The following is a 111382-nucleotide window of genomic DNA, read 5'->3' on the forward strand; positions in this document are numbered from 1 at the left end:
TCAGCCTGGGATGGGGAGCGCTGGTGGGGACCGGGGGGTGGGCCGCGCGGAGCCCAGTCGGGGGGGGCCGGGCCGGCGAACGGGGTGGGCTAGAAGGGCGGGTCGGACGGGTCACGGCCGAGGGCGATGTCGCTGATCTGCTTCTCGATGTCGCCGGTGAGGTCGGCGCCCGCGTGCTTCAGGGCGAAGGTGATGGTCTGGCCCACGCCTTGGGCGTCTCCCTTGCTGAGGAGCGCGGCGGCCAGGTACTCGACGAGAACTCGGCGAACTCGCTCGGGAACGTCGGCAGTGATGTCGGGCGTGGCCGACCACGGGTCGTCACTCGGCACGAGGGATGCCGGGGTCTTGTACGCGGAGCGCGGGTCCCAGCCGTCGTCGGAGAGGCGGGCGTAGACGAGGTTGTCCACGTTGCAGTGGGCCTCGTCGAGCGACTTGGACAGCTCGATGGCGGCCTTCCAGCGATCCTTGTCGCGGCTGGCGAGCGCCTTGGCGATGTGCGTGGAGACGAGGTTGCGGGTGTCGTACTCCTTGCGGCGCAGCAGCCGGAGCGCGTCACGCATGTCTGCGGTCCTGGTCGCCTGCTCCTCGTCGCGGGCGAGGGTGGCGTGGACCTGTGCTTCGGCGAGCGTGCGGTCGGCTTCGGGGTTGTGGCCTTCGAAGGTGGTGTTCTTGTCCCCGTGGGCCACGGCCAGCAGACGGAGTGCTTCGGCGCGGTGGTCGACGTTCACGCGGCACCCGCCTTCTCGGCCGCGGCGGTGCGCAGCTTGGTGGTGAGGTCGCGGATGGCCTGCGCGCCGACGTGCTCCAGCGGGGCACCGAGCGCCTCGTAGGCGAGCTGGTCGACGTCCGCGGCAATGCCCTGCTCGGCGGCGAAGTCACGGAGCTCCTGGACGGCTGCGGCGTGCTCGTCGTCCGTGTCGACGTCGACGACGTCCGACGGCGCGGTCTGCGCTTCGGCCGGCTGCTGCGTGGGTGCGGTGAGTGCGGCGACGGACAGTGGCGCCTGCTTCGGTTGGACGATCTCGCCGTGCACGTAGCCGTCGAGTTCCTCGGCGACGTAGGGCATGCCGTGCAGGGCGTCGGCGGCGATCAGCCGGCAGATCTCGCCCGTCGCCCTCGCGATGAGCATGGTCTTCGGCTGCTTCTTCCACTGGTCCTTGTTGAGCAGCCCCATCTGTCCGGCCCGCCTCGTGTCCCAGACGACGGTCTGCCAGCTCTCGGCACCCTTGCGTCGGCCGCGCATGACGCAGTGCTGGTCGTCGGACTCGACGAGCTCGACCTCGTGGCCCTGCTTGAGGACGATGCCGCGCATGGCGTGGGCGCGGAGGGCGGGCTGCCCCTGGATGACGTCGATCGACTTCAGGGACGTCATCGGCTGGATGCCGAGCTCGTGTCCGGCCAGGACGACGGCGACGATCTCGTCGCGCTTGCCGCGGTAGGCGCCGGCGAGGGAGGTTCCGGCGATGGCGTTGGCGATGCCGGAGATGGCGGACGCTTCTCGCGCCCACTTCTCCAGGGAGGATTCGAGGGGCTGGTTGGCGGCCTGGGGTACGGCGACGGCGTGCTGCTCGTCGCGGGTGGCGATCTCGTTCGAGGTCACTTCAGGTATTCCTCTGCCTGTCGGAGGGTGTCCCAGCTCGGCATTCCGATCTGGGGGATTTCGGTGACGTCGCCGGTCCAGTCGGGCCAGTGGTCGTTGGCGACGCAGTCGGCGTAGAGCCGGAGGGCGCGTTCGTTGCGGGCGCGGCCGATGTCGCGGTCCTGGTCGGTGAGTTCGCGGACCGTGATCAGGTAGGGGGCGATCTTCGACTGGAAGACGAAGACGAACCGGGCGCCGTCGGGGGCGAGTCCGGCCGCCTCGACTCCGTCGATGTAGAAGGCGTCCTGTTGGTGGTAGGAGCGGTCCTTGATGGCGCGGCTGATGGTGTCTGGCGCCGCATCCTTGATCGTCTTGTAGTCGACGACGATCGAGCCCCGCAGCCAGTCCGGGCGCACCCGGCACCGGACCCCGGTCGCTGGATCGGTCCAGTAGATCGACTGCTCGGCAATGCCCGTGCCCGGCGTGAACAACGGGCCGGCGATCGGGTGCCGACGGATCGCCTCCGCCATCTCCAGGACCATCTCGTGGTCCTTCGTGAGCAGCGGCACCTTGCCCGCCAAGTAGGCCTCGTCGCGCTGGACCTGTGCGTCCTTCTTCCGCCAGTCCGGGAAGTCGACGACCTCCAGCTCCGGGCCCTCCCCCAGCACGTACAAGTGCGCGGCGTGCCCGAGGTCGAACTCCTTCTTCGACGCCTGCGGGTGATCGCGGTCGTACTTGAACTGGGCCGGACAGCCGGGGTTGAGCAGGGCCCGCAGCCCGGACGAGGAGATCGACGTCTTGTCTGCGTGGTAGGACTCGGCGGACAGGCCGTCCACGACCTTCGGGGCGTCGGCGACGGTGGTCATCGGCGCATCCCCTTCGCGGCGCGGGCGACGATGCGGGCGGCGCCCTCGTTGCCGGGGATGGCGTGGAGCCTGTTGGCGGTCCGGCCGAGGACGGCCGCGGCGTAGGCGCCCATCAGCTGGCTGGCCTTCTCGTCGAGCCAGCCGCCGTCTTCCAGAGCACTGCGCAGGACCCGCTCGGCGTCGGTGCAGTCCTCGCACAGCCCGTCCTTGGCGAACGGGCCGCCGTCGTCTCCGCAGGCACTGCACGCCAGAGGCGCAACCTGCTTTGTGGTGCTTTCGGTGCTCATGTGACCTTCCAGAAGGTGTGTCTGTGGGCGGGCCTCGATCCCCGCCGGGGGGGTGGTCAGGGATCGAGGCCCTGGGATGGCCGCGGCGCGCAACGGGGGGAAGCGCCTTGGCCGGTATGGGAGGTGGTGGTCAGCTGATGCCGGCAGCGCGGACGATCCGGTCGTGGGCGTCGTTGAACGCCTCCTGGCTGAGCCCCATCCACGGCACGGTGTGCGACATGGCGATCAGGACTTCGAAGGCGTTCAGTCCGTCTGCCTTCGCCTCGCGGGCGGCTTCCTCAATGTCGGCGTCGGTGTAGATGCCGTTCCGAGACGCGTCGCCTCCGATCTTGTACGCGGGGCTGGCGGGCAGGATCGGGTAGTAGCCGGCCGCCTTCGCGAACAGGTCGTCCACCTTGACGGTGGCGCGCAGAGTGTCGGGGTCCTGAGTCCAGTCGGCGAGCGTCCCGAACACCTCGGCGGTACCGACGGCGTCCTCGCGGGTCATGGCATCGGCGACGGCGAGGCCGGTCGCTTCGTGGCCGATGCGCCAGCGGTGCGGGCTGGACGGGTGCATGCCGTCGGGGATGCGGTAGACGAGCAGGCCGGGCACGATCTCCTTCGCGAGCGGCACCGTGTACACCTGGCCGTCGGCGCAGGTGAGGGTGTACTCGCGGACTTCACCGATCATCGGGGTGTCCCTTCCATGGGATGCTGGCGTTGATCCCCGGGCGTCTGCCGCGCTCGGGGGTTTCTTCTTGGCTGCCGACCGGCCGGGATAGGTCCACCGGCCAGCCGGCCGTCAGTGGGTGGTGGCGTAGCCCGGGTCGAGGACGGGCCCGAGGAGTCCGGCGTCGCGGGCCGCCCACAGGGGCCTCACGTCGATGGGTGCGGTCGCCTGGTCCTCGGGGCTGTCGACGGGTCGGCTCCAGGGCGGCACGGTGACCCGGTTGGCGTTCGCCTTGGCGGCCCGGTGTGGGGCGAGTTCGCGGGTGAGCTGCTCGATCTCGTCGTCCCGTGCGGCGAGTTCCTGCTGAAGCCGGTCGACTTCCGCCTCGGCCGCGGCCCGCCGCTGCTTCTCCTGCCCCCAGGCGGCGTTGGTGGTGGTGACGTCGTCGAGGAGGATCGCGAAGAAGTCGTCGGCCGCAGCCTGCCGGGTGAGGAGCTGGATGTTCTCGGCGCGCAGCTCGGCGACCTTGTCGACCGCACGGTGCTTGCGCCGGTCGCGGCGGCCGGTGAACGGGATGGTGAGGCTCACGTCTGCTCCTTGCTGGTGTAGCCGATGGCGTCGAGGAGTTCGTGCATGGCGGCGCGGACGGTGGGGTCTTGGGCGACGAGCCAGCCCGCGTAGTCGGGGAGTTCGTCGTCCCACTGGGTGGGGTGCTGTGCGGCGATCCGGTCGGCCAGGTGCAGGGCTGCCGCCTGGTGCGTCTTCGGGTCGATCCGGACGTCACCGAAGGAGTGCTGGTCGACGTCCCGGCGGCCCATCAGTCGTCCTCGGCTGCGGAGATCCGCTGTTCGAGTTCGGCGATGCGGGCCTGGTAGACGAGGACGTAGAAGCAGAGACGGCCGGTGATCTTCTTCTTGATCTGCGCGAGGGTGGGGGTGTCGCGGACAGCGAGGTCGTCGTCGATCTCGTACTCGCCGATCGCGATCGACTCGCGGGTGTCCGGGTCCGTGATCCACGAGGGAACCTGCCGGCGGGTGATACCGAGGCCGGACAGCAGGCCCGGCAGGATCACCGGGGTGGCGTTGTCGGCCATGGGCGGCAGGTCGAGGATGCTCATCAGGCCACCGCCGCTTCGGGGTCCATGCGGGCGGCGTCGAGGCGCAGTTCGTACTCGCGGACCTGACCCGGCAGCCATGCGCGCTCGTCCGGGCCGAACTCGCGGTGAGCCTCCACGTAGACGCGGATCAGCGCGTCTTCGACGATGTCGGCGAGACGGATCGGCGAGGCCATCACGCCACCGCCGCGAGCGGCCGGGCCGGCGGCGGGGTACGCCGGGCGTCGATCGCATCGAGGAGTACGCCGACCGCGCCGGCGAGGGCGCCGAGGTCGCGGATGCTCACGTCGCGGCCTTCGGCCATGGCGTGGCCGACCGGCGCGTGCACCCTGCGGACGTGCTCGATGACTGCGGCGAGGGCGGGGTCGGCATCGAAGTGCATCACTTCGCCTCCTGGTGCGTGGTGTTCGGGGTGGTGGGGGCGAGGAATGCCCGGAGTCGTGTGGCGGAGGCGTCGGCGCGCTGCCGGGCGATGAGGGCGCGGATCTGCTGCCGCAGCACCGTCAGCGGCACGTCCAGGTCGGAGATCGGGCGCGTCACCGGGACTCACCGCCCAGCCGTCGTAGCAACTCCTCGGTCTCCGCGTGGATCTTCAGGAACCGGGCCCGGACGCCCTGCCAGGTGTCGACCGCCTGCGCGGCACCCCGAAGCGTGAGACCGCCGCCGCTGGCCTCGGCGAGGAGCCGGACCGCTTCCTCGCGGTCGATATCGCCAGCGTCCACGCGGGAGCCGAAGAACTCGATGTCGTCGACGAGAGCCATTACGCGGCCACCTCCTCGGTGACGTCGGCCCAGTCGCGGGCCTCGAACTGGCTGCGGCCGAAGGACGTGTGCCGCCATGCGCCGTTCCTGCCGAACCAGCCCCAGGCGTCGGTGTGGCCGTACACGGGGTGCTTGGCGAGGTACTCGCACTGGAAGCGGTAGACGTCGTGCGCGTAGGTGCGGCCGGGCTGGAAGAAGTCGCCCTTGACCGCCTTCACGGTCTCCTCGGCCGCTTTCGCCGCCTGCCACTCATCCTCCGTCACCACGTCGATGTGGGTGAGGGCGATGCAACCGCTGTGCCCGTCGACCCAGACGACGTCGGTGTGGCCGCCCAATCGGGTCGCCTCCGAACGGGTGCGGGTCACGAGACGGCGGGCGGACGGGATGTCCTCCCGGCGGGCTCCGGGGTAGGCGAACACCGGGATGCCGATGTCGAACCGGGCGTTGAACTCAGCGGCGTTCATGCGGCCACCTCCGCCGTCTTCCGGGCGGCGTCCCACAGGTCGATGCCGCGGCGGATCGCGAAGCAGCAGTGCAGGAACCCCGGCGTGTACTCCGAGAAGTCCCACTCGCTCGTGTCGCCGAAGGTCCAGCCCTCGTAGCGGAACGACGCCAACTCATCTCGGGCACCCGCCTCGTGGCTGATGTCGCCCCAGTCGAAGATGTCCCGCGTGACCTCGCGTCCGATGCCGCGCGGGGCATCGCCCTCACGGATCGCTTCGACGACGTACTGCTTCACCTGCCGCTCGAACGAGTCCTCGCTGAACCCCTCGACCTCGTCACGCCCGGCGCGGACCTTCTCCGACCAGTAGCCGGGGTTGATCCGTCCCGTGAGCGCGGTCCGCCGGAACAGGACGAACATGTCCTCGGTCGCGTCGATGTCGAAGTGGAACGTCCACCCGGCCTTGACGACCAGGTTGAACGGCCAAGTGATCAGCTCGAACGGGGTGTGCCCGTTGGGCTCCGTGCTGGAGAAGCGGAGGTGCCTGTACAGGCCGTCCTCGTGCTTGACGGTCAGCTGGTGCTGTCCGGTGTCCCGGGCGAACCGGGCCGCGGTCTCGGGGTAGGCGCTCATGCGGCATCACCCTCGGACCGCTGGCCGGGCAGCGGGTTGGCCTTGAAGTGGCGGCTGGTCGCGGCATGCGACGGGTGCTTGATGGCCCGCGCGGCCCACGAGCGGCCCGTGTCCTGCAGCGACACCTCGTTCAGCTCGCACGCGGGGCATCCCGCCTCGAACCCGTCCTCGCAGTGGTCGTGGTTCATCACAGATCCCCGTCCAAGTCGTCGTGGGAGTCGGCCGCGTTACGGCAGCGCGCCGAGCAGTAGGTAGTCCCAGCCGGAACCGGCGTCGGGCACTCGGCGCACGGCGCCGTCAGCGCCTCCCACAGGGGGCGCACATCGATCGGCGCAGTCGCCTCGTCCTCCGGGCCATCAACCGGGCGCACCATCGGCGGCACATCAACCCGGTTCGCGTTCGCCTCGGCCGCCTTGTACGGGGCCAGCTCGGCGCGCAGGGCGAGCGCCTCGTCCCGCCACTCATCGCGCTCCGAACGCATCTGGGAAGCAGCAGACTCGGCGACCAGCCGGCCGTCCCGCTCGTCCTGCCAGCAGGCGTACACGTCGTCCCGGTCAGCGACGAGCCGGGCGAAGTAGTCGTTGGCCTGCTCCTGCCAGCGGGTCAGCTTTCGGACCGCGGCCTTGAGACGGCCGTTCTCGTCGTGGATGCGATGGGCGCCGTTTCCGCTGAGGCGGGGAAGGATGCTGGTGATGCTCACGACGCCACCCCCTGCGGGTGGGTCCGCAGCCATTCCCGGCGCAGCGCGTAGCGGGCATGCACAGCGTCGACGGCATCCAGGTACTCGGGGATCGTCTGTGGTTTCCGCCCGTGAGAACGACGCTCCCAAGCCGCCTCGACGGCAAGGACGGAGTCGATTTCCAGGTCGGCCAGCGGACGAGGTCCCGCTGCGGTGATCTCAACAACGGTCGCCATCACCGACCACCCGCCTCAGGCAGGTCCCGGCCCATGCCCGGCCGGTAGTCGTGATGCGTCCACTTGCGGTGCTCACCGTCAGGGACCTCACGCAAGACGGACAGCGGCGCAACCACTGCAGTGATCTCGTCCGCCGGAACCCCCGGCATCACCCGACGGGCCTCCGCCACCGCGGACTCGGCATCCGGCCAGCAGAACAACTCCTCGCCCGCCAGCAGGCCGACGTACCGCCAACCCGACACCGTCCACGCCCGACGGCCACGCGACGTCCGGTTCGCCTCCAGGATCGCGAACCCCTTACCGCCCGGCCGCTGGCGCACGTACAAGCCGTAACCCGGCTCCCACAGACGGAACTCCGACGCCGTGGCGACAAGCGCCTCCAGCGCGGCCATCCGGTCCTGCTCAGCCCGCAGGCGCAGCAACTCCTCAGCGGAGTGCGCCCCGACCAGACGGCCCTCGCGGTCCACGGCCTCCAGACCACGAGCCAGCGCGTCCTCGAAGACGTCCGCCTCGGCCGTGGAGAACGCCTGCTGCGCGGCCCGCAACGCCTCCAGCGCGGTCGGTGAGAGGTTCATGCCGCCACCTCCGACCCGTCCACAGCCGGCCGCAGCTCCAGACCCTGCGAAGCCACCCACTCCCGCGCCTGACGCTCCCGGCCCCGCGCCATGTGCTCGTCGAAGTCGACGTAGCCGTACACGTGGTAGGCCAGCGGCCCGAACGGCAGATCCGTGGACGCGTTGCCCTCGTCGTCGTACTCAACGGCCAGCCCGTGCCCAGCCGCGAACTCCTCGACCGCCGCATTCGTCATCAGCGGAATCAGCAACTGCTGAGAAGACGGCGTCCGCAACGACGGGTCCGACTCCAAGAAGTCCGCCAGCGCACGCAGACCGTCGATGTACCCGCGCGCCTGCTGCGACAGCGCAGGAACCTTCACCGCATCCGGCAACGGGGCCACGGACAGGGGCACCGGGATCGTGCGACCCGGCATCTCGACCGGAGAAGCACTCATCGGACACCGCCGATCCGACGCTGCTGCGGCATCCGCACCACCGACCCCGGCAGAGCCGGCCGGTTCTTCGACGGCAGCCCGTCCCGCTCCAGGGCGGCCACGAGGTCGTGCTCCGCGTCCCCCGGGATCACGAGGGTCTGCTGACGGCGCACCTTGTTCTTGTCCAGGCGCGACTGGAGGTAGAAGTAGCGCTTGCCCTTGGCCGTCGGGTGCGAGTGCTCCGGGCCGTCCTTCCACTCCTGCTTCCGCTCGTCCCAGCGAGTGTTCCGCTGGTCGATCAGGTAGTCCTTGCGGTACAGGTGCTCGAAGAAGTCCCGCTCCCCAACCTGCGGGAAGTGCATCTTGTGGAACACCGTCGGCGTGATCCCCGGGTTCGCCTCGTACTGATCAGCGACACGAGCCTTCGGAGACAGCTTCGCGTTCGTCGCCACCAACTCGGCATTCTCGCTACGGACCGTCTCCAGCTCACGGGCCTGACGGGCGGCGAGCTCCAGAGCGTCCGCGAACGACGTCGGGACCAGGTGACCAGCCTGCTGGGCGAGTTCTGCCTCACGGGTCTTGCGAGCGAAGTACACCTGTGCGGCAGCGACCTCGGGCTTGTTCGGGTCGCCGTTCATCGCCACGAGGTAGGCGGCGTCACGGGAGAACTCGAAGTCCTTGCGCGGCCTGCCGCTGCGGCCAGAGGGGTTTTCAGGGGATCCCCTGAAGTGGTCCTCGATGGCCATGCCGGTGTTCCGGGCTGTGGCCATCGCCCGCTCCATCGGCCTTTGGAAGTCCTGCCACCGCGGGTAACCCATGAGAGGCTGCACATCGCGAGCGGTCCAGTACTCGGAACCGTCTGGTCGGATGCGGCGGATGGCGTCGAACGGGGACTGCCCGCTCGATGGGATGATGTCGTTCAAGGCTTGCCACTCGCTTTCTTGTGATGCAGTGGTGAGTCGAGGGGCTGTTCCGGATGCGCGTCCGGGGCGGCCCCGCTTTCGTTCAGGGGCGGCTGCTGGCTCAGGCGACGGACTGGAGGTCGCTGCCGGTCTGCTCGTCCGGGGCGATGACCGTGCGGCCGATGACCCGGCTGCCGCGCTGGCGCCCGCGCCGGCTCGGCGCGTTGCGGTGCATGTTGTAGATCTCCGCCAGGTCGGCGTCGCTGAAGACGAGGAGTCCGTTGAGGCGGCTGTGGGGGAACGGCTTGCCGCGGGGGTCGTCCTTTTCGCGGTTGGCGCCGTCACGGAGCCAGCGGCGGCCAGTGGTGTCCTTCTCGTCCTTGGCGAGGCCGAGTTGCACGACGGCCGTTTCGACCCGGTAGTAGCCCTGGGGGGTGGGGGTGGGCCTGCGGGGGGACATGTCACCTCTTCTCTAGGGGGTCTTGCGGGGGTGTCTGGAGGATCTGTTCGGAGCCGGCCGGCAGGCCGAGTGCTGTGCGGAGCCGCTGGTAGGGACCTGGTCTCATGCGGGTGCGGTATCCGGTTTCGAGGTGGCCGAGGTAGCGCCTGCTGATCTGCGCTTTCTGGGCCAGCTCGACGGTGCTCAGCCCTGCCTGCATGCGGAGCTTGCGGATTTCCGCCCCTTTCACCTGGAAGGTGGTCGGGGGTTGTTCCATGCCTAGAACCTAGCGGCAGTTAGCGGTGCTGTCTAGCGCTTCCTAGCGGGTTTTAGCCGCTAACTGCACGTGATGCTGTGGCCTGAGGCTTACGGGTGCGACTGCGACCGCTCACTTTGAGCTATCAACCCGGCACGTTCCGGCCTGTTGCGCCCCACTCCTGGCTGGTCCTAGCGGGTCCTGGCAGGATGTGCCTCATGGGTACGAACCTGGAACGCCTCGCGAAGCTCGTCGCCGAGCGACGCCTCGAACTCGGGTTGGGCGTCGAGCCGGCCGCCAAGCGCGCCAGCATGAGCAAGGACACCTGGAAGCGGGTCGAAGCGGCCAAGAACGTCCAAGACACCACGTACACCAGGATCGAGCGCGCCCTTCAGTGGGCCCTCGGAAGCTGCGGGCGCGTCCTCGACGGCAAGGACCCCATCACTCTCGACTCCACACCGGCGGCCGAAGACAGCGCCGTCGCGATCATCCCCAAGGAAGAGCTCCGGCGACATGTCGGCGACTCCGTCAACAGCGCCGCCCTCGGCATCAAGGGCGATCTGACGGCCGACCAGATCCTCGACCTCAACGAGCGCGTACTCAAAGAGCTCCACGAGCGCGGCGTGATCTAGGGAAGTTCACTCAATCGGCGTACAACCTTTTGCTTTCATGGTCGTGTAACCGATTTCGCCCCCGTTACTTTGGCCCCATCCGGTCCCAACCGGCCGCAGGCATGGCAGAGTCATGACTACGCCTTGGGGGTTCCCCGTAAGACCCGATAAGGGGGACCAGGTATGCGGAGCACTCTGTCCATAGTCGATGTCAGTCCCGAGTTCGCCGGATGGGCCGCCATCGTCAGTGGGAAGATGATCTGTGTGGCGCCTCCCGAGATCGAAACAAGCGAGCAAGCACGTAGCTCGATGCGAGAGATCGTGAGACGCGCAGGAGGAGACTGCGAAGGATGCCGATCCTGCCCGCTCGGCACCTGAGCAACGGCGCGGAGACCCGGCGGTAGGGGTACCTGCCGGGCGCCGCGGCCTCGAACAACCCAGGGGGCTCCATGCCGTATGTAGAGGTCCGCGGCGGCAACATCCGCGTCAAATGGTGGGGCGGCGCCTACTGTGTCGGCTCCGACGGCAAAGCGACCCGGCGCAAGAAGTACGAGTCTGCCAGCGGTCCCGAGCCGGGCGTCCCCTTCGAGGACGAGGAAGAGGCCTACAACTACGGGCTCGACCGCGAGCACGAAGTCCGTCACGGCACCCACATCCCGCGAGCCAGCGCCAAGACACTGATGCAGGACTACTGCTGGATGTGGCTCGACGCACAGGACCTCCGGGACACATCCGTCGGCCGCTACCGCTCCAGGCTCCGCGCCCGGATCGTGCCCTACTGGGGCGAGCGGCCCGTCGGCGACATCACGACGTGGGAGTACGAAGCCTGGAAGAAAGATCTTCAGGCCGCTTCCCTCAAGGGTGAGATCTCCCACCACTACGTGGACCAGCTGACCAGTCTCTTCGGGCTGCTGATGACGGACGCGGTCGTCAAGTACAAGCTCCGCAACGAGTCCCCAGTCATCGTGCAGCGCAGACGCGGTCGCTACCGGAAGAAGAAGAGAGAGGTGAAGCGCCCCCTGCGCATGGAGGTGCTGCACCAGCTGGCCACGAACGCCTACCACGTGTGGGGCTTCACCGGATGGGCCTACATGTGGACCCTGGGCTTCACGGGGATGAGACCCCCCGGCGAGATGTGGGGGCTGCGCCGCGAGTTCGCGTCTCCCACGTGGCCGGCCAGCGACCCTGACCGCGAACAGCGAGAAGCCATGCATGGGCGTTACGGGCCGGATGCGATGCCGGCGCTGCGCGTGCAGTTCCAGTCTCAGTACGAGGGCGGCGTCCGCAGTCAGGTGTCGCCGAAGTACGACTCGCATCGGACGCTGGTCGTACCGCCCTTCCTTCATGACATGCATGCGGCCCTTCTGGCTTCTCACGACTCCCCCTGGATGTTCCCTGCGCTTGACGGCGCCCAGATGAGTACGCAGTGGCATGAGGCCTACTGGGCGCCCATCCGGGACGGTGCGCCCGAACGGACAGCCCGCCGTGACTACAGGCGGCGCCAGATCCATGGCGTGGAAGAGATGCAGGGCAAGCGGATCTACCTGTTGCGGCACGGGCATCGCGAGTGGCTGGAGGAGGACGGGCACTCGCGCGTGGCCATGGAGACCCGCATGGGCCACGAGGTCGCCGGCGTGGAGGGCCTCTACAGCAACCTCACTCCGTCCATGGAGCTGCGCATCACGGAAGCGCTCCAGGAGCGCTGGGAAGCGTTCTGGGCGATGGGGATCTGGTGGGCTCCGCCGTTTCCCATTACTCTCCCAGATGGGGCATCAGTGGGTCGGTAGGTGCTGGTCAGGCCAAGGAAGAGGGCCCGGGGATCGGCATGGTGGCGATGCTGCTGGCGTTGTGAGGCGGTGACGGCACGTGTGGCGCAAACGTTGCCTGCGTCACTTTGGCGTAATGGCCTGTACCCGTGAACGGTCCACCGCTCATAGGGTGCTGGCCATGATGGTCCCCGTGGCACTGTTGCTGCTAGGCGCCCTGACCGCCGTGGTCGGCCCCCGGCGGCTCGCCCGGGCCGACTGGACGGACCGGGAGCCGGTGGTCGCCCTGTGGGTGTGGCAGTGCGTGGTGGCGGCCGTCCTGCTGTGCTGCGCGCTGTCGATGACGCTGAGCGCCGCGGCGGCCTGGCAGGCGGTGCGCGGGCAGGTGTTCGCGACCGCCCCGAGCGGGGTGGTGGACGCCTACGCCCTCGGTACGACCGGCCCGTGGGCGGCCGCGACCGCGGTGGCCCTCGCCTGCGCCGGGCTGTGGAGCGGGGCGATGCTGGTGCGGGAGATCCTGCGGGCCAGGGCCGGACGCAGCCGGCGCCGGGCCGAACTCCTGGACCGCGCGCCCCTGTTGCCCGGCGAGGAACCGGCCGACGGCCGGCTCGTCGTGCTTGAGGGCGACCGTCCGGAGGCCTGGTGGCTGCCGGGTGCGGCGCCCCGACTCGTCGTCACCACGGCCGCGTTGCGCCGCCTGAAGGGGCGCCGGCTGGACGCGGTCCTCGCCCACGAGCAGGGCCACGCACAGGCCCGGCACGACTGGCTGCTGCACTGCTCGGCCGCGCTCGCGGGCGGGTTCCCGCAGATCCCGGTGTTCGCCGCGTTCCGCGACGAGATGCACCGGCTGGTCGAACTGGCCGCCGACGACATGGCCTCCCGGCGCCACGGCCGCCTCACCACCGCACTCGCCCTGGTCGAACTCAACGAGGACCGGGGCGTGTTCGGCCCGGGAGCGACCCCGCACGCCCATGTCCCGCAGCGGGTGGACCGGTTGCTCACGGCCCCGGACCGCCTCCCCGCCCGGCACCGGCTGCGGCTGACCGCGACGGCCGCCCTGGTCCCGGTGATCCCGGTGCTGGTGGCGCTCGTACCGAGCCTGCGCGCCCTCGGGTAAAGCCGTACTCGTCACGGGAATTGCCCTGCGGGCAATGATTCGGCAAAGATCACGTCATGCGCCCCCCACCCAGCGACCGTCCTGCCCCCCTTCTGGCGACCGCCGTTCTCGCGCTCTCCTCGGCGCTGCTGCTCGCCCTCGTCGCAGGCGAGTGGCCCCCTCTGGTCGCGGTGGACGAGGACATCGCCGGCGCCACCCACCGCTGGGCCGTGGCGGACCACGACACCACGCGGGTGCTGCGCATTCTGACGGACTGGGTATGGGACCCGCTGACCATGCGCCTGCTGTGCGCGGCGGTCGCGGTGTGGCTGGTGTGGCGGCACTCGGCGTGGCGGACCGCCCTGTGGCTGACCCTGACCTGCGCGCTCGGGACGCTTGCCCAGCAGTCCCTCAAGGCCGCCGTCGGCCGACCGCGCCCGGTGTGGCCCGACCCGGTCGACTCCGCCCACTACGCCGCGTTCCCCTCCGGGCACACCATGACGGCCACGGTGGTCTGCGGCCTGCTGCTGTGGCTCCTGCACCGCTGCGGCACCGGTCGCGCGATATGGCGTACCGCCCTGGTCGCGGCCGTACTCTCGGTCGTGGGCGTGGGCCTGACCCGGGTGTGGCTCGGCGTCCACTGGCCTTCGGACGTACTCGGCGGCTGGCTGCTCGGGGCCCTGGTGGTGGCGCTGGCGGTGCTGGTGTACGAGGGGGAGCGCGGCGCCCGCAGGCACCCTCGCCCCTGATCCGCGCCGTACCCGGCCGTCGGTAGAGTCCGGCACATGACTGCCGTGCTCTTCGACTTCTCCGGGACCCTCTTCCGTATCGAGTCCACCGAATCCTGGCTGCGGGCGGTGCTCGCCGAGGCCGGAGTACCGCTCGGCGAGGCCGAGTTGGCGGAGGCCGCGCGAGCGCTGGAGGTGGCCGGGGCGCAGCCCGGCGGGGCCTTCCCGGTCGCACTTCCCGAGGAGCTGTCGGAGGTGTGGGCGGTGCGGGACGAGAGCGCGGAGCTGCACCGGGCCGCGTACACGGGCCTGTCCCGGCGGGTGGCGCTGCCGGACCCGGCCCTGCACGACGCGCTGTACGAGCGGCACATGGCCCCGCATGCCTGGACACCGTACCCGGACGCCGCCCCGGTGCTGCGCACGCTGCGCGAGCACGGGGTCGGGGTCGGCGTGGTCAGCAACATCGGCTGGGACCTGCGCCCGGTCTTCCGCGAGCACGGGCTGGACGCCTACGTGGACGCCTACGTCCTGTCGTACGAACACGGTGTCCAGAAGCCGGATCCGCGGCTGTTCACGGTGGCGCTGGAGGCGCTCGGGGCCGAGCCGGGCGAGACGGTGATGGTCGGGGACAGCAGGCCCGCCGACGGCGGGGCGGCGGCGCTCGGCTGCCGGGTGCACTTCGTGGACCATCTGCCGGTGGCCGAACGGCCGGACGCACTGCTGCCGGTCCTGGACCTGGTGGGCGCGGCCCGCCGACCGGCCACGCCCACCCAGGCCTGACCTGTCGCGCCGTCCGCCCGAGACGCTCCCCCGTGTCGCCCCGGACGGACGGCAGCACAGAACAGGCCCCGCGCAGGGCGGTGCCCACTGCGTCGATTATAGTTGGCTGGCAGCCAGTCAACGCAGGAGTTCCAGCATGTCCCCGCGCAGCGCCTCGGTCAATGAAGAATTGCGCAGACGTTCCCGTGAGCGGCTGCTGCAGGCCGCGGTGGAGCTGGTCGACGAGCACGGCTTCGAAGCGACCACGCTGGGCGCCATCGCGGACCGGGCGGGATCGGCGCGCGGGCTGGTGTCGTACTACTTCCCCGGCAAGCGCCAGCTGGTGCAGTCCGCCGTGCACCGGCTGATGCACCGCACGCTGGAGGAGGCGCTGGAGCACGAGCCGCACACCGAGGACGGACGGGAGCGCCTCGCCCGGGCCATAGACGCGATCCTGGGGCTCGCGCACGACCGGCCGGTGCTGATGCGCCAGCACATGGCGGGCCTGCTCCAGGGCGAGGGCTTCGTGCAGTGCCCCGAGCAGCGCCGGCTGTCGGAGCTGCTCGGCGACACCGTCGCCCGGTACGGCTCGACCCATGTCGAGGCCGACTACCCGATGCTGCGGGCGGTGCTGATGGGGGCGGTGTACGCGGCGCTGGTGCCCGGCGTGCCGATGCCGATCCCGGAGCTGCGGGCTGAGCTGTTCGAGCGGTACGGGCTCGACTCGGAACTGGGCCTGCCTCCGGAGTCCGCGCCGACGGCCGAACGGCGGGACCTGTCCCGGTTCTTCGCGACCGAGGACCGGACCGGACCCGAGCCGGGGCCCGGTTCCCGAGCCGACTAGCCGGCCGTTCAGCGACGGACATGACGCGGCGTCAGGAAGCCCGCGTCACGCGCCTGGGCGATGAGCCGGAGCGACCGCCGGCGGCTGTGCCCGGTCGCGCACATCACCGCGAGGACCGGGTCGAGGCCCTCCTCCTGCGCGGCCCGGTACTCCTGGGCGACCAGCCACCTCCCCTCGATCCCCCGCGGCCAGGCGGGCCGGGCGCGCCGCGAACCGCCAAGGTCATCGCCCTCGTCCGCCGCCTCGGGCTCCTCGTCGGCGTACGACTCCATCCCGCACGCCCGGCACAGCGGTTCCTCGATCCAGTCGGCGAGCACCGTCAGATCGGCCAGGGAGAGCGCGGGCCACGCCTTGACGTCCTCGATGGAGACCCGCCCCTCGGCCACCACGGCGAGCGCGTCGACCCGCGCGCCGTCCTCGAAGGCCAGCCGGACCTGGAACCACGAGGTGGCTCCCGCGTGCTCCTGCACCTCCCAGGCAGGCGACACGGACACCGTGCCGTCCTCCGCACGCCGATCGGAAAGATTAAGAAACGATGCTTCTAGCACATACGCAACGTAACCTCATGATCACACTCCGGGCTCCGGGACACGCGTCCGCGTCACCCCAGCGGCCCCTGTCGAGTCGGCCGGGCCGGTGGGATGCTGAAGGCACCAGCCCCTCGGGCAAGGAGTCCCCCCGTGTTGCGTGTCGCCGTCGTCGGCTCCGGGCCGAGCGGGTGCTACACCGCCCAGAACCTCGTCCAGCTCGATCCCACCGTGCTCGTGGACGTACTGGACCGGTTGCCGTGCCCGTACGGACTGGTGCGGTACGGCGTCGCCCCCGACCACGAGAAGATCAAGTCGCTGCAGGGGAACCTGCGGACCGTCCTGGAGCACGAGCGGGTGCGGTTCCTCGGCGGGGTCCGGGTCGGCGGCCCGGGCGGGCTGCCGGTGGAGCGGCTGCGGGAGCTGTACCACGCGGTGGTGTACTGCGTGGGCGCCGCCACCGACCGGCGGCTCGGGATTCCCGGCGAGGAGCTGCCGGGCAGCTGGTCGGCGACCGAGTTCGTGTCCTGGTACAGCGCGCATCCGGACGCGATCGACGCCGGGTTCGTGCGGGACGCCCGGTCGGCGGTGGTCATCGGGGTCGGCAACGTCGCGGTGGACGTGGCGCGGATGCTGGCCCGGGGGGTGGCGGAGCTGAGCCCCACCGACATGCCGCAGGCCGCCCTGACCGAGCTCGCGGCGAGCCGGATAAGAGACGTCCACGTGGTGGGCCGGCGCGGCCCGTCCCAGGCCCGCTTCACCACCAAGGAACTGCGCGAGCTGGGCGCTCTGCCGGGCACCGAAGTCCTGTTGGACCCTGATGAGTTGGCGCTCGACCCCGCCTATGCCGACCCCTCCGCGCTGCCTGCCGCCCAGCGCCGCAACGTGGAGGTGCTGCGCGGCTGGGGCGGCGCCGGCGGCCGGGGTGCGGAGCGCAGCATCTGGCTGCGTTTCTTCCTGCGCCCGGTCGAACTCCTCGCCGACGGCGGGCGGGTGGGCGCGGTGCTCTTCGAGCGCACGGAGATCGACGCGCGCGGCAGGGTGCGGGGCACCGGGCAGTACGAGACCGTCGAGGCGCAGTTGGTGCTGCGGTCGGTCGGTTATCGCGGAGTGCCGCTGGACGGGCTCCCGTTCGACGAGGAGAGCGGCACCGTGCCGCACGAGGCGGGCCGGGTCCTGCAGGGCTGCTTCGGCCCGCCCGGCGACTACGTGGCCGGCTGGATCAAGCGCGGCCCGACCGGTGTCATCGGCACCAACCGGCCGGACGCCAAGGAGACGGTGACCTCCCTCCTGGCGGACGCGCCCGTGCTGCTGCGCAGGGAGGTGCCGGAGGACCCGGTCGCCGCGCTGCGCTCGGCGGGCATCGAGCCGGTCCCGTGGACGGGGTGGCAGGCGATCGAGCAGGCCGAGGCGGCGCTCGGCGCGCGGCTCGGCCGGAGCGTGGTCAAGCTGGCCGACTGGAACTCCCTGCTCACGGCGGCGCGATCGGGGGCGTAGCGGAATCACCCGCGATCGGGTGGGCATGACACGTATCGGCAACGAGTCGGAAATCAACAAACTGTTCAAGCCGCTTACCGTCTCGTGCTGTCCGGATGTCGTCCCCGCTCTGGAGTCCTCATGGCCACCACCAGCGCCTCCGTCCATCCCGTCGACGAGGTCCCACCCGTACGGCAGTTGGCCGCGTTCGGCCTCCAGCACGTGCTCGCGATGTACGCGGGCGCGGTCGCCGTTCCGCTGATCGTGGGCGGCGCGATGAAGCTGTCGCCCGCCGACCTGGCGTATCTGATCACCGCCGACCTGCTGGTGTGCGGCATCGCGACGCTCATCCAGTGTGTCGGCTTCTGGCGCTTCGGCGTGCGGCTGCCGATCATGCAGGGCTGCACGTTCGCGGCGGTCTCGCCGATGGTCCTCATCGGTACGACGGGCGGCGGACTCCCCGCCATTTACGGCTCGGTGATCGTGGCGGGTCTGGCGATCATGCTGCTCGCGCCCGTCTTCGGGAGACTGCTGCGCTTCTTCCCGCCGCTGGTCACCGGCACGGTGATCCTGATCATCGGGGTCTCGCTGCTGCCGGTGGCGGGCAACTGGGCGGCGGGCGGCGTCGGTGCGAAGGACTTCGGGGAGCCGAAGAACCTGGCGCTGGCGGCCTTCGTGCTCGCGGTGGTGCTCGGCGTGCAGCGGTTCGCGCCCGCCTACCTCGCCCGCATCGCGGTCCTGGTCGGCATCGCGGTGGGCCTGGCGGTGGCGGTGCCCTTCGGGTTCACGGACTTCAGTGGGGTCGGGGACGCGGACTGGCTGGGCATCAGCACGCCGTTCCACTTCGGGGCGCCGACGTTCAAGGCCTCGGCGATCGTCTCCATGCTGGTGGTGGCCCTGGTCACGATGACCGAGACGACAGGTGACCTGATCGCGGTCGGCGAGCTGACCGGCCGGAAGGTCGAGCCGGGCTCCCTCGCCGACGGCCTGCGCGCCGACGGCCTCTCGACCGTCCTCGGCGGTGTCTTCAACACCTTCCCCTACACGGCGTTCGCGCAGAACGTGGGTCTGGTAGGCATGACCCGGGTGCGCAGCCGCTGGGTGGTCGCGGCGGCCGGCGGCATCCTGGTGCTGCTCGGTCTGCTGCCGAAGCTCGGCGCGGTGGTCGCGGCGATTCCGGCCCCGGTACTGGGCGGCGCGGGACTGGTGATGTTCGGCACGGTCGCGGCGAGCGGCCTGCGGACCCTCGCGTCCGTCGACTTCCACGGCAACAACAACCTGACGGTGGTGGCCGTCTCGGTGGCGGTCGGCATGCTGCCGGTGGGTGTGCCGACGGTCTACGAGAAGTTCCCCGACTGGTTCCAGACGGTGATGAACAGCGGCATCAGCGCGGGGTGCCTGACGGCGATCGTGCTGAACCTGCTCTTCAACCACCTGCCGGCGCGGGCGGATTCGGCGCCGGGGGCCGTGCCCAGCGGGGCGGAGTCCGCCTAGGCGCTCCGCTGGGAGTGCCGCGATGGGCTGTCATTCGGCTGCGGCGCCTTGTGGCTGGTCGCGCAGTTCCCCGCGCCCCTACGGGGCGCTGACGGACCGCGGCCGACCCGCCCGGCCGGAGTCTGCGGCTAGGCGGACGGGTCGGTGGACAGGTGCTCGTGGACCGCCAGCCAGGCCCCGTCGCCGCCGGCGCGGTGGAGGACGATGGTCTCGCGTTCGCGGAGCACCTCCTCGCCCGCCGTGGTGGAGACACAGGTGGTCACCGAGTGGGTGAACACGGCCGTGTCGCCGAGGAGTTGGAGGCGGCGGTCGGTCGAGGCGCAGGACAGGACGCGGAAGGCGTCCTCCTCGCTCCACTTCTGCCACAGGGTGCGGTACTCCTGGGTGGAGTCCAGGCGCCGGTCGGTGGTGTGGAAGACGAAGGTGGCGTCGGGCGCGAAGGCGTCGAAGTAGTCGTCGGTGCGGCCCTCGGCGAAGGCGGCGATCAGGGCGTCCGCCGCCGCGAGGGCGGTGTCGTGGTCGTTGCTCAAGGCTTCGGCTCCGAGATCCGGGCCACGGCGCGGACGGGTGCGCCGTCCGCGCCGGGCAGGTGCAGGGGGAAGAGGCTGACGTGGACGTCGTGGCCGGAGTGCTGGGCGTCCAGGACCTCGGCGAGGTTGGTGAGGTTCTCGGCGATGACGGCGTCGGCGCCGCACAGGATGCGGTGGGCGGGCAGGGTCTCGCCGGGGGTGGGGTCGACGCTCAGCGCGTCGATGCCGACGGTGTACACGCCGCGGGCGACCAGGAGGGCGGCCGCCGCCTCCGTCAGGTAGGGGTGGGCGTGGTAGGCGTCGGTGCCCCAGTGCGCGGACCAGCCGGTGGCGATCAGCACGATCCGGCCGGCCGGGACGCGGGCGAGCAGGTCCGTCCCGATGGCCGCCCGGGGCGCGAGGCCCCGGGCGTCGACGACGTGGGCGGGGCCGTCGAAACGGTCCAGCGGCAGCTGGTCCAGCGCGGGCAGGCCGTCCTCGATGTGGGACGGCGCGTCCACGTGGGTGCCGGACTGCGAACCCATGTGCACCTGAAGGACGTTGACCCCGTCGCGCGCCACGGTCAGCGCGGGGCGGATGTCCACCTCCGGGTCGCCGGGGTAGACCGGCATGCCGGTGCGCAGCGGCACGGACAGGTCGATCAGGCGCATCTCGCTCACACCTCCGCGGGCTCGGGGGCGGCGACGGGGGCGCCGTCGGCGGCGGTGATCGGCGGCACCGGGGTGTCGACGGAGCGCACCAGCCGCGGGCCCTCGGGGCCGAAGACGGCGCGGGGCTCGGGGAAGAGCCACAGCAGGGCCAGGTAGAGGATCGCGGCGAGTCCCAGGCCGACGGGCAGGGAGATGTCCACGCCGCCCGCGAGGTCGCCCAGGGCGCCGACGAACTGGCCGGGGAGGTTGACGAACTGGACCGCGAGCAGGGCGGAGGCCAGCCAGGCGCTCATGCCGCGCCAGTTCCAGCCGTGCGTGAACCAGTAACGCCCGCCCCGCTGGCGGCGGTTGAAGACCTGGAGCGAGTCGGGGTCGTACCAGCCGCGGCGGGTGAGGAAGCCCAGGGTCATGATGATCATCCAGGGCGCGGTGCAGACGATGATCAGCGTCGCGAAGGTGGAGATCGACTGGGTGAGGTTGGCGGCGAACCGGCCGACGAAGATGAAGCCGATCGACAGGACGCCGATGAACACGGTGGCCTGCACCCGGCTGAACCGGGGGAAGACGCTGGCGAAGTCGAGGCCGGTGCCGTAGAGCGAGGTGGTGCCGGTGGACATGCCACCGATCAGTGCGAGCAGGCAGACCGGCAGGAAGAACCAGGCGGGCGAGATCGCCAGCAGGCCGCCGACGTAGTCCGGGGCGCTCGGGTCGAGGAAGTTCCCCGCCTTCGCGGCGATGATCGAGGCGGTTGCCAGGCCGAAGAAGAACGGCAGGATCGTCGCGATCTGGGAGAGGAAGGCCGCGCCCATGACCCGGCGACGCGGGGTGTCGGCGGGGATGTAGCGGGCCCAGTCGCCGAGGAAGGCGCCGAACGAGACGGGGTTGGAGAGCACGATCAGCGCGGAGCCGATGAACGCCGGCCAGAAGCCGGGGGCGCTCAGCGAGTGGAAGCTGCCCTGGTAGCCGGCGTCGAAGTCGCCGCCGAAGGCGAACAGGCCGAGGACGAAGAGCAGCGAGGCGGCGGCCACCGCGATCTTGTTCACGAAGAGCATGAAGCGGAAGCCGTAGATGCACACCGTCAGCACCAGCGCGGCGAACAGCCCGTACGCGAGCGCGTAGACGCCGTCGTTGGTCGGCAGGTGGAACATCCGGTGCGCGCCGCCGACCAGGGCGTCGCCCGAGGACCACACGGAGATCGAGAAGAAGGCGACCGCGGTCAGCAGGGAGAGGAAGGAGCCGACGACCCGGCCGTGCACGCCCAGGTGGGCGGAGGAGGACACCGAGTTGTTGGTGCCGTTCAGCGGCCCGAACACGGCCAGCGGCGCGAGGATCAGCGCGCCGACGGCGAGCCCGAGGCCGGTGGCCGCCAGGCCCTGCCAGAAGGAGAGCCCGAACAGGATCGGGAAGGCGCCGAGGACACAGGTGGCGAAGGTGTTCGCGCCGCCGAAGGCGACCCGGAACAGGTCGAGCGGCCGGGCGGTGCGGTCGGCGTCCGGGATGCGCTCGACGCCGTAGATCTCGATCTCGGTCAGCGACGGGGCGTCGTGCTGCTCCGTCTGGGGGCTGGTGGTCATGTCTGCTCCTCGCGAGGGCCGGCGGAGTCCAGGGTGAACAGGCTGATCAGGTCGTAGGCGACGTGCGACGCGGCGACGGAGGTGATGTCGGCGTGGTCGTAGGCGGGGGCGACCTCGACGACGTCGCCGCCGACGAGGTTGAGCCCGGCGAGGCCGCGCAGGATCTCCAGCAGCTCACGCGAGGTCATGCCGCCGGCCTCCGGGGTACCGGTGCCGGGGGCGTGGGCGGGGTCGAGGACGTCGATGTCGACGGACACGTACAGCGGCCGGTCGCCGATGCGCTGCCGCAGCGCGTCCACGGTCTCGTCGACGCCGCGGCGCAGCACGTCGGAGGAGGTGACGATGCCGAAGCCGAGCCGGCGGTCCTCCTCCAGGTCCCGCTTGCCGTACAGGGGGCCGCGGGTGCCGACGTGGCTGAGTGCCTCGGTGTCGACGATGCCCTCCTCGACGGCGCGGCGGAACGGGGTGCCGTGGGTGTACTCGGCGCCGAAGTAGGTGTCCCAGGTGTCGAGGTGGGCGTCGAAGTGGAGGACGGCGACCGGTCCGTGCCGCTTGGCGACCGCGCGCAGCAGGGGCAGCGCGATGGTGTGGTCGCCGCCGATGGTGACGAGCTTCGTGCCGTCGGCCTGGAGGCGGGAGGCCTCGTGCTCGACGGTCTCGATCGCCTCGTTGATGTCGAAGGGGTTCACCGGGATGTCCCCGGCGTCGGCGACCTGGGCCGCCGCGAACGGCGACACGTCGAGCGCCGGGTGGTACGGGCGCAGCAGCCGGGACGCCTCGCGCACCGCGGCCGGGGCGAACCGGGCGCCGGGGCGGTAGGAGACGCCGGTGTCGAAGGGCACGCCGACGACGGCGATGTCCGCGCGGGGCACCTCGTCCAGCCTCGGCAGCCGGGCGAAGGTCGCGGGTCCCGCGTAGCGGGGGATCCGGGAGGAGTCCACGGGTCCACGGGGCTCGGTCGTCATGGGGCACCTTTCCTGTCGAGCCTGGGAGTGCACCGCCGGGTGGGCGGACCCTGGACCGGAGCTGGTGGTTCCGGTAGCGGGGGGATGCCTCAGTGTGCGGACGGCCGGCCGACAGGGTCAATTGTTGACGGCACGAAGAACTACAGTGGTCTTGTGTCCGACCACAAAGTGACTCCACGTTCCGTCCTCACCGTCGGTGACCTGCTGTCCTTCCCGGCGTTGCAGATGCGACTGCTCGCGGGCGGCGGCGGCCTGGGCCGTACGGTCTCCTGGGCGCACGTCAGCGAGCTGGAGGACCCCACCCCCTGGCTCCAGGGCTCGGAGGTGATCATGACCGTGGGCCTGGCCGTGCCCCGCGGCGGCGAGGCGCAGCGGCGCTATCTGGAGCGGCTCGACGACGCGGGCGTCGCGGCGCTGGTGCTCAGCACCCAGCTGCGGACCCCGGCGCTGCGGCAGGCGTTCCTCGCCGCGGCCGAGGAGCGCGGTTTCCCGGTCCTCGAAGTGCCGCTCACGGTTCCCTTCGTCACCATCGCCCAGGAGGTCGCGGCCGCGGTCAGCGAGAAGTCCGCCGAACGGCTCGGCGCCCAGCTCCAGGTCTTCGGCGCGCTGCGGTGGATGGCCGAGGAGAACCTGGACATCCCCGCGCTCTTCGACCGTCTGGAGCAGCTCAGCGGGTACCGCATCTTCCTGTGCACCCCCCAGGGACGCCCGCTGCTGCCCGGCGTCGCGGCGCCCGAGGACCTCTCGGTGCTGCCGGCGGACCCGGACGCCCCGCCGACCGTGCCCGGCGGCTTCGTGCTGCCCGTCCTCGGCCCGGGCGGCGCGGCCGGTTACCTGGTCGCGCTGGAACAGGCCGGCGCCCGGCCGGCCGGGCTGGCCGTCGTCCAGCACCTGGCCACCGTCGCCGCCCTGCGGCTCGCGATGGTGCGCCAGGAACGCGAGGTCCTGCGGCGCGAGGGCGCGGAGACCCTCGCGGAGATGCTCCAGGACACCCTGGACCCGGCCGGCGCCCAGCGCCGGCTGGCCCACCACGGCCTCGACACCCAGCGGCCGGTCGTCCTCGCGGTGCTCCGGCGCGCCCAGGACGAGCAGCTGGACGGTGCGCTCTCGGACCACCCGCACCTGACCCTGCGCCATGGCGAGGACCGGCTGGTGCTGGCCGAACCCGGGTTCACCGAGGCGCTGGCCGACCTGCCGGGCGCGGTGTGCGGGGTGAGCCGTCCCTTCGCCGTCGGCGAGCCCCTGCGGGTCGCCCGGCAGGAGGCGGAGTGGGCGGCCGGACGCGCCGAGGAGGCGGGCAAGCCGCTCCTCCACTACGGCGAGGACGCCACCGGGCGCTGGCTGCCCGAGGACCGGCGGCTGCTGTCGGCGCTGGTCGAGCAGGTGCTCGGCGAGGCCCTGCGCTACGACGCGGCGCACGGGTCGCAGCTGCTGGTCTCCGTCCGCACCTGGATGGAACGCGACCGTCGCACCGAGGACGCCGCCGCGGCCCTCCACATCCACCCCAACACCCTCGCCTACCGGCTGCGCCGCTTCGGCGAGGTGACCGGCCGGGACCTGTCGACGACCGCCGCCTTCACCGAGGTCTGGTTCGCCGTGCGCGCGGCCACCGAGCTCGGCGTGGCGGTCGCGGGGCCGTAGCGGGCGCCCGCGTCACGGGGGTCCGCCGCGACACGTCGCCGCCCGCCGGTTGCGAAGGCAACGGTCGCGAGCCCGTCCGACGTAGAGTCGATCACGCTCGGCACCGGACGAGGAAGGGACGGCTCAGTGTCGGAGAACCCACAGCACACGCACCCCGGCGACGACCCGGACGCCCCGAGCTGGACCCGGGCGGTGAAGATGCTCCAGGAAGCCGCTCCGATCACCGTCCCCGAGGGCGCCTCGGCGATGACCATCCATGTCGGGTGGGAGCCCGGCGATCCCGGAACCCCGCCGCACCGTCACTCCGGCCCGGCCTTCGGCTACGTCCTCAAGGGCGCGGTCCGCTTCGAGCTGGAAGGCGAGCCCGAGCGGATCGTCGAGGCGGGCGGCACGTTCTGGGAGCCGGGCGGGGACGTCATCCACTACCAGGACGGCAATGCCCTCCCCGACGCGAGGACCGAGTTCGTGGTCACCATGATGTGCGCGCCGGGCAGGCCCATGCTCGAACTGGTCGAGGAGGACGAGCTCAGGTCCCGCGCCCACCTGCGCGCCCCGCGGCTTGTCGGCTGACCCCTCTCGGACGCCCGTACCGTCCCGCGGTTCTCCACCCGGACCGGGCCCGCTACGAGGTGCGGAACAGCCGCGTGGGCACCGCCGCCGCCAGCGCCCCGTACCCGGTCGGGTTGAGGTGCAGCCAGTCCCCCACCTGGAGGTCCGCACGCAGTCGGCCCGGATCGGCCGGGTCCCGTACCACCCGGTCGAAGTCGATCACCGCGTCGAAGTGCCCCGGCCCCCGGATCCAGGCGTTGACGCGCTGCCGGGCCGCCTCCCGCACCCCGGCGCCGTCGTCGTAGGCGTTGCCGCCGAAGGGCAGCAGGGTGGCGCCGTAGACGCGGATGCCCTGGGCGTGGGCGCGGACGACGATCTGCCGGTAGGCGGCGATCAGGTCGTCGGCGACGGCCTGCTGGGCCTGCGGGGTGGCGGCGGCGGTGCCGATGTCGTTGACACCCTCGAAGACGATCAGCCAGGACACCCCGCTGCGGGCGAGGACGTCGCGGTCGAGCCGGGCCAGGACGTTGGGGCCGAGGCCGTCGTCGAGGACCCGGTTGCCGCCGGCCGCCTGGTTGAGGACGGCGATGTCCGAGGTGGCGGCCCGGGACTGCAGGCCGTCGAAGAACTGGTCGGGCCAGCGGTCGTTGCCGTTGGTCGTGGACCCCCGGCCGTCGGTGAGGGAGTCACCGAGGACGGCCACGGCCCGGGTCGCGGCGGGTGCGAGGACCTCGACGTCGCTGAGGAGGTACCAGTGGTCGACCGCGGTCGCACCGGTCAGATCCGGGTCCTGCGTGTGGTCGCCACCGACGAGGTACGACGTGGTGCGCGATCCCGGGTGCGAGGTGAGCGCCAGATCGGGCTGGCCCTGCGCGGTGTACGCCGTGACCGTGAGATCGGACCCCGCGACCAGGTCGAAGTCCACGGGATCGGAGACGACCTGGGCCCCGACGGGTACGACGGTCGCGGCCCGCCCGGAGAACGTCACCCGGTGCAGGCTGCCGGGAACGATCGCGGCGACCCCCGCCTTTCCGCCCGCCGGCAGCGCCACGGTCACCGAGGTGAGCGGGAGCGCGGTGTCGCCGTAGGCGTTGGAGAAGCGCAACCGCAGCCGGTGGGCGCCGACGGTCACCCGCACGGTCTGGCGCAGGGTGGTGTCGGCCAGGACCGACCTCTCCCCCGTGTAGGGCGCGGGCGGCAGATTGCCGGGCTCGGTGAGCTGGGGCATCCCGGTCCAGGTGTTCACCCAGTGGCTGCCCTGGCGGGCGACCGAGGCGACCCGGCCGGGACCACGGACCAGTGCGGTGACGGCCGTGACGGTCACCACCAGGGCCAGGGCGAGGACACAGACGCTGAGGACCGTGGCGAGCGGCGCTCCGCCGGACTGCGGGACGGGCCCAGAGGCGGAGCCGGGTGCGGGTACGGACCTGGAGCCGGGCGTGGGAGGCACGTCGTTGTCCCTTTCTGATCACGGCTCGGTGCGGCGTCGTGCGGGGAACTCCCGGCATGGTGGCATGCACACAACCATCCATGGAAGCGCTCCCACGCCACTTCGCGGAAACGCCGGGGCAACCGGAACGAATACTGCGCGAACCGTTGACCAGAAAGCGCTTTCCCCCTACGTTCCGTTCAGCACCCTGACCGGCGCCTGCCAATGGCCTCTCATTCGTCCAGGTGCCACCACATGGCGTTCCACACCATGAACACAAGTCATCCACCTGCACATCCGGCGGAACGCCGCCACAGGACCCCCCACTCGAGAGAAGGCATACGGGACATGACTTCACGAGCACGGAGCAGTGTGCGCGCACTGCTGGGCGGGACGGCCGCCCTGGGACTCTCGCTTGGCATGCTCATGCTCACCGGAACCTCGGCGGAGGCCGCCACCTGGCCGACCGCCAGCGGCAGCCAGGCCGTCACCGCGACGATCAAGCTGTCGGGTACGAAGGACTACGGGATGCTGCGCCTGTACGGCAGCGGTGACCTGGGCAGCGGCGGACAGAGCGAGGACCAGGATCCGATCCTCGATCTGGCGGCCGGCACCGTCCTGAAGAACGTCATCATCGGCGCGCCCGCCGCGGACGGCATCCACTGCGAGGGCAGTTGCACCCTGCAGAACGTGTGGTGGGAGGATGTCGGCGAGGACGCGGCGACCTTCCGCGGCTCCTCGTCGTCCAACGTGTACACCGTCTCCGGCGGCGGCGCGAAGGAGGCCAGCGACAAGGTGTTCCAGTTCAACGGCGCCGGGACACTGAACGTGTCCAACTTCGCGGTACAGAACTTCGGCAAGCTGGTCCGCTCGTGCGGCAACTGCTCGACGCAGTACAAGCGCACCATCAACCTCAACACCATCGAGGCGACGTACAAGGGCAGCGCGCTGGTCGGAATCAACACCAACTACGGCGACAGCGCGACGCTGAAGAACATCACGATCGTCGGGGACAGCAGCAAGAAGATCGTGCCCTGCCAGAAGTACATCGGCAACAACACCGGCGCGGAACCACCGACCAACGGGAGCGGGCCGGACGGCACGTACTGCAAGTACGCGAGCTCGGACATCACTTACAAGTGAGCCGGGGCGGTGGGGCCGCCGCATCCCACCGGGCGACGGCGGCCCCACCGGCACCCTCGGGGACGGCTGCGGTCACTCGATCCCGAGGGGCCCGATGCCCAGATCCTCGCGCATGAGGCGGCGCATCCGCGCCATGGCCGCACGCCGCACCCCTACGAGGCGCGCCTCCTCAGCCGAGCCCACCGCCACGCCCCGGGCGTAGGCGTCGCGTATCGCGCGCACGCCGTGGAACGCCTCGTTCCCCGCCGCTACGACCTGCGGCATGCCCACGAGCCAGAGGCGTTCGCTCGCCGTGTAGAGGCCGGACCCACGGACCGCCTCCCGCACGGCCGCGTCACGCACCGAATCCGACATGTGATCCCCCAGGGCGACGGCCCGCATCTCTTCGCCTGCCGCTTTGAGGGCGGACGCGAACTCCGTGTACACCTCGCGCCGTACTTCCAACGCATGCCTGAGCTCCTCGCGCCGCCACCGGTTGCGGTCGGCGATCAGAGTGGCCGCGATGCCGATCACGGCACCGGTCAGCGTGGAGAGAAGCGACATCCAGTCCATGTGCGGCAGCTTGTCCCAACCGGCGCACCGGCACCAGTAGCTCTCGCGGCGGAGGCGGTTGGCGCCTGATGCGCGGCAACGAGTTGGTCGGCACCCTCGCGGTCTACGAGGTGGACATGCCCGCCTTTCTCTCTCCGGCTCGTTCTCCTGCCGGTCGCCGGAGGCGATCCCGTCGACCGCTTCCTCCTGCGGATCTCCGGCGACCGGGCCAGGCAGAGACACTGAGCGGGCGGCTCGGGCGCGCCCGATCAGGCCCGGGTCACCGGTGCCTGCAGCTCCGTCACCCACTCGTCACGGTTCTCGGGGCACTCCAGATTGACCTCGCGGGGGTATCCGTTCGACCGGTAGCCGTTGGCATCGGTCCAGCGGGCCAGGGTCTGGGCGGTGGGCAGCACGGTGTCCATCGAACCGCGGTGCACGATGGTCGCCGCCTGCTCCAGGGACGGCAGGTCCAGGACGCGGAAGGCGCCGTCCTGAAGAGGCGCGGAGACCTGCACGGCGGCGTGGACACTGATCCTGCCGCCGCCCTCCGGAGCGTCCTCGTAGTACGCGACACCGGGACCCGTGGCGGCGATACCCGCCGTTTCCAGGTGCCGGAACAGTTCGTCGTAGAGCGGCCCGATGACCGGGCCGATGTCCTCGGGCCCGAAGCTCGCGGCGGTCGCGGTCAGTTCCGCCACCCGGACCGTGGGGACGCTCTTGATGACAACGTCGTTCGTGGGCATGTGGCCCTCGCTCTCGATCGCTCGGAGCCTCGCCTCGACCTGGACCAGCCGCGCTCCCGCGGCGGCCACGGCGGTCTCCAGTTCTGCCCGCCGCAACCGCAGCATGCCGCGCAGTTCCTCGGCGCCGACCTTCTCGTCCACGATGTCCAGGACCTGCTGAAGAGTGAATCCGAGGTCCTTGAGCGCGATGATCCGGTTGAGGCGGGCGAGTTGGGCAGCGGTGTAGTAGCGGTAGCCGCTGGCAGGGTCGACGTGGGCCGGGCGCAGCAGGCCGGTCGCGTCGTAGTGACGCAGCATCCGGACCGAGACGCGGCCGTGCCGGGCGAAGTCTCCGATGGTGAACATGATGTCTCCGAGCTGACCGCCTGACACGGTGTGAGGGTCAAGAAGCTACTCGGCGGCGGAGGAACACCGAGAACGTGGGCCTTCGCCGGCACAGCTACCGGCCGTCCCCGTCGGGCGAATCCCCAAGTGAGTGATCAGGTCCCGTGAGTGAGCGATCAGGTCCCGTCGCTGTACGCCCCTCGGCGCAGAAGCCGTCGCGCCACCGTGTGCGTTCCGGCCGTGGCCGCCGCCGCCAGCGCGAGCCCCTGCAGCAGTTCACGTGGACGTGCGGGTCGTAGGACACCTGCTCGCCGCAGTCGGCCGCGAGCCCACAGGGCGAAGGGGATGACCACCAACGGTGAAGTGACCGCACCGGGCGTGTATCCACGGACGGTGGCGGCCTGGGCCAGATGCACCAGGGCGTGCAGCCCGAACCCGTTGAGAGCCCCTTGATAGAAGCCTGAGCGTCCACCCGTGCGGTGCCCGGAGGCCGCAGCGGTGGCCATCACCACGGCCATCCCGGCGACGGCGGTGGCGAACTCCCGCCCGTCCACGGACTCCAGCCTCAGCCACACTCGTTCCGGCACCCGCGGAAAACGCTGCCGCAGCCCGGGCACTCGCCCGCGTGCCCAGCCGGGCACCGTGGCCACTTCCTCCAGGTCGTGCACCGCCCACGCGGCCAGCAACCCGAAGGTCACGCCGACCCCGACCCCTGCACCGTCATCGCCCACCCCGTGTCCACTCATGAACAAGAAGTCTGGCAGCACGCAAAAGGATTTGAGCGAGGCCGCGACCCGCTGTTAGCTTCGTGGCGGACCGTGAAGTCGTCGTGTGGAGGTGAGCCCCGTGAACGCAGTTACCCGTGGGTGCTCCCTCAACCCGTCACGGTCCGGCGGCTGACGTCCGGTGTCGCCAGGAGCGCCTGAGATCGAGGCACTCCTGGAGGGAGACTCCGATGGACACGAAGCCTTTCACATCCGGCCTGAGCGAGAACGCGGTACTGGTCACGCGCGTCGCGGACAGGCAATGGCATGCGCTGGACGACGACCTGGTGGTCGGCCGCGGGCATGCGCAACACCGGCCAGACGGACGCCTGTTCGTCAGCATCGACGCCTGGCACGACGCCGCCTTCGACCGGCTCGCCGAGGCGATGCTGGCGGAGCTGCCGGCGCCGCTGTACACGGTGGTCGACGAGGCCGACGCCGAGCTGACGGCCGGCTGGCGGCGGGCCGGTTTCACGATCCGGCGCCGCGAGTGGGAGTACGTCGTGCCGACCGACCCGCGGGTCACCGGGCTCGAAGAAGTCCTACCGCCCGCGGGCGTGACGATCGTGCCCGCCGGCCAGGCGGACGAGAGTCTGCTGCGGGCGGTGGACCGCGCGATCCGTGACGAGGTCGAGGCCACCGTCGGGTGGCATTCGATGCCCGCGGAGGTGATTCCCTGCCGCGAGGGCGACACCGTCGTCGACCCGTCGAAGTACGCGGTGGCGGCGGCACCCGACCGCTACCTTGGGCTGATCCGGGTGGTGACGGTGAAGCGGCCGCGCATCGGGCTGCTCGCGGTCCGGGCCGGCGAACAGCGCCGCGGTATCGCACGGGCGCTGCTGGCCCACGCGCTGGGGACGCTGCACCGCTCCGGGTGCACCACGGCCTGGACCGAGGTCCAGGAGTCCAACCAGGCGGCCTCGGCGCTGTTCGAGGGCATCGGCGCCCGGCCGACGAGCAGCAACCTGGAGCTGGTTCGATGACGAGGAACAAGAACGTCATCGAAGTCGAGGGCAAGGTCGTCGAGTGCCTGCGCAGCGCCATGTTCACCGTGGAGCTCGAGAACGGCCACCAGGTGCTCGCGCACATCAGCGGGAAGATCCGCAAGAACTACATCAGGATCATGCTGGAGGACCGGGTGCTGGTGGAGCTCCCGCCGTACGACCTGACACGCGGCAGGATCGTGTTCCGGTACCGGAACTAGCGGCGGCCGGCACCTCGCGCGGTAGCTGAACCCGGGGCTGGACAGGGCCGGGTGGTCGGGTTTCCGGCCATCCGGCTCAGGTCAGCAGTCCGGCACCAGTAGCCGGTAGCCGACGTCGACGGTGTCGAGTGCCATCGGGTCGGCGTGCCTGTGGTGCCGACGGCCGGTCGCGAGGTCGTCGGCGAGCGCTGCCAGGCCGGGAGCGAGGACGTCTTCCCCGGTCTCGGCGAGCATGGAGATTCCGGCACGCAACGCGCAAGGCCTCGCCGGGTCACACCTCGACGAGGCCGAGCTGGCGCAGCATGCCGAGTTCGTCGCTGCTCCCCCAGCGTTCGACGAGTTTGCCGTCGCTGTCGAAGCGGCTGATCTGCATGCCTCGGTAGCTCACCTTCCTGCCGGTCGCCGGTCGCCCCCTCAGCGGTCCCAGGTGCGTCCCGGAGATGACATAGGCGAACGCCAACTCGTCGTCGGTGGCGACCAGGTGCTCCACCTGGAGGTCCAGGTCGGGAAAGGCTGTCCGCAACTCGCCGAACATGGTCTTGTACCCGCCGGGCCCGGGCGTCTGCCCCGGCGCGGGATCATGGTCCGTCGAGTTGGTCGCGACGATCTCGTCGAGGGCATCGAGGTCGCCGGCGACGACGGCCTCTCCGAAAGCGGTCTGTGCGGCGATGTTCGTCTGCTGAGCCATGCGCAACTCCCGGAGCTTCCGGGCCCCTGGCCTGTCCGTAGGCCACGAAGCCCACTCACACGGTGTTTCGACCGTACACCGGTCACACATCCCCAGCATGTCTGCGCGGCGGCCCTTCGCCGCAGGACGTCGGCGCAAGTCTTATGCGCAAGTCTTATGCGCAGGTCTTCGGCGCAGGTCTTCGGCGCAGGTCTTCGTGGCGCGGCGCCGGACGTCGTCGGCCGGCTGCGCAGGCGCCGTAGGGAGTGTCCCGTGTCCCGGCCGGGTCAGTCGGGATACGGGATACCCGCGGGGCCGCCCATCTCCGCCCGGTAGCCGGCGTACGCGGCGCGCAGTTCGTCGCCCGGCCAGTCGGTGGGCAGGAGTTCCGGGGGCAGGACCGGGTCGGTCAGCAGGTGGCGAACCGCTGCCGCGTAGACCGTGAAGAGGTCGGCGGGGAGGCGGGATGCGGCCGCCCGGGTCAGGAGGGCACGGGAGGTGGCGGACCAGGTGGCCAACGGCCAGAGGGCGGCGGCCAGTTCGGGCGCGGGACGGTCGGGGCGGGCCGTGTAGGACTGGGCGATGTCCGCCAGGTCCGCGGGGAGCGGCCGCGCGAGGTTCGCCGGGCGGAGCCAGACGCCCTCGCGGAGTTCGGCCAGGCGGAGGGAGGTCAGGCGGGTGCGCAGGTCGGCTCGTGCGGCGGGGCCGCGGCCCGTGGCCGTGACGACCACCATCTCCCAGTCGCCCCGCCAGGCGCGCGTGCGGGGCCGTACCGCCTCGTCCTGGCGGTGCTGGCGGGCCAGCAGCCGGTCGCTGAGGCCGTAGACGGCGTCGTCGGTGCGGCGCAGGTCACCGGCCGCCGTCATACGGCTGAGCGCGGCACGGAGCGTGGAGCCGCCGACGCCGAAGGGCTCGACGAACCGGATCAGGTCCTTCACCGGCAGCTCCGGCGGATGCGTGCCCAGCAGCAGGCTCAGCACGACCGACCGGGCGGACAGGGGTCGCAGGTCGACGTCGGCGGGCTCGGCGGACACGTCGTTCATGCGCATGGTCACGTACTGTACGTGCGGCGCGATATTGCAGTATTGCTGCGGTCGCGGAAATACTGCAACACTGGAGTCATGGACTCGACCGTCGCGCCTCCGCAGCCGCAGTACGCCACTCACGACGTCACCAACCAGCCGCCGCCGCTAGCCCCGTACGACGCCTCCGACGACCCGGCCCTGATCGAGGGGCTGCGCCGGGAGGGGGCGGAGTGGGCCGAGGAGGGGATCCGGCGGCTCGGCGTGCGGGCCGGGAGCGCGGAGGCGCAGGAGTGGGGCGAACTGGCCAACCGGCACGAGCCGGAGCTGCGCACCCACGACCGGTACGGCAACCGGGTCGACGAGGTCGACTTCCACCCCAGCTGGCACCACCTGATGCGGGCGGCGGTGGAGGAGGGGCTGGCCGGGACCGCCTGGGCGGACGACCGGGCGGGGGCACACGTCGCGCGGACGGCGGGCGGGCTGGTGTGGGGGCACACCGAGTCCGGACACGGCTGTCCCACGTCGATGACGTACGCGGCCGTCCCGGCGCTGCGCGCCCAGCCCGAGCTGGCCAAGGTGTACGAACCGCTGCTGACCAGCCGCGCGTACGAGCCGGGGCTGCGCGTGCCGACCGAGAAGCCGGGGCTGCTCGCGGGGATGGGCATGACCGAGAAGCAGGGCGGTTCGGACGTACGGACGAACACGACGGCGGCCACGCCCACCGCCGAGCCGGGCGTCTACACCCTGCGCGGGCACAAGTGGTTCACCTCGGCTCCGATGTGCGATGTCTTCCTTGTGCTGGCCCAGGCGCCGGGCGGCCTGTCCTGCTTCCTGGTGCCGCGCGTGCTGCCCGACGGCAGCCGCAACGCGTTCCGCATCCAGCGTCTGAAGGACAAGCTCGGCAACCGCTCCAACGCGTCCTCCGAGCCGGAGTTCGACGGAACGGTGGCCTGGCTGGTCGGGCCCGAGGGGCGCGGGGTGAAGACCATCATCGAGATGGTCAACTGCACCCGGCTGGACTGCGTGATGAACTCGGCGACCCTGATGCGCAAGACACTCGTCGAGGCGGGCCACCATGTGCGGCATCGCAGCGCGTTCGGTGCCCGGCTCGTCGACCAGCCGCTGATGCGCAACGTGCTGGCCGACCTGGCCCTGGAGTCGGAGGCCGCGACCACGCTCACCCTGCGGCTTGCGGGGGCGGCGGACCGCGCGGTGCGCGGGGACGAGCAGGAGCGGGCCTTCCGGCGGATCGCCACCGCCGTCGGCAAGTACTGGGTCACCAAGCGTGGTCCGGCCTTCACCGCGGAGGCCCTGGAGTGCCTGGGCGGCAACGGCTACGTCGAGGACTCGGGCATGCCCCGGCACTACCGCGAGGCCCCGCTGCTGTCGATCTGGGAGGGCTCGGGGAACGTCAACGCGCTCGACGTGCTGCGGGCGCTGTCCCGCGAACCCGGCGCCGCCGACGCCCTGTTCGGCGAACTCGCGCACGCGCGCGGGGCGGACACCCGGCTGGACGCCGCCGTGACCCGGCTGAAGAACGAATTGGCCGAGACCGACCAGGTGGGGGCGCGCCGGCTGGTCGAGCGGATGGCGCTGGCGCTGCAGGCCTCACTGCTGGTGCGGTACGCCCCGGCCGCCGTGGCGGACGCCTTCTGCGCGACCCGGCTCGGCGGCGACTGGGGGCACGCGTTCGGCACCCTGCCCGCCGGCGCCGGGTTCGACGCGATCCTGGAGCGGGCCCTGCCTGACCGGAACTGACCCCCTCACAGCGGGTCTTCGGCCGGTGACCGCCGACGGATCGCACACAGTCGTCGTCCGATTCCGCATCGTTGTCAGTGCTGTGGTGCAGACTCCGGATCAGGTGGTACTCGCCTGGGGAGGACAACGTGTTCACGGGGATCGACGAGGTCGACTGGGCGTCGCTACGGCACGCGTACGGCAGCGCTGCGGACGTGCCCGGTCTGCTGCGCGGGCTGGCCTCGGCGGACGCGGCCGAACGGGAGGCCGCGCTCGAGGGGATGTACGGCTCGGTGCACCACCAGGGGAACGTGTACGACTCGACGCTCGCCTGCGTCCCGTTCCTCTTCGCGCTCGCCTCCCGTACGGAGGTGCAGGACCGGGGCGCCATAGTGGAGCTGCTGGTCAGCATCGGCGCGGAGAGCGCCGGTCCACGGGCCCGGGCCGCCGTCCGCGCCGGCGCCGGGGCGTTCGTGCCACTGGCCGACGACCCGTGCCCCGCGGTACGCCGGGCGGCGGCCGGGGCGCTGGTCCGGTTCCTCGACGAACCGGACCTGGTGCTGCCGCTGTTACGGCGCCGGATGGCGGTCGAGCGTGACGAGCAGGTGCTGCTCGCCCTCACCGAGGCCCTCGGGCTGTTCGTACGGCGCTGTCCTGCCCACGCGACCGCGGCGGTGGACCTGCTGGCCGCGCAGAGCGGGCCGCCGTACGCCCCGGGGACGCGGCTGGCCGCCCTCGGGCAGCTGGGCCTCGGCGCACCGGAGCGGCTGCCCGCCGACCTGGTGCCGACCGCGGTCCGGCTGCTCAGGGAGCGGTCCGAGCGAGGGACGGCCGGACCGGACCGGGTGGACGCGGACTCCCTGGTCGGCCGGATACGGCGGCTGCGGCCGTCCGACGAGGAGGGTTCCTACCTGCTGCGCACCCTGCACCGGGCGCTGGACGACCGGGTGACGGACCGGATCGCCCTGCTCGTCGGCCAGTTGAGCAGCCCGGACCCGATGGACCGGTGCAACGCGGTGTGGATGTCGGCCGGACTGTTCCGGGAGTGGCGGGCGGACTTCTCGTCGCCCGTCGCGCTGATCGGCAGGCAACTGGGCCGCGAGCAGGACCAGTTGCGGGACGCGGCCGTCTCGGTGCTCACGGACTTGTTCGGGCTGGCCGCGCCCGCCGCGGACGAGCTGCACGCGCTGGTGACCGTGCGGCCCGACCTGTGGGTGCACACCTGGGAGCGCGGCAGACCTTCGTTGGGCGGTCCGCTGAAGGCGCTGGCCAGAAGCGGCGATCCGCGTGCGGTGCCGGCCCTGGCCCAGTTGCTGGCGAGACCGGTGGTGCCCGGTGGGCTGGGCTTCGAGATCGTGCATCTGGGCCCGGCGGCCGCCCCGCTCGGGCCCGCGCTGCGGCACCGGCTCGGCCAGGTCGACCTGGGCTCGCCCGAGGCCGCCGAGTCGGCCGCTCCGCTGCTGGCGGCCGTCACCGCCCTCAGGGACCCGGCGGCGGTGCCGGAGGTGCTGCGGCTGCTGCGCGGGGCACCGGACGGGCTGGGGGCCCGGGAGGCCCTCGTGGGGCAGGCGGTACGGGCGCTCGACGCCCTGGGCGCGGCGGCCCGGGCGGCGGCGCCGGTCCTGCGGGGGCTCCTGGACACCCGGCACGCGGCCGTGGCGGCGGGGGCCCTGTGGTCGGCGGAGGGGGACGTGGACGCCGTACTGCCCGTGCTGCTGCGGGAGCTGACGCACGGCCGTGGCCGCAGCGCGCGGACGGCGGCCGGGCAGCTGGGGCGGCTGGGGGCGGGCGCCCGCGACGCACTGCCCGCGTTGCGCCGGCTGGCCGGGTCCGACCGGGTGTGGGAACGCACGGCGGCCGCCGAGGCGTTGTGGCGGATCGACGGGGATCCGGAACCCGTGCTGCCGGTGTTCCGGACCGCCTGGTCGGAGAATCCGTACACGCGGGACGCGATCGCCGAGTGCCTGGCCGGGATGGGCCCGGCGAGCGCCCCGCTGCATGACCTGGTGACGGCCGAACTCACCGGCGCCCGGCGGCACATGGCACGGCCGGGTGGGTACGGCAGCCACGACATCGCCCAGGACGAGCGGCTGCTCGCCAACTGCCGCAGGACGCTGGCGGGTCGGTGACCGGTGACCGGGCCACAGGGTGCCGGCGAGCCGGTGACCGGTGGCCGGGCCGCAAGGCACTGGCGAGTCAGTGACCAGTGGCCGGGCCGCGGGCGCCGCCGGGTCGGCGACCGGATGCCGGCCGCCGGGCGCGGCCGGGTCAGGGGCCGTCCGCCGGGCCGCCGGGTGCGGGTGTCAGCCGGTCATCCGGCCCCACTGCGGTCCGAGCCGTGCCCATTCCGCGTCCCAGCGGTCCATCCGCCGCCGCTCCAGCCGGCCGCGCACGGCGAGGCCGACGACGAACGGGACGGCGGCCGCGCTCAGCCCGACCAGGCCGCCGATCAGCGCGGAGCGGAAGTGGGCCTCCGCGGCGCCGGCCGGCCGGGTGACGAGGTTCCCCCGGAGGTCCGTCCACACGGTGACCGGGGTACCGGCCTTGCTGCCGGCCGGGACCCGCGCCTGGCCGGTGTGCGCGGAGCCGTCGGCGACGGTCCACCCCACTCTCGCCCAGACCCGTTCCCCGGCGGAGGTGTCGGACTCCGGTCCCGCCGTTCCGGGGGCCCTCTCCACGACATGGGCGACGACCGGGTGCCATTCGACGCGTTCGCGGGCCAGGCCGTCCTCGAGCGACCGGGCCGACGCGAGCCCGGCGAGCACCCCGGCCAGCAGGGTGAGCAGCCAGGCGCCGAGCAGCACCCAGGCCTCCATCGTGTCGGCGCGGCGCTTCAGCGGGTTGCGCCGCCAGCGCCACAGCCAGACCTTCGGACCACGGAACGCCTTCAAAGGCATCCTCCTCACGCGCGCACGGACAGCCCGGACCGCCCTCCCATACGGGAGCGGCCGCCCCGTTGCTCACGGCGAACTCCGAGTCGACGGTCGCACGACCGGCCCCGCTCGCGCAGGCGTCTTCCGGAACGCGTTCCGCCGTCTCGTTCGACCGGCCGACACGACGTCTCCGACCTGCGGCGCCGTGATCCCGAGGGTGACTGTCAGTGGCAGGGTGCAGACTGGCCGGTGTCTGAAAACAGGCGGTGACAAAGGCGTCATGGAGGTGGTCGGCATGACCGAGGTACTGCTCGCCGTGGGGACCCGCAAGGGTCTGTTCCTCGGGAGGCGGCGAGGCACCGGCTGGGAGTTCGACGAGAGTCCCTACTTCAACGCGCAGGCGATCTACTCGGTGGCCATCGACACCCGGGGCGAGCGGCCGCGGCTCCTGGCGGGCGGCGACAGCGCGCACTGGGGTCCTTCGGTGTTCCACTCCGACGACCTGGGCCGCACCTGGACCGAGCCGGCCCGGCCCGCCGTGAGGTTCCCCAAGGACACCGGCGCCTCGCTGGAGCGGGTGTGGCAGCTGCACCCGGCCGCCGCCGAGCCGGACGTCGTCTACGCGGGCACCGAACCGGCCGCGCTGTACCGGTCGGAGGACCGCGGGGAGAGCTTCGATCTGGTCCGGCCGCTGTGGGAGCACCCGACGCGCGACAGGTGGGTGCCGGGCGGCGGCGGTGAGGGCCTGCACACCGTCGTCACCGACCGGCGCGACCCGAAGGCAGTGACGGTCGCCGTCTCGACCGCCGGTGTCTTCCGCACCGGCGACGGCGGCGCCAGCTGGACACCGTCCAACTCAGGTGTCTCCGCGGTGTTCCTGCCGGACCCCGACCCGGAGTTCGGCCAGTGCGTGCACAAGATCGCCCAGGACGCGGTCAATCCGGACCGGCTGTATCTGCAGAACCACTGGGGGGTGTACCGGAGCGACGACGCCGGGGCGCACTGGACCGACATCGGCGAGGGGCTGCCGTCCACGTTCGGTTTCGCGGCGGCCGCCCATCCGCACCGCGCGGAGACGGCCTACGTCTTCCCGATCAACGCGGACGCGGACCGGGTGCCCGCCCAGCACCGCTGCCGGGTCTTCCGCACGGCCGACGGGGGCCGGACCTGGGATCCGCTGTCGGCGGGGCTGCCGCCGGAGGACCACTACGGCACGGTGCTGCGCGACGCGCTCTGCACGGACGACGGGGATCCGGCCGGGGTGTACTTCGGCAACCGCAACGGCGAGGTGTTCGCCTCGGCCGACGACGGCGACAGCTGGCGCCAGTTGGCCGCCCATCTGCCGGACGTGCTGTGCGTGCGGGCGGCGGTCGTCGCCTGAGCCCGGGGCACTGGAAGGAGGGGGGTTTCTGTCATCCGTGTCGACGGTCCGGTCATCCCCGGTCGTCCCGAGACCTCGGCTTGATCACCGACCCGTGTACGGCAGTAGGGTGACGCCGTGGCACCACGACCCTTGCATGAAATCGTCGAACCGGGCTGGGCCGAGGCCCTGGAACCAGTCGCCGGGAGGATCGCCGCGATGGGCGACTTCCTGCGCGCGGAGATCGCCGCGGGGCGCACCTACCTGCCGGCGGGCCCGAACGTCCTGCGGGCCTTCCAGCAGCCCTTCGACGACGTCCGCGTCCTGATCGTCGGCCAGGACCCGTACCCCACCCCGGGGCACGCGGTGGGGCTGTCGTTCTCGGTCGCGCCCGAGGTACGCCCGCTGCCGGGGAGCCTGATCAACATCTACCGGGAGCTCAACACCGACCTGGGCCTGCCCCAGCCGTCCAACGGCGACCTCACCCCCTGGACCCAGCAGGGCGTCCTGCTGCTCAACAGGGCGCTCACCACGGCCCCGCGCAGCCCGGCCGCACACCGGGGCAAGGGCTGGGAGGAGGTCACCGAGCAGGCGATACGGGCGCTGGCCGGCCGCGGCAAGCCGCTGGTGTCCATCCTGTGGGGCCGCGACGCCCGCAATCTGCGCCCCCTGCTCGGCCAGTTGCCGGCGGTGGAGTCCGCGCATCCCTCGCCCATGTCGGCGGACCGCGGCTTCTTCGGCTCCCGCCCGTTCAGCCGCGCCAACGACCTGCTGGTCCAGCAGGGGGGACAGCCGGTGGACTGGCGCCTGCCGTGACCGACGGGGGCGGCGAATCCCGGGACACGGAATTCGCCGCCGGGTGCGGCGCGGGGCCCGGCGCGGGATACCTCGCCGTCGATTCCGGGGGCTCCGGGTTACGGGCGGTCGTCGGCGTGCCAGGACGTGAGCCGTCGGCGCCCCTCGTCTCCCGGGAACCGGTGCGGACGGGGGCCCGGGGCATCGACCCCGGGCATCTGCTGGAGCAACTCCTGCCCATGGCACGAGCGTTGGCCGACTCCTACGGGCTGGAGCGGGTGACGACGGCCGTCGTCGGCGCCGCCGGGCTGGCCAGTCTCGGCGACGCGCTGCGGGCCGAGCTGCCGGGTGCGCTGACCCGCGAGCTCGGTGTGCGCACGGTCGTACTGGCCGCCGACGCCGTGACCGCGTACGTCGGCGCCCTGGGGCCGCGCCCGGGCGCGGTGGTCGCCGCCGGGACCGGGCTGATCGCGATCGGCACCGATCTCACCGGATGGCGGCGCGCGGACGGCTGGGGGCACCTGCTGGGCGACTGCGGCAGTGGCGCCTGGATCGGCCGGGCCGGCCTGGAGGCGGCGCTGCGCGCCTTCGACGGGCGGGACGGCGGCTCGGCGGCGCTGCGGGCCCGCGCCGAGGAGCGGTTCGGGGCGCTGCCCGGGCTGCCCGGGCAGCTCTATCCGCGCGCCGACCGGCCCGCCGTACTGGCCTCCTTCGCCCCGCACGTCGCGGAGTGCGCCGGTGCGGGCGACCCGGTCGCGGCGGCGATCCTGCGTGCCGCCGCCCAACACATGGCCGAGTCGGCCGCCGCCGTCTGCGCCACGGCCGGTGAGCCCCGGGTCGCCCTCACCGGCGGCCTGGTCGAGCTGGGGGACCCGCTTCTCGTACCGCTGGCCGAGGAGTTGGCGCGGTCGCTGCCGCGGGCGCGGCAGGTGCCGGCGGCGGGCGGTCCGCTGCACGGAGCGGTACGCGTGGCGAGTGACCTGGTCAGCCAGCGGCTCACTCTGCCGGGTGATGAAATGTTGTTCTCCGTGGTGCGCACAAAAAGGGATTGATCCCACCGGGACACGAAGTGTCCGACAGGTGAAGGGATCACCTCCGAATCATGCGTAACTCATCAGACAAAACCGGACGGATACCGCTCACCTGCACCCTCCCCGAACAAGGGAGCCCAGATAGCCAGTAACATGCGGCGCCATGAGCTCCCCCACTGGGCCCGCCGGCCTGCCAGTACGAATGCCGCGCCCCCGCCAGCCCGGACGGCACCGCCGCCCCGAGCCGCTGGTGGCTCCCGAGGACGCGCCCGCGCTCGTCCTCGCGGTGCCGGGTGCGCCCAGCGCGGCCACACGCAGCCTCGCCGAAGAGGTCGTGAGCATCGCCCGTTCCGAGCTGCCCGGCCTGGACGCCCGCATCGGGTACCTTGACGGGGACGACGCGGAGTTCCCCACCCTCCAGTCCGTGCTCGCCCGTGCCGCCGAGGAGCGCACCGCCCGCTACGAGCAGGCCGTCGCCACCGGTGTCGAGGGCGTCAAGGCCCCCGACGGCCCGGTCGCGGTCGTCGTACCGCTGCTGGCGGGTCCGGACAGCGCGCTGCTGCGCCAGGTCCGCCAGGCGGTCATGGAGAGCCGGGTCGCCGCCGACCTGACCGACGTCCTCGGCCCGCACCCGCTGCTCGCCGAGGCGCTGCACGTGCGGCTCTCCGAGGCGGGTCTGGCCCGGGCCGACCGGGCCAGGCTGTTCACCGTGGCGACGGCCGCGGACGGCATCATCCTCGCGTCCGTGGGCGGCGACGAGGCCGTGCAGGCCGCCGGGATCACCGGCATGCTGCTCGCCGCGCGCCTGGCCGTGCCGGTGATGGCCGCCGCGCTGGACGAGGAGGGTTCGATCGCCTCCGTCGCGGAGCAACTGCGGGGTTCGGGCTCGCAGCAGCTGGCGCTGGCGCCGTACCTGATAGGGCCGGAGATCGACGCGGGGCTGGTGGCCGCGGCGGCGGCGGAGGCCGGTTGCGCCACCGCCGACCCGCTGGGGCCGTACCCGGCGATCGGGAAGCTGGCGCTGGCCAAGTACACGACGGCGCTCGGGATCGCTCCGCAGCAGCCGCAGGGTGCGCCCGTGCGGTGACGCGCTTCGCGCGTCGGCCGACATGAGTCAAGGGCCCGTTTCCTCGAGGGGAGCGGGTCCCTTTGTGTCGGGGAGACTGTGGTCCGTGTCCGGCTGCCGGCCGGTGGGGGCTGATCGCGCCCACGCGGCGGAGCCGCACATGAATACAGCCCCGCGCCCCTGACGGGGCGCTTCAGCCGAAGACGATGCAGGACGGGGCCGGGATCTCCACCGTGCCGTCGTAGCGGGGCAGGCCCGTCCGCGGGTCGATCGTGAACCAGGTGATGTTGCCCGAGCGTTCGTTGGCGGCGTAGAGGAAGCCTTCCGACTCGGTGATCGCCCGGGGCCAGTGGCCGCCGCACGGGACCGTCGCCGTCAGGTGCAGTTGGTCCCCGTCGACCGTGAACGTGGTCAGGACGTCCTCGCCCCGGGTCGCCGTCCAGACGAAGCGGCCGTCGGGTGAGACGGCGATGCCGGACGGGTAGGCGTCGCCGGCCGGGGCGTCGGGCAGGACCGGGGTCTCGGTCAGCGGCTTGAGGGTGCCGGTGCCGGCGTCCCAGCGGCAGACGGTCACGGTCGGGGTGAGTTCGTTGACGACGTAGGCGTACCGGCCACCGGGGTGGAAGGCCAGGTGCCGGGGGCCGGAGCCGGGGCGCAGGGCGAACTCCCGATGGAGGGCGGGGACGCCGTCGTCCAGGGTGCAGACGCGGACCGAGTCGGTGCCCAGGTCGACGCTGACCGCCCAGCGGCCGCTGGGGTCGGCTTGCACCTGGTGGGCGTGCGGGCCGCGCTGGCGCCGCTCGTGCGGGCCCGAGCCGGTGTGCCGGAGCTGCCCGGAGGGGGCGGGGGCGAGGGTGCCGTCGGGGCGGACGGGCACGGCGGTGACGCTGCCGGAGCCGTAGTTGGCGGTCAGGACATGACCGTCGAAGACGCTCAGGTGGGTGGGGCCGCTGGCGTCGACCGGGACCGGGGGTCCGGCGAGCCGCGGCTTGTCGTCGTGGACGTGGTACGCGGCCACCGCGCCGTCGGCGGTCTCGCTGACCGCGTACAGGGTGCGCCCGCCGGGTGCGAGGGCGAGGTACGAGGGGTCGGGAACGCCGTCGACGCCCTCCAGGAGGGCCAGGGCTCCGCTGTCCGGACGGACCGCCGCCGTGACGACCCCGGGGCCGCCCGCGGCCGTGAACGACCCGATGAACGCCCTCCGCCGCCTGCCGCCGTCTGCCACCGCTGTCCCCTCTCGCCACGAACCCTACGAGCCGCCACGACCCGGTACGGATCCGTACGAGGGAGTACGAGCCGTTCGAGCCGGTCCGGGGCCGACGGTAGCAGCTTGCGGTCTAGACCAAGACGTGCGGGGCGGCGCGTCTCAGGCGCCGACCAGGCGCGAGCCCGAGGGGGTGTGCAGCGGCTCGGCGAGTTCGGAGAGGGCGCGCTCCAGGCCGTGCAGGTGGGCGAGGGCGGGTTCGGCGGGCGGCTCGGCGGGGGCGGTGATGTGCTCCGAGCCCCTGGTGAGCGCCTCGACGGCCGCCTCGACACGCCAGCAGGCGGCGGCCAGCCGGGCGTCGTGCGAGGCCTCCGGGTCGGCGGCGACCGCGACCAGGCCGCGGATCTCCCGGGCGCAGTCGTCCAGCAGGACGAGGACGCGGCGGGCGCGGCGCTTGCGGCCGTGCATCGGGGTGAGCGGGTGCACGAGCGGGGCGACCGAGAGCCGTACCCGGCCGAGAAGCTGTTCCAGTTCGGCCACCCGGGGTGCCGGGTCGGCGGTGGCGGAGCCGGCGAGCCGGGCGGCGGCCTCGGCCGTGCAGGCGTGCACGCAGCCCAGGGCGCGCCGGATCCAGGCGTCGGTGGTGAGGTGGGTGGTGACCGGCAGCACGAACAGCACGGCGAGCACGGCACCGAGGGCGCCCACCGCGGTCTCGGCCAGCCGCAGCGCCAGCAGGCCGGGGGTGAGGACGCCGAGGAGGCCGTAGAGCAGCTCGGCCAGGAAGGTCACCCAGAGCATCATCCAGGTGTAGGAGACGGCGGCCGTGTAGAAGATGCCGAAGACGGCGACCGCGACCAGGGCGGCGGTGGGCACGGGGGCGCCGTGCACGGGGGCGGCGACCAGCAGGCCCAGCGCGATGCCGATGAGGGTGCCGAGGACCCGGCGGAAGCCCCGTACCAGGGTCTCGCCGCGCGAGGCGGTGTTGACGAAGATCCACCAGGTGGCGCCGACCGCCCAGTACCAGCGCTGGCCGGACACCAGCTGGCCGACGACGAGCGCGAAGCCCGCGCCCGCGGTCGCCTGGACGGCCTGCCGGGTGGTCACCCGGGCCAGGCCGGTGCCGGCCGGCGGGGCGGGAACCGGTGGCGGGGGCAGGCGGCGCTCGTAGCACCAGAGGCCGAAGCGGACGGCCGCGGCGCTGAGTACGGAGAGCAGGACGGCGGCGTACAGCTCGGGCAGCTGACCGGGGGCGGCGTGCAGGAACTGGGCGACGAAGAAGGTCATGAAGGCGAAGACGCCCAGGCTGTGGCCGCGCGGACCCCAGCGGCGCGCGTAGACGCCCGCGCCGACCACGGCGAGGAAGACCAGGTCGCGGGCGACCGGGACGTCGTGGAGTTCGGCGGCGGCCGCAAGCACCGGCAGGCCCACGGCGGGCAGCAGTGCGGTGGTGACGGCCTGTCCGCGCACCGTGGCGTCCGCGACGGTGAACAGCGCGAGCAGCGCGGCGAGGCCGCCGGTGACGGCGCCGGTGAGGGAGTGCCCGGCCAGTCCGCAGACCACCACGGCGAGACCGATGCCCAGCACGGCCCGGGCGGCGAAGCGCAGCCGCACCCGCCCCGGGTCCGGCGCCACGAACACCCTCTTCAGCACTGCTTCCCCTCCCGCGGACGGCACAGAAATGGCGCCGCGGGGTTCCGCAGCGCCATCGACACACCCATGAGAGCACTGACGGGGCGACTGGCTCAAGTGACGCCGAAATCGCTGGACCATTGGCCCGGTTACCGCGGGAGTCGTCCGGCGGCGTGCATGCCAATGGCGCAGGTCGACGCGGACCGCCGGTGAGCCATTGGTACAGTCGTAGGTGATGACCGTGGACGAGTTGGACACCCGCATCCTGCGGCTGCTGCTGGAGCAGCCGCGCACCAGTGTGCGCGAGTACGCCCGGATCCTCGGGGTCGCCCGGGGCACGCTGCAGGCCCGGCTGGACCGGCTGGAGCGGGACGGTGTGATCACCGGGACCGGCCCGTCCCTCTCCCCCGCCGCGCTCGGCCACCCGGTGCTGGCCTTCGTGCACATCGAGGTCACCCAGGGGCATCTGGACGACGTCGGGGACGCGCTGGCCGCCGTACCGGAGATCGTGGAGGCGTTCTCGATCACGGGTGGCGGGGACCTGCTGACCCGGGTGGTGGCGCGGGACAACGCGCATCTGGAGGACGTGATCCAGAAGCTGATCAGCCTGCCGGGCGTGGTGCGCACCCGCACCGAGGTGGCGCTGCGCGAACGCGTTCCGCACCGCCTGCTGCCGCTGGTGGAGTCCGTCGGCCGGGCCGCCAGCGCCTAGGGCCTGTCGTCTGGATCATGCCGGCGTCGCGGGGCGGCCGACAAGACACCGCGAGTCAGGCCGGCCTGATCCAGACGACAGGCCCTAGCGGCATCCTGGTCCCATGAGCGATCTCGGTAACCTCTCGGTCGTCTTCGACCTCGACGGAACACTCGTGGACAGCGAGCCGAACTACTACGAGGCGACGCGGCAGATGCTGGCCGGGCACGGCGTCACGGACTTCACCTGGGCGGAGCACGAGAGGTTCGTCGGCATCAGCACGCTGGAGACGGTGACCCTGCTGCGCGACCGCCACGGACTGCGGCCCCCGGTGGACGAGTTGCTCGCGGAGACGAACCGGCACTATCTGGAGCTGGCCCGGACCCGCACGCGCGTGTACCCGGAGATGCGGAAGTTCGTGGAGCTGCTGGCGGCCGACGGCGTCCCGACGGCGGTGGCCTCCGGCTCCTCCCCCGAGGCGATCGAGGCGGTCCTGGCCGGCACGGGACTGGGCACCTGGCTGCGCACGACCGTCTCGGCCGACGAGGTGCCGCACGGCAAGCCCGCCCCCGACGTGTTCCTGGAGGCGGCCCGGCGTCTCGGGGCCGCCCCGGCCGACTGCGTGGTCCTGGAGGACGCGGCCCCGGGCGCGGCGGCGGCGCACGCCGCCGGGATGCGCTGCATCGCGATCCCGTACGTCGCCGCGCAGGCCGACGCTCCCGAGTTCGCCACGGCCGACGTGCTGCTGCGCGGCGGACGGGCCGAGTTCACGGCCCGCTCGGCCTACGACTTGCTGGTTCGGCAGGCTCGGTCCGCCTGACGGTCCGACCGGTCAACTGGTCGCCCTTTCAAGGGAATGTGCGAGCTGCAACGCTTTGCGGAGTTGTGCAATCGACGGGGAGATCGAGGAGGCGCGCGAAGTCGCGGGGCGGAGTGCCGATGCCTCAGGCGACCGGCAGTCCGAGGCCCCCGGCATCGGCGTCGCGCCCGGCGCGCACGCCATCGAGGCCGTCGCGCCGGAACAGCCCCGTACGCCCATGCCTACGACGCGGCCCCCACGGTGACCGTCGTGCCGGGCACCAGGGCGACCGAGGACCCCGTCGGGCACGGCAACGGCGAGTCGGCGAACATCTTCGCCGTGGCGCCCGGCGCACACCGACCTCGTCCGCGCCATGGATGGCTTCCTGCGCGCCAAGTCGGACGGGCCTCAGGTCATGACCAACTCGTGGGGCGGGGACGGCCCGTTCCCCCCGGACGGACCGCCGAGTGAGATCGACATCATGGCGGCCGTGGAGATCCAGGACGCCGTCGACAGAGGCATCGTCGTCGTCTCGACAGGCAACGGCCATTTCTCCATCGAGCCGCAGGTGGCCGGCGTCTCGCCGCCGGCGGTGCGTTCGCGGGGCTTCAGGGTGCTCTGCGGGGCTCGGACTACGCGAGCGGGTACATCAGCCCCTGGTTCCGGGATGTCGTCGTGCCCACCGTGTGCGGCCTGGTCGGCATGCCGCCCCGGGCCCAGTACCTGATGCTGCCGGAGCCGGACCGGTCGATGTCAGTGCGGCGTTGGACTTCGTTCTCGCCAGGTTCGCCTGGCGCCGCCCACATGCGTCGTTCGATGTCCAACTTCACCCAAGCACAGGGAAGTTCGGGCCGGAACCGACCGCTCCAGAACCGTTGACCCCCACTCTGCTCCTCCCTATCGTCTGGTCGACACCCTGTACGGCATTCGATATCCCGAACGCCCGTACAGCAGCCGGCTTCACGGAGGAGCACCCATGGCACCGCCCCTCTCCAGACGGACTCTCCTGCAGGCGGCGGCAGTTGCCGCAGCGGCACCGGCGGTCTCGTACGCCGCCACCGGGCGGCCGGCCGCGGCCGCCGCGGCGGCGGCTCCCGCGGCGTGGAGCGCAGTCCCGTTCGCACTCGACGAAGTGGCGCTGCGGCCGGGCGTGTTCGCCGACAAGCGGGAGTTGATGCTCGACCACGCGCGCGGCTACGACGTCGACCGGCTGCTGCAGGTGTTCCGGGCCAACGCGGGGCTGGACACCGGCGGTGCGGTCGCGCCCGGTGGCTGGGAGGGGCTGGACGGGGAGGCCAACGGGAATCTGCGCGGGCACTACACCGGGCACTTCCTGACCATGCTGGCGCATGCGTACGCGAGCACCGGCGAGGAGGTGTTCGGAGCGAGGATCCGCACCATGGTGGGGGCGTTGGACGAGGTGCATGCGGCCCTGCGGGACGAGCCGTCGGTACTGAGTGTGCCCGGGGTGTTCGGCGGGCGGGCCGCCGAGAACGAGCGGGGGTCGTACCGGTACGTCGAGTTGCCGGCCGGTGTGCTCGGGGGCAGCTCCGCCGTCACCCTGGCCGCCTGGGTGAAACCCGGTCATGAGGACTCCTGGGCCCGGGTGTTCGACTTCGGGAACGACACCACCCGCTATCTGTACCTCGCCACGCGTAACGCGATCGGGGTGCCCCGGTTCGCGATCACCGCTCACGGGGCGGGCGCCGAGCAGGGGCTCGACGGCACGGCCGCGTTGCCCCTGGACCGGTGGAGCCATCTCGCGGTGACGATCGCGGACGGCACCGGCACGCTCTACGTCGACGGCACGGCCGTGGCCCGGAACACGGCCATGTCCCTCACCCCGGCCGCCCTCGGCACCCTCACCGACCACTGGCTCGGCCGCTCCCACTACACCGCCGACCCCGTCTTCGCGGGCGCTTTCGGCGGCTTCGACGTGTGGTCGCGGGCGTTGAGCGCCGACGAGATAGCCGGGTTGCAGAGCACTCCGGCGAGCGGTGACCTGGTGTCGTACGCCTTCGGCGAGACGTCGGGGCCGGAGGTCGCGGACGGTTCGGGGCGCGGCCTCGACGCCGTTCTGCGCCGCACCTGGGGCGGGCCCAGTCACCCCGGGTTCCTGGCGGCCTACCCGGAGACGCAGTTCGTCCTGCTGGAGTCGATGACCGGCAGCGACTACACCAAGGTCTGGGCGCCGTACTACACCGCGCACAAGATCCTCCGGGGTCTGCTGGACGCCTACCACGCCACCGGCGACGAGCGGGCGCTGGACCTCGCGTCCGGCATGGGCGACTGGATGTACTCGCGGCTGTCCGTGCTGCCTGCCGCCACCCTCCAGCGGATGTGGGGCATCTTCTCCAGCGGCGAGTTCGGCGGGATCGTCGAGGCCGTCTGCGACCTGCACGAACTCACCGGCAGGGCCGAACACCTCGCGCTGGCCCGGCTGTTCGACCTCGACAGCCTCATCGACGCCTGCGCGGCGGACACCGACACGCTCGACGGACTGCACGCCAACCAGCACATCCCGATCTTCACCGGCCTGGTCCGGCTGTACGACGCGACCGGCGAGGAGCGCTACCTCACGGCCGCGAAGAACTTCTGGGGCATGGTCGTACCGCACCGCATGTACGGCATCGGCGGCACCAGTACGGGCGAGTTCTGGAAGGCGCGGGGCGTGATCGCCGGGACCATCGGTGCGACCACCGCCGAGACCTGCTGCGCGTACAACATGCTGAAGCTGAGCCGGGCGCTGTTCTTCCACGAGCAGGATCCGGCGTACATGGACTACTACGAGCGGGCGTTGTACAACCAGGTGCTCGGGTCCAAGCAGGACCGGGCCGACGCGGAGAAGCCGCTGGTCACGTACTTCATCGGGCTGACGCCCGGTCATGTGCGGGACTACACGCCCAAGCAGGGCACGACCTGCTGCGAGGGCACGGGCATGGAGTCCGCCACCAAGTACCAGGACTCGGTGTACTTCGCGGCGGCCGACGGCAGCGCCCTGTACGTCAACCTCTACAGTCCGTCCACGCTGTCCTGGGCCGAGAAGGGCGTCACGGTCGACCAGCGCACCGGGTATCCCCGGGAGCAGGGCAGCACGCTCACCGTCGGCGGGCGGGGGCCGGCCCGTTTCGCGCTGCTGTTGCGGGTGCCGGTCTGGGCGACGGCCGGGTTCCGGGTGACGGTGAACGGGCGGGCGGTGCCCGGCACTCCGCGGCCGGGCAGCTACGTCGCGGTCTCGCGGACCTGGCGGCCCGGGGACACCGTGCGGGTGTCGATCCCGTTCCGGCTGCGGGCCGAGAAGGCTCTCGACGATCCTTCGGTGCAGGCCCTGTTCTACGGGCCGGTCGGTCTGGTCGGGCGCAGCACCGCCACGGAGTACCTGGAGTTGGGGCTGTACCGGAACGCCGGTCTCTCCGGTGATCTGCTGCCGTCCCTGACCCCGGTGGCGGACAGCCCGCTCCATTTCACCCTGGCCGGGCCGGACGGAACGGCCGCAACGGAGTTCGCCCCCTTCTACGAGGGGACCGAGGATCCGACGCACGCCTACTTCCGCCGTGCGGAGCCGACGGTGGTGTTCGGCGGCCTCGACTCCGGGGTCGCCAACCCGGTCGGGTCCGACGGCGGCTCGCTGCTGGACGAGGTCTGGGCCGCGGCGCCGTTCCACGACAAGGGGTCGCTGGTGGCGCGGGTCCGGTCGGTGGTGGACGGATGGGTCGCGGACGGGCTGCTGACGGAGGCGGACGGCGACCGGGTGCTGGCCACGGCCCGGCAGGCGTCGTACGCGCCCTGACACGGACGCGTGGACCCCCTCACCCGGAAGGAGCAGTTCGGCCATCCGTTCGCTCCGCCGGTCGTGCGATGCCCGGGATGACTGCATAGCGTGGCCGCATGACCACGACCTGGGCAAAGCCGCAGCGGCCGGCCACCGAAGACCGGCGGTGGAAGGCGCTCGGGGTCTGTCTCGCGGCGGGCTTCATCTCGCTGCTCGACACCTCGATCGTCAACGTGGCGCTGCCCTCGATGGAGCGCGGACTGGGAGCCACGGAGGCCGCCCAGTCCTGGGTGGTCTCCGGGTACGCCCTCACCTTCGGGCTCGCGCTCGTCCCTGCGGGCCGGCTCGGCGACATGCGCGGGCGGCGCCAGGCCTTCCTCGTCGGGCTCGCCGTGTTCACGGTGGCCTCGACGGCCTGCGGGCTCGCGGCGACCCCCGACCGCCTGGTGGTGTTCCGGCTGATCCAGGGTGCGGCGGCGGGCATGGTCGCGCCGCAGACCTCGGGACTGATCCAGCAGATGTTCCAGGGCGCCGAACGCGCCAAGGCCTTCGGGCTGCTCGGCAGCGTCATCGGCGTCTCGACGGCGGTCGGCCCGCTGGCCGGCGGTGTGATCATCGACGCCGTCGGCACCGACGACGGCTGGCGCTGGGTGTTCTTCGTCAACCTGCCCATCGGGATCGCCGCGTTCGCCGCGGGCCTGCGGCTGCTGCCCCGGTACCCCGCGTCGGCGGACCGGCGGGAGCGGTTCGACCCGCTCGGGGTGCTGCTCCTCGGCTCCGGTGTGCTCGCGCTGATGCTGCCGCTGGTGCAGGAGCAGCAGTGGACCGGACAGCGGAAGTGGGCGCTGATTCCGGTGGGCGCGGTGCTGCTGGGCCTGTTCTGGGCGTGGGAGCGGCGGCAGGGCCGGCTCGGACGGGCGCCGCTGATCGATCTGAGCCTGTTCTCGCAGCGGTCCTTCACGCTCGGCGCGCTGATCAGCCTGTCCTACTTCGCCGGCTTCACCACGGTCTTCTTCGTCCTCGCCCTGTTCCTGCAGAACGCGGCCGGATACAGCGCGCTGGCCGCCGGAGTCTCGGTACTGCCCTTCGCGATCGCCTCCGCGGTCGGCGCCGCCCTGGGCGGCCGGCTGGTGGTGCGCCACGGGCGCAAGCTGGTCGTGATCGGCCTCTCCGGGGTGGCGCTGGGGCTGCTCGGGATCATCGCGGTGGTGTGGCTGGTGCCGACGGAGAGCTTCGGGTGGGCCGCGGCGGTACCGATGGTCGTCGGAGGCATCGGCTCCGGCATCACGGTCTCCCCGAACACCACGCTCACCCTCACCCGCGTCCCGGTGAAGCGTGCCGGTGCGGCCGGCGGGGTGCTGCAGACCGGTCAGCGGGTCGGCTCGGCGGCCGGGATCGCGGTCGTGGGCTCGGTGTACTTCGCCCACCTCGCGCACCACCGCCCGGCCACCGAGGCGCTCCAGCTGGGACTGCTCACATCCGTCGGGTTCATCCTGGTGGCGCTGGGCCTGGCGGTGGCGGATCTCGGAGAGCGGGCCAAGGCGCCGGAGGCGCGGGAGGCACAGGGGATGCCGGAGGCACCGCCGGAGCGGCCGCAGGCCGAGAGCCTGGCGCCCTAAGCCGCCACCGCCTCCACCACCGAGAGCACCGTCGGCGTCGGCACGACCCTGGACAGTTTCAGACCGGCGGACTCGAACAGCGTGGCGAACTCCGCCTCGGTGCGTTCCCGGCCCACCAGGCACGCCATCAGCAGCAGGTCGAGCGCCTTGGCCTGGTGAGGTGCGTTGCCCGACGGGACCACCGCGTCGACGACCAGGATCCGCCCGCCCGGCGCCAGCGCGGCGCGGCAGCGCTCCAGGAGGGTCACGCACTGTTCGTCCTCCCAGTCGTGCAGGATCCGCTTGAGCACGAGGACGTCGCCCTCCGGTACGACGGTGAAGAAGTCGCCGGACTCGGTGGCCCAGCGTCCGGCGGTCCCGGGCGTGTCCAGCCGGTGTCCGGCCAGCACGTGCGGCTGGTCGTACAGGACGCCGTGCAGACCGGGGTGGCGGTCGAGGACCGCCAGCAGCAGGCCGCCGTGGCCGCCGCCGACGTCGACGACCGTCCCGGTGGGCGGCAGGTCGCAGGCGGCGACGATGGGCTCGTTCTCGGCGTCGGACATCGCGGCCATCCCGCAGTGGAAGACGTCGGCGGTGTCCTCGTCCTGCGCGAAGTAGTCGAAGAACGGCAGCCCGAAGAGGTGCTCGAACGCGGAGGTCCCCTCGCTCACGCAGCGGCTCAGGTCGGCGGTGGGCAGCCACATGCTGCGGTCGGTGTTCATCAGCACGGCCGAGCGGGCCGAGCAGGGTGCGTCGGTGCGGAGCGCGTCACCGGCGGCGGTGAGCCGGAAGCGGCCGCCGGCGTCCTCCTCGAAGACGCCGCGCGTGGCGAGCAGCCGGAGCACCCGGTGGAGGTTCCGCGGGTCGGTGCCGGTGGCCTCGGCCAGTTCGGCCGGGGTGCGGGGGCCGTGGGCCAGATGGTCGGCGACGCCGACGACCGCGGCGGCGCGCAGAGCGGCCGGGAAGAGGTAGCCGAGCGATTCGTTGACGAGGAACGCGGACGAAGCACGGGGGTCGACGGCTTCGTCCGGGGCTGCTTCTGGGCTCACGGGCGCCTCCAGCGGTGGATGTCCGGGATGTCCGGAGGCATCGTGACATTGCACGGGCCCGGGATCGCGGAAGACGATCGGGGCGCGCGGGAGCAGATCGGGAGCGGGCGAGAGGCAGGTGGGGGCGGGTGGGGGCAGTCGACGGCAGGCGGGGGCGGGCCGTGGCCTACGAGCTGCGGCGGGGCTTGCCGCGTTTCGCGGGCTTGGCGGGCTTGGCCGACTTCGCGCCGGTGGCACGGGTGCGACCGCCGCGGGCGGCCGACGTCCCCTTGGCCGCGGCGGCCGGCTTCTTCCCACGCTGGGCCTTCTCCGGCGAGGTCCCTGCCGTCTTCGGGGGCTGCGCGGCCTGGCGGCCACGCGTGCTGTTGACCGTGCGGCCGCGGACGATGCCGATGAAGTCGTCGACCAGGTCCGTGGTGGCCTCCTCGGGCCAGGACAGGGCGACGATCGACTCGGGGCCGTCGGTGAGCGGCCGGTAGGTGAGGTCCCGACGGTGGTACAGGCGGGCCAGGGACTGCGGGACGACCAGGAGGCCCACACCGGCGGCGACCAGCTCCACCGCGTCCTCGGTGGTCGCGGGGCGCTCGAAGGCGGGCTCGCCGGGCGGGGCGTCCCAGTCGAAGACGTCGTCGAGGGGGTGGAAGAGGACCTCTTCGCCGAGGTCGGCCACGGTGACCTCCTCGGCCGCCGTGATCAGGTGGTCCTTGGGTACGACGACCACCGTGGTCTCGGTGTAGAGGGGGATCGCGCTGAAGAACGTACGGTCCACCGGGAGCCGTACCAGACCGGCGTCCGCGTCCCCCGCGCGCAGCAGGTCGGACGCCGCGGCGGCGGGGACCTGGCGGAGGGTGAGGGGGATGTCGGGCCGGCGCTCGTTCCAGATCCGAACCCATTTGGCGGGCGTCACGCCGGGGACGTACGCGAGCCGGAACGACGGTGTTTCCTCCGAGCCTGTCACCAGCCCAGGTTAACGGGCTCCGGCCGACCGTCCCGCATCGGTGGTGGTCGGGGCTTCCGCACCCGGCCGATACCCTTGACCTCATGAGTTCGCACCAGACCGCCCAGACGATGAAGCCCGCGACCGCGGCGAAGAAGTTGGGCGTGTACCTGCCCGCCACGCCCGCCGCCTTCCAGGAGGGTGTCGTCTCGCGCGCCGACCTGACCGAGCTCCAGGCGAATCCGCCCGAGTGGCTGCGCGAGCTGCAGGCCAACGGGCCGCACCCGCGGCCGGTGGTCGCGGCCAAGCTGGGCGTGTCCATCGCGGGGCTGGCGCGCGGCGGGGTGACGGAGCCGCTCACCACCGAGCAGATCGAGGAGCTCAAGCGCGAGCAGCCCGAGTGGCTGGAGAAGGAGCGCGCCACGCAGGCCGAGGTCCGCAAGGAGACCGCGCGGCTGAAGAACCTCAAGCGGGAGAAGGAGTCGGGTCAGGGCTGAGCCCCCTCGCCCGCGCGGCTTTCCCACGGCCCCGGTCCAGGCACCTCGCCTGCGCCCGGGGCCGTTGCCGTACCGGTCGCACCCCTGCGCCGGCCCTCGCCCCGCTCCCCCTCCTCCCCCTCCTCCCCCTCCCCCTCCCCTGCCCCTGCCCCTGCCTCTGCCCCTGCCCCTGCCCCTGCCCCTGCCCCTGCCACCCTCGCCGAGCTGCGGTTTCCCCATCCGGACTCAGGGCTCGGGAGGCGTTGTCAGTGGGCTCCCCTACAGTCGCCATCACTTGATCACTGCGGTGCGGGGAGGCACGCATGGGGTGGGTGACGGCCGGGGACTACGAGGTGGCCCTGGACGACGGGAAGGTGGTCTGCCGCAACGCGGCCGGGCGGCGGCTGAAGTCCGTGCCCGCGAAGCTGGCGGACGATCCGGCCGTGTTGGGCCTGCGGCAGCTCGCCGAGTGGCTGGAGCGGCACGAACGGCAGTGCCTGGCCGACGTGGAGCGCTGGATGACCCGCTCGCTGCCGGTGCCGCTCGCCGTCCTGGCGCAGGTCTGGCCGGACCCCGCCTGGCAGGCGGCGCTGCGCGACCTGGTGGTGACCGGCGCGGACGGCGAGGTCGCCGGGTTCCTGCGGGACGCCGACGCCGGGCGCGGGCTCGGGCTGGTCGACCTCGACGGCGACACCGTGCGCATCGCCCCCGAACTGGTCCGGCTGCCGCACCCGGTGCTCCTCGAAGACCTGGAGGAGCTGCGGGAGTTCGCCGTCGAACTCGGCGTCGAGCAGAAGGCGCAGCAGCTCTTCCGGGAGGTCTGGCACCGCCCGGCCGCGCTGGACGCGGAGGGCACCCAGATCGAGGAGTACGCGGGCGGGGTCTTCAAGGAGCTGCGGTTCCTGCACGGCAGGGCCACGCAGCTGGGGTACCGCGTGCGCGGCGGATACGCGGTGTGCTCCGTACTGGAGGAGGGCCGCGGGGCCGAGGCCCGGGTCTGGATCGGCGACTACGACAGCTACTTCGAGACCGAGACCGGCCCGCTGGCGTGGACCGATCCGGCGGGCCGGACGCTGAGGCTGGGTCAGGTCGGCCCGGTCGCCTGGTCGGAGGGGATGCGGATGGCGGCGGCGCTGTACGCGGGGCGGGACATCGAGGACGAGGAGCGGGCGGCATGACCACGTACGACGACACCACGGCCGCGCTGCTCGACGCCGGGGCGATCCTGCCCCCGGGCACGACCGCGCGGGAGGACGCCGACGTCCTGACCGCACGCACGTACACGCACCCCGCCCTGGACGGGCGGACGGTGGTCCGCCTGGTGCCGGGCACCCTCGGCGAGGCCGAGGACCTGGCGCTGGAATTCCTCGGCCTGGCCCGGGAGCCGGAGGCGCCCGAGGTCGGCCAGGTACGCAGGGAAACCTTGGGCTTCCCGGCCTGGGCGCTGGTGCACGACCCGGCCAACGGCCATCACGCGCTCGCCCTGGTCAAGGACGTCGAGCGGCTGGCCCGGCAGGCCAAGTCCAAGCCGGGCAACGCCAAGGAAGGCTTCGAGGCGCTCGGCGAACGGCTCGGCCGCGCGGTCCCGCACTTCCTGCCGACCTTCTACGAGCAGGCGGCGCGGGTCTTCCTGCAGCACGAGAACACGACCTACGCCGCCGCCTTCTTCGGCAAGGCCCGCGAGGCCGAGCGGGTGCACGCCCTGGCCGTGGACGAGGAGCGGCAGCGAGCGGTGTTCCTGGAGTTCGCGTTCGCCGGGGCGCTCACCGTCAAGGCGCTGAAGGAGTACGTGCGGGATCTCGCGCGGCGGCTCGAACCGGCCACCGCCTGGGCGCAGTTCCGGCAGCTGACGGTCGAGCGCTGTGCGGCCGGCATGCCGCCGTACGCCTCGCTGCCGCAGGACGCGCGCGGGCTGATCAAGGCGGCGGGGCTCGACCGGGTCACGGAGGAGTGCGCCCTGGTCGCCGACCTGCTCGCGTCCCCGGCCGCCGTGCGGGCGCCCGCCTCCTTCTGGAACGCCTACCGGAGCGTGCTGGCGGTCCTCGCCGAGCGGCGGCCCGGGATCCGGGTACGGCTGCTGGAGATCATGCCGGCCGGCCTCGGCCGGGAGGTGGCGGACGACGAGTTCTGGCTGGCGCTGCTGGCCGAGTGCGGGGCGGATCTGCTGCTCACCGAGGACGGCGAGGTCGACGCGGCGGACTGGCTCAGCCGTTGGGCCCAGCACCGCAAGCACGGGGCCGCGTACTCGCACCGCTCCCCCGCGACGCTGGCGCTGGTCGGGCGGATGGCGTCCCGGCTGCGGGCGGGCGACCGGCCCGTCGACCTCTTCACCGGGCGCTGGCAGGCGGGGGCCGACCTCGATCTGCTGGACCTGTGTGTGGCGGAGGGCATCGCGCTGGCGGTACCCGACACGGACGCGCATGTGCACCTGCCGCTGGCCGTCTGGCTGCGCGACAAGCGGCCCGGGGAGCGGGACCTGAAGGCCGTCGCCGCCGAATCCCGTTACCGGACGCTGCTGTTCGAGGCCGTCGAGGGGCTCGGGCGGGGGCAGGGACCGGCGGAACTGCCCAAGGTGGCCGCGCATCCGGTGCTCGGCGACGTGCTGCGCGAGTGGCTTCAGGAGGCGACCGCGGAGTTCGCCGCGTCCGCCGGCCTGCCGGGCGCCGACACGAGGCTGGAGCGGCTGCGCCCCTTCCGGGCGGTGGTGCAGGAGAGCCCGCAGGCCGTGCGCCGGCTCACGGAGTACGACATCGTCCCGGTCCTCGGCCGTACGCTGCGCGCCGGGATCCTGGACGAACTGGGCTGGCCCGCGCTGGAGGAGGCGCTGGAGACGCTCGACGCCGAGGTGCGCAGGAACCAGGACAACGCGCTGTCGGTGACCGAGGCGTGGCCCGCGCTGATCCTGGCGCGCGGCCACAAGGCGGTCGTCGTCGGCCCCGAGGGGATCCTGCTCACGCACGACCTGCGGCTGCCCACGGACCTGGACCGCTGGCAGCGCCCCCGGTTCCGGTACGCCGACGGCGAGTTGCTGGTGATGTGGCGGGACGGCTCGAAACAGTACGGCTACTGGTCGAACCGCCCGTCCGAGGTGGTCCCGTTCGGTGGTGAGCAGATTCCCAGCTGGTGGTCCGGCATGGACGCGGCCAACGCGTCGATCCCGCTGCCCGGTGGCGGCCGGGCCACCGGCGGCCGCACCCTGCACGCCGGGGACACGGTCCTGCCGCCGAGCCGCCCGGTCCTGGGCGACGGCACCACGTACTGGCGTCAGGGCAGGCAGGGACGGCAGTCGCTGTGGCTGGAGTACGACCCGGCGACCGGCGAGCACGGGCGTGCCTCGCTGCCCGCGCTGCTGGCGTCGGCCGTCCGCGAGGACGCCTCGCTGCTGCACGGTTCCTGCGAGGTGCTGCCGCTGCAACCCGGCCTGGAGCACAGCCCGTTCGGCACCGACGGCACGGTCCTCGGGCGGTGGGTGCGCACGGAGGGCGAGGGCACGGAGGCGCGGACGACCGCCGGTACGCCGGACGGGCGGACGGCGACCCTGCGGGCGGCCCGCAACGGCCGGGTGCCGGGGGTGCCGCTGGGCGCGCTGCGGCTGCCGGGCGGGGCCGCGCCGGTCGCCGCACAGCAGTACCAGAGCGTCGCCCTGCACGCGGACGACGGCACCGAGCTCGGGCGGGTGTCCTTCGGCGAGTCCGGCGGGGCGTACGCGGCCGGTACCCGGCTGGTGCCGCCGGTCGCGTTCTGGCACGCGCTGCGCCCCCGCGACGAGCGCGGGTCGGCCGTCCTGCGCGCCCTGACCGACGCGTCGGCCGGTGAGCTGATGCGGGCGGCGGCCACGGCGCTGGACGAACGGCAGCAGGCGCTGGCCCGGGCCGGGAAGGACGACAGGGCCAGGGCCGCCGTACCGACCGCCGACGAGGTCACCGTGGCCGCGGTGGCGCGGGCGCTGCCCGAACTGACCGACCGGCGGCTGCTGGCCGGTGTCGCCGCCCTCGTCCGCGCGGCACTGCGGTTCGCCGAGGTCGCCGCGACCCTGTCCAGGCCCGCGAAGGAGCGGTCGCGGCAGCCCCGGCAGCGGACCGAGGGGATGTTCGCCGACTACGCGCCGGAGCACGGCGGGGACCGGACGCTGTACGACGCCGCGGCCGGAGTCGTGACCCTGCAGAACGCGTGGCACGGCGGGTGGGCCGCGCTGCGCCAGATCCGCGCGGTGAACCACGTGCTGTCGGGCGGGCCGGCCGACGGCAAGCCGCTGCCGGAACGCGAGCGACTCGCCGCCGTCGGCACCGGCTGGCTGAGCGACGAGCACACCGTCCCCGGCATCGGCGCGGAGTGGACCCCGGTCCTGGGTGCCCTGCGCCCGCTCGCCTACCGCGCCGCCTCGCCGGCCCTGACCGACGCCCAGCGCGAGCCGCTGCTCCTGCTGTTCGAGGCGCTGACCGAGGGGCCGCTCCCGGGGCTGGGGGCCACGCTGCGCGTGGTCGTGCTGAGCGAGCCGCACGACAAGCAGCAGCGGGTGGGGCAGGTGCTGCGCCGGGACGGCCGGACGGTGGTGGTGCTCGGCTGCCAGAGCGTCGACGACCGGCTGGACACGGTCGAGTGGCTGGCGCTGGACCACGACCCGTCCGAGGCGTTCGGTGCCGTAGGGCACTTCACGCTGGTCCGGGAGAACCGGTACGACGCCGGGATCCCGGCGGACCGGCTGGCCGAACTGACCCGGCAGATCCGGCAGAAGGGCGCCGCGCCCTGGCGGCCCGAGGCCCCCGAGGCGCTGGTGACCGCGACGGACGGCGCGCTCGGCCCCCTGCAGGCCGCCGTGCTGCTGGCCGGCCATCCGCACGCCCCCACGGCCGAGGGACTCACCACCGTCGGCCTCAAGCCCCGTCAACGGAGCTTCGGCGCACAGCTGTTGAACTCGCTGGGCCAGGACGAGCAGCGGGCGCTCCTCGGCGCGCTCCTGCCCGACGACCCGGCCGGTCTGTGGACGGCCGGCCCCGACACGGCGGCCGCGGGCCGGCTGTGGGCGGAGCGCCTCGGCACCCTGGTACGCCTGCCGGAGGAGCTCAGCACCGATCTCGCCGGCATGGGCGTCGGTCAGGCCGAGGCCGTGCTCAACCCCGCCCGCACGCCCTGGCTCGCCCGCACCACCGTGTTCCGGACCGGCGAGGACGGCGACTTCGCACCCGCCGACCCGGCGGCGGTGCCCGGTCCGTACGTGCTGGCCGGGGCCGTGGAGAGCCTGGCCGCGCTGGCGTACGTGCTGCCGTACGGGCATCCGCTGCGGGCCGGGCTGACGGACGGGCTCGACGCGCTGCGCCGCCGGCTGGCCGACCCCGAGCTGCTGGTCGACCTGAACCTGGACTGGACGGAGAGGGGCGACCCGTCCTGCGGGCAGCTGCGCAAGGTCTTCGGCCTGCCGGAGACCGGCGGCGCCGACGCGAACGGGCTGACGAGGGCCGGTGATGCCCTGGTGCTGCGCCCCTGGTACTCGGACACGGAGCATGTGCTGCTCCGGCCGGGAGCCCTGAGCGGAGCCGACGACCCCGTCTTCGGGCTCCTGGAGGGCCTGCTCGGCGAGGGGCGTGCGCCCCGGCTGCGGGCCGTCCGGACGCTGCTCGGCGACGACCTCGCCCGTGCCCTCGCGGCCGAGGGGCCCGCCGGCTACGCCCAGGACCCCACGGTCGGCGTGCCCGCGCTGGTCGCGGAGGTCGCCGAGGCGCACGGACTCGGTGCGGACGCGGCGGCGCTCTACCTCCAGTTGCTGGCGCTGCCCGATCCGACCGACCGCAACTGCGCGCGCTGGACCGGCTGGAAGCCCGCCCGGATGAAGAAGGCGCGTACCGAGCTGGCGGCGACCGACCTGGTCGTCGAGGCGAAACGGCCGCGCGCCGGCCGCACCCTCTTCCTGCCCGGCGGCTGGCGTGACCTCAAGGCTCCGGCCCTGCCGGTGGAGACCTGGAAGGAAGCCCTCTACCCGGTCTCGGGCGGCAAGCGGACCCTCCCGCTGGTCCCGGTGCCGGAGCTGTTCGCCCGCGCCTGGGAGCGGGTACGCGCGGGGGACGCCCCCGGGTACGAGCAGCTGACCACGCGAGCCACCCGCGGCGGCCGCCGCCGATGACCACGATCCACGCCACCCCGCGCAGCACCACCGGCACCGCCACCCGTACCGCAGCTGAGGACGACCACCGATGACCGCCACCACCGCCCCTGCCACCACCGCCCCTGTCCGCCAGATCGTCCCGCCCGAGGACCGGTACGCCATCGAACTGGCCTTCCTCGCCGCGTACGACGCCGGTCCGCGCCCGCCCGCCTGGCGGCTCACGCCCCGGGCCGTCGTCACCTTCGTCATGGGCAGCGGCGGCCAGGCGCTGCGGCTGCCCGACGACGCCGAGGCACCGCAGGGGGTGCCGCGACGGCTCGTCGTGGAAGGCAAGTTCGTCGGCGACCGGGCCCTCGTCGAGCGGTGCGTGGTGACCCTCGCCGGGGAGCGCGGACTGCTGCTGGTCGGCGAGCCCGGCACCGCCAAGTCGATGCTGTCCGAGCTGCTGTCCGCCGCGGTGTGCGGCACCAGCGGCCTGGTCGTGCAGGGCACGGCGGGCACCACGGAGGACCAGCTCAAGTACGGCTGGAACTACGCCCTGTTGCTCGCCCAGGGCCCGAGCCGCCAGGCACTCGTGCCCTCCCCGGTCCTCACCGCGATGTCCCGGGGTGCCGTGGCACGCGTGGAGGAGGTCACCCGCTGCCTCCCCGAGGTACAGGACGCCCTGGTCTCACTGCTGTCCGAGCGGCGCATCGCCGTGCCCGAACTGGCGGGCACGGACGACGCGCTGGCGCATGCGGCACCCGGCTTCACCCTCATCGCCACGGCCAACCTGCGGGACAAGGGCGTCTCGGAGATGTCCGCGGCGCTCAAGCGGCGCTTCAACTTCGAGACCGTGGGCCCGATCCCGGACCTCGACGCCGAGACGGCGCTGGTGCGCGGCCAGGCCCGGGCGTCGGTGGAGCGGGCCGGGGCGCCCTTCCAGGTCGACGACACGGTCCTGGAGGCCCTGGTCACCGCCTTCCGCGACCTGCGCGAGGGACGGTCGGCGGAGGGCTGGGAGGTGGAACGCCCGTCCACGGTGATGAGTACGGCGGAGGCGGTGTCGGTGGCGGGCGCGCTGGCCCTGGCGGCGGCCTACTTCCCCGGGGACCGCGACGTCCTCGGCCTGCTCCCGGGCCATCTGCTGGGCGTCGTGCGCAAGGACGACCCCGCCGACGCGGCCCGGCTGCGCGGCTACTGGGACGGTCCGGTACGGCGGCGCGCCGAACAGGGCTCGGCGACCTGGCGCACGCTGTGGGACCTGCGCACGGTCCTGGAGGCGTGACCGGTGCCCGACTCCCCCGACTCCCCCGACTCCCCCGAGGCGGCCCTCGCCGCCCTCACCGACCCGGCGGGGCCGTACCTGATCGGCGTACGGCACCACGCGCCCTCGCTGGCCGCCGCCGTCCCGGCGCTGCTGGACGCGGCGAAACCGGACGTACTGCTCGTCGAACTGCCCGCGGAGCTGCAGGAGTGGCTGCCGTGGCTGGCCCACGAGCAGACCCGGGCCCCGGTCGCCCTCGCCGCGGCACCGGCCGACGGCAGCGGCGGCCCGGCGTTCTATCCGTTCGCCGACTTCTCCCCGGAACTGGCGGCGGTGCGGTGGGCGGCGCGGAGCGGGGTGCCGGTCGTGGCCTGCGATCTGCCGCTCGCCGATCGGGGGTGGCGGGAAGGGGAGCGTGCCGCGCAGGGGCCGGGTCGGCTGTCGGACGCCCTGCGTTCCCGGCTCACCGGGCGGCCGGGCGACGACCTCTGGGACCGACTGGTCGAGGCTGCCGCGCCCGGTTCGACACCGGAGGCACTCCGGCGAGCCGCACTGCTGACGGGGTGGGCGCTGCGGGCGGAGTCGGCCGTGTCGGAGGTGGATCTGCTGCGGGAGGAGTGCATGCGGTCCCGGCTGGCCGAGACGACGGCGAACGGGGAGCGAGCCGCCGCAGTGGTCGGTGCCTTCCACACTCCAGCACTGGTGCGCCCCCTTGGGGGCGCGGGGCTGTATTCGATGTGCGGCTACCGCCGCGTGGGCGCGGCCAGCCCCCACCGACCCCCACCCGAATGGACAACCTCTCTCATCCCTTACACCTACGCCCTCCTGGACGAGCGCTCCGGCTACCCGGCCGGCATCCGCGACCCCGAATGGCAGCACATGGTCCTGAACGCGGCGGGAGATCCCCTCGCTCTGGAACAAGCGCTGACCAGCGCGGCCGTCCGCATCTGCGCCGAACTCCGCAGTCTCGGCCACCCCTCCGGCCCCGCCGACGCCCGCGAGATCACCCGCCTCGCCGGAGACCTCGCCCGCCTCCGCAACCTCCCCGCCGCGGGCCGCGGCGAGCTGGTCGAGGCCGTCCAGACCGTACTCGCACAGGGCGAGCCCTATGGCAGGGGCCGGGCGGTCGCGAGGGCGATGGAGAACGTCCTGGTCGGCACCCGCGTCGGCCGTCCCGCGCCGGAGGCGCCCCGCAGTGGTCTCGCCCCGGCCGTGGAGACCGAGCTCACCGAACTCGGCCTCCCCGGCCCCGCGGACCGCGGCCCCGGCGCCACCCGGGACCTTCGGCTCGACCCCCTCCGCTCGGACCTCGACCGGCGCCGCGAACTGCTGCTGCGCCGCCTGACGTTGTGCTCCGTGCCGTACGGAGAGGCCAGGTCGGTGACCGGCACGGGCGGTGCCGACGCCCTCACCTCGCGCTGGGAGGTGCGCTGGACGCCGGCCACCGCCGCGATGCTGACGGCGGCCGGCGTCCGCGGGGTCACCCTCGCCCAGGCGGCCGAGGGCCTGCTGCGCGAGCGGAGCCGCACGGAGCGGGACGCCGGTGGCCCGACGGCGGCGCAGGTGCTCGACGGCCTGGAGCAGGCCGCGCACTGCGGCCTGCCCGGCCTCGTGGCGGAGCGGCTCGGCGACACCGCCGAGGTGCTCCCGGGCGCCGGTACCCTGCCTGAACTCCTCGCCGGACTGGCCCTGTTGGACCGGCTCGGGACGGGTCACATCGCGGGTCTCGACGCGGACGAGGACCGTACCGCCACGGCTGTCGCCGTCGCCGAGTTGCTGACCGCGGCCGCGGTGCGCCAGGTGGACGGCCTGACCGGTTCCGAGGATCCGGCCGACGCCCACGCCCTGCTCGAACTCGCGCACCGCGCCGACCTGTCGGGCGGGATCCGGCTCGCCGACGCCCTGGCCCGGCTGGCCGCCGACGGTTCCCCGTTGATGCGGGGCGCCGCCGGAGCCGTCCGCGTGCTGCTCGGCCAGGAGGAACCGGAGGCGTTCGGCGACCGGGTCGCCTCCTGGGTGGACGGGGCGGCCGACGCCGAGTCCCGGTCCGCGCTCACCGCCCGGCTGGCAGGCCTGCTGACGGCCGCCGGACGGCTGCTGGAGGCGGCCGCACCGGCGTTGGAACCCCTGGTCGACCGGGTGTCGGTCCTCTCCGACCAGGACTTCCTCGACCGGCTGCCGGCCCTGCGCGGCGGCTTCGACACCCTGAGCCCGGCCGATCGCGAGCGTCTGCTGACCGGGGTCGAGGAGCGTCTCGGCGTCGACCGGGTGGCCGACACCGGCGCGATCGACCCGGCCGCGCTCGCCACCTGGACCCGCGCGGACCTCACCGCCCGCGAAACCCTGCGGGCGCTCGGCCTGCTGCCCCCGCCACGGGCGCACCCGGAGCCGGTGCAGTCCGCCGCCGTGGCCGTGCCGGACCAGCACCGGCTGGCCCCCGCGGACCGCTGGCGTCTGCTGCTCGGCCGCCGCAGCGATCAACTCCCGAAGTCGGCGCGGCCCTTGGCCACCGCACTGGACGAGCTGTACGGGTGCGGGCGCGGCGAGGGCAGCCGGGGCGACCTCGGCGGCAGGGGCGGCGGACGTGAGGCGTCGTATCCCGGGGTCCGGGAGTGGTCGGAGGAACTGGCGGCGCTGTTCGGGCCGGGTGTCCGGGAGGAGGTGCTGGCGGCGGCCGCCGCGACGGGCCGGGCGGATGTGCTGGCCGAGCTGGATCCGGGCAGCGTGCGGCCCTCCGTGGACCTGCTGCGGTCGGTGCTCCGGCACGCGGGCGGGCTGCCCGAGGCCCGGCTGGCCGCGCTGCGCCCGCTGGTCCGGCGTCTGGTGGACGCGCTGACCCGGGAGCTGGCGACCAGGCTGCGCCCCGCACTGCACGGTACCGCCCTGCCCCGGCCGAGCCGGCGCCCGGGCGGCGGCCTGGACCTGCCGCGTACGCTGCGGGCCAACCTGGCCACCGCCCGCCGGACGGCCGACGGCACGGTCCGGGTGATCCCGGAGCGCCCGGTCTTCCGGACCCGGGCCCGGCGCGCCGCCGACTGGCGGCTGATCCTGGTCACGGACGTGTCCGGGTCGATGGAGGCGTCGACGATCTGGGCGGCGCTCACCGCCTCGGTGCTGGCCGGGGTACCGACCCTGTCCACGCACTTCCTGGCGTTCTCCACCGAGGTCGTCGACCTCACCGGGCACGTCGACGACCCGCTGTCGCTGCTGCTGGAGGTGAGCGTCGGCGGCGGCACCCACATCGCGGCCGGGCTGCGGCACGCGCGCGAACTCGTGACCGTGCCGTCCCGCACGCTCGTGGTCGTCGTCAGCGACTTCGAGGAGGGCTATCCGGTCGGCGGACTGCTCGCCGAGGTCAGGGCACTGGTCGGGGCGGGCTGTCAGGTCCTGGGCTGCGCGAGCCTCGACGACTCGGGGCGCCCCCGCTACTCCACCGGCATCGCGGGGCAGCTGGTCGCCGCCGGGATGCCGGTCGCCGCCCTCAGCCCGCTCGAACTCGCCCGCTGGGTAGGGGAGAAGATCGCATGAGCACGGAGCGCCTGAGCACGGAGCGTCTGAGCACGGAGCGTCCGAGCACGGAACGGGAACTGCCCGCCGTCGCCCCGGCCGTGACCGCCGAGCTGGTCGCGGCCCTCTCGCCCCGGTTGCGCAAGCGGCTGGACGCGGGCATCGCCAAACTGGCGGACCGGCCGGCCGTCCGGGACGGCGACACCATGCGCATCACCGTCGACGACGAGGGCTCCGAGCTGGAACTGCACGCTCCCGGTGGCGTCGTGGCCGACGCGGCGGCCATCCGCTGCGGCTGCCTGCTGGCCCCGGACTGCCTGCACCGCGCGGCGGCGGCTTCGGCGGCACCGGTGGCCGACATGGCGGGGACCGGCGAGAGGACGGAGCCCGCCCCCGCCTCGGAGGCCGCCCCGACCTCGGAGGCCGCTGAGCCGACCGAGCAGTCGGCGCCCGTCTCCGTCGCTCCCGGGGCACCCACCCCCGAAAAGTCCGCGACGCCCGTCTCCGTCGCCCCGGGGGCACCCGCCCCCGAAGAGTCCGCGACGCCCCCGCAACTCGGCGCGGCCCACGCCGTTTTCGACGCCGTGGCCGCCGTGCTGGACGCCGGTACGGACGGTTCCGGTGCCGTGCTGCAGGCGGAGTTGCTGCGTGCCGCGCACACCGCTCGCCTCGCGGGTCTGCCCCGGGCGTCCGCGGCGGCGGTCTCCGTGGTCACCGCGTTGCGTGCGGCCCGTGCGGCCGACCCGGCGTTCCGGCTCACCGCACTCGTCGGTGCCGTGTCGGAGACCCTGTTCGTGGCCCACCGGGTCCCGTTCGCCACGGGTGCCGAACTGGCAGAGCTGCGCGGCACGGTACGGCAGCCGTACACGCCGGACGGTTCGCTCCGGCTGTACGGCCTGTTCTCGGAGCCGGTGCTCACCGCTAGCGGCTATGCGGGCGCGGTCACCTGGACCGCCGACGCCGAGGGCCGGCTGTACACGGTCTCGGACGTGGCGCCGGGCGGCGCGGGCCGGGCGGTGGGCGCCGCCGACCGTGCCGTACGCGTCGGGGACACGGCGCTGACGCACCGGGAGCTGGCGCGGGCGGGCCTCGCGGTGTCTGGGGCGACGGTGTCGCCGACCGGCCGGCTGGGGGCGGGCGCGGGGGTACGGGCGGTGCGCGCGTCGGGTGCGGAGTGGCGGGCCACGCCGCTGGACCGGTTGTGGGCGGTGCCCATGGCCGAGCAGGTCGGGCGGGCGCTGAGCGGCGGCCACGATCTGCTGTTCCTGGAGGTGACGCTGGTCGGCGCGGTACGGGAGGCGGCAGGTGACTGTCTGCTGGCCGACTGCGGCGGTGTGCCGGTGCGGCTGACGGCGGCGCACGACGATCCGGCGCTCCCGCACCGCGGCAACCTGCGGCTGCTGGCCGCCGCGCGTGGCAGCCGGCTGCGGGTGATCGCACGTCTCGCCGCGGCACCGCACGCCCGCGCCCAGCTCCTCGCGGCCGAGCACCCCACGGACACCGGGAGCCGTGTCGACCTGGGACTGGACCGGCTCCAGCACGCGGATCTGCCGGCTCCGGCGTCGGTGCCCGCCCCCGCGTCGGAACCCGCGTCCGCGTCCGCGCCGGTCCACGCGGTGCTCGCGCCCGACGAGGCTCCTCTGCACCTGCTGCACCGGCGGGTCGGGCAGGGCGTTGCGGGCGGGCGGCGTGTGCTCGCCTTCCCGGGTGACTCCGCACCCGATGTCCGCCGTCTGCACCGGCACGGTCTGGGCACGGCCGGCGATATCCTCGACGAGCTGCTCGCCGCGGCGGCGGAGCGTTCACGCGACGCCTTCGGACGTCTCCTTCCGGCGGACACCGGCCGCTTCGCCCGGGCCTGGCTGACCGCGGCACGTTACACGGACGAGGTCGACCGTGTGCTGTGTGCCGCCGCCTGGGGCGGATGACCGGGCGGGGCGACCGGATGCGGGCCGCCGCTCCCCCGTGCCGGCGGCCCGCGTGACCGGAGTCGTCCCATCCGGTGCCGGTGCGTGGTTGAAGCATGCGGCACCCCGCCGTTGCGTGGGTATGCGTATAACTGCGTAGGGAACGACCGGAGAGGAACACGTGTCAGACGGGCTGGACAGGGCCTATGAACGCCTTGCCGAACTGGCCGTGGCCGCGCTCAACGAACGCGAGCCCGAACGGCTCTGGCCGCTGCTCGCCGACGCGGTGACCGCTCTGTGCGGCGGGGAGACGCTGATCTACAAACTGGACGACTGGAGCGAGGGCAAGGGCACCCTCGGGATGTCGCCCGCGGCCGCCGCCGCGCTGGGCAGGCTCGGCGACGAGTCACTGGGGGTGCTGCGCTCGGGCTACCCGTTCGCCCTCCACTACGCGGCCGGGCTCGGCCGTGCACCGGTCACGGCCCGTCGGCTCGCGGGCCGTGCCTGGCCGGTGAGCGAGACCGCGCGGGTGCTCGGTGACGGCCTGGACCTGGACCAGGTGCTGGCGCTCCCGCTGCCGGGTACGGTCGCGCCGATCACGGGCTGTCTCGTCTACCGCTCCGGCGCGGACTTCACCGACGACCAGGTGCGGATCGCCGAGCGCGCGCAACCGCTGCTGGCCGCCGTCGAGCAGCAGCGCCGGCTCCTGGAGCAGTGGCGCCGGCTGTCCGCGGCGGCCGGCGAGCCGGAGGCGAGCGCGGCGGAGTGTGCGCTGACGCCTCGGGAACTCACCGTCCTCCTCCTGCTGACCGATGCCCTGACCGCCGACGCGATCGGCCGCCGGCTGGGCATCTCGGCGCGCACGGTGCACAAGCACGTCGAGAACATCTACCGCAAGCTCGGCACCCGCGACCGCATCAGCACCGTGCTGCGCGCCCAGCGACTGGGCCTGGTGCCGACGCCCGACCAGGCGCGGGCAGGCATGGGACCGGAGGCCGACGGCCGGGAAAACCCGTGGACGGTGTCGTCGTACACCCGGCACAGTGACCGCTCGTGACGAGCAGTGAACTGTGGAGCCAGGCCGAAGCCGACCGCTACGACGCCGAGGAGAACGACATGTCCTCGGCCGCCGTACTCGGTCCGACCGTCGGCTTTCTCGCCGAACTCGCCGGAGACGGCCGTGCGTTGGAGTTCGCCATCGGTACCGGGCGGGTCGGTGTACCGCTCAGGGAGCGCGGGGTGCCCGTGGCGGGCATCGAGTTCTCCGAGCACATGGTGGCGGTCCTGCGGCGGAAGACCGACGAGGAGACCCTGCCGGTCGTGATCGGGGACATGGCGTCGGCCACCGTGCCCGGCGAGTTCGCCCTGGTCTATCTCGTCTACAACACGATCTCGAACCTGCTCACCCAGGACGAGCAGGTCGAGTGCTTCCGCAACGCGGCCCGGCATCTGTGCCCCGGCGGCCGGTTCGTGATCGAACTCGGCGTACCACCGCTGCGGTTGCTGCCCCCGGGTCAGGTCGCGGTGCCGTTCGACGTCTCCGAGGGGCACCTCGGCTTCGACACCTTCGACCTGGTCGAACAGATCCTCGTCTCGCACCATCTGACCCGCGAAGGCGATGACGGCCGCTACCGCCGGGACGCCTCCCGGCACCGGTACGCGTGGCCCGCGGAACTGGACCTGATGGCCCGGATCGCGGGCCTCGCGCTGGAGCGCCGGGTGGCCGACTGGGACGGCTCCCCGTTCACCCACGACTCCACGAAGCACATCTCGGTGTGGCGCAAACCCGCGTGACCCTCGCGACGGTGGAGACCTTGGTGACCGGTGCGGATGCCGGTGCCGGCACCGGCCTCTCCACCGGCACCGGCATCTTCACCGGTCAGCCGCTCGCCGGTGTCCACTGGATCCGCGTGCTGCACAGGGACACCACGACAGCCGCCGCCGCGACCACGCCGAGGCCCCACACCAGGCTGCTCGAACTCGCCACGAATCCGATGAGCGGCGGCCCGGCCAGCAGGCCCGTCGTGCCCATGGCCGCGACCAGCGCCAGCGCCTGCGAGCCCTGTTTCGCCGCGGCGACGTAGACGCACGGGGTCACGGCCGCACAGCCCAGTCCGACGCAGGCGAACCCGACCAGCGCCGCCGCCACTCCCCCGCTCAGCAGGGCGAAGGCCAGCCCGGCGGCGGCCAGGGCGCTGCCGAGCAGAACGACGCGCCCGTCGCCCCAGCGGCTGCGCCAGCCGTCGGCGAAGAGGCGGGCCAGCACCATCATGCCGGAGAACACGGCGATGCCCATAGGCGCCAACTCCGCCGTCGACTTGACGACTTCTCGCAGATAGAGGGCGGACCAGTCGTTCATGGCGCCCTCGGTCACCGTGCCGAACGCCATGGCGCAGCACATCCAGAGCGTCACCCGGGAGGGCAGGCTCCATCCGGCGCGGCTCCTGCTCGGCTTCTCCGCCGCAGGAGCCTCGTCCTCGAGCAGGCCGGAGCGGGCCAGTGCCGTCAACAGGACGAGGACGGCGGCGGCCACGCCGAAGTGCGCGGTGACGGAGGAGGTGGCCGCGTTCATGCCGGAGGCGACGAGCGCGGCGAGCAGGGAGCCGGCGCTGAACGTCGCGTGCAGTCTGGCCATGGTGTTGCGTGCGTACCGGGTCTCCAGGGCCGTGCCCTGGGCGTTCATGGCCACGTTCAGGCACCCCACGCACACGCCGTCCGCCACCATGACGAGCAGGGCGACCGGGTAGTCCGGGGCCAGGGCGAGGGCCAGGAGCAGCAGGGTCAGGCAGACGGCCGACAGCAGTGCCAGCCGGGCGGAGCCCAGCCGTTTCATGAGCACCGGCACCAGCGGGAACGACGCCACGGCGCCGATGCCGGCCGCCATCAGCAGTACCCCCACCTCGGCCGCGGTCAGCCCGAGGTCCGCCTTGATGGCGGGAATCCTCGCGGCCCAGGTGGCGTACTGGAAGCCGAGGGAGCAGAACAGTGCGGCGATGGCCAACTGGCTGCGGCGGAAGGGATCACGGAGGGAACCGCGGAGGGAATCACGGACAGGGAACACGCACATCATCTCGCTTCGTCGACTCGGCCGTCGCTCGGGACATGTAGACGGCGTTCGCGCCGTATCCGTCCGGGGAGATCCCCGGGTACGCGGTGAACCCGCGTGCCGACCAGAACGGCTCGCTGCGGCCGACGGCGATCAACGAGATCCGTTCGAATCCGCGTGAACCGGCGGTCAGGGTGAGGTGGTTGAGAAGCCGCTGCCCCAGTCCCCTGCCGCGCAGCCGTTCCGCGACCACGATGTCGTGCAGATGCAGATTGCGTGGGTGGCGCGCGAAGTCCGGGGACTCCTCGGCCCGTTCGAGGTCCGGGTATCCGAAGGGCGGGTACGGCAGCGCCAGCACGTACCCGGCCGGCTGCGGGCCGACGTCCAGGACGAAGCAGGTTTCCGGCGAGGCGTCCGCCCTGGACCTCAGGGCCGCGAGGTCCTCCGAGAGGCCGAGTTCCGCATAGGCCCGGGACTCCATCGCGGCGATGGCGTCCCAGTCGGCGTCGGTGATGTGGCGTACGCGTACGCCGTCGCCGCTCACGGACGGCCTCCGTCGACGCAGGTGTACGGGAGCGGGGCGAAGCCGTTGAAGCCCTGGGTCGTGTAGCTGATCGCGTAGGCGCCCGCGGCGAGCACCCAGACGGGATCGCCGGACGCCAGCTCCCGCGGGACCTGGACGAGGGCGTGTCCCTGGGGGTAGGCGTCGTCGCTGTCGCAGGTGGGACCCGCGACGACGGCGGGGACGTGGTCGGCGTCGGGGTGGGTGGGGAAGACGAGCGGGTACTGCAGCGCGTCCATCTCGTACAGGCCGTTGAACTTGCCGCAGCTGAGGTAGAGCCAGTGCTGCCGCTCGCCGTCCGGTCCGCGCCGCTCGGCGAGGCGGGTGACACGGGCACGGATGGCGCCGTGGTCGGCGACGAGGTGGCGCCCGGGCTCCATGACGAACGCGAGGTGCTCGCCGTGGACCTTCCTGAGGTGGCGCATGCCCTCGCGGATGACGGCGAAGATCTTGTCCAGCGGGGGTTCCAGGGGCAGGCCGTGCCGGTCGAGGTAGCCCAGGGCGGGCAGACCGCCGCCGAGGTTGACGTGGTCCAGGACGATGCCACGCCGGCCCAGGGCGGTCAGGACGTCCGCCAGACACTCGACGGCGCTGTGCCAGGCGTCGGCCGTCATCTGCTGGGAGCCGACGTGCACGGACAGACCGGAGGGCGTCAGGCCCGTCTCGCGGGCCGTCTCCAGGATCCGTACCGCGTCCGCGGGCGAGCAGCCGAACTTGTGGCTCAGTCCCCACAGCGCCCCGTCGCCGCTCGTCGCGAGCCTGCAGAACACGCGGGCTCCCGGGGCGTGGGCCGCGACCGCCGCCAGGTCCTCGAGGCTGTCGGTCGCGAAGTCCCGCACGCCGAGGCGGTGGGCGTCGGCGATGTCCCGGTCGGACTTGACGGTGTTGCCGTAGTGCGTCCTGCCGACCGGGACGCCCGCGCGCAGCGCCTGCTCCAGTTCGCGGGGGCTCGCCCCGTCGACGCCCGCGCCCTCGCTCGCGAGACAGGCGAGGATCTCGTCCACGGGGCAGGACTTCATGGCGAACCGGATGTCGACGCCGGGCAGTTCGCGCCGCAGGGTGTCGTAGCCGCGCCGGATCCCGGCCAGGTCGAAGAAGATCCCGTCCTCGGTGGCGCCCGCCAGCGCGGTGAGCAGGGGCCCGGAGGCATGGGCCGTGGCCGCCGTCACCGCCGTCACCGCTGCCGTCCGGGCGTCCGGGGTACGTAGGTGCGGCGGGCGGCGCCGACCAGTGGCTCCCATGCCTCGGTCAGCAGGGCGAAGTCCTCGATGTCGCCGCGCGCTTCGTCGAGGAGGCGTTCGCGGCGCCGTTCCAGGAGGTCGGCGAACTCGGCGTACCGCCCGCCGAGTTTGCGGTACGCGGCGTCGAGGACGTCCAGCCGGTGGACGTTCTCGCTCCGGTCGAGTCCCGCGCTCTCCCGCGCCAGCCGGGCCACGGCGGCCGCGCGCACCTGCCCCTGTTCGTCGAGCAAGGACGTACCCGCCCCGGCCATGCGGTCGTAGACGAAGTTGAAGTAGAGCATCGACAGCAGGAACTTGACGAAGCGCAGCTGGTACGCGACGAACCCGGAGTCGGTACGTCGTTCGCCGGTATAGAAGTTGACGATGTTCCGGTTGTGCAGGACGCCCGGCAGCGCGGCGTCGTGGACCAGGTGGAGGAGGAAGTAGTCGCTGCCGATCGTGTCGGTCGCCGGCGGCAGGGGCACGCGTTCGTGCACGCCGTGGAAGGCGATGTTGCACATGTCGACGCGCATGGGGTCGACCACGGTGAGTGTCGAGTGGTCCGCGGTGAAGGCGTCCGTGCCCGCGCCCCGGAAGGACTCCTCGACGAGTTCCCGCTTCTGCTCGGGCGACCAGTCCACGGGCGCCCACAGACCGACCATGTCGTGGTACACGCCGGGGTCGATCCGGAGTATCTCGCCGATGTCCACGGACAGTTCGCCGACGAAGGAGCTGCCGACCATCGCCACCCGCCGGTCCATGCGGTCGGCGGCGAGCGCGGTCTCGGTGACGTGCGGGGCGGCGTCGGCCGCGCGCCTGCCGAGTGACAGCAGTTCGTGGTGGACGGGGAAGACCGGCTCGCCGTCGACGGTCTGGTACCGGCTGTCGGAGTCCCTGCGGTGCACGGACTCGCAGCCGAGCGCGGCGGCGAGCAGGAAGGCGCGGTTGGTGCAGGCGCCGTAGGAGAGGCGGGCCGGGAGCATCAGCTCCAGCAGGAGGTCGGGCTTCGTGGCCGCGGACCGGTCGATCGCGCGCCGGAGGAAGTCCCGCTGCCGTACCTCGTCGAGGTGGTGTACGACGATCCGCGGGTCGTCCGGTATCCGGCGCACGGTCTCGGCGTGTTCCGCGTAGGCCGGTGCGGGGCAGGAGTCCAGGATCAGGAGGTGCACCTCGACGTCGAAGTGCCGGGCGGCGTAGGCCGCTTCCTCGGCCACGGCCGCGATCGTGGCCGTGCAGGGCCTGTTCGTCGGCAGGGTCAGGCAGATTCGGCGCATGTCTCTTCTCCGGCCGGCCACGCTGCACCGTCGAGGTCCGCCCCGCTCCAGGACGTGCGGCCCAGCAGCTTGGCGCCGAGGTCGTCGAGCGTGGCCCTCCCGTACCGCAGGGACTCGTGGCGGGTGGCGTCGCCCAGCAGCGTCGCGTTCCAGTCGGGCGTGGCGAGGGTGCGCCAGGACTCGACCCGGGAGCGCCGGAGCGTGTCGTGGGACTCCAGCGCCGGCATCATCGACAGGTACTGGACCGCGCGCACCGTCTGCTCGGAGGTGTTCGGTGCCACGCCGTGCGCCAGCAGCCCGTTGAAGATGAGCAGGTCGCCGGCTTGGAGCTGCGGCCGGACCACGGGGAACTCGGCGCGGTCGATCCGGGGCCGGATCGGGTCGCGGTCGTCCGGCTGGAACGCCTTCCACTGGTCGAAGCGCTTGAACAGCTCGGGGCAGCACTGGAAGCCGCCGAGCTCGGGCCGGGTGTCGGTCAGGGCGATGATCCCCTGGACCCGCTGCGGCAGTACGCCGAGCGTGGTGTCGACGTCCCAGTGCAGCTCGATGTCGAAGCCCTCTTCCGTGCCCGGGATCAGGGCCCGGTCGCGGTTCTTGATGTTGGGCGGGTTGAGGTTGAGCCGGTCGAGCGTCACCCAGAGTTCTTCGCAGTCCCAGACGTCGACGAACGCGTCGTAGACCCGGCGGTTCTGGCGGCTGTCCCAGATGAGCTGGTGGTGGTAGGCCTCGACGAAGCCGTAGATGTGCAGGTCGCGGTCGAGGTCGGAGCGGTACTCGCGCTCCTCGTACCAGGTCTCCGGGCGCTCGGGGTCCAGCCCCTGGAACTCCCAGGCGAAGTCCAGCAGTTCGCGGGCCGAGGCGGCGGGGATGGCCTGCTTCACCACCACGTAGCCGTACGTCTGCCAGTGGGCGAGGTCCTCCTCGGAGAGGACTCGCAGCGGGCGGGTCTTCGTCAGGTCCCGCAGGGGTGTCTGGGCGAGGTAGGTCTCGCCGTCCGAGCTGAAGTAGGGGATGTCCGAGGGGGCTCGATGGAGATAACGGTCAGTCGTGGGCATGCGGTGCTCCACACCTCGATCTCAGGTACCGGCGGCCCGACCGGGTCGCCAACTGCGCGGAGTGAGGGACGGGGACCGTTCCGGCAGGGTCACTGCACCACGGGCCACACCAGCCCCTCTTCGAACTCGCGTACCTCCAACTTGGACTAGACCAACTCATCCTGTCAAACACCGCAGTTGAGGGCGCGTTTCACCAACAGGGCACGATCCGGGCCCACTTGACACGGGTGGTTAGCTGACGGAGACGCATTGGTCTGTACCAACAGGAGGGTGCACGCTATGGTCTCCAGCAAGCACAGCGAGGAGTTGCGACGACTGGCGCGCTCCGTCCTGCAGCCGGGGTTCGTGGGTACCGAGGCCCCCGAGTGGGTGCTGCGCGAGATCGGGGACGGGCTGGCCTCGGTCGTGCTCTTCTCCCGCAACATCGCCACGCCCGAACAGGTCGCCCGTCTGACCGGGCAACTACGCGCGGAGAACCCCGAGTTGATCATCGCGATCGACGAGGAGGCGGGTGACGTCACCCGGATCGAGTCGGCGACCGGGTCCACCCGGCCGGGCAACTTCGCACTCGGAACCGTCGACGACACCGAACTCACCGAGGCCGTCGCCGCCGACCTGGGCCGCCAGCTGCGCGCGGCCGGTGTGAGCCTCGACTACGCACCCAGCGCGGACGTGAACTCCAACCCCGACAACCCGATCATCGGGGTCAGGTCCTTCGGCGTCGACGCCAAGGTGGTGGCGCGGCACACCGGGGCCTGGATCCGGGGACTCCAGTCGGCCGGCGTCGCCGCCTGCGCCAAGCACTTCCCCGGCCACGGCGACGTGGCCGTCGACTCCCACCACGGGCTGCCCGTCTACGACGCCGACCGCGACCGGATCGCCGAGCAGGCCCTGCCGCCGTTCCGGACCGCCCTCGACGCGGGCGTCCGTGCGGTGATGAGCGGCCACCTGCTGGTCCCCGCCTACGACCCCGACCTGCCCGCGACGCTGAGCCGGCGCATCCTGGACGAACTGCTGCGTCAGGAGCTCGGGTTCGACGGCATCATCGTCACCGACGCCATCGAGATGGGCGCCGTGACCAGCCGTTACGGGATCGGCGGGGCCACGGTCCGGGCCGTCGCCGCCGGTGCCGACGCCGTCTGTGTCGGCGGCGAGAACGCCGACGAGGCCACCGCAGGCCTGCTCGTGAACGCCCTCGCGGAGGCCGTCCTGGCGGGCGGCCTGCCGGAGGAGCGGCTCGCCGAAGCCGGCCTTCGCGTCCGGGAGTTCGCCGCCTGGTCGGCGGGTCTCACCCCGGCCCGCACCGCCGCCTGGGACGCCGACGGCATCGGCTTCGCGGCGGCCCGCCGCGCCATCCGGCTGACCGGAGCGGTCCGGCACGCCCTGCCCCTGGTCAACGCACCGCACGTGGTCGAACTGGTGCCCACCACCAACCTGGCCATCGGCAACGAGACCCCGTGGGGCGTGGCCGCCCCGCTGGGCGAACGGCTGCCCGGGACCACCTCCGTCCGGGTGGGCCGCGATGAACTGCTGTCGAGCGCCGGCACGCTGGAGGCTCGGGCGCTCGCACCCGCCTCGGGACGGCCCCTGGTCGTGGTGGTGCGCGACGCCGCCCGGCACGCGTGGATGGCGCAGGCCCTCGCGGAACTCGTCGCCGCCCGTCCCGACGCGATCGTCGTGGAGATGGGCCTGCCGGGCACCGTCGTCCCGTCGGCCGCCCAGATCTTCACGCACGGCGCCACGGCCGCCTCCGGGGTGGCCGCCGCCGAGGTGCTGGCGGGTGCCCTTTAGTGCAGACCTGAGTGCACATTGGTACGGACCTGAGTGCAACGTCCGTACCCGCGAGTGACGTTGACGCCTCCCTGCCCCTTCCCTACGTTCCGAGAGCGCTCTCACATCCGCCCCTCGAAGCAGGGAGGCCCCATGCCCTCCGTGCGCAGACCGAGCAGCCGCCCCCTTCTTCGCCGAACGGCGGCGGCACTCGCTCCGGCACTGTTCACCGTCCTCGCCCCCCTCACACCCCCGGCGGCCGCCGCCGACACCGGCGCGGCGGCCGTCATCTGCAATGTGTACTGCGACACCCGGGACCCCGCGCTCTCCCCGGGTGACCGCACTCCGGTCACGGCGGGCGTCTACTCCCGGTCGATCGTCCTGCACTTCGACGACGCCGACGCCATGGGCTGGGCCTCCATCGACAACGGCAGCCCGGGCGACGAGGTGTGGCTCGACCGCTCCTTCGACGGCGGCCGCACCTGGAGTTCGGGCAGCAAGCTCGGCGACACCAGCGTGCCCACCGGCCAACGCGGCTGGCGCACGCTCATGTACAACGTGGACGACTGGAACAACCTCGGCGTCGGCGCCCTGCGCGCCTGCGGAAAGGCCGGGGACCGCGCCGAGATCGCGTGCACCCCCTGGGCCCGCACCACCTGGAACGCGGGCGAGCCGCGCACGGCCGCCGCCACCGGCCTGATGACCTTCTACGACTACGGCACCGGCCTGTTCGACACCACCGGCTGGTGGAATTCCGCGAACGCCCTGACCGCCGTCATCGACAACATCCGCGTGACGGGCATGGGCAGTTACCGGTACGCGATCGCCCGCACCTACGACCTGAACATCAACGCCCAGGGCGGGCAGTTCCGCAACGACTACCTCGACGACACCGGCTGGTGGGGCCTCGCCTGGGTCGCCGCCTACGACCTGACCGGCGACAGCCGCTACCTGACCACGGCCCGCGCGGACGCCGACCACATGGCCGCCTACTGGGACTCCACCTGCGGCGGCGGGATCTGGTGGAGCACGGCGAGGACGTACAAGAACGCGATCGCCAACTCCCTCTACATCCAGCTCGACTCGGCTCTCCACAACCGCGTGCCCGGCGACACGGCATACCTCGACCGCGCCCGGGCCGGCTGGTCCTGGTTCCAGGGCACCGGCATGGTCAACGGCTCGCACCTGGTCAACGACGGCATCGACCTGTCCACCTGCGGCAACAACGGGCAGGCCGTCTGGTCGTACAACCAGGGCGTCCTCCTCGGCGCGCTCGCCGAGCTGTACCGGGCCACGGGCGACGGCCAACTGCTCACCACCGCACGGCAGATCGCCGACGCCGCCACCACGACCTCCCTGCTCCACACCTCCGACGGCATCCTGCGCGATCCGTGCGAGAGCGGCGACTGCGGAGCCGACGGCCCGTCCTTCAAGGGCGCCGACGTACGCGGCCTCGGCAAGCTCGACTCAGTTCTCCCGGACCACCCTTACACCGCCTACCTCAAGCGCCAGGCGGACCGCGCCCACGCGAGCGACCGCAACGCCCTCGACCAGTACGGGCTGCGCTGGTACGGGCCGCTCGACCAGGTGGACGCCGCCCGCCAGCAGAGCGCCCTCGATCTGCTGGACGCCGTGCCCTGACCCGGCGAGGCGGGCAGGTCAGGAGCCCCCGAGGAACGTGATCCGCACCTTTCGCTGCGGATTGTCCCTGTTCGTGTCGACCAGGCACACCGACTGCCAGGTGCCCAGTGCCAGGCGGCCGTCGATCACCGGGAGGGTGGCGTGCGGCGGGACGATCGCCGGGAGGACGTGGTCGCGGCCGTGGCCGGGGCTGCCGTGCCGGTGCTGCCAGCGGTCGTCGGCGGGGAGCAGGGTGTGCAGGGCGGCCAGCAGGTCGTCGTCGCTGCCCGCACCGGTCTCGATGACCGCGATGCCGGCCGTCGCGTGCGGGGTGAAGATGTTCAGCAGGCCGTCGCGGCCGGCCGCGGCCTCGCGGAGGAAGGCCTCGCAGTCGCCGGTCAGGTCGACGACCCGCTCCCGGCTACCGGTGGCGACATCGAGTTCTCGTGTGGTGAAGGCATCCGACATGCCCCCATCGTGGCCCATGCGCCGGGCAGGCAGGTCAGCGGCCGGGTCGGGAAGATCCACGGCCCTCCCCGCTGTTGGTGGAAGCGTGAACAATGTGCGTGAGGTCGAGGTGGTCGTCATCGGCGCTGGTCAGGCCGGTCTGTCCAGCGCCTATCATCTGCGGCGCACCGGCTTCGAGCCGGACCGCGACTTCGTGGTGCTCGACCACTCCCCCGCGCCGGGCGGTGCCTGGCAGTTCCGGTGGCCGTCCCTGACGTACGGCAAGGTGCACGGGATGCACGCGCTCCCGGGCATGGAGCTGACCGGGGCCGACCCGGTGCGGCCGTCCGCCGAGGTCATCGGCGAGTACTTCGCGGATTACGAGCGCACCTTCGACCTGCGGGTGCACCGGCCCGTCGACGTCCGCGCGGTGCGCGAGGGCGAGGGCGGGCGGCTGCTCGTGGAGACCGACCGGGGCGACTGGTCCACGCGGGCGCTGATCAACGCCACCGGCACCTGGGACCGGCCGTTCTGGCCGCGCTACCAGGGCCAGGAGACCTTCCGCGGGCGGCAGTTGCACACCGCGCAGTACGCCGGGCCCGAGGAGTTCGCCGGCCAGCGGGTCGTGGTCGTCGGCGGCGGGGCCTCCGGCACCCAGCACCTGCTGGAGCTCGCCCCGTACGCGGCCGCCACCACCTGGGTCACCCGGCGGCCGCCGGTCTTCCGCGAGGGCCCCTTCGACGAGAACGTGGGCCGGGCCGCGGTGGCGCTGGTGGAGGAGCGGGTACGGCAGGGACTGCCGCCGCGGAGTGTGGTCTCCGTCACCGGGCTCCCGCTCAACGACGCGATCCGGCAGGGCCTGAAGGACGGGGTCCTGGACCGGCAGCCGATGTTCGACCGTGTCACGCCCGACGGTGTGGCATGGAACGACGGGCGGCACGTCGACGCGGACGTCATCCTCTGGGCCACCGGTTTCCGGGCGGCCCTCGACCATCTGGCGCCGCTGCGGCTGCGCGAGCCGGGCGGCGGGATCAGGATCGACGGGACCCGCGCGGTCGCCGACCCGCGCGTCCACCTCGTCGGCTACGGCCCGTCGGCCAGCACCGTCGGCGCCAACCGCGCGGGGCGCGAGGCCGTGCGGGACATCAGGCGGCTGCTGGCCGGGGAACCGGCCGCCGCATGACGTACCGGCGGCTCAGCGCGGCGACTGTGAGGGCTGCGGCGACCGCCGGGTCTTGCTGTTCTGTACGGCGTTGAAGTCGGCGACATTGCGCTGGTGCTCGGCGTAGTCGGCGGTGAACCGCGTGTCCCCGGGCTTGACCGTGACGAAGTACAGCCAGTTGCCCGGCGCCGGGTTGAGCGCGGCATGCATCGCCTCCACGCCCGGGTTGTCGATCGGCGTGGGCGGCAGTCCCATGCGCTGGTAGGAGTTGTACGGGTTCTCGACGCGGGTGTCGCTCACCGTGGTGTTGAGGGTGCTGCGGTTGAGGGCGTAGTTGAGGGTGGAGTCCATCTGGAGCGGCATGCCGCGCTGCAGCCGGTTGAAGACGACCCGCGCCACCTTCGCCATGTCGGCCTTGCCGACGGCCTCGGCCTGGACGATGCTCGCGATGGTCACCGCCTGGTAGCCGTTCATCGCGTCGCGCTGCGCGCCGGCCGCGACGGGCGCCCCGCCGAACCGCCGGTTGGCGGTGTCGACCATGAACCGCAGCACCGACTGCGGGGTCGCGTCCTTCTCCAGGGGATAGGTGGCCGGGAAGAGGTAGCCCTCCGGGTTGCCCCCGGCGTCGCCGGGGAGTTTCAGTCCCGCGGTGCCGACGGAATTCTTGGTACTGCCGGCCGGGAGGGCGAGGGCCTTGTCGACCGCGTCGTAGATCTGCGACGCGCGCCAGCCCTCCGGGACGACCAGGGCGGCGGATGCGGCCGAGCGGCCGGCCAGGGACAGCAGGGGCACCGCCACCGCGGCGCCGGCGACGACGGCGCCGGTCACGCCGAGGACGATCCTGCCGCGGCGGGTCAGCCGGATCGCCTTCCCTCGCCTCGTCGTTCCGCGGCTCGAGACGCCTCGGCCCGCAGCCGTCCGTCGGCCGGGGTCCCGTGGCGGAGTGTTCATGTGCATGCGGGCACGTTAGCCCGCATAACGTCACAAACCCGACATATCTTCTGCTTGTCGACCTCGATTTGTCAGTTTTGATGGATCAACCGGGGTGGAGCAGCGTCCATCGGTGGGTCGGGCAGGCCCCGGTCGGCTTCGGCCGCGGGCCTCAGCTCGTCGGCGGTGTCGCGTGCCTGCGCCCTCGGTCGCCCCGCCTGCGCACGGGTCGCGGGGCCGCCTCCCACCGGGTCGCCTCGCCGTCGGTCGCGACCGGCTCGACCGACGGCTCCGCCGCCGTCTCCAGCCTGGCGTCCCGGCGTACCAGTGCCGCGTACCGGCCGTCGAGTTCCAGCAGTTCCTCGTGCGTGCCACGCTCGGCGACCTGCCCGGAGTCGAGGACGACGATCTGGTCGGCGCCCTGGATCGTGGACAGCCGGTGGGCGATGGTGATCGTCGTCCGGTTGGCCGACAGTGCGTCGATGGCGTCCTGGACCGCGTGTTCGGTGCGGGTGTCCAGGGCACTGGTCGCCTCGTCGAGGATGAGGACCGGCGGGTCGCGCAGGATGGTGCGCGCGATGGCCAGCCGCTGCTTCTCGCCGCCCGAGAAGCGGTGTCCGCGTTCGCCGACGACGGTGTCGTAGCCGTCGGGCAGCGAGGCGATGTGGTCGTGGATCTGGGCCGCGCGGGCGGCCGCGTGCAGTTCCTCGTCGGTGGCGTCCGGCTTGGCGAAGCGCAGGTTGTCGGCGACCGAGGCGTGGAAGAGGTACGTCTCCTGGGAGACGACGCCGACCGCGCGGGCGAGGGTGTCGAAGTCGAGGTCGCGGACGTCGACGCCGTCCAGGGTGACCCGGCCGCCGGTGACGTCGTAGAGCCGCGGCACCAGGTAGCCGAGCGTGGACTTGCCGGCGCCGGTCGGGCCGACGACCGCCAGGCCGGTGCCGGCGGGCACGGTAATGTCGATGCCGTCGAGGACGGCCCCGCCCTTGTCGTCGTAACGGAACTCGACGCCCTCGAAGCGGACCTCGCCCTTCACCCGGTCGAGGTGGACCGGCTCGTCCCGTTCGGTGATGTCGATGGGCAGGTCGAGGTACTCGAAGATGCGCTGGAAGAGCGCGAGGGAGGTCTGGATCTGGACGCCGGTCGCGAGCAGGCTCACGGCGGGGCGGAACAGGCCCTGCTGGAGGGAGACGAAGGCGACGATGGTGCCGAGCGAGATCTGCGGGCCGCCCATCTGGAGGGCCATGCCGGCGGTCCAGTAGATGACGGCGGGCATCGCGGCCATCACGATCGTGATCACGGCCATCCGCCAGCGGCCGGCCATGTTGGAGCGCACTTCCAGGTCGACCAGTTGCTCGGACTCGTCGGCGAAGGAGGCGGTCAGCGAGTCGGCGCGGCCCATGGTGCGGCCGAGCAGGATGCCGCTGACGGAGAGCGACTCGGTGACCGTGGCGGCCATCGCGGCCATCTGCTTCTGGCGCTGGGTGGTGATCTTCTTGCGCTCGTTGCCGACCCGGCGGCTGATCCACACGAAGAGCGGGAGCAGGACCATCGAGACGATGGTGAGCCGCCAGTCGAGGGCGATCATCGCGACGATGGTGGCGACGACGCTGGTCAGGTTGGAGACCAGGGAGGTGGCCGTCGAGGTGACGGTGGCCTGCATGCCGCCGATGTCGTTGGCGATGCGGGACTGCACCTCGCCGGTGCGGGTGCGGGTGAAGAAGGCGAGCGACATGCGCTGCAGGCGGCCGTAGACGGCGGTGCGCAGGTCGTGCATGACGCGCTGGCCGACGGTGGTGGATATCAGCGTCTGCAGGACACCGAAGACGCTGGTCAGGACGGCACTGAGGATCATGCCCAGCGCGAGCAGGCTGAGCAGTCCGGTGCGGCCCTGGGGGATCGCGGTGTCGAGGGTCGCCTTGAGGAGGAACGGGGTGGCGACCGAGACCAGTGACGCGGCGCCGACCAGCAGGCCGACGATCGCGAGCCGGCCGCGGTAGGGACGGAAGAGCTTGAGGATGCGGCGTACCTGGCGGGGCTGGTCTGCCGAGGCGCCGTCGGGGGTCCAGTTGATCTCGTCTCGGGGCATGGCTCCTGCGGATGGGTGTGGTGTGTACGGACTCACGGAGGATAGCTCACTGTTACCTATACTCACAATGAACATGGTCCTGATATTGTTCCCGTATGAGCACCCCCGACTCCGACGGCCCGCTCGCCGAGCAGTTGCTACGCCTCACGCGCCGGGTCTGGCGCATCCAGAAGCGCCATCTGGAAGCACACGAACTGGGCGTCACCCCGGCCCAGTCTCGGCTGCTGCGCACCCTCGCGCACTACGACGCTCCCCCGCGCATGGCCGACCTCGCCGCACGCCTGGAGGTGGTGCCGCGCGCGGTGACGACGCTCGTCGACGGCCTGGAGGCGAGCGGCAAGGTGTGCCGGGTGCCGGATCCGACGAACCGCAGGGTCACCCGGATCGAGATCACGGACGAGGGGCGCGAGACCCTGCGCGAGCTGCGGGCGGCGCGGAGGTCGGCGGCCGAGGAGATCCTGGCCCCGCTGTCGGAGGAGCAGCGGGAGGTACTGGGCGGCCTGCTGGACACCCTCATCGACGGGCCGGTGCCGGCGAAGCACTGCTGAGACATGCCGAAGCGGCTCCCTCCGCTGCGGAGGGAGCCGCTTCCCGCCTCACGGCCGGCTTCAGCTCTCGGACACCGGCTCCTTGGCCGGCGCCTCGGCGGCACCCTCCTGCACCGCCTCGGCGGCATCCTCCCGCTCCGCCTCGACGGCCTCCCCCCGCACCGCCTCTGTCGTGTCGCCCAGCACCTGCTTGGCCCGTGCCACGTCCAGTGCGCCCTCCCAGCGGGAGACCGCGAAGACGGCGACGCAGTTGCCGAGCAGGTTGGTGACGACGCGCATCGAGTCCATGATGCGGTCGACGCCGAGCAGCAGGGCGACGGCACCGGCGGGGATGGCCCCGAGCGAGGAGGCGGTCGCGGACAGCGCGAGGAAGGCCGAACCGGGGATGCCGGCCATGCCCTTGCTGGTGAGCATCAGCACCAGGACGACGGTGATCTGCTGACCGAGGCTCAGGTCGACGCCCACTGCCTGGGCGATGAACAGGGTGCCGATGGAGAGGTAGAGCGAGGCACCGTCGAGGTTGAAGGAGTAGCCGGTGGGCAGCACCAGGCCGACCGCGTCGTCCCGGGCACCCGCCTTGCGCAGCTTCTGCATGACGCGCGGCAGTACCGACTCCGTGGACGCGGTGCCCAGCGCGAGCAGCAGCTCCTCGCGGATGTAGCGGACGAACTTCCAGAGACTGAGCCCGGTCAGCGCCTTCAGGGCGACCGCCAGCAGGGCGACGAAGAGCGCGGCGGCCGCGTAGCACAGGACGATCAGCTTGGCGTAGGTCTCGATGACCCCGAGTCCGTACTGGCCGATCAGGACGGCCATCGCGCCGAAGACGGCGATCGGGGCGAGGCGCATCACGAAGCCGACGATCGCGAAGATGATCTCCTGGGCCTGCTCGATGGCCGGCAGCACCTGCGGCACCCTGGTGTTCCCGAGGTGGAGCAGCGCCGCGCCCACCAGGCAGGCCAGGACGAGCACCTGGAGCAGGGAGTTCTCGGCGAAGGCGCCTATGAAACTGGTGGGCAGGGCGTTGAGCACGAACTCGGTCGTCGAGGGCAGCGAGCCGCCGCCCGTCTTCGCGTCGACCGCCTTGGCGCTCAGGGTGGCCGGGTCGACGTGCATCCCGGAACCGGGCTGGACGACGTTGGCGGCGACGAGTCCGATGACCAGCGCGAGCGTGCTCGCCACCTCGAACCAGATCAGCGCCTTGAGCCCGATCCGCCCGAAGGCCTTCAGGTCACCGGCCTTGGCGATGCCGACGACGACCACGCAGAACACCAGCGGGGAGATGATCGTCTTGATGAGCCGGGTGAAACCGTCGCCGAGCGGCTGAAGGTCCGAGGCGAAACCGGGCCACAACCGCCCGACGACGATTCCGAGCACGAGCGCACAGGCGACCTGCGCGAAGAGAGAGGTACGCAGCATGCGTGCGACGCGTCGCGGCAGGGACGGGACGGACGGCGGCACGGGCACTCCTAGTGGGGGGAACCGATGCGCAGAAGCCGAGCGGGACTTCTGCGATGCGGAAATCAGCTTCCGCATCGATCACTCTGGAGGTCTTCTTGATCCCGTCCGAGACCGCGGTGTCACAGCCGTGTAAATCACGGGCCGAGTGACGCATCGCACACAACACGGCTCAGCAGCCGCTGCGATCCACCGTCAGCACCCCCTGCTCGGTGGCCAGCGAGCGGTCGTAGCAGCCGTCCGAGCCGTACAGCCGGTAGCGCTCGCTCGACGTGCCGACCGCGTGCCGCTGGTCGCGGGGCACGTTCAGGGTGTACGTCGCGTCGCCGCTGTAGGTGTCGTCGAGCCGTGACCAGCCGGTGCGCCGGCCGCCGCGCGTCTCGGTCACCGCCGCCCGGTCCCCGAGGGTGAGGACGGTGCGCAGCCGGTCGTCCGTGCCGACGGTGATGGCGCCGGCCATGGTGTACGTCCGGTCGGTACGGGTCGTCCGGGGCGCTCCGCCCGCCTTCACCGTGACGGTCTGGTCGTCGGTCCAGGTGGCGTCGAGCGCGTCGGTCGTCTCGCCGTCGTTCCAGCGGTGGACGGAGGTGTTGGCCAGCGTCCGGCCGACCGTGGTGGTCACCCGGCCGTGCGAGGTGTCGACGTATCCGGAGACGGTGAGCCGGTGCCCGGCGTCGGTGTCGACCCGGTACTCGCCGGAACCGGGCGTGTAGACCGAGGAGTTGGCCGGTTCGGAGGCCTTGACCTCGGTGACCTTCCCGGTCACGTGGGCCCGGTGGGCGTCCTGCCACACCAGGACGTTCACGGGGGCGCTCCAGCCGGACTGCCCCTCGGGCACGCCGGCGACCGAGACCTCGACGCTGTGCGGGCGGCCGTCGTTCAGGAGCCCGGCGAACGGCGTCAGGTCGTATTCGATCGGCTTGACGTCGAAGGCGCGTGGGGCCGGAACGACGTACCAGAGGAACGGGTTGGACCAGCCGCCGGTCCACACGTTCGGGAACGGCGCGGCGATCCCGGCCAGTTGGCCGTCGACCTTGATCTGCACCTCCCGGTAGGGCCCCTTGTCCGCCTTGCAGGAGTAGGACGCCGGGTCGGCCACGGTCAGGTACCAGAACTCCTCGCAGCCGCCGCCGGATCCGGTGGCGTACACCTCGGCGACGATGCGTTCGCTGTTGGTCGGGGTGGTGAGGGTGGTGCCGTCGCCGGCCAGGGTGAGCACCTTGTCGGGGACCGAGGCCTCGGGTCGTCCCGCGTAGAAGGTGAGGGTGGCCTTGACGTCGATGACGCCGGTGTAGGTGTCGTCGACAACGTTGCCGATGAGCATCTCGACGTCCTGGGTGGAGCGGAAGGTGTCGCTGTAGCGGGTGACGTCCTTCTCCACGTGCCACTCGATGCCGTCCGGCGAGGGCTCGGGGGTGGAGGTGCGCAGCACCTCGACGCCGCCGACGTGCAGATAGCCCAGTCGGTCGTACTGACGGCCCTTCACCTTGCCGTCCAGCCTGAGGACGACCTTGCTCCAGCGGCCGCCGCAGCCCTGCGGGGGCGTGTACGTTCCCCGATACGGGGTGAAGTCGCGGAACTGGGCCTCGGCCAGGGTGACTTGGCAGGACTTGGCGCCCTTGGGCACGGAGACCGGCGGGGCCGCGGTCACCGGGTCGTGCCAGTCGGTGCCGAACTCGGCCGGGACGTCGGCGGCGCGGGCGGCGGGAGCCCCCGTACCGAGGAGCGCGCTCGCCAGGAGGGTCGCTCCGGCGAGCATGGACATGACGATCCGTTTTCTCATGGCCGGTGTTCTACGGGGAGTTGACCACCGACCGCAATGGCCGGTCCGGTCGACGGCCGCCCGGTCGGCCACCCGACCGAGCGAGTGCGCACCAAACGACCACATGATGCTATAAGCGGATCAAGCCGTCACAGTGCAGTCATGGAGATCATGACCGCTCGTCACGCCCTGCGCGCCGCCCTCGCGCTCACGGGCGCCGTCGCGCTCACCGGCACCGGCTGCTCCGCCGGTGTTCCCCACCGGGGCCACGGCTCCGCCGCCCCCGGCGCCTCGGCGGCCGCGTCCGGCCCCGCCCCGTCCCCCGGCGCCCCCGGCATCGGCGACCCGCTCATGCCCCTGGACGGCAACGGCGGCTACACGGTCCGCCGTTACACGCTCGACCTCGACTGGCGGGCCCCCGGGACGCCCTTCCCGGCCGGCACCACCATCAGCGCCACCGCCACCCAGGCCCTGTCCCGCTTCGACCTGGACTTCGCCGGCAACACGCTGCACCGGGTCACCGTCGACGGCACGCCGGCCGCCGCCGTACGCGACGGCGACGAACTCGTCGTCACGCCCGCCCGGCCGATCCCGCGCGGCAGCACGTTCACCGTCCACGTCGCCTACACCGCCGACCCCACCCAGCGACGGCGGCGGAGCGACGCGATCCGCGAGTACGGCTGGGTGCCCACCCCCGACGGCACGCTGATCTGCGCTCAGCCCGACGGCGCCAAGATGGTCTTCCCGGTGGACGACCACCCCAGCCTGCGGGCCCCCGTCACCTTCCGCATCACCACCCCGCCGGGGCTGGGCGCGGTGGCCAACGGCCGGCTCGTCGACCGCGTCCGGCGGCCCGACGGACGGGTCCGGTGGACGTACGACTCCGAGGAGCCCATCGCGGCACAGTTGGTCCAGATGGCGATCGGGAAGTTCGCCTTCGTCGACGGCAAGGGGCCGCACGGCCTGCCCCTGCGGGACGTGGTCCCCGACGACCTGGTCACGGACACCGCGGCAGGCCGCTCGCTCACCCCGGTCCACCTGGCCTGGCTGGAACGGCGTCTCGGCCCGTATCCGTTCCGCCGCTACGGCGTGCTCGTCGGCGACACCGACCTGCCGGTGGCGCTGGAGACGCAGTCGCTGTCCGTCGTGCCGAAGGACGACCTGCTGGGCGACCGGGTCGACGCCGAACGCAACCTCGTGCACGAACTGACCCACCACTGGACGGGCGACAGCGTCGCCATCAGACGCTGGTCCGACCTGTGGCTGAGCGAAGGTCACGCCCGGTTCTACGAACGGCTGTACTCCGCCGAGCACGGCGGCGTGAGCATGGCGGACGCCATGCGGGCGGCCTACGAGCAGCACGACCAGTGGCGCCACGACGACGGGGCCCCGGCCGAGCCCACGGAGCCGACCCTGTTCAAGGTGATGCGGTACGACGGCTCGGCGCTGGTGCTGTACGCCCTGCGGGAGAAGGTCGGTGACGACACGTTCGACCGGATCGAGCGCACCTGGGTGACCCGGTACCGGGGGCGCGCCGCCGGTACCCAGGACTTCGTCGCGCTCGCCTCCGAGGTGGCGGGCGAGGACCTGACGCCCTTTCTGACGCCTTGGCTGTACGGGCCCGACACGCCGCCGATGCCGGGTCACCCCGACTGGCACGTGGACCCCGTCGAGGACTGAGCCCGCGCGGTGTGCGGCCGTCGCCGGATGCCGTGCCGGTGCCCGCCGACCGGGTGGCCTCTGCCGGAGCGCTGGGCCACCCGGTCGACGCTCGGCGCGCCGTGCCGCGCCGGGCACGGAAACGTACGAGGGGTGACGTGAAGGACAACCTCCTTGCCCTGGTTGCGACGAGCGTGCTTGGAGACCCTCAGCAAGCGGTTGGAGACCCTCTGGTATGAGAAGAACTGTCGCTCCACGTGTGCCCAATGCCCTCCGGACGTGCCGTCTGACGGCCTGCCTGATCGCGACGGCCGCGCTGCTGCCACCGCTGCTGATCCTCCCGGCCTCCGGCGCCGACGAGGCCGACGACCAGCGCCTGCAGAACGCCTTCACGGACGCCGCGCGCGAGTTCCACGTGCCGCGCAGCGTGCTCATGAGCGTGTCCTACATGCAGTCCCGCTGGGACACCCACCCGGGCACCCCGAGCGTCGCGGGAGGCTACGGTCCGATGCACCTGGTGGACACCAAGGGCGCCCACGCCCAGGCCCCCGCAGCGGGCCCGGCCGCGCCGGACGGCGGCAAGGCCGACCCGCTCACGGGGACGGCGTTCGCGGCGGGCGGCCATGCCGTGCAGCCGGCGGACCTGGAACGCGCCGCCCGGCTGATCCAGGTCCCCGCCGGACAGCTGCGCACGGACCCCGTCGCCAACGTCCGCGGTGGCGCGGCGCTGCTGGCCGCCGCCCAACGGCATCTCGGCAAGCCGCTCAGCGCCGACCCGGAGGCCTGGTGGCAGGCGGTGGAACGTTTCCCCGGTACCCGTGACGTCACCTCGGCGGCGACCTACGCCGACGACGTCTTCGGCCTGATCCGCCGGGGCGCGCACCGGACGACCGCGGAAGGACAGGAGGTCACCCTCCCCGCCAGCCCCCGTGTCAGGTCGCACGCCGGCCCGCAGGCCCCCAAACGGCCGAAGAACGTCGAGTGTCCGCCCGAACTGGCCTGCGACTGGCTCGCCGCGCCCTACGAGGAGATCGACGAGGACGGCGACTACGGCAACCACGACCTCGCCGACCGGCCCCGGGACCAGCGGATCGAGTACATCGTCATCCACGACACCGAGTCGACGCTCTCGAACATGTTCAAGACCGTGCAGGACCCGACCGAGGCGTCCTGGCACTACTCGATCCGCTCCAGCGACGGCCACATCACCCAGCACGTCCGGACGAAGGACGAGGCCTGGCACTCCGGCAGCAAGTTCGTGAACGCCCGCTCGATCGGCATCGAGCACGAGGGCTTCCTCACCCATCCGGGCACCTGGTACACGGAGCAGATGTACCGGTCCTCGGCCCGGCTGGTGCGCTACCTGGCGAAGAAGTACGGCATCCCGATGGACCGACAGCACATCTTCGGCCATGACAACGTGCCGTCCCCGACCGGCGACAGCATCCCCGAGATGCACGAGGACCCCGGCCCGTTCTGGGACTGGCGGCACTACTTCGACCTGCTCGGCGCACCGCTGAAGGCCACGGCCGGTGCGGACAGCCCCGTGGTGATGATCCTGCCGGACTACGCCACTCACAAGCCGCGGTACACGGGGTGCGACGGCCCCGGCGTGCCGTGCCGGCCGCACGGCTCCAGCGCGGTCCGGCTGTACACCCGGCCGGACGAGAGCGCTCCGCTGATCCAGGACCCGGGCCGCCGGCCGGACGGCGAGGACTCCACGGAGGACGTCAGCGACCTTGGTTCGCGGGTGTCCACCGGCCAGACCTTCGCCGTGGCCGACCGCAGCGGCGAGTGGACGGCGATCTGGTACCAGGGCAACAAGGCGTGGTTCAGGAACCCCGTGGTGCACCCGACGGCCGTCGGCGTGCACGGCCGCATGGTGACGCCGAAGGAGGGCCTGGACGAGATCCCGGTGTTCGGGCGGGCCCTCCCGGAGGAGGAGGCGTACCCGGAGGGAGTGGAGGAGGAAGAGGAGTCGCCGCTGCCGTACAGCCTGCGGGCCGGTCAGCGGTACGTGACGCAGTCGGGTGTCGGCGGCTCCTACGTCGACCGGTCCACCTTCTCCGACACGCCCCAGCCCGTGGTGCTGGGCCGGCAGCGGTACTACGAGATCCAGTTCGGCCACCGGCTCGCCTACGTACGGGCGGACGACGTGGACCTGGTGGACGCGGGCGGCGCCGCGGCGGGTCCGTCCGGCGGGGAGGCGGCCCCGGGCGGGCAGTGACACCGCCCCGGGCCCGGGGCGGCGCTAGGACCGCAGGCTCGGCCTGTCCCCCATCACCACGACGGGCTCGCGGGCCGGGTCCAGGGTGCGGAGCAGGTACTCCATGGCCTCCCTGGGAAGGCCGATGCACGCCGAGGTGCCGCTGCCGTGGTCGAGGTGCAACCAGATGCCGCCGCCCCTGCCGTCGCCCCAGGGGTGGGTGGTGTCGTGCGGCGGTGTGCCCCGCAGGCGGTTGTAGTCGATGGCGATGACGTAGTCGAAGTCGTGCCGGTACGCCGGGCTCCAGAAGTGCGGGGGCGTGTAGAGGTCCCGGCCCTGGGCGTAGGAGAGCCGGGTGCCGGGATCGGGGAGCACACCGCCGGCGTCGGTGACGGTGAACACGCCGATCGGGGTGCGTCCGTCGCCCGCGGAGTGGTCGGTGGTCCAGCCGGCCCGCCCGTTGTGGGCGGGCCAACCGGCCACCGGCTGCCAGCCGCCGGCCTGCCGGGTGTACAGCACGACCGTCGAGTCGGCCGAGTCCTTGTCCTCGCCGTACACGGCGACGACCTGGCCCGACTGGTCGGGGATCAGCGCCTGCCACTGCTCGCCGACACCGGGCAGCCGGCCCGGATCCCCGGCCGGCACGGGCCGGTCCGGCTGCCGGGCCGGGCCCGCCCCGGGGGCTCCGGCGGCTCTCGGGGGTCTGGTGTGCGGCCCCGGCAGGCCGTTCTTCGCGCCACCGCCCGGTGCCGCCTCGCAGGCGCTCAGCGTCACCAGGACGGCTCCGAGGACCGCCGCCGTGACGGTCGCCCGCCGGATGCTCTTGATCTGCACCCGCACATCCTGACATCACATACCGGTCAATTAACTAAATATTCCGACATTCAGCGCGTGTTGGGTGGCAGGGCGGCGCGTGTCGGGCGGCAGGGCCTGGCCGGAAGCGGGCGGATTTCGCCGGCCGGCAGGAAAAACCGTTTGATTTCGGCGACGCTCCGACGCGAACCTTTCACGGCTTGTCGCCACCCTCCCCCGACCCGAGCCGCTGGGACACCATGCAGATTCAAGATCTTCCGTATTCCGATCCGGGCGTGCCTGACGCGCGTTCGGGTCCTCGATTCCTGTGGTGGCTGGGGCGGAATCAGCTGGGCGGACAGCTCAAGGCACTGGCCTGGGGTCTGCTGCACTTCGTGTCCGTCTCCGCGCTCCCGTTCTGTGTGGGGCTCGCCGTCCAGGCCGTCGTCGACCGCTCCGGCACCCGGCTGGCCCTGACGGGCGGTCTGCTGGTGCTCTGCGGCACGGCGATCGCCGTCGGCGACACCTTCCTGCACCGGGCCGCCGTCACCAACTGGATCACCGCCGCGGCCCGGGTCCAGCAGCTGCTCGCCCGCAAGGCCACCCAGCTGGGCTCCGCGCTGACCCGGCGGGTGGCGGCCGGCGAGGTGGTGGCCGTCTCCACCGGTGACGTCGAGAAGATCGGCTGGTTCGTGGAGGCGGTCTCCCGCTTCACCGCCGCCGCGCTGACGGTCGTCGCGGTCGGCGTCGCCCTGCTCTTCTACCAGCCGGCCCTCGGCTGGGTCGTCGCCGCCGGTCTGCCCCTGGTCGCCCTGTCCGTGCTGCCGCTGCTGCCCCGGGCCACCCGGCGCGCCGACTTCCAGCGCGCCAAGGCCGGGCGGGCCACGGAGCTGGCCTCGGACACCGTCGCGGGCCTGCGCGTGCTGCGCGGCATCGGCGGCGAGGACCTCTTCCTCGACCGCTACCGCCGCGCCTCCCAGGAGGTCCGGCACGCCGCCGTGCGCAGCGCCCGGATGTGGTCGCTGATCTCCGCGATCCAGGTGCTGCTGCCCGGGCTGCTGCTGATCGCGGTCGTCTGGCACGGCGTCAACCTGGCCCGGCAGGGCCGCGTCACCGTCGGCGAACTCGTCACCGTCTACAGCGCGGTCATGATCCTCAACTACCCGTTGCAGCACTTCACCGAGATCGCCATGGCCTACTCCTTCTCACGCCCGTCGGCGAAACGGGCCGCACGGGTGCTCTCCCTGGAGCGGGCCACGGACACCGGCGGTTCGCGCGCGGCCACCGTGCCGGCCGGCGACCTGTACGACCCCGCCACCGGTCTGCTGGCTCCCGCGGGCCGGCTGACCGCCGTGGTCTGCGGCGACCCCGACGCGGCCGGACTCCTCGCCGAACGGCTGGGCGGCCACCCCGCCGAGGCCGGCACCTCCGTCCTGCTCGGCGGCGTACCGCTCGACGAACTCCCCCTGGAGGCCGCCCGCACCGCGGTGCTCGTCCAGGACAAGGACCCGGTGCTGCTCTCCGGCTCACTGCGCGAACTGCTCGACGTGCCGGCCTCCGACACCGTGCGGGCCGAGGACGCGCTGGCCGCCGCCCAGTGCGCGGACGTCCTGGACGCCCTGGTCCAGGGCTCGCTGGACGTCACCGACCCGCTGGACGCCCGGATCACCGAGCGGGGCCGGTCCCTGTCGGGCGGGCAGCGCCAGCGGCTCGCGCTGGCCCGGTCGCTGATCACCGACCCCGGGGTGCTCGTCCTGGACGAACCCACCTCCGCCGTCGACTCGCACACCGAGGCCCGGATCGCGGAGGGAATCCACGCGCTGCGCTCCGGCCGTACGACCGTCGTGTTCACCTCCTCGCCACTGCTGCTCGACCGGGCCGACCGGGTGGTCCTGGTGCTCGACGGCGAGGTCGTGGCGGTCGGCGTGCACCGCGAACTGGTGCGCACCGAGCGGCGGTACCGGTCGGTCGTGACACGCGAGACGGACGACGAGGCCGCGCTGCAGGGCGCGGCACTCGAAGAGTCCGAAGTCGCGCTCCGCACCAGGGCACTGGAAGAGTCCGAAGTCGCGCTGCGAGGCAGGGCGCTGGAAGAGACCGACGTCGCGCTGCGAGGCAGGGCGCTGGAAGAGATCGAGGAGAGCGCATGATCGGCGTCGCGCCACCGGCGTACGACCCGGCGGCCCCGACGACGGCCACCACCCTGCCCGTCGGCGCCACCGCGACCGTCCGGGCCTACGTGGCCGAACTGCTCCGCCGGCACCGCCGGGCCTTCTCCCTCCTGATCGCCGTCAACACGGTGGCCGTGGTCGCGTCCATGGTCGGCCCCTACCTGCTGGGCGGACTCGTCGAGCGGGTCTCCGACGGCGCCCGCGAACTCCATCTGGGCCTGACCATCGGCCTGTTCGTGGTCGCACTCGCCGTCCAGGCCGTCTTCGTGCGCGAGGTGCGGCTGCGGGGTGCCGTGCTCGGCGAGCGGATGCTGGCCGACCTGCGCGAGGACTTCCTCGTCCGGTCGGTCGGGCTGCCGCCGGGCGTCCTGGAGCGGGCGGGCACGGGCGACCTGCTGTCCCGGATCACCACCGACATCGACCGGCTCGCCAACGCCATGCGGGAGGCCGTGCCGCAGCTGTCGATCGGCGTGGTGTGGGTCGTGCTGCTGATCGGCGGGCTCGTCGTCACGGCGCCGCCGCTGGCCGCCACCGTGCTGCTCGCCCTGCCGGTCCTGGTGGTCGTCTGCCGCTGGTACTTCCGGCGGGCGCCGGCCGGCTACCGCTCCGAGGCCGCCGGCTACGCGGCCGTGGCCGCCGCCCTCGCGGAGTCCGTGGACGCCGGGCACACCATCGAGGCGCACCGGCTCGGCGCCCGCCGGATCGCCCTGTCCGAGCGCCGGGTCAAGGAGTGGACGGCGTGGGAGCGCTACACCCTGTGGCTGCGGTCGGTGCTGTTCCCGGCGGTCAACGCCACCCACACCACCGTCCTCGGCTCGGTGCTGATGATCGGCGGGGTCTTCGTCCTGAAGGGCTGGATCGACGTCGGCCAGCTGACGACGGGCGCGCTCATCGCCCAGATGCTCGTCGAGCCGGTGAACCTGATCCTGCGCTGGTACGACGAGGTCCAGGTCGCCCAGGTGTCGCTGGCCCGGCTGGTCGGCGTCCGGGACATCGAGCCGGACGCCGGGGACGCGGCGCTGGCCCCAGCCGGCCGGGAGGTGCACGCGGACGAGGTGCGCTTCGGCTACCTGCAGGGCGTCGACGTGCTGCGCGAGGTCTCCCTGGAGGTCGCGCCCGGCACCCGGCTGGCCCTGGTCGGCCCCTCGGGCGCGGGCAAGTCCACCCTCGGCAGGCTGCTCGCAGGGATCTACGCGCCGCGAGGCGGCCGGATCACCCTGGGCGGCGCGGAACTGTCCCGGATGACCGCCGAGCGGGTCCGTTCCCATGTCGCCCTCGTCAACCAGGAGCACCACGTCTTCGTGGGCTCCCTGCGCGACAACCTGCTGCTCGCCCGGACCGGCGCCGAGGACGCCGAGCTGTGGGCGGCCCTCGGCGCGGTCGACGCGGACGGCTGGGCACGGGCCCTGGAGGAGGGCCTGGACACCGAGGTCGGCTCCGGCGGGGTCGCCCTGACCCCGGCGCAGGCCCAGCAGATCGCGCTGGCGCGGCTGGTGCTGGCCGACCCGCACACGCTGGTCCTGGACGAGGCGACCTCGCTCCTGGACCCGCGCGCCGCCCGCCATCTGGAACGGTCTCTGGCCCGGGTCCTGGACGGCCGCACGGTGGTCGCCATCGCCCACCGGCTGCACACCGCCCATGACGCGGACGTCATCGCCGTGGTCGAGAACGGCCGGATCAGCGAGCTCGGGAGCCACGACGCGCTGGTGGCGGCCGACGGCGCCTACGCGGCGCTGTGGCGGTCGTGGCACGGGTGACAGGCCGTGGCACGGGGTGCGGCGCGGGATGCACACCGCAGGTCGCGCCCCGTGCCGTTGCGCGGGTGCGAGCAGGGGTGGAAGGCTGGAGAGCGGCACCGGTTCGGGGGCCGGCCGTGAACCGTGCGGTTCACGCCGCGCACCTGTGCCGAGCGTGCACGCGGCCCGCCCCGCGGACCGCGTCCTCACCCCCTGGAGGTAGCCGTGACCACCGCCGATGGATGGGGGGACGACGTCTACCAGCCCGACGGATCCGAGATCCGTGAGGACACGGGGCTGCTCGACGTGGAGGACACGCTGGAGTCCGACGGCGTCAGCGATCCCCTGGACCGTGGCTGGTCCCCGCCCGAGCGGCCGTGGGCGGTGGAGCACACCGGGGTGACCGCGGCGGAGCGCCGCCGGGGCGAGACCCTGGACCAGCGGCTCGCCGAGGAGCTGCCCGATCCGGCCGTTCCCGACGGCGACGGCATCGGCGACTGCCAGGGCAGCGACGGCGAACTTCTGGACAACGAGGTCGGCGACCTGCGCTCCGGCCGCCTCGTGGCCCCGAACGAGGGGGCGCACGAGGACGACGAGAACGGCCTCGTCGCCACCGACGTCGGCATCGACGGCGCCGGGGCCTCCGCCGAGGAGGCCGCGATGCACATCGTCGACGAGGACACCGCCTACGGCTGAGCCCGCCCGCCCCTGCCCGCCCGCCCCGTCCTTCGAGGAGCCGCCATGCAGCAGGACAAGCACCCCGACTACCACCCCGTGGTCTTCCGCGACCGCGCCGCCGGATACGCCTTCCTGACCCGGTCCACCGCGACCAGCGACCAGACCATCGAGTGGGACGACGGCCAGACCTACCCGGTGGTCGACGTGGAGATCTCCTCCGAGAGCCACCCCTTCTACACGGGCAAGGCCCGCACGGTGGACTCCGAGGGCCGCGTCGCCGCGTTCGAGCGCCGGTACGGTGGTGGCTCGGGGACGGCGGGCTGACCCTCGCCGATCGGCAGACCGGGTCAGATCACGTTCAGGGCGGCCGCGCAGCCTATGCCGCCCAGCACCATGAACACCGGCATGAGCACCTTCAGCTCGACCCAGCTGCCGGCGCGGAAGCGCATCGCCTTCGGCGGGCCGATCGGGTACCAGCGCCTGCGGCCGATCGGGATGGGCCACAGGACCGGGCAGCCGGAGACGGTCAGCGCGTCCCCGATGTCGTGCACCAGCGCCCCCAGCACCACCGGCAGCCCCAGCCACAGGTACTCCTGGCCGGGCTGGGTGAACAGCCAGTCCGAGCCGTTGCCCGGTTTGTCCAGGGTGCCGGCCAGGATCCAGGCGCTGGTCGCCGCCAGCAGCCACACCAGGATGTCGCTGCTGGAGCCGCGCGCCGCCCGCCACAGCAGGCCCTCGATCGCCAGCACCATGTGCGCGAAGAGGATCGCCAGCACCGCCCAGCGGCCGCCGAGGATCGCCGCGGCCGAGCAGCTCCCGCCGATCATCGCCGCCCAGACCCAGGTGTGCGTCAGCGTCCGGTGGCCGCCGTTGCGGCGCGGGTCGCCCGCCATCCTGGTCGCCTTGTAGACGGCGTAGGAGAGCTTGTCCACGATCTCGCAGACCCAGCGCGACAGGGGTCCGAAGGCCCGCGAGATGGTCGCCGCCTTGTGGTCGAGGTCGGGGGCGAGCGCGGCGCCCGCGCAGATCAGCGCCCCTACCAGGAGCACCGGCCAGGGCATCGTATGCCCGGTCGCTGCCGCCGCGGCTCCTACGCCGAGCCAGGCGGCGGCTCCCGACAGTGAGTGTGCTGGTCCCATCATGGCCGTTCCCCGCCCCATTCCTCGTATGCCGCTGTCCAGTTGACCGGGTGCGTTGACGCTCCGTCGGCGACACAGCGTAGCGGCCGTGATCTTCGTGCTCGAAGCCGATTCCCCCCTGAGCGGGTGGGCCAGGCAAGATGGGGGCGTGACCCTCATCGATCAGCTGCCGCCGACCGCCGACCCCGACGCCTTGTACGAGGCCTTCGAGGCATGGGCGCAGGAGCGCGGTCTCACGCTCTACCCCCACCAGGAGGAGGCGCTGATCGAGGCGGTCTCCGGGGCGAACGTGATCGTGTCGACGCCGACCGGCTCGGGCAAGAGCATGATCGCCGCGGGTGCGCACTTCGCCGCGCTGGCCCGGGACGAGGTCACCTTCTACACGGCCCCGATCAAGGCGCTGGTGTCGGAGAAGTTCTTCGAGCTGTGCAAGCTCTTCGGCACCGAGAACGTCGGCATGCTCACCGGCGACGCCTCCGTGAACTCCGACGCGCCCGTCATCTGCTGCACCGCCGAGGTGCTCGCCTCCATCGCGCTGCGCGACGGCAAGCAGGCGGACGTCGGCCAGGTCGTCATGGACGAGTTCCACTTCTACGCCGAGGGCGACCGCGGCTGGGCCTGGCAGATCCCGCTCCTCGAACTGCCCCAGGCGCAGTTCATCCTCATGTCGGCCACCCTCGGCGACGTCTCCTTCTTCGAGAAGGACCTGACCCGCCGCACCGGCCGCCCCACCGCGGTGGTCCGCTCGGCGACCCGCCCGGTGCCGCTCTCCTACGAGTACCAGCTCACCCCGATGACCGAGACGCTCACCGAGCTCCTGGAGAGCAGGCAGGCGCCGGTGTACATCGTGCACTTCACGCAGGCGCAGGCGGTGGAGCGGGCGCAGGCGCTGATGAGCATCAACATGTCCTCGAAGGAGGAGAAGGAGCAGATCGCCGAGCTGATCGGCAACTTCCGCTTCACCACCAAGTTCGGCCAGAACCTGTCCCGGTACGTCCGGCACGGCATCGGCGTGCACCACGCCGGCATGCTGCCCAAGTACCGGCGCCTGGTGGAGAAGCTCGCGCAGGCCGGTCTGCTGAAGGTCATCTGCGGCACCGACACCCTGGGTGTGGGTGTCAACGTGCCCATCCGCACGGTGCTGTTCACCGCCCTCACCAAGTACGACGGCAACCGGGTGCGCACCCTGCGCGCCCGCGAGTTCCACCAGATCGCCGGGCGTGCGGGCCGGGCCGGCTTCGACACCGCCGGTCTGGTCGTCGCGCAGGCCCCCGAGCACGTCATCGAGAACGAGAAGGCGCTGGCCAAGGCGGGCGACGACCCGAAGAAGCGGCGCAAGGTGGTGCGCAAGAAGGCGCCGGAGGGCTTCGTCGGCTGGACGGAGAACACGTTCGAGAAGCTGATCGCGTCCGAGCCGGAGCCGCTGACCTCGCGGTTCCGGGTGACGCACACGATGCTGCTGTCGGTGATCGCGCGCCCGGGCAACGCCTTCGAGGCGATGCGCCACCTTCTGGAGGACAACCACGAGCCGCGCAAGCAGCAGCTGCGGCACATCCGCCGGGCGATCGCGATCTACCGCTCGCTGCTCGACGGCGGCATCGTCGAGAAGCTCGACGAGCCCGACGCCACCGGCCGTATCGTCCGGCTCACGGTCGACCTCCAGCAGGACTTCGCGCTCAACCAGCCGCTGTCGACCTTCGCCCTGGCCGCGTTCGAGCTCCTCGACCCCGAATCGCCGTCCTACGCCCTCGACATGGTGTCCGTCGTCGAGTCCACCCTGGACGACCCGCGCCAGATCCTGGCCGCCCAGATGAACAAGGCGAGGGGCGAGGCCGTCGCCGCGATGAAGGCGGACGGCGTCGAGTACGAGGAGCGCATGGAGCGCCTCCAGGACGTCACGTACCCGAAGCCCCTGGAAGAGCTGCTCTTCCACGCCTACAACACCTACCGCAAGAGCCACCCCTGGGTCGGCGACCATCCGCTGTCGCCGAAGTCGGTCATCCGGGACATGTACGAACGGGCGCTGACCTTCACGGAGTTGGTGTCGGTCTACGAGCTGGCCCGCACCGAGGGGATCGTGCTGCGCTACCTCGCGAGCGCGTACAAGGCCCTCGACCACAACATCCCGGACGACCTGAAGTCCGAGGACCTGCAGGACCTGATCGAGTGGCTGGGCGAGATGGTCCGGCAGGTCGACTCCAGCCTGCTGGACGAGTGGGAGCAGCTCGCCAACCCGGAGGAGATGACCGCCGAGGAGGCCCAGGAGAAGGCCGACGAGGTCAAGCCGGTCACAGCCAACGCGCGGGCCTTCCGGGTGCTGGTGCGCAACGCGATGTTCCGGCGCGTGGAGCTCGCCGCCCTGGACCGGGTGGACGAACTGGGCGAGATGGACGCGGACGCCGGCTGGGACGCCGACGCCTGGGGCGAGGCGATGGACAAGTACTGGGACGAGTACGAGGACCTGGGCACCGGTCCCGACGCCCGCGGTCCCAAGCTGCTCGTGATCCAGGAGGAGCCGCAGAACGCGCTCTGGCGCGTCCGCCAGATCTTCGACGACCCGAACGACGACCACGACTGGGGCATCAGCGCGGAGATCGACCTGACGGCCTCCGACACCGAGGGCCGCGCCGTCGTCCGCGTCACCGATGTCGGCCAGCTCTGAGCACAGGTCCCGGAACAGGTTCGAGTACAGGCCCCGGCACAGGAGAATCCACCCCATGACCAACCCGGCCGAGAGACTGGTCGACCTGCTCGACCTGGAGCAGATCGAGGTCAACATCTTCCGTGGCCGCAGCCCCCAGGAGTCCCTCCAGCGGGTCTTCGGCGGCCAGGTGGCCGGCCAGGCGCTGGTCGCAGCCAGCCGCACCACGGAGGGCGACCGGCCGGTGCACTCGCTGCACGCGTACTTCCTGCGCCCGGGCCGGCCGGGCGTGCCGATCGTGTACCAGGTCGAACGGGTCCGGGACGGGCGGTCGTTCACGACGCGCCGGGTCACCGCCGTGCAGCAGGGCCGCACGATCTTCAATCTGACCGCCTCCTTCCACAAGCCTGAGGTGGGAGCCTTCGAGCACCAGCTGCCGCAGTTCCGCGAGGTGCCGCACCCGGAGTCGCTGCCGACGCTCGCCGAGGAGATCCGCAAGCATCTGGGCGAGCTGCCCGAGCAGCTGGAGCGGATGGCGCGCCGCCAGCCCTTCGACATCCGCTATGTCGACCGACTGCGCTGGCACCCCGAGGAGATAGCGGGCTCCGAGCCGCGCAGCGCCGTGTGGATGCGCGCGGTCGGCCCGCTGGGCGATGATCCGCTGGTGCACACCTGCGCGCTGACCTACGCCAGCGACATGACGCTTCTGGACGCCGTCCGTGTCCCCGTCGAACCGCTGTGGGGGCCGCGGAACTTCGACATCGCCTCACTGGACCACGCCATGTGGTTCCACCGGCCGTTCCGCGCGGACGAGTGGTTCCTGTACGAGCAGGAGTCCCCCATCGCCACGGGCGGGCTGGGCCTGGCCCGCGGGCGGGTCTACGACCTCGAGGGGCGGCTGCTGGTGTCCGTCGTCCAGGAGGGGCTGTTCCGCGCGCTGTAGCCGAGGCGGACGCCGGTGCGGTCCGGGCCGCCGGTCAGTGGGCGGGGCGCGGGTTTCTGCGCAGCAGCCAGCCGCGCAGGCCTCGGGAGAGTTTCGGCCGGTCGAGCGCCGGATGCCGGGACGGTGCGGCGGGGCGGAGCACCGGCCGGTGCGTGCGGGCTTGCGCGACTTCCCGGGCCAGGTCGTGCCGGAACCAGTCGATCTCGTCCGGGTCGGCCGCCGTCATGAGCTCCTCGGCGAGCTGCGCGGCGGGCGAGCCCGGTGCGCCGTGGGCGGGCGGGGCCGGCCGCAAGGCCGTGACGTGGGCGCGTTCCTGAGGGTCCGTGAGCACGTCGTCGATCTCACCGGGGTCCAGGAAGCCGGCCACCACCCCGGCCCGCTCCCACGGCCCGTCCGCCTGCCGCAGCAGGAAACCACAGTGCCGTCCGCGCCAGTTGCGGGCCCGCTGGTCCGCGCCCGCCCGCAGCCGGTCGCTCAGCTCCGCGGGCGTACGGCCGGTGAGCAGCCGGGTGTTCTTCTCGTCGGCGGCGAACTGCCGCAGCTCCTCGGCGAGATAGAGCCAGACCACGGCCCGGTACCGATTCGGGTACCACTTGACCGGAGTCACCAGGCCGAGTTTCGCGAAGCGGGTGAACCTGCCCGCCGGGACGGCCATCAAGGCCGCCCCCTCGGTCGTCCCCACGGCCCGCACGCTCTCGCGGAGGGCTTCGGCCCGGCCCTGGAGCCGGTCGATCTCGGTCCGTGGGACGCGGCGGCCTCCGCCGCCTCCCTCGTCGGGTACGGTGCGGATCCGTCCGAGGTGTACCGCGAGGTCGAACTCACCCCGTTTGAGGCCCAGTTCTCGGGCGGCGCGGCTCGGCGCGCAAGTGAGCGGGCGGGACTGGGTGAGGATGGTGCCGGACATCGTCGTACTCCCCCGTGGAGTGGGTGGCTCGCACCCGGTGCGCTTGCCGTGGATACGACCGTAGCCGGTTCGGCGAGACTCGTGGCAGGCCTGTGGATAACTCCGCCACGGGGGATGAATCCGCAGGTCAGAGGTCTACCGTGGAGGACCGCTCCGGTTGCCTGGCGTCCACTGCGAGGTGCTCGCCGACACGGTTGACCAGGAGGGTCATCTCGTAGGCGATCTGGCCGATGTCGGCCTCCGCACCGCTGAGCACGCACAGGCAGCTGCCGGTTCCGGCCGCGGTGACGAACAGGACCGCCTCGTCGTACTCGATCATCGTCTGGCGGACCTGGCCCGCGCCGAAGTGGCGTCCGGAGCCCTTGGCAAGGCTGTGCAGCCCGGAGGCGACGGCGGCCAGATGCTCCGCGTCCTCCCGGCGTAGGCCCGTGCTCGCTCCTGTGACCAGTCCGTCGTTCGACAGGACCAGCGCGTGCCGCACGTGCTCCACACGCTCGGTCAGGTCGTCGAGCAGCCAGCCGAGTCCCTGGTTCTGCGCCATGTCGTAGCGTCTCCCCGTGTAGCGTCTCCCCCTGGCTGGAGGATCTACCCGCCAGCCTTCCCCACCACCGGCGTCCGGGCAAGGAGGATGGGGACATGGCAGAGAAGATGACCGACGAGGAATGGCGGGCGTTCGTCTCGCACGGCACCCGCACCGGCAAACTGTCCACCGTAAACGCCGATGGCAGCCCGCATGTGGCCCCCATCTGGTTCCTGCTGGACGGGGACGAGCTGGTCTTCAACACCGGTAAGGACACCGTGAAAGGGCGCAATCTCGCCCGTGACGGGCGTGTCGCCCTCTGTGTGGACGACGACCGGCCCCCCTTCCACTTCGTGGTGCTGAACGGGCGTGCCCGGCTCTCGGAGGACCTGGACGAACTCCGTGATTCGGCCACCCGGATCTCGGCCCGCTACATGGGGGCGGAGCGCGCGGAGGAGTTCGGCGCCCGCAACGGCGTCCCCGGCGAGCTGCTGGTCCGGGTCACCGTGGAGAAGGTGGTGGCGCTCAAGGACCTCACGGGCTGAGGCTCAGCCCACCGAGTCGAGGAGCCGGGCGGTGTGCATCCGTCCGGCGTACTCGACGAGCCGGATCAGCACCTCCTTGCCGGAGTCCCGCTCCCGGGCGTCGCACAGGACCACGGGCGTGCCCTGGTCCAGGTCGAGGGCCCGGGAGACGTCGTGGGCGCCGTAGCTCCGGGCACCGGTGAAGCAGTTGACGGCGACGACGAACGGGATGTGCCGGTGCTCGAAGTAGTCGACCGCCGGGAAGCAGTCCTCCAGGCGGCGGGTGTCGGCGAGGACGACTGCGCCGAGTGCTCCTTGCGACAGCTCGTCCCAGAGGAACCAGAAGCGGTCCTGGCCCGGGGTGCCGAAGAGGTACAGGGAGAGGCCGGAGCGGATGGTGATGCGGCCGAAGTCCATGGCGACGGTGGTGGTGACCTTCTGGTCCACGCCGTCCGTGTCGTCCACCAACTGGCCGGCTTCGCTGAGCATTTCCTCGGTGCGCAGCGGCCGGATCTCGCTGACGGCGCCTACCAGGGTCGTCTTTCCGACGCCGAAGCCGCCGGCGACCAATATCTTGAGCGCCATGGCCGACGCGTCGTCGGCGGTGGACTCGGAGTGCTCGGAGACCATGATCACTTCTCTCGGGAGGGCTCTCGGGAGGGTCTTGGAGGGCCGGGAGGACCTGCTGCGGTGGACGTCGGGACACCCGCGACGCGGCACGGGATGGTGCGAAGCCAGCATCATGACAACTGCCGTCCCGTCGCGGACGGTTGGACCGGAACACGTCTGTTCTGACCGGCTCGCGCCCGGTTGGTTCCGGATGCTCGTCTACAGTGCCCGCAATCCCTCGATGACCTCGCGCAGAATCCGTTCGTCGGGCAGCTGGGCCGGTGGCACCGGGCGGCTCACCGTGACCCGGCCCAGTTCCAGCAGGTCGCCCAGGAGCACCCGGACCACGCCCACGGGGAGGTCGGCGCCGGCGGCGAGTTCGGCGACGGACTGCGTCTCCAGCCGGCACAGGTCGACCAGTGCGCGGTGTTCGGGGCCGAGCGCGGTGTCGTCGTCGGTGCCGGCCGCGCCCGGGTCGAGCGTGACCAGGGCGATCAGGTCGAACTTCACGCCGGTGGGGCCGGGTCTGGTGCGGCCCCCGGTCATGGCGTAGGGGCGGACCAACGGTCCGGCCTCGCTGTCGTACCACTGGCTGCCCGGCTCGATCGGGACGCCGGTCGTGTACTCGGTCATCGGTGGCGGACTTCCGGCTCAGCCGGCGGCGGGCGGCCGGGCGGCGACGCGCGGCGCGGTGTAGAGGTGCTCGCCGACGCGTTTGACCAGGCGGGCCATCTCGTAGGCGACCAGGCCGATGTCGGCGGTCACGTCGGTGAGCAGGGCGAGGCAGGAGCCGTCGCCCGCGGCGGCCACGAAGAGGAAGGCGTCGTCCATCTCGACCATGGTCTGGCGCACCCCGCCCGCTCCGAAGTGCCGTCCGGCGCCCTTGGCGAGGCTGTTGAAGCCGGAGGCCACGGCGGCGAGGTGCTCGGCGTCCTCGCGTTCGAGGCCCGTCGACGCGCCGACGGCGAGTCCGTCGTTGGACAGTACGACGGCGTGCCGTACCTCGCTGACGCGCAGCACCAGGTCGTCCAGCAGCCAGTCGAGTTCGCCGGAGCGCCGGTCTGCCCTCGTGCTCGGGTCCTGGATCATGGGCGGTCTCCTTCGGTGCTGTCGTTGCCCTCTTCGGATTCCGGGGCGGCTCCGCGGCCGGGCTGTCTGCCTCCGCCGCGCGTCCAGCCGTCGCGGTAGGCGGTCATGCGGTCGCGGACGAGTTCGGGGGTGCGCTCGTCCCCACCGCGGGCGGGCGCGGGCTCCTCGGCGCGAGGATCGCGCAGTTGGGGGGCGAGGCTCGCCTGCCGTACCCGGCGTGGAAGGTCGTCGTCGGCGGGCTCGGAGTCGTGCGGTGGGCGGTGCGGCCTCAAGGTGGTGACTCCGGGGGGCGGGGGTTCGGGCGCCGGGCGCGGTGCGGTGCGGGTGGCGGCGAGGGCGGGCCGGCCGGCGGGGGCCGGCTCCGGGAGAGCTGCGGCGCGGGGCACGCGCGCGTGGGCACGTGGCGGTGCCTGTCCGGTGTCGGCCACCGGACCGGTGGAACGTTCCGCCGAGCCGCCGTGCAGCAGGGCCTTCGGCAGCAGGACCACCGCGGTGGTGCCGCCGTACGGGGACGTGCGCAGATGCACCTTGATGCCGTGGCGGGCCGCGAGCCTGCTCACCACGAAGAGGCCGAGCCGGTCGCTGTCGAACAGGTCGAGGGCCTCGGACTGCTCGATGCGCCGGTTGGCCTCGGCGAGGGTCTCCTGGCCCATGCCGAGCCCGCGGTCCTCGACCTCCAGGGCGTAGCCGTTGCCGACGGGCTCTCCGACGATGCGCACGCGGGTGTGCGGCGGCGAGAACTGGGCGGCGTTCTCCACCACCTCGGCGAGCAGGTGGGTGAGGTCGGCGACGGCCGCGCCGACGACGGCCGCCTCGGGGAGCTGTCGTACTTCCACGCGCGCGTAGTCCTCGACTTCGGACACGGCGGCCCGTACCACGTTGGTCAGGGACACGGGCATCCGCCAGGCACGGCCGGGGGCGGCTCCGGAGAGGATGATCAGGCTCTCCGCGTGGCGGCGCATCCGGGTGGTGAGGTGGTCGAGGCGGAAGAGGTCGCTCAGTTCCCCGGGGTCGTCGGAGCGGCGCTCCATGCTGTCCAGCAGGCTCAGCTGGCGGTGGACCAGGATCTGGCTGCGGCGGGCGAGGTTGACGAAGACTCCCGAAATGCCGCTGGCGAGTTCGGCGCGTTCCACGGCGGCGCGCAGGGCGGCGCGGTGCACGGTGCCGAGGGCCTCGGCGACCTGTCCGGTCTCGTCCTCGGCGGGCGGTCCCGGGGGCGCCTCCGCGCGTACGTCGATCTCCTCGCCGGCCCGCAGCCTGTGCATCGCCTCGGGGAGTTTGCGGCGGGCGATCTCCAGGGCGCTGTTGCGCAGGCTCACCAGCTCGACGACGAGACCGCGCCCGATGCGGACGGAGATGACGAGCGAGGCGACCACGGCGAGGAGACCGAACAGGACGGCGGCGCCGGCAGGGGTGAGCAGGCCGCGGGCGAAGGGGTCGGCCCGGCCCGCGACCGTGCGTGCCGTGTCGGCCTGCATCTTCCGCATGCCGTCCTGCACGCGTGTGTGCGCGGTGTCCCAGGTGGCTTCCGGGGCGGCGCCGACCGCCTTGGCTCCGGGTGAGCTCGCGAGGATCCTGTCCTCGGCGGCGGTCAGCGCGGTGTAGTCGTCGCCGTCGGCGAGCCGCTGCCACGCGGTGCGCCGGGCCCCCGGCAGATCGGCGACGGCCGTGTCGGTGAGGACGCGGCGGGTGTCGACGGCGCCGGTGAACAGCCGCAGCCGCCGGCCGTCGAGGCCACCGGCCAGCCGGGCGCCGCCGAGGACGGCGTCCTCCTGGGCCAGCGCCTCGCCCGCACGGGAGAACTCGAGCAGCACGCGCGCGTCGGAGCCCATGTCGTCGGCCTGGATGCCGGTGAGGGCGCCGTCCACGGCGAAGCCCGAGGCGATGGTCTGCGTGTACTGCCCGTAGGCCGCGTCCCAGCCGGTGCCGCGGTTCTGCACCGCCCGCCGCAGCGCGCGCAGTTGCTCGGCGCCGGTGACGAAGGCCTTCAGTCTCTGGGCCACGCCGGAGGGCAGCTCCTCGCTGTCGGCGACGGTGCTGTCCTTGCCGAGCCGTAGTGCGGCCACGGCCTGATCGGTACGGGCGCCGAGCCTCTTGAGGTCGGCGATCTGTTCGGCGGCGGGGTCGGTCGCGTACCGGACCGCTGCGGCCCGCTCGGCCTGGAGCGCGGTGACGGCGGCGGCGACCGGGGTGCGCAGCGCGGCGTCGACGCGCTGCGACTGGCGCAGCCGGGAGACGTCCTGTGCCGTGGTGACCGTGGCGTACGCCCACAGGGCGAGCAGGGACATGACCGGCACCATGAGCAGGCAGACGACCTTGGCCCGCACGGTCCGCGGGCGCAGCCGCCAGCCCCCGGGCCGCGTGGGCGCGTTGTCCGCCGCGGTGCCGGGCAGGTCGTCGACCGGTTCGTCGGCAGGTGGTCCGGCGTGTGCGCGACGGCCGCGCTGCGGCTGCGCCGACGGTGTCTCCGGGCCTGCTGTGGGGGTCCTACGGGGTGTACGCATGGCCTCCTCGCTCGGGAAAGGTGGGTCGGCGCCGGGTCAGGGTGCGGCGCTCGTGACGGGCCGTTGGGCCGAGGCGGACGCCTCGCGCTCCCCTGCCGTGGGCGAGAGCGCGACGAAGGCGGAGGTGAGGAACAGATAGGACCCGAGGCCGACGGCGAGGGGGAAGATGAACTGCATCGCCGTGGCCCCGGGCAGCGGGCTGCCGGAGGGCGTGACGTGCACGCTGACCGCGAACATCCCGGTGTAGTGCATGCTGCTGACGGCCGCTCCCATGACCAGGGAGGCGGCGGTGACCGCGACGGGCGACCTGATGTTGAGCGCCGCCCACAGGGCCGCGGTCGCGGCGACCACGGCGATGAGGACGGAGAGCCCGACGAGCATCGGGTCGTAGCGCACGGCGCCGTGCAGTCGGACGGCCGCCATGCCGAGGTAGTGCATGCTGGCGACGCCCAGGCCGGTGGTGAGTCCGCCCAGCAGGAGCGCCCGGTTGCGGTCGCGGCTGTAGCCGACGGCGAAGACGCCGGCGCTGACGACGACCACGGCGACGAGCAGGCTGAGGACGGTCAGCGGTACGTCGTAGCGGATGTCGGTGCCGCTGACGCTGAAGCCGAGCATGGCCACGAAGTGCATGGTCCAGATGCCGGTGCCGATCGCGGAGGCCGCGGTGAGCAGCCAGTTGCGGCGCGAGCGGCCGGTGCTGCCGAGCGCGCGGACGGTGCAGCGCAGCCCCAGTGCGGCGCCTATGCAGGCCATGACGTACGACAGCGCGGGGGTCAGCCAGCCGAAGGTGGCGTGGTCCAGATGTCCCATGGCTCAGGGACGCTAGGGGGGCATGGGCGCACAAAGGGGGCGCATTTCGAAAGGTGTTGCAATATGACTCAGAGATGTGCCGGAACGATCGCGTCCCGCTCGAACGTGCGCGCAGGGTAGTCCTCCGTGACGGTGAGGGATCATACGGACCATGAGCGATGACCACACGCACGTCCGGGAGTTCTTCACCGCGCGAGCGGCCGGCTGGGACGACAAGTTCCCCGACGACGGTCCCGCCTACGCGGCCGCGGTCGCCGATCTGGGGCTGCGCACGGGCGACCGGGTGCTCGACGCGGGGTGCGGCACCGGGCGCGCCCTGCCGCCGCTCCGCCGGGCCGTGGGACCCACCGGCGCGGTCCTCGGGATGGATCTCACCCCGGCGATGCTCCAGGCCGCCCGGCGGGCCGGCCGGGACCGTGACGGACGCTTGCTGCTCGCCGACGTCGCCGCGCTGCCGATGCGGCCGGAGTCCCTGGACGCCGTGTTCGCCGCGGGCCTGATAGCCCATCTGCCCCGTCCGGCGGAGAACCTGCGGGAGCTGGCGCGCGTGGTCCGCCCCGGCGGCTGCCTGGCCCTGTTCCACCCCATCGGCCGGTCCGCCCTGGCGGCCCGCCAGGGCCGGCAGATCACACCGGACGACCTGCGCGCGGAGGCCAACCTCGGCCCGCTGCTCGCCGGTGCGGGCTGGCGCCTGACGTCGTACGTGGACGAGGACGCGCGGTTCCTGGCGCTGGCGGTCCGCGGACGTTAGCCGGCGACCGCCGCGGCGAAGCCCTCGGGACGGCCCGGTCGGCCGTCCTGCGCCGGCGACTGGCCTTCCTGGAGGAGCCCGCGAGCTTCTTCTACGACGGCGACCGGCCGCTGCGCGCCGAGGAGGTGGACGACCCGTTCCGCCGCGGCATCCTGACCGTCGCCCGCGCCACGAGCCGTGCGGAACCGGCCTGGCTGCGCGCCCCCATCGCCTCGCCGGAAGCCGAGGCCGGCTGAGGCGACCGGGCGGGGCCCTCTTCTGTTGCCGGGGCTTCAACTCTACGTTCGACAGAGGAAGCCACGTGTTCGCAGGCGACAGCCGACCGGGGAAAGGAGCCCGCGTGTTCGACCGGATCCGCAGGTACGCAGGCAGATTTCGAGGCGTCGAGGGCACGGACGTGCCGGAACGGCGTGCGAGCCGTGAGCGGCGTGCACACAACTTGTTCGAGGCGGCGGCCGTCTATGTCGCCGCCCGAGCGGAGGACGACCAGGAGCGAATGGAGGAGGCGGCCGGCTGGGTGTCGCCGGAGGCCCTGTCGTTCGGGGTGAGCGAGCTGGCCTGCCGGGCCGTGATCACCCTGGCACGGGAGCGCGACGAGTCGCCGGCGACGGTGGCTCGCGACCTCCTCGGGCTGCCCGTGGCCTGACCCTCGGTACCGCCGGGATCGCCGCTCTTCCGCGCCGCCGAGGTCGTTTCGTCCGGTCCCGGTGGAAAACTGCAGCTCGCGTGTGGAGGCCGGTCGTGACAACAGCCTTCCCGTCCCACTAGGGTGCGCGCCGTTGGACGAACCACTGGGGAGGCAGGGATGGCCGGGACCGACGAGGGGGCCGTCGCCGCGGACGAGGCACTGTACGTGCTCACGGCGGTGCTGCTGACGCCGGCGAAGTTTCCGAGCGTGCTGGGCGACGACTATCCGGAGGCATGCGCGGCGCTGGCGCTGGCACCGCGCGCCGACGGGTACGGCCTGGTGCTCGGCCAGGACGGCGAAGGGGCGCGCTGGACGGTCGTCATCGACGACGTGTCGCTGGTCGCCGTAGCGATCGCGTCCTGGGACTGCGGCATGGAGTACGACCTGTCGCCGGACGAACGCACGGTGGTCGCCGCCCTGCCCGGCTGGCCGCTGGCGGTCGCCGTGGCGGCTCCCAACGTCCCCGCGCCGCACGACCCCGGCCCGGAGGTGGCGGACCAGGCTCCGCTGACCCCGCCGGACACCAGCACCTGGGGTCCGGCACAGCGACGGCTGGGCGCGGACGAGATCGCCCTCCAGTGGGCGATCTGGCGGGAGCAGATCAGCGACGACCTCTTCCCGGCACTCCCGGCACCGGCGGCGGCCGAGGAAGCCCCGGAAGCCTCCGGGGAGGCCCCGCAGGACGCCGAGGAGGCCCCGCAGGGTCACGTCGGAGTCCGGCGGGTCCTGGCCGAGGCGTGGGCCTACGTGGACACGCCTCCGCCGCTGGGCCGGGTCCGCTCCTCCTTCGCCCCGGGCGACGCCCGTACGCTGCGCGCCGACGGGCCCGGCTGGTCGCTGGTGGCCCGCACCGACGACATCGCCTTCGTGCTCCTCGACGAGGAACCCGGCGAGGTCCTGCCGGTCGGCCGGGGCCCCGAGCTCCCCGGCCTCCTGGAAGCCCTCGACAAGATGGCCGTACGGCCCCTGTGAGCCCTCCCGGTCCGCATCCCGCCGCGGGTGCGGCGGGTCACGCGGCCCCGGGCGGGCGGCTCAGCGGCCGATCTCCTTGCGCGTGACCCGGCGCAGCCTGCGCCGCTGCGAGGGGTCGAGGGCGAGGTACGCGGCCACCGGGACGCCCACCACGATCAGGAACGTCACCCACCAGGGCAGCCATATCAGCAGGATGAGCCCGACCGCCACACCCCCTGCGGCGATCTTCGCGTTCTTCGACATCAGCGTCGCCTCCTTCGCGGCCGTTGCCGCTCTCTGATCTGAAAACGGGCCCGCGCCTCCCTCGGTTCCGGACCGCGACCCTGAGACATCCCTGACGTGGGACCCCTACTGGCCCCTGAGTACCGGCGAGTGCCGACGCGTGCCGAGTCGAACAGATCGTGGAGCAGCCCCGCTCTCAGCGTAACCACTGCGGACGGGTTGCCGCGGCGGACGTTCAGGGGGCGACTCGGCCCTGCAGAAAACCCTGCGGAAACCGCACGAGAAATCCTGCGAGGAACCCTCCGAGGCGCCCTGCGAGGAACCCTGCGGAAAACCCCACCCCCACAGGCCGGTTGGCCGGATGGCCGGTGGCTGCGGGGATTCGTACGGTCACGGTATGAAGCGAATGAGCAGGATACTGGCGATCTCGGCGGTGTCGGCCGCGCTGACGGCGAGCAGCGCGACGGCCGTGGTCGCGCAGCGATCGGGCGCGACGGCGGCTGCCGCCGTCGCCCCGGTGGGGACACACGGGTCACGGGGCGCGGTGGTGTCCGTGGAGCACCTGCGGACGCCGACCGCCCGGCAGGTCGCGGCCGAACTGGCGGGGGACGAGGGGGGTGCCTGGGACACCGGCGCCGTGCGCCACGGCCTGGACACCTTCCGGATCGTGTACCGCACGGTGGATCCGCACGGCCGGCCCACCACCGCCAGCGGGCTGCTGGCCCTGCCGCGCAGTGGTGAACGACGGTTGCAGGCGGTGTCGTTCACCCACGGCACCGAGCTGTACAAGGGCGACGTCGCGTCCGTCTCGGACGAGGTCTGGGACCAGGCCCCCGCCCTGACCTACGCGTCCGCAGGATTCGCCGCGGTGCTCCCCGACTACCTCGGAATGGGTCTGGGGCCCGGCCCCCACCCCTGGATGGACGTGCCTTCGGAGACGACGGCGGCCCTGGACATGCTGCGGGCGTCCCGCACCGTCGCGGCACAGCAGGGCCGGGAGCTGCGCCGTGGGGTGCTGGTCACCGGCTTCTCCCAGGGCGCCTCGGCGGCCCTGGGGCTGGCCCGGTCACTGCAGGAGGGGGCCGACGACTGGTTCCGGCTCCGCGCGGTGGCACCGGTCAGCGGCGCCTACGCGTTCCGGGACGCGGCGCTACCGGCGCTGCTGGCCGGGCGGACGGACCCGAAGGCGAGCGTGATCTACACGGCTCTGTTCCTGGTCGCCTTCAACCGCCTGCACCACCTGTACGACACGCCGGCCCAGGTCTTCCGGACGCCGTACGACCGCACCATCGAGGGCCTGCTGGACGGCACCCACACCGGTCAGGAGGTCGTGGCCCGCACCCCGGACTCCCTCGACGCGCTGCTCACCGCGCGGGGCCGGGCGATGCTGGCCCACCCCACCGGACGGCTGGCGGCGGCTCTGCGCGTCACGGACAGCGTGTGCACCGACTGGACGCCGCGCGCTCCGGTGAGGCTCTACTACGCCGACGGGGACGAACAGGCCGTCAACACGAACACGGCGTACTGCCACGCCGCTCTGCGCGCCCACGGCGTCGACGCCCCGCTGGTCGACCTCGGCACCCCGGACTACGACGGTTCCCGCCACCTCGGCTCCCAGCAGGCGGCGACCGCCGCCGTGGTGCGGTGGTTCCGGACGCTGCGGTAGGCGCTACCGGAGCGCGGACTCCGCGCCGGCGGAGCGGCCGGGAGGCGCGTGCGGGCCGCGGAATCCGACGGTCCGCCGCTGAAGAGCCGAAAACCGGTGATCCGCCGAGTGGCGGTCGCCCTCCGTTCACCGACCGGTCGAACAGCGTTCCCTCTGGGGCCCAACTCTGGCCGCTGTCAACGAACTTGCCACCAGGAGGCCTGATGTCCCCGCACGCCACCGGCAGACGCCGCGTCCACCGTTCTGCCGCGACGGGTCTGCCCCTGGCTCTCGCCGCCGCCCTCGTGGCGGCGGGCACGGCCGAGGCCTCCTCGTCCGGCGCGGCGCACGTCACCCGCACCGCCACCCTCGGTGACATCCCCCTCGGCACCTTCAGCAACACGCTGCTCCCGGGCACCGTGGACAACGACCGGGGCGTGGACCTCGGCGGCATCGGCAGCGACATCTACCCGGCCGGCCGCAGGGGCGAATACTGGACGATCACCGACCGCGGCCCCAACGGCCAGATCAAGGTGGACGGCAAGAAGCGCCGGACCTTCCCGGTGCCCGGTTTCGACCCGGCGATCG

The 111382-nt window shown here is 72.6% G+C and carries 108 protein-coding genes and 1 pseudogene (1 of these 109 cut by a window edge); 50 read left to right on the forward strand and 59 right to left on the reverse strand.

Features of this window, described 5'->3' with window-relative positions:
- Positions 1-89: 89 nt before the first annotated feature.
- From ACFWPQ_RS02060 to ACFWPQ_RS02165, 22 genes are all read right to left on the reverse strand, one after another.
- Positions 90-728 (reverse strand): hypothetical protein, encoded by a 639-nt coding sequence (locus tag ACFWPQ_RS02060; RefSeq protein ID WP_384028976.1) that lies wholly within the window; start codon positions 726-728, stop codon positions 90-92.
- On the reverse strand, positions 725-1600 hold the full coding sequence (locus ACFWPQ_RS02065; protein ID WP_384028978.1) for a hypothetical protein: 876 nt from the start codon (positions 1598-1600) through the stop codon (positions 725-727). Before ACFWPQ_RS02065 ends, ACFWPQ_RS02060 begins: the two co-directional genes overlap by 4 nt.
- A complete protein-coding gene (locus tag ACFWPQ_RS02070; RefSeq protein WP_384028980.1) occupies positions 1597-2445 on the reverse strand; it encodes a PD-(D/E)XK nuclease-like domain-containing protein in 849 nt (282 codons plus the stop codon). The genes ACFWPQ_RS02065 and ACFWPQ_RS02070 overlap by 4 nt, the downstream gene beginning before the upstream one ends.
- A complete protein-coding gene (locus ACFWPQ_RS02075; RefSeq protein ID WP_384028982.1) occupies positions 2442-2732 on the reverse strand; it encodes a hypothetical protein in 291 nt (96 codons plus the stop codon). The genes ACFWPQ_RS02070 and ACFWPQ_RS02075 overlap by 4 nt, the downstream gene beginning before the upstream one ends.
- Positions 2733-2862: 130 nt before the next feature.
- Complete coding sequence (locus tag ACFWPQ_RS02080) at positions 2863-3402, reverse strand: hypothetical protein (protein ID WP_384028984.1); 540 nt, start codon at positions 3400-3402, stop codon at positions 2863-2865.
- 111 nt (positions 3403-3513) lie between these two features.
- Entirely contained in the window at positions 3514-3969 is a 456-nt protein-coding gene (locus ACFWPQ_RS02085; protein WP_384028985.1) for a hypothetical protein, read from the reverse strand.
- Positions 3966-4199, reverse strand: a complete 234-nt coding sequence (locus tag ACFWPQ_RS02090; protein WP_384028987.1) for a hypothetical protein — start codon at positions 4197-4199, stop codon at positions 3966-3968. The genes ACFWPQ_RS02085 and ACFWPQ_RS02090 overlap by 4 nt, the downstream gene beginning before the upstream one ends.
- On the reverse strand, positions 4199-4498 hold the full coding sequence (locus ACFWPQ_RS02095) for a hypothetical protein (RefSeq protein WP_384028989.1): 300 nt from the start codon (positions 4496-4498) through the stop codon (positions 4199-4201). Before ACFWPQ_RS02095 ends, ACFWPQ_RS02090 begins: the two co-directional genes overlap by 1 nt.
- Positions 4498-4671: a hypothetical protein gene (locus ACFWPQ_RS02100; RefSeq protein WP_384028991.1), complete on the reverse strand. Its 174-nt coding sequence runs from the start codon at positions 4669-4671 to the stop codon at positions 4498-4500. Before ACFWPQ_RS02100 ends, ACFWPQ_RS02095 begins: the two co-directional genes overlap by 1 nt.
- Complete coding sequence (locus tag ACFWPQ_RS02105) at positions 4671-4877, reverse strand: hypothetical protein (RefSeq protein WP_384028993.1); 207 nt, start codon at positions 4875-4877, stop codon at positions 4671-4673. Before ACFWPQ_RS02105 ends, ACFWPQ_RS02100 begins: the two co-directional genes overlap by 1 nt.
- A complete protein-coding gene (locus ACFWPQ_RS02110) occupies positions 4877-5035 on the reverse strand; it encodes a hypothetical protein (protein WP_384028995.1) in 159 nt (52 codons plus the stop codon). The genes ACFWPQ_RS02105 and ACFWPQ_RS02110 overlap by 1 nt, the downstream gene beginning before the upstream one ends.
- Complete coding sequence (locus ACFWPQ_RS02115; protein ID WP_384028997.1) at positions 5032-5256, reverse strand: hypothetical protein; 225 nt, start codon at positions 5254-5256, stop codon at positions 5032-5034. The genes ACFWPQ_RS02110 and ACFWPQ_RS02115 overlap by 4 nt, the downstream gene beginning before the upstream one ends.
- Positions 5256-5720, reverse strand: a complete 465-nt coding sequence (locus ACFWPQ_RS02120) for a hypothetical protein (protein WP_384028999.1) — start codon at positions 5718-5720, stop codon at positions 5256-5258. Before ACFWPQ_RS02120 ends, ACFWPQ_RS02115 begins: the two co-directional genes overlap by 1 nt.
- On the reverse strand, positions 5717-6331 hold the full coding sequence (locus ACFWPQ_RS02125; protein WP_384029001.1) for a hypothetical protein: 615 nt from the start codon (positions 6329-6331) through the stop codon (positions 5717-5719). The genes ACFWPQ_RS02120 and ACFWPQ_RS02125 overlap by 4 nt, the downstream gene beginning before the upstream one ends.
- Positions 6328-6519 carry a hypothetical protein gene (locus ACFWPQ_RS02130; RefSeq protein WP_384029003.1) on the reverse strand — a complete coding sequence of 64 codons (192 nt, stop codon included), beginning with the start codon at positions 6517-6519 and terminating at the stop codon, positions 6328-6330. The genes ACFWPQ_RS02125 and ACFWPQ_RS02130 overlap by 4 nt, the downstream gene beginning before the upstream one ends.
- On the reverse strand, positions 6519-7031 hold the full coding sequence (locus ACFWPQ_RS02135) for a hypothetical protein (RefSeq protein WP_384029005.1): 513 nt from the start codon (positions 7029-7031) through the stop codon (positions 6519-6521). Before ACFWPQ_RS02135 ends, ACFWPQ_RS02130 begins: the two co-directional genes overlap by 1 nt.
- Positions 7028-7246, reverse strand: coding sequence for a hypothetical protein (locus tag ACFWPQ_RS02140; protein ID WP_384029007.1), 219 nt, complete (start codon positions 7244-7246; stop codon positions 7028-7030). The genes ACFWPQ_RS02135 and ACFWPQ_RS02140 overlap by 4 nt, the downstream gene beginning before the upstream one ends.
- Complete coding sequence (locus tag ACFWPQ_RS02145; protein WP_384029009.1) at positions 7246-7821, reverse strand: hypothetical protein; 576 nt, start codon at positions 7819-7821, stop codon at positions 7246-7248. Before ACFWPQ_RS02145 ends, ACFWPQ_RS02140 begins: the two co-directional genes overlap by 1 nt.
- Entirely contained in the window at positions 7818-8255 is a 438-nt protein-coding gene (locus ACFWPQ_RS02150) for a hypothetical protein (RefSeq protein ID WP_384029011.1), read from the reverse strand. The genes ACFWPQ_RS02145 and ACFWPQ_RS02150 overlap by 4 nt, the downstream gene beginning before the upstream one ends.
- Positions 8252-9004: a DNA replication protein DnaD gene (locus tag ACFWPQ_RS02155; protein WP_384029013.1), complete on the reverse strand. Its 753-nt coding sequence runs from the start codon at positions 9002-9004 to the stop codon at positions 8252-8254. Before ACFWPQ_RS02155 ends, ACFWPQ_RS02150 begins: the two co-directional genes overlap by 4 nt.
- 253 nt (positions 9005-9257) lie before the next feature.
- A complete protein-coding gene (locus ACFWPQ_RS02160) occupies positions 9258-9596 on the reverse strand; it encodes a hypothetical protein (RefSeq protein ID WP_384029014.1) in 339 nt (112 codons plus the stop codon).
- Position 9597: 1 nt separating this feature from the next.
- Entirely contained in the window at positions 9598-9852 is a 255-nt protein-coding gene (locus tag ACFWPQ_RS02165) for a helix-turn-helix domain-containing protein (protein WP_384029016.1), read from the reverse strand.
- Positions 9853-10049: 197 nt separating this feature from the next.
- Between ACFWPQ_RS02165 and ACFWPQ_RS02170 the strand changes: the two genes are divergently transcribed.
- From ACFWPQ_RS02170 to ACFWPQ_RS02195, 6 genes are all read left to right on the forward strand, one after another.
- Positions 10050-10463: a hypothetical protein gene (locus ACFWPQ_RS02170; RefSeq protein WP_384029018.1), complete on the forward strand. Its 414-nt coding sequence runs from the start codon at positions 10050-10052 to the stop codon at positions 10461-10463.
- A 428-nt stretch (positions 10464-10891) separates the two neighbouring features.
- Positions 10892-12229, forward strand: a complete 1338-nt coding sequence (locus ACFWPQ_RS02175; protein WP_384029020.1) for an integrase — start codon at positions 10892-10894, stop codon at positions 12227-12229.
- A 160-nt stretch (positions 12230-12389) separates the two neighbouring features.
- Positions 12390-13325, forward strand: a complete 936-nt coding sequence (locus tag ACFWPQ_RS02180; RefSeq protein ID WP_384029022.1) for a M56 family metallopeptidase — start codon at positions 12390-12392, stop codon at positions 13323-13325.
- A gap of 56 nt (positions 13326-13381) precedes the next feature.
- A complete protein-coding gene (locus tag ACFWPQ_RS02185; RefSeq protein ID WP_384029024.1) occupies positions 13382-14053 on the forward strand; it encodes a phosphatase PAP2 family protein in 672 nt (223 codons plus the stop codon).
- Positions 14054-14089: 36 nt separating this feature from the next.
- A complete protein-coding gene (locus ACFWPQ_RS02190) occupies positions 14090-14812 on the forward strand; it encodes an HAD family hydrolase (RefSeq protein ID WP_384029026.1) in 723 nt (240 codons plus the stop codon).
- 136 nt (positions 14813-14948) lie between these two features.
- A complete protein-coding gene (locus ACFWPQ_RS02195; protein ID WP_384029028.1) occupies positions 14949-15635 on the forward strand; it encodes a TetR/AcrR family transcriptional regulator in 687 nt (228 codons plus the stop codon).
- 8 nt (positions 15636-15643) lie between these two features.
- Here ACFWPQ_RS02195 and ACFWPQ_RS02200 read toward each other — a convergent pair whose 3' ends face one another.
- Positions 15644-16129: a DUF6214 family protein gene (locus ACFWPQ_RS02200; RefSeq protein WP_384029030.1), complete on the reverse strand. Its 486-nt coding sequence runs from the start codon at positions 16127-16129 to the stop codon at positions 15644-15646.
- 186 nt (positions 16130-16315) lie between these two features.
- On the opposite strand from ACFWPQ_RS02200, the gene ACFWPQ_RS02205 reads away from it, so the two are divergent.
- Both ACFWPQ_RS02205 and ACFWPQ_RS02210 read left to right on the forward strand, forming a co-directional pair.
- Complete coding sequence (locus ACFWPQ_RS02205) at positions 16316-17659, forward strand: FAD-dependent oxidoreductase (protein WP_384029032.1); 1344 nt, start codon at positions 16316-16318, stop codon at positions 17657-17659.
- 120 nt (positions 17660-17779) lie between these two features.
- Positions 17780-19132 carry a nucleobase:cation symporter-2 family protein gene (locus tag ACFWPQ_RS02210; RefSeq protein ID WP_384029034.1) on the forward strand — a complete coding sequence of 451 codons (1353 nt, stop codon included), beginning with the start codon at positions 17780-17782 and terminating at the stop codon, positions 19130-19132.
- 128 nt (positions 19133-19260) lie between these two features.
- On the opposite strand, the gene ACFWPQ_RS02215 is transcribed toward ACFWPQ_RS02210, so the two are convergent.
- The 4 genes from ACFWPQ_RS02215 to speB are packed head-to-tail and all read right to left on the reverse strand — an operon-like array spanning position 19261 to position 22851.
- Positions 19261-19662 carry a nuclear transport factor 2 family protein gene (locus tag ACFWPQ_RS02215; protein ID WP_384029036.1) on the reverse strand — a complete coding sequence of 134 codons (402 nt, stop codon included), beginning with the start codon at positions 19660-19662 and terminating at the stop codon, positions 19261-19263.
- Positions 19659-20312, reverse strand: coding sequence for a cyclase family protein (locus ACFWPQ_RS02220; RefSeq protein ID WP_384029038.1), 654 nt, complete (start codon positions 20310-20312; stop codon positions 19659-19661). Before ACFWPQ_RS02220 ends, ACFWPQ_RS02215 begins: the two co-directional genes overlap by 4 nt.
- Before the next feature lie 5 nt (positions 20313-20317).
- Positions 20318-21886 carry a purine-cytosine permease family protein gene (locus ACFWPQ_RS02225; protein ID WP_384029040.1) on the reverse strand — a complete coding sequence of 523 codons (1569 nt, stop codon included), beginning with the start codon at positions 21884-21886 and terminating at the stop codon, positions 20318-20320.
- Complete coding sequence (gene speB / locus ACFWPQ_RS02230; RefSeq protein ID WP_384029042.1) at positions 21883-22851, reverse strand: agmatinase; 969 nt, start codon at positions 22849-22851, stop codon at positions 21883-21885. The genes ACFWPQ_RS02225 and speB overlap by 4 nt, the downstream gene beginning before the upstream one ends.
- Before the next feature lie 153 nt (positions 22852-23004).
- Between speB and ACFWPQ_RS02235 the strand changes: the two genes are divergently transcribed.
- On the forward strand, positions 23005-24492 hold the full coding sequence (locus ACFWPQ_RS02235) for a PucR family transcriptional regulator (RefSeq protein WP_384029044.1): 1488 nt from the start codon (positions 23005-23007) through the stop codon (positions 24490-24492).
- A gap of 126 nt (positions 24493-24618) precedes the next feature.
- Complete coding sequence (locus ACFWPQ_RS02240; RefSeq protein WP_384029046.1) at positions 24619-25062, forward strand: cupin domain-containing protein; 444 nt, start codon at positions 24619-24621, stop codon at positions 25060-25062.
- A 52-nt stretch (positions 25063-25114) separates the two neighbouring features.
- Here the strand turns inward: ACFWPQ_RS02240 and ACFWPQ_RS02245 are convergent, their stop codons facing one another.
- Positions 25115-26377, reverse strand: a complete 1263-nt coding sequence (locus tag ACFWPQ_RS02245; RefSeq protein WP_384029325.1) for an SGNH/GDSL hydrolase family protein — start codon at positions 26375-26377, stop codon at positions 25115-25117.
- 441 nt (positions 26378-26818) lie between these two features.
- Here ACFWPQ_RS02245 and ACFWPQ_RS02250 point away from each other — a divergent pair, with 441 nt between their 5' ends.
- The gene (locus tag ACFWPQ_RS02250) at positions 26819-27613 is read left to right on the forward strand and encodes a pectate lyase (protein ID WP_384029048.1); all 795 of its coding nucleotides are present in this window, start codon (positions 26819-26821) and stop codon (positions 27611-27613) included.
- A gap of 72 nt (positions 27614-27685) precedes the next feature.
- Here ACFWPQ_RS02250 and ACFWPQ_RS02255 read toward each other — a convergent pair whose 3' ends face one another.
- The 3 genes from ACFWPQ_RS02255 to ACFWPQ_RS02265 form a co-directional block, all read right to left on the reverse strand.
- Complete coding sequence (locus ACFWPQ_RS02255; RefSeq protein WP_384029050.1) at positions 27686-28165, reverse strand: hypothetical protein; 480 nt, start codon at positions 28163-28165, stop codon at positions 27686-27688.
- Positions 28166-28413: 248 nt separating this feature from the next.
- Positions 28414-29235, reverse strand: coding sequence for a MerR family transcriptional regulator (locus tag ACFWPQ_RS02260; protein ID WP_384029052.1), 822 nt, complete (start codon positions 29233-29235; stop codon positions 28414-28416).
- Between the two features lie 155 nt (positions 29236-29390).
- Positions 29391-29960, reverse strand: a complete 570-nt coding sequence (locus ACFWPQ_RS02265; protein WP_384029054.1) for an HXXEE domain-containing protein — start codon at positions 29958-29960, stop codon at positions 29391-29393.
- Between the two features lie 209 nt (positions 29961-30169).
- Here ACFWPQ_RS02265 and ACFWPQ_RS02270 point away from each other — a divergent pair, with 209 nt between their 5' ends.
- Both ACFWPQ_RS02270 and infA read left to right on the forward strand, forming a co-directional pair.
- Positions 30170-30961 (forward strand): GNAT family N-acetyltransferase, encoded by a 792-nt coding sequence (locus ACFWPQ_RS02270; RefSeq protein WP_384029056.1) that lies wholly within the window; start codon positions 30170-30172, stop codon positions 30959-30961.
- The gene (gene infA, locus ACFWPQ_RS02275) at positions 30958-31182 is read left to right on the forward strand and encodes a translation initiation factor IF-1 (RefSeq protein WP_361281801.1); all 225 of its coding nucleotides are present in this window, start codon (positions 30958-30960) and stop codon (positions 31180-31182) included. The genes ACFWPQ_RS02270 and infA overlap by 4 nt, the downstream gene beginning before the upstream one ends.
- Before the next feature lie 81 nt (positions 31183-31263).
- Here infA and ACFWPQ_RS02280 read toward each other — a convergent pair whose 3' ends face one another.
- The 3 genes from ACFWPQ_RS02280 to ACFWPQ_RS02290 all read right to left on the reverse strand — a co-directional run bounded on the left by ACFWPQ_RS02280 (position 31264) and on the right by ACFWPQ_RS02290 (position 32898).
- Positions 31264-31416, reverse strand: coding sequence for a hypothetical protein (locus ACFWPQ_RS02280; RefSeq protein WP_384029058.1), 153 nt, complete (start codon positions 31414-31416; stop codon positions 31264-31266).
- Between the two features lie 37 nt (positions 31417-31453).
- Positions 31454-31870, reverse strand: coding sequence for an ester cyclase (locus tag ACFWPQ_RS02285; RefSeq protein WP_384029060.1), 417 nt, complete (start codon positions 31868-31870; stop codon positions 31454-31456).
- Between the two features lie 266 nt (positions 31871-32136).
- Positions 32137-32898 (reverse strand): PaaX family transcriptional regulator C-terminal domain-containing protein, encoded by a 762-nt coding sequence (locus tag ACFWPQ_RS02290; protein ID WP_384029062.1) that lies wholly within the window; start codon positions 32896-32898, stop codon positions 32137-32139.
- A 72-nt stretch (positions 32899-32970) separates the two neighbouring features.
- Here ACFWPQ_RS02290 and ACFWPQ_RS02295 point away from each other — a divergent pair, with 72 nt between their 5' ends.
- Positions 32971-34632 carry a DNA alkylation response protein gene (locus tag ACFWPQ_RS02295; protein ID WP_384029064.1) on the forward strand — a complete coding sequence of 554 codons (1662 nt, stop codon included), beginning with the start codon at positions 32971-32973 and terminating at the stop codon, positions 34630-34632.
- 128 nt (positions 34633-34760) lie between these two features.
- On the forward strand, positions 34761-36740 hold the full coding sequence (locus ACFWPQ_RS02300) for a HEAT repeat domain-containing protein (protein WP_384029066.1): 1980 nt from the start codon (positions 34761-34763) through the stop codon (positions 36738-36740).
- 174 nt (positions 36741-36914) lie between these two features.
- Here the strand turns inward: ACFWPQ_RS02300 and ACFWPQ_RS02305 are convergent, their stop codons facing one another.
- Positions 36915-37508 (reverse strand): hypothetical protein, encoded by a 594-nt coding sequence (locus ACFWPQ_RS02305; RefSeq protein WP_384029068.1) that lies wholly within the window; start codon positions 37506-37508, stop codon positions 36915-36917.
- A 271-nt stretch (positions 37509-37779) separates the two neighbouring features.
- Here ACFWPQ_RS02305 and ACFWPQ_RS02310 point away from each other — a divergent pair, with 271 nt between their 5' ends.
- The 4 genes from ACFWPQ_RS02310 (at position 37780) to ACFWPQ_RS02325 (ending at position 41757) form a co-directional block, all read left to right on the forward strand.
- Positions 37780-38865: a WD40/YVTN/BNR-like repeat-containing protein gene (locus ACFWPQ_RS02310; protein WP_384029070.1), complete on the forward strand. Its 1086-nt coding sequence runs from the start codon at positions 37780-37782 to the stop codon at positions 38863-38865.
- 117 nt (positions 38866-38982) lie between these two features.
- Positions 38983-39660 carry a uracil-DNA glycosylase gene (locus ACFWPQ_RS02315; RefSeq protein WP_384029072.1) on the forward strand — a complete coding sequence of 226 codons (678 nt, stop codon included), beginning with the start codon at positions 38983-38985 and terminating at the stop codon, positions 39658-39660.
- Positions 39661-39776: 116 nt separating this feature from the next.
- A complete protein-coding gene (locus ACFWPQ_RS02320) occupies positions 39777-40691 on the forward strand; it encodes an N-acetylglucosamine kinase (protein ID WP_384029074.1) in 915 nt (304 codons plus the stop codon).
- Positions 40692-40833: 142 nt separating this feature from the next.
- Positions 40834-41757: a sirohydrochlorin chelatase gene (locus tag ACFWPQ_RS02325; protein ID WP_384029076.1), complete on the forward strand. Its 924-nt coding sequence runs from the start codon at positions 40834-40836 to the stop codon at positions 41755-41757.
- Positions 41758-41929: 172 nt separating this feature from the next.
- On the opposite strand, the gene ACFWPQ_RS02330 is transcribed toward ACFWPQ_RS02325, so the two are convergent.
- A complete protein-coding gene (locus ACFWPQ_RS02330; protein ID WP_384029078.1) occupies positions 41930-42961 on the reverse strand; it encodes a lactonase family protein in 1032 nt (343 codons plus the stop codon).
- Positions 42962-43102: 141 nt separating this feature from the next.
- Positions 43103-44590, reverse strand: coding sequence for an FUSC family protein (locus tag ACFWPQ_RS02335; protein ID WP_384029080.1), 1488 nt, complete (start codon positions 44588-44590; stop codon positions 43103-43105).
- Between the two features lie 214 nt (positions 44591-44804).
- Between ACFWPQ_RS02335 and ACFWPQ_RS02340 the strand changes: the two genes are divergently transcribed.
- The 4 genes from ACFWPQ_RS02340 (at position 44805) to ACFWPQ_RS02355 (ending at position 51450) form a co-directional block, all read left to right on the forward strand.
- Complete coding sequence (locus ACFWPQ_RS02340; RefSeq protein WP_384029082.1) at positions 44805-45281, forward strand: Lrp/AsnC family transcriptional regulator; 477 nt, start codon at positions 44805-44807, stop codon at positions 45279-45281.
- 103 nt (positions 45282-45384) lie between these two features.
- The gene (locus tag ACFWPQ_RS02345; RefSeq protein WP_384029084.1) at positions 45385-46080 is read left to right on the forward strand and encodes an HAD family hydrolase; all 696 of its coding nucleotides are present in this window, start codon (positions 45385-45387) and stop codon (positions 46078-46080) included.
- A gap of 955 nt (positions 46081-47035) precedes the next feature.
- Positions 47036-49849 (forward strand): beta-L-arabinofuranosidase domain-containing protein, encoded by a 2814-nt coding sequence (locus tag ACFWPQ_RS02350; RefSeq protein WP_384029086.1) that lies wholly within the window; start codon positions 47036-47038, stop codon positions 49847-49849.
- Between the two features lie 98 nt (positions 49850-49947).
- The gene (locus tag ACFWPQ_RS02355) at positions 49948-51450 is read left to right on the forward strand and encodes an MFS transporter (RefSeq protein ID WP_384029088.1); all 1503 of its coding nucleotides are present in this window, start codon (positions 49948-49950) and stop codon (positions 51448-51450) included.
- Here ACFWPQ_RS02355 and ACFWPQ_RS02360 read toward each other — a convergent pair.
- Both ACFWPQ_RS02360 and ACFWPQ_RS02365 read right to left on the reverse strand, forming a co-directional pair.
- Positions 51447-52478: a methyltransferase gene (locus ACFWPQ_RS02360; protein WP_384029090.1), complete on the reverse strand. Its 1032-nt coding sequence runs from the start codon at positions 52476-52478 to the stop codon at positions 51447-51449. The genes ACFWPQ_RS02355 and ACFWPQ_RS02360 overlap by 4 nt on opposite strands.
- Positions 52479-52644: 166 nt before the next feature.
- The gene (locus tag ACFWPQ_RS02365; protein WP_384029092.1) at positions 52645-53436 is read right to left on the reverse strand and encodes a LysR family substrate-binding domain-containing protein; all 792 of its coding nucleotides are present in this window, start codon (positions 53434-53436) and stop codon (positions 52645-52647) included.
- Positions 53437-53519: 83 nt separating this feature from the next.
- Here ACFWPQ_RS02365 and ACFWPQ_RS02370 point away from each other — a divergent pair, with 83 nt between their 5' ends.
- The 8 genes from ACFWPQ_RS02370 (at position 53520) to ACFWPQ_RS02405 (ending at position 68445) form a co-directional block, all read left to right on the forward strand.
- Positions 53520-53912, forward strand: a complete 393-nt coding sequence (locus tag ACFWPQ_RS02370) for a DUF5997 family protein (RefSeq protein ID WP_384029094.1) — start codon at positions 53520-53522, stop codon at positions 53910-53912.
- 302 nt (positions 53913-54214) lie between these two features.
- A complete protein-coding gene (locus tag ACFWPQ_RS02375) occupies positions 54215-55069 on the forward strand; it encodes a DUF4132 domain-containing protein (RefSeq protein WP_384029096.1) in 855 nt (284 codons plus the stop codon).
- Positions 55066-60009, forward strand: a complete 4944-nt coding sequence (locus ACFWPQ_RS02380; protein ID WP_384029098.1) for a hypothetical protein — start codon at positions 55066-55068, stop codon at positions 60007-60009. The genes ACFWPQ_RS02375 and ACFWPQ_RS02380 overlap by 4 nt, the downstream gene beginning before the upstream one ends.
- 70 nt (positions 60010-60079) lie before the next feature.
- Entirely contained in the window at positions 60080-61258 is a 1179-nt protein-coding gene (locus ACFWPQ_RS02385; RefSeq protein ID WP_384029100.1) for an AAA family ATPase, read from the forward strand.
- 3 nt (positions 61259-61261) lie between these two features.
- A complete protein-coding gene (locus ACFWPQ_RS02390; RefSeq protein ID WP_384029102.1) occupies positions 61262-64765 on the forward strand; it encodes a DUF5682 family protein in 3504 nt (1167 codons plus the stop codon).
- Complete coding sequence (locus tag ACFWPQ_RS02395; protein ID WP_384029104.1) at positions 64762-66672, forward strand: hypothetical protein; 1911 nt, start codon at positions 64762-64764, stop codon at positions 66670-66672. Before ACFWPQ_RS02390 ends, ACFWPQ_RS02395 begins: the two co-directional genes overlap by 4 nt.
- Before the next feature lie 160 nt (positions 66673-66832).
- Entirely contained in the window at positions 66833-67708 is an 876-nt protein-coding gene (locus tag ACFWPQ_RS02400) for a LuxR C-terminal-related transcriptional regulator (RefSeq protein ID WP_384029106.1), read from the forward strand.
- A complete protein-coding gene (locus tag ACFWPQ_RS02405; RefSeq protein WP_384029108.1) occupies positions 67705-68445 on the forward strand; it encodes a class I SAM-dependent DNA methyltransferase in 741 nt (246 codons plus the stop codon). The genes ACFWPQ_RS02400 and ACFWPQ_RS02405 overlap by 4 nt, the downstream gene beginning before the upstream one ends.
- A gap of 85 nt (positions 68446-68530) precedes the next feature.
- Here ACFWPQ_RS02405 and ACFWPQ_RS02410 read toward each other — a convergent pair whose 3' ends face one another.
- Genes ACFWPQ_RS02410 through ACFWPQ_RS02430 form a run of 5 tightly spaced genes read right to left on the reverse strand, consistent with a single transcriptional unit; the run spans position 68531 to position 73808 of the window.
- On the reverse strand, positions 68531-69712 hold the full coding sequence (locus ACFWPQ_RS02410) for an MFS transporter (protein WP_384029110.1): 1182 nt from the start codon (positions 69710-69712) through the stop codon (positions 68531-68533).
- On the reverse strand, positions 69696-70241 hold the full coding sequence (locus ACFWPQ_RS02415; protein ID WP_384029112.1) for a GNAT family N-acetyltransferase: 546 nt from the start codon (positions 70239-70241) through the stop codon (positions 69696-69698). The genes ACFWPQ_RS02410 and ACFWPQ_RS02415 overlap by 17 nt, the downstream gene beginning before the upstream one ends.
- Positions 70238-71437, reverse strand: a complete 1200-nt coding sequence (locus ACFWPQ_RS02420; RefSeq protein WP_384029114.1) for a type III PLP-dependent enzyme — start codon at positions 71435-71437, stop codon at positions 70238-70240. The genes ACFWPQ_RS02415 and ACFWPQ_RS02420 overlap by 4 nt, the downstream gene beginning before the upstream one ends.
- Positions 71434-72753 carry a DUF6271 family protein gene (locus ACFWPQ_RS02425; RefSeq protein WP_384029116.1) on the reverse strand — a complete coding sequence of 440 codons (1320 nt, stop codon included), beginning with the start codon at positions 72751-72753 and terminating at the stop codon, positions 71434-71436. Before ACFWPQ_RS02425 ends, ACFWPQ_RS02420 begins: the two co-directional genes overlap by 4 nt.
- Positions 72735-73808, reverse strand: coding sequence for a phytanoyl-CoA dioxygenase family protein (locus ACFWPQ_RS02430; RefSeq protein ID WP_384029118.1), 1074 nt, complete (start codon positions 73806-73808; stop codon positions 72735-72737). Before ACFWPQ_RS02430 ends, ACFWPQ_RS02425 begins: the two co-directional genes overlap by 19 nt.
- Positions 73809-74087: 279 nt before the next feature.
- Here ACFWPQ_RS02430 and ACFWPQ_RS02435 point away from each other — a divergent pair, with 279 nt between their 5' ends.
- Positions 74088-75599, forward strand: a complete 1512-nt coding sequence (locus ACFWPQ_RS02435) for a glycoside hydrolase family 3 protein (RefSeq protein WP_384029120.1) — start codon at positions 74088-74090, stop codon at positions 75597-75599.
- Between the two features lie 132 nt (positions 75600-75731).
- The gene (locus tag ACFWPQ_RS02440; RefSeq protein WP_384029122.1) at positions 75732-77219 is read left to right on the forward strand and encodes a glycoside hydrolase family 76 protein; all 1488 of its coding nucleotides are present in this window, start codon (positions 75732-75734) and stop codon (positions 77217-77219) included.
- An 18-nt stretch (positions 77220-77237) separates the two neighbouring features.
- Here the strand turns inward: ACFWPQ_RS02440 and ACFWPQ_RS02445 are convergent, their stop codons facing one another.
- Positions 77238-77666 (reverse strand): secondary thiamine-phosphate synthase enzyme YjbQ, encoded by a 429-nt coding sequence (locus ACFWPQ_RS02445; RefSeq protein ID WP_384029124.1) that lies wholly within the window; start codon positions 77664-77666, stop codon positions 77238-77240.
- An 85-nt stretch (positions 77667-77751) separates the two neighbouring features.
- On the opposite strand from ACFWPQ_RS02445, the gene ACFWPQ_RS02450 reads away from it, so the two are divergent.
- Positions 77752-78828, forward strand: coding sequence for an NAD(P)-binding domain-containing protein (locus tag ACFWPQ_RS02450; protein WP_384029126.1), 1077 nt, complete (start codon positions 77752-77754; stop codon positions 78826-78828).
- Between the two features lie 12 nt (positions 78829-78840).
- Here the strand turns inward: ACFWPQ_RS02450 and mltG are convergent, their stop codons facing one another.
- Together mltG and ACFWPQ_RS02460 are read right to left on the reverse strand one after the other, a co-directional pair.
- Positions 78841-79764 carry an endolytic transglycosylase MltG gene (gene mltG / locus ACFWPQ_RS02455; RefSeq protein ID WP_384029128.1) on the reverse strand — a complete coding sequence of 308 codons (924 nt, stop codon included), beginning with the start codon at positions 79762-79764 and terminating at the stop codon, positions 78841-78843.
- Between the two features lie 145 nt (positions 79765-79909).
- The gene (locus tag ACFWPQ_RS02460; RefSeq protein ID WP_384029130.1) at positions 79910-81826 is read right to left on the reverse strand and encodes an ABC transporter ATP-binding protein; all 1917 of its coding nucleotides are present in this window, start codon (positions 81824-81826) and stop codon (positions 79910-79912) included.
- 95 nt (positions 81827-81921) lie between these two features.
- Between ACFWPQ_RS02460 and ACFWPQ_RS02465 the strand changes: the two genes are divergently transcribed.
- A complete protein-coding gene (locus ACFWPQ_RS02465; RefSeq protein WP_384029132.1) occupies positions 81922-82374 on the forward strand; it encodes a MarR family winged helix-turn-helix transcriptional regulator in 453 nt (150 codons plus the stop codon).
- Between the two features lie 60 nt (positions 82375-82434).
- Here the strand turns inward: ACFWPQ_RS02465 and ACFWPQ_RS02470 are convergent, their stop codons facing one another.
- Positions 82435-83832 carry a cation:dicarboxylate symporter family transporter gene (locus ACFWPQ_RS02470; protein WP_384029134.1) on the reverse strand — a complete coding sequence of 466 codons (1398 nt, stop codon included), beginning with the start codon at positions 83830-83832 and terminating at the stop codon, positions 82435-82437.
- A 169-nt stretch (positions 83833-84001) separates the two neighbouring features.
- Positions 84002-85612, reverse strand: coding sequence for a peptide-N4-asparagine amidase (locus tag ACFWPQ_RS02475; RefSeq protein ID WP_384029136.1), 1611 nt, complete (start codon positions 85610-85612; stop codon positions 84002-84004).
- Positions 85613-85753: 141 nt separating this feature from the next.
- Between ACFWPQ_RS02475 and ACFWPQ_RS02480 the strand changes: the two genes are divergently transcribed.
- Together ACFWPQ_RS02480 and ACFWPQ_RS02485 are read left to right on the forward strand one after the other, a co-directional pair.
- Entirely contained in the window at positions 85754-87271 is a 1518-nt protein-coding gene (locus ACFWPQ_RS02480; protein WP_384029138.1) for a M1 family metallopeptidase, read from the forward strand.
- Positions 87272-87485: 214 nt separating this feature from the next.
- The gene (locus tag ACFWPQ_RS02485) at positions 87486-89477 is read left to right on the forward strand and encodes an N-acetylmuramoyl-L-alanine amidase (RefSeq protein ID WP_384029140.1); all 1992 of its coding nucleotides are present in this window, start codon (positions 87486-87488) and stop codon (positions 89475-89477) included.
- 24 nt (positions 89478-89501) lie between these two features.
- Here the strand turns inward: ACFWPQ_RS02485 and ACFWPQ_RS02490 are convergent, their stop codons facing one another.
- The gene (locus tag ACFWPQ_RS02490) at positions 89502-90290 is read right to left on the reverse strand and encodes a L,D-transpeptidase family protein (protein ID WP_384029142.1); all 789 of its coding nucleotides are present in this window, start codon (positions 90288-90290) and stop codon (positions 89502-89504) included.
- Positions 90291-90508: 218 nt separating this feature from the next.
- Between ACFWPQ_RS02490 and ACFWPQ_RS02495 the strand changes: the two genes are divergently transcribed.
- The 4 genes from ACFWPQ_RS02495 to ACFWPQ_RS02510 all read left to right on the forward strand — a co-directional run bounded on the left by ACFWPQ_RS02495 (position 90509) and on the right by ACFWPQ_RS02510 (position 95157).
- Complete coding sequence (locus ACFWPQ_RS02495) at positions 90509-92398, forward strand: ABC transporter ATP-binding protein (RefSeq protein ID WP_384029327.1); 1890 nt, start codon at positions 90509-90511, stop codon at positions 92396-92398.
- The gene (locus tag ACFWPQ_RS02500) at positions 92395-94176 is read left to right on the forward strand and encodes an ABC transporter ATP-binding protein (RefSeq protein ID WP_384029144.1); all 1782 of its coding nucleotides are present in this window, start codon (positions 92395-92397) and stop codon (positions 94174-94176) included. Before ACFWPQ_RS02495 ends, ACFWPQ_RS02500 begins: the two co-directional genes overlap by 4 nt.
- Positions 94177-94380: 204 nt before the next feature.
- On the forward strand, positions 94381-94851 hold the full coding sequence (locus ACFWPQ_RS02505; RefSeq protein WP_384029146.1) for a DUF5709 domain-containing protein: 471 nt from the start codon (positions 94381-94383) through the stop codon (positions 94849-94851).
- Between the two features lie 45 nt (positions 94852-94896).
- Positions 94897-95157 (forward strand): type B 50S ribosomal protein L31, encoded by a 261-nt coding sequence (locus ACFWPQ_RS02510; RefSeq protein WP_384029148.1) that lies wholly within the window; start codon positions 94897-94899, stop codon positions 95155-95157.
- A 23-nt stretch (positions 95158-95180) separates the two neighbouring features.
- Here ACFWPQ_RS02510 and ACFWPQ_RS02515 read toward each other — a convergent pair whose 3' ends face one another.
- Positions 95181-95975 (reverse strand): metal-dependent hydrolase, encoded by a 795-nt coding sequence (locus ACFWPQ_RS02515; RefSeq protein ID WP_361281135.1) that lies wholly within the window; start codon positions 95973-95975, stop codon positions 95181-95183.
- A gap of 145 nt (positions 95976-96120) precedes the next feature.
- Here ACFWPQ_RS02515 and ACFWPQ_RS02520 point away from each other — a divergent pair, with 145 nt between their 5' ends.
- Positions 96121-98634 carry a DEAD/DEAH box helicase gene (locus ACFWPQ_RS02520; protein WP_384029150.1) on the forward strand — a complete coding sequence of 838 codons (2514 nt, stop codon included), beginning with the start codon at positions 96121-96123 and terminating at the stop codon, positions 98632-98634.
- A gap of 55 nt (positions 98635-98689) precedes the next feature.
- A complete protein-coding gene (locus ACFWPQ_RS02525; RefSeq protein WP_384029152.1) occupies positions 98690-99556 on the forward strand; it encodes an acyl-CoA thioesterase in 867 nt (288 codons plus the stop codon).
- Positions 99557-99590: 34 nt separating this feature from the next.
- Here the strand turns inward: ACFWPQ_RS02525 and ACFWPQ_RS02530 are convergent, their stop codons facing one another.
- Positions 99591-100460 carry a DUF6397 family protein gene (locus ACFWPQ_RS02530; RefSeq protein ID WP_384029154.1) on the reverse strand — a complete coding sequence of 290 codons (870 nt, stop codon included), beginning with the start codon at positions 100458-100460 and terminating at the stop codon, positions 99591-99593.
- A gap of 127 nt (positions 100461-100587) precedes the next feature.
- Positions 100588-101001 carry a roadblock/LC7 domain-containing protein gene (locus tag ACFWPQ_RS02535; protein WP_384029156.1) on the reverse strand — a complete coding sequence of 138 codons (414 nt, stop codon included), beginning with the start codon at positions 100999-101001 and terminating at the stop codon, positions 100588-100590.
- Positions 101002-101096: 95 nt separating this feature from the next.
- Here ACFWPQ_RS02535 and ACFWPQ_RS02540 point away from each other — a divergent pair, with 95 nt between their 5' ends.
- Positions 101097-101525, forward strand: a complete 429-nt coding sequence (locus tag ACFWPQ_RS02540; RefSeq protein ID WP_384029157.1) for a PPOX class F420-dependent oxidoreductase — start codon at positions 101097-101099, stop codon at positions 101523-101525.
- A gap of 3 nt (positions 101526-101528) precedes the next feature.
- Here the strand turns inward: ACFWPQ_RS02540 and ACFWPQ_RS02545 are convergent, their stop codons facing one another.
- From ACFWPQ_RS02545 to ACFWPQ_RS02565, 5 genes are all read right to left on the reverse strand, one after another.
- Positions 101529-102134, reverse strand: a complete 606-nt coding sequence (locus tag ACFWPQ_RS02545) for an ATP/GTP-binding protein (protein WP_384029159.1) — start codon at positions 102132-102134, stop codon at positions 101529-101531.
- A gap of 198 nt (positions 102135-102332) precedes the next feature.
- Positions 102333-102746 carry a DUF742 domain-containing protein gene (locus ACFWPQ_RS02550; RefSeq protein WP_384029160.1) on the reverse strand — a complete coding sequence of 138 codons (414 nt, stop codon included), beginning with the start codon at positions 102744-102746 and terminating at the stop codon, positions 102333-102335.
- A gap of 18 nt (positions 102747-102764) precedes the next feature.
- Positions 102765-103202 carry a roadblock/LC7 domain-containing protein gene (locus tag ACFWPQ_RS02555; protein ID WP_361281118.1) on the reverse strand — a complete coding sequence of 146 codons (438 nt, stop codon included), beginning with the start codon at positions 103200-103202 and terminating at the stop codon, positions 102765-102767.
- Entirely contained in the window at positions 103199-105706 is a 2508-nt protein-coding gene (locus ACFWPQ_RS02560; RefSeq protein WP_384029163.1) for a nitrate- and nitrite sensing domain-containing protein, read from the reverse strand. The genes ACFWPQ_RS02555 and ACFWPQ_RS02560 overlap by 4 nt, the downstream gene beginning before the upstream one ends.
- A 36-nt stretch (positions 105707-105742) precedes the next feature.
- Positions 105743-106516 carry an MHYT domain-containing protein gene (locus ACFWPQ_RS02565; RefSeq protein WP_384029165.1) on the reverse strand — a complete coding sequence of 258 codons (774 nt, stop codon included), beginning with the start codon at positions 106514-106516 and terminating at the stop codon, positions 105743-105745.
- Positions 106517-106667: 151 nt separating this feature from the next.
- Here ACFWPQ_RS02565 and ACFWPQ_RS02570 point away from each other — a divergent pair, with 151 nt between their 5' ends.
- The 4 genes and pseudogenes from ACFWPQ_RS02570 (at position 106668) to ACFWPQ_RS02585 (ending at position 108927) form a co-directional block, all read left to right on the forward strand.
- Positions 106668-107267, forward strand: coding sequence for a class I SAM-dependent methyltransferase (locus ACFWPQ_RS02570; protein ID WP_384029167.1), 600 nt, complete (start codon positions 106668-106670; stop codon positions 107265-107267).
- A 32-nt stretch (positions 107268-107299) separates the two neighbouring features.
- Positions 107300-107503 (forward strand): annotated as a pseudogene (locus ACFWPQ_RS02575) (PadR family transcriptional regulator); the annotation flags it as partial.
- A 104-nt stretch (positions 107504-107607) separates the two neighbouring features.
- Complete coding sequence (locus ACFWPQ_RS02580; protein WP_384029169.1) at positions 107608-107913, forward strand: hypothetical protein; 306 nt, start codon at positions 107608-107610, stop codon at positions 107911-107913.
- Between the two features lie 159 nt (positions 107914-108072).
- On the forward strand, positions 108073-108927 hold the full coding sequence (locus ACFWPQ_RS02585) for a hypothetical protein (RefSeq protein WP_384029171.1): 855 nt from the start codon (positions 108073-108075) through the stop codon (positions 108925-108927).
- A gap of 60 nt (positions 108928-108987) precedes the next feature.
- Here the strand turns inward: ACFWPQ_RS02585 and ACFWPQ_RS02590 are convergent, their stop codons facing one another.
- Positions 108988-109170 (reverse strand): hypothetical protein, encoded by a 183-nt coding sequence (locus ACFWPQ_RS02590; RefSeq protein WP_089106542.1) that lies wholly within the window; start codon positions 109168-109170, stop codon positions 108988-108990.
- Positions 109171-109555: 385 nt separating this feature from the next.
- Between ACFWPQ_RS02590 and ACFWPQ_RS02595 the strand changes: the two genes are divergently transcribed.
- Positions 109556-110815: an alpha/beta hydrolase family protein gene (locus ACFWPQ_RS02595; protein ID WP_384029173.1), complete on the forward strand. Its 1260-nt coding sequence runs from the start codon at positions 109556-109558 to the stop codon at positions 110813-110815.
- Between the two features lie 203 nt (positions 110816-111018).
- A protein-coding gene (locus tag ACFWPQ_RS02600) for an esterase-like activity of phytase family protein (protein WP_384029175.1) crosses the window boundary here: on the forward strand, positions 111019-111382 show its start. 977 nt of this gene lie beyond the right edge of the window; the window shows 364 of its 1341 coding nt (coding positions 1-364); it begins with the start codon at positions 111019-111021; the stop codon falls past the right edge of the window.

It is taken from the genome of Streptomyces sp. NPDC058464 (genome assembly GCF_042721035.1).
In the GTDB taxonomy this organism is placed as follows: domain Bacteria; phylum Actinomycetota; class Actinomycetes; order Streptomycetales; family Streptomycetaceae; genus Streptomyces.

Coding starts and splice junctions, on each gene's coding strand:
- ACFWPQ_RS02395 (WP_384029104.1), top strand. CDS start 64,762: ATGAGCACGGAGCGCCTGAGCACGGAGCGTCTGAGCACGGAGCGTCCG.
- ACFWPQ_RS02440 (WP_384029122.1), top strand. CDS start 75,732: ATGCCCTCCGTGCGCAGACCGAGCAGCCGCCCCCTTCTTCGCCGAACG.
- ACFWPQ_RS02560 (WP_384029163.1), bottom strand. CDS start 105,706: ATGCGTACACCCCGTAGGACCCCCACAGCAGGCCCGGAGACACCGTCG.
- ACFWPQ_RS02180 (WP_384029022.1), top strand. CDS start 12,390: ATGATGGTCCCCGTGGCACTGTTGCTGCTAGGCGCCCTGACCGCCGTG.
- ACFWPQ_RS02590 (WP_089106542.1), bottom strand. CDS start 109,170: ATGTCGAAGAACGCGAAGATCGCCGCAGGGGGTGTGGCGGTCGGGCTC.
- ACFWPQ_RS02550 (WP_384029160.1), bottom strand. CDS start 102,746: ATGACCGAGTACACGACCGGCGTCCCGATCGAGCCGGGCAGCCAGTGG.
- ACFWPQ_RS02175 (WP_384029020.1), top strand. CDS start 10,892: ATGCCGTATGTAGAGGTCCGCGGCGGCAACATCCGCGTCAAATGGTGG.
- ACFWPQ_RS02375 (WP_384029096.1), top strand. CDS start 54,215: ATGGGGTGGGTGACGGCCGGGGACTACGAGGTGGCCCTGGACGACGGG.
- ACFWPQ_RS02165 (WP_384029016.1), bottom strand. CDS start 9,852: ATGGAACAACCCCCGACCACCTTCCAGGTGAAAGGGGCGGAAATCCGC.
- ACFWPQ_RS02170 (WP_384029018.1), top strand. CDS start 10,050: ATGGGTACGAACCTGGAACGCCTCGCGAAGCTCGTCGCCGAGCGACGC.
- ACFWPQ_RS02100 (WP_384028991.1), bottom strand. CDS start 4,671: ATGGCCTCGCCGATCCGTCTCGCCGACATCGTCGAAGACGCGCTGATC.
- ACFWPQ_RS02565 (WP_384029165.1), bottom strand. CDS start 106,516: ATGGGACATCTGGACCACGCCACCTTCGGCTGGCTGACCCCCGCGCTG.
- ACFWPQ_RS02570 (WP_384029167.1), top strand. CDS start 106,668: ATGAGCGATGACCACACGCACGTCCGGGAGTTCTTCACCGCGCGAGCG.
- ACFWPQ_RS02120 (WP_384028999.1), bottom strand. CDS start 5,720: ATGAACGCCGCTGAGTTCAACGCCCGGTTCGACATCGGCATCCCGGTG.
- ACFWPQ_RS02495 (WP_384029327.1), top strand. CDS start 90,509: ATGCAGATTCAAGATCTTCCGTATTCCGATCCGGGCGTGCCTGACGCG.
- ACFWPQ_RS02430 (WP_384029118.1), bottom strand. CDS start 73,808: ATGCCCACGACTGACCGTTATCTCCATCGAGCCCCCTCGGACATCCCC.
- ACFWPQ_RS02435 (WP_384029120.1), top strand. CDS start 74,088: ATGGTCTCCAGCAAGCACAGCGAGGAGTTGCGACGACTGGCGCGCTCC.
- ACFWPQ_RS02310 (WP_384029070.1), top strand. CDS start 37,780: ATGACCGAGGTACTGCTCGCCGTGGGGACCCGCAAGGGTCTGTTCCTC.
- ACFWPQ_RS02555 (WP_361281118.1), bottom strand. CDS start 103,202: ATGATCCAGGACCCGAGCACGAGGGCAGACCGGCGCTCCGGCGAACTC.
- ACFWPQ_RS02160 (WP_384029014.1), bottom strand. CDS start 9,596: ATGTCCCCCCGCAGGCCCACCCCCACCCCCCAGGGCTACTACCGGGTC.
- ACFWPQ_RS02515 (WP_361281135.1), bottom strand. CDS start 95,975: ATGATGGGACCAGCACACTCACTGTCGGGAGCCGCCGCCTGGCTCGGC.
- ACFWPQ_RS02305 (WP_384029068.1), bottom strand. CDS start 37,508: ATGCCTTTGAAGGCGTTCCGTGGTCCGAAGGTCTGGCTGTGGCGCTGG.
- ACFWPQ_RS02185 (WP_384029024.1), top strand. CDS start 13,382: ATGCGCCCCCCACCCAGCGACCGTCCTGCCCCCCTTCTGGCGACCGCC.
- ACFWPQ_RS02255 (WP_384029050.1), bottom strand. CDS start 28,165: ATGGACTGGATGTCGCTTCTCTCCACGCTGACCGGTGCCGTGATCGGC.
- ACFWPQ_RS02280 (WP_384029058.1), bottom strand. CDS start 31,416: ATGCTCGCCGAGACCGGGGAAGACGTCCTCGCTCCCGGCCTGGCAGCG.
- ACFWPQ_RS02585 (WP_384029171.1), top strand. CDS start 108,073: ATGGCCGGGACCGACGAGGGGGCCGTCGCCGCGGACGAGGCACTGTAC.
- ACFWPQ_RS02345 (WP_384029084.1), top strand. CDS start 45,385: ATGAGCGATCTCGGTAACCTCTCGGTCGTCTTCGACCTCGACGGAACA.
- ACFWPQ_RS02075 (WP_384028982.1), bottom strand. CDS start 2,732: ATGAGCACCGAAAGCACCACAAAGCAGGTTGCGCCTCTGGCGTGCAGT.
- ACFWPQ_RS02115 (WP_384028997.1), bottom strand. CDS start 5,256: ATGGCTCTCGTCGACGACATCGAGTTCTTCGGCTCCCGCGTGGACGCT.
- ACFWPQ_RS02105 (WP_384028993.1), bottom strand. CDS start 4,877: ATGCACTTCGATGCCGACCCCGCCCTCGCCGCAGTCATCGAGCACGTC.
- ACFWPQ_RS02095 (WP_384028989.1), bottom strand. CDS start 4,498: ATGAGCATCCTCGACCTGCCGCCCATGGCCGACAACGCCACCCCGGTG.
- ACFWPQ_RS02270 (WP_384029056.1), top strand. CDS start 30,170: ATGGACACGAAGCCTTTCACATCCGGCCTGAGCGAGAACGCGGTACTG.
- ACFWPQ_RS02535 (WP_384029156.1), bottom strand. CDS start 101,001: ATGGCGCAGAACCAGGGACTCGGCTGGCTGCTCGACGACCTGACCGAG.
- ACFWPQ_RS02325 (WP_384029076.1), top strand. CDS start 40,834: ATGAGCTCCCCCACTGGGCCCGCCGGCCTGCCAGTACGAATGCCGCGC.
- ACFWPQ_RS02080 (WP_384028984.1), bottom strand. CDS start 3,402: ATGATCGGTGAAGTCCGCGAGTACACCCTCACCTGCGCCGACGGCCAG.
- ACFWPQ_RS02485 (WP_384029140.1), top strand. CDS start 87,486: ATGAGAAGAACTGTCGCTCCACGTGTGCCCAATGCCCTCCGGACGTGC.
- ACFWPQ_RS02510 (WP_384029148.1), top strand. CDS start 94,897: ATGCAGCAGGACAAGCACCCCGACTACCACCCCGTGGTCTTCCGCGAC.
- ACFWPQ_RS02380 (WP_384029098.1), top strand. CDS start 55,066: ATGACCACGTACGACGACACCACGGCCGCGCTGCTCGACGCCGGGGCG.
- ACFWPQ_RS02265 (WP_384029054.1), bottom strand. CDS start 29,960: ATGAGTGGACACGGGGTGGGCGATGACGGTGCAGGGGTCGGGGTCGGC.
- ACFWPQ_RS02425 (WP_384029116.1), bottom strand. CDS start 72,753: ATGCGCCGAATCTGCCTGACCCTGCCGACGAACAGGCCCTGCACGGCC.
- ACFWPQ_RS02285 (WP_384029060.1), bottom strand. CDS start 31,870: ATGGCTCAGCAGACGAACATCGCCGCACAGACCGCTTTCGGAGAGGCC.
- ACFWPQ_RS02385 (WP_384029100.1), top strand. CDS start 60,080: ATGACCGCCACCACCGCCCCTGCCACCACCGCCCCTGTCCGCCAGATC.
- ACFWPQ_RS02090 (WP_384028987.1), bottom strand. CDS start 4,199: ATGGGCCGCCGGGACGTCGACCAGCACTCCTTCGGTGACGTCCGGATC.
- ACFWPQ_RS02445 (WP_384029124.1), bottom strand. CDS start 77,666: ATGTCGGATGCCTTCACCACACGAGAACTCGATGTCGCCACCGGTAGC.
- ACFWPQ_RS02210 (WP_384029034.1), top strand. CDS start 17,780: ATGGCCACCACCAGCGCCTCCGTCCATCCCGTCGACGAGGTCCCACCC.
- ACFWPQ_RS02500 (WP_384029144.1), top strand. CDS start 92,395: ATGATCGGCGTCGCGCCACCGGCGTACGACCCGGCGGCCCCGACGACG.
- ACFWPQ_RS02150 (WP_384029011.1), bottom strand. CDS start 8,255: ATGAGTGCTTCTCCGGTCGAGATGCCGGGTCGCACGATCCCGGTGCCC.
- ACFWPQ_RS02480 (WP_384029138.1), top strand. CDS start 85,754: ATGGAGATCATGACCGCTCGTCACGCCCTGCGCGCCGCCCTCGCGCTC.
- ACFWPQ_RS02250 (WP_384029048.1), top strand. CDS start 26,819: ATGACTTCACGAGCACGGAGCAGTGTGCGCGCACTGCTGGGCGGGACG.
- ACFWPQ_RS02070 (WP_384028980.1), bottom strand. CDS start 2,445: ATGACCACCGTCGCCGACGCCCCGAAGGTCGTGGACGGCCTGTCCGCC.
- ACFWPQ_RS02540 (WP_384029157.1), top strand. CDS start 101,097: ATGGCAGAGAAGATGACCGACGAGGAATGGCGGGCGTTCGTCTCGCAC.
- ACFWPQ_RS02530 (WP_384029154.1), bottom strand. CDS start 100,460: ATGTCCGGCACCATCCTCACCCAGTCCCGCCCGCTCACTTGCGCGCCG.
- ACFWPQ_RS02525 (WP_384029152.1), top strand. CDS start 98,690: ATGACCAACCCGGCCGAGAGACTGGTCGACCTGCTCGACCTGGAGCAG.
- ACFWPQ_RS02545 (WP_384029159.1), bottom strand. CDS start 102,134: ATGGTCTCCGAGCACTCCGAGTCCACCGCCGACGACGCGTCGGCCATG.
- ACFWPQ_RS02195 (WP_384029028.1), top strand. CDS start 14,949: ATGTCCCCGCGCAGCGCCTCGGTCAATGAAGAATTGCGCAGACGTTCC.
- ACFWPQ_RS02220 (WP_384029038.1), bottom strand. CDS start 20,312: ATGCGCCTGATCGACCTGTCCGTGCCGCTGCGCACCGGCATGCCGGTC.
- ACFWPQ_RS02475 (WP_384029136.1), bottom strand. CDS start 85,612: ATGAGAAAACGGATCGTCATGTCCATGCTCGCCGGAGCGACCCTCCTG.
- ACFWPQ_RS02130 (WP_384029003.1), bottom strand. CDS start 6,519: ATGAACCACGACCACTGCGAGGACGGGTTCGAGGCGGGATGCCCCGCG.
- ACFWPQ_RS02145 (WP_384029009.1), bottom strand. CDS start 7,821: ATGAACCTCTCACCGACCGCGCTGGAGGCGTTGCGGGCCGCGCAGCAG.
- ACFWPQ_RS02155 (WP_384029013.1), bottom strand. CDS start 9,004: ATGGCCACAGCCCGGAACACCGGCATGGCCATCGAGGACCACTTCAGG.
- ACFWPQ_RS02350 (WP_384029086.1), top strand. CDS start 47,036: ATGGCACCGCCCCTCTCCAGACGGACTCTCCTGCAGGCGGCGGCAGTT.
- ACFWPQ_RS02290 (WP_384029062.1), bottom strand. CDS start 32,898: ATGCGCATGAACGACGTGTCCGCCGAGCCCGCCGACGTCGACCTGCGA.
- ACFWPQ_RS02140 (WP_384029007.1), bottom strand. CDS start 7,246: ATGGCGACCGTTGTTGAGATCACCGCAGCGGGACCTCGTCCGCTGGCC.
- ACFWPQ_RS02295 (WP_384029064.1), top strand. CDS start 32,971: ATGGACTCGACCGTCGCGCCTCCGCAGCCGCAGTACGCCACTCACGAC.
- ACFWPQ_RS02190 (WP_384029026.1), top strand. CDS start 14,090: ATGACTGCCGTGCTCTTCGACTTCTCCGGGACCCTCTTCCGTATCGAG.
- ACFWPQ_RS02465 (WP_384029132.1), top strand. CDS start 81,922: ATGAGCACCCCCGACTCCGACGGCCCGCTCGCCGAGCAGTTGCTACGC.
- ACFWPQ_RS02595 (WP_384029173.1), top strand. CDS start 109,556: ATGAGCAGGATACTGGCGATCTCGGCGGTGTCGGCCGCGCTGACGGCG.
- speB (WP_384029042.1), bottom strand. CDS start 22,851: ATGACGACCGAGCCCCGTGGACCCGTGGACTCCTCCCGGATCCCCCGC.
- ACFWPQ_RS02355 (WP_384029088.1), top strand. CDS start 49,948: ATGACCACGACCTGGGCAAAGCCGCAGCGGCCGGCCACCGAAGACCGG.
- ACFWPQ_RS02460 (WP_384029130.1), bottom strand. CDS start 81,826: ATGCCCCGAGACGAGATCAACTGGACCCCCGACGGCGCCTCGGCAGAC.
- ACFWPQ_RS02260 (WP_384029052.1), bottom strand. CDS start 29,235: ATGTTCACCATCGGAGACTTCGCCCGGCACGGCCGCGTCTCGGTCCGG.
- ACFWPQ_RS02125 (WP_384029001.1), bottom strand. CDS start 6,331: ATGAGCGCCTACCCCGAGACCGCGGCCCGGTTCGCCCGGGACACCGGA.
- infA (WP_361281801.1), top strand. CDS start 30,958: ATGACGAGGAACAAGAACGTCATCGAAGTCGAGGGCAAGGTCGTCGAG.
- ACFWPQ_RS02340 (WP_384029082.1), top strand. CDS start 44,805: ATGACCGTGGACGAGTTGGACACCCGCATCCTGCGGCTGCTGCTGGAG.
- ACFWPQ_RS02370 (WP_384029094.1), top strand. CDS start 53,520: ATGAGTTCGCACCAGACCGCCCAGACGATGAAGCCCGCGACCGCGGCG.
- ACFWPQ_RS02225 (WP_384029040.1), bottom strand. CDS start 21,886: ATGACCACCAGCCCCCAGACGGAGCAGCACGACGCCCCGTCGCTGACC.
- mltG (WP_384029128.1), bottom strand. CDS start 79,764: ATGCACATGAACACTCCGCCACGGGACCCCGGCCGACGGACGGCTGCG.